Below are 113526 nucleotides of genomic sequence, written 5' to 3' on the forward strand. Positions count from 1 at the left end.
CGCGGAACCGCAGCACGAATTCGTCGAAGATCCAGTCGATGTGGTCGTGCTTCGCGGCGACCGGCACGCCGGCCGCGGGCAACACGCGCAGCGTGCCCGTCATGCCGAGATGGACGATGAACCAGCCTGCGTCGACCTCGAACAACAGGTACTTGCCGCGACGCTCGACGGCGAGCACCTCGCGCGCGCGCAACTGCTCGGCGAGCCCCGCCGGCACGGGCCAGCGCAGCATCGCGGTACGGACGTCGACACGCTCGACGCGGCGGCCTGCGACAAAGGGCTCGATGCCCCGGCGCGTGACTTCGACTTCTGGCAACTCTGGCATGTTTTACGGGTCTGAGGCGAGGGTCTGCTTACATGTGGAACGCGCATGCGTTGCCATGAGAACGGCCGCTCGCCGCGGGGCGCGAAACGCCGCGAATGCCGACGTATTCGCAAGGAGCGCAACGCGGCGAGCGGCCGTTCTCGTGGCAACCCCCAATTAAAAAAGACATTCCACGGGAATGCCCGAAATCGCCCGCCTTGCGGCGTCGCTCGCCGCTAGATCGGCTCGGCCGAACGGCGCTCGTCGCTTCTTGCCAGGCGGGCGATTTCGGGCATTCGCAAGCGCGTTCCACATGTAAACGGACCCTATCACGATCGTGCGTGTATTGTAGCGAGCGCGTTACAATCGGTTGAAACATCGAACGGATTTCCATGACTCTGCCCTCGAAGCTGCTTCAGAAGCGCCCCGCCGCCGTGCGCGGCGTGCGCGCCTTCCCGGTCCGCCGTGCACTCGGCGCCGCGCTGTTTGCCGCCTGGACCCTCACCGCCTTCCCGGCCCACGCGCAGGATCCGGCATCGGACGACGCGGAGCCGCAGGGTGCGTTCGAGCATGTGATGCCGGACGAGCAGAAGAATCTCCCCGGTGTGCCGCTGACGAGCCAGATCGTCTACCAGGTGCTCGCCGCCGAGGTCGCGCTCCAGCGCAACCAACCGGCGCCGGCCTACCAGACCTACCTCGCGCTTGCCCGCGACACGCGCGATCCGCGCATGGCGCAGCGCGCGACCGAGATCGCGCTCGGCGCGCAGAGCCCGGCCGACGCGCTGTCCGCCGCGAACCTGTGGCGCCAGTACGCGCCGGATTCGAACCGGGCGTCGCAGGTCGACGCCGCGCTGCTGGTGCTCGCCGGCAAGCCGGCCGACGCACAGCCGATGCTCGCGCGCGAGCTGGCCCGCGCGACCGGCGAGACGCGCGGCCCGGCGATCCTCGCGCTGCAGGCGCTGCTCGTACGCGGCCCCGACCGCGTCGGCGGCCTCGCGGTGCTGAAGGACATGCTGAAAAGCGACATGAACCGGCCCGAAGCCCAGCTCGCGATCGCGCGGCAACAGCTCGCGGTCGACGACAAGGACGGCGCCGCGCAGTCGCTGAAGCAGGCGCTGGCGCTGCGTCCCGACTACCTGCCGGCGGCGTTGATGCTGTCGCAGATGGGTCCGGCGGAACGCGCGGCCGGCATTGCGTCGTTCGAGAAGTATGTTCAGCAGAATCCGAAGTCGCGCGATGCGCGGCTGGCGCTGTCGCAGCTGTATCTCGCCGACGACCGCCTCGGCGACGCGCAGAAGCAGTTCGAGACGATGCGCAAGCTCGACTCGAAGGATCCGACGCCGTTGATGGCGCTCGCGCTGATCAAGATCCAGCAGAAGAAGCTCGACGAAGCGACCACCTACCTGAAGCAGTACGTACAGCTCGGCGACAAGCAGCCGAACCTCGACGTCGGCCAGGGCTACATCTACCTCGCGCAGATCGCGATCGACCAGAACAACGACGCGCAGGCGTCGCAATGGCTCGACAAGGTCGACCAGACGAGCCAGCACTACCTGCCCGCGCAGATCACGCGCGCGCAGTTGCTGCAGAAACAGGGCAAGACCGACGAGGCGCGCAAGGTGCTCGACGACCTGCCGATCACCGATCCGCGCGACGCGGCCGTGGTCGCACGCACCGACGCGTCGATCCTGTTCACCGCGAAACGCTATCCGGAAGCCGAGGCACGGCTCGGGCAGGCGGTCCAGGACTTCCCGGACGATCCCGACCTGCGCTACGACTACGCGATGGCGGCCGAGAAGACCGGCCACTACACGACGATGGAAAAGCAGTTGCGCGAGCTGATCCGCACGCAGCCCGACAACCCGCAGGCCTACAACGCGCTCGGCTATTCGCTGGCCGACCGCAACCAGCGCCTGCCCGAAGCCAGCAAGCTGATCGACAAGGCGATGACGCTCGCGCCGAACGACGCGTACATCATGGACAGCCTCGGCTGGGTGAAGTACCGGATGGGCGACACGGCCGGCGCAACGAAGGTGCTGCGGCGTGCGTACGAACTGCAGCCGAACGCCGAGATCGGCGCGCACCTCGGCGAAGTGCTGTGGAAGAGCGGCGCGCAGGACGACGCGCGCACCGCGTGGCGTGACGCGCAGAAGCTCGAACCCGACAACGACACGCTCGTGCAGACGCTGAAGCGCCTCCAGGTCAACGGTCTCTGATGCGGATGTTCCCGACGCTTTCCCTGTCCTCCCGCGCGCAGCGCACGCTGGCCGCGGCCGGCGCGGCGCTCGCGCTCGCCGGCTGCGCGAGCACGCCGCCGTCGGCCAGTGCGCCGACGCCGGGCGCGGCACTGCAAACGGCCGCGACGCACGCTTACCATGGCCGCTTCGCGGTGCAGTACGACGACCGTCTCGGCAAGCAGCAGCACGTGTACGGCAACTTCGACTGGCAGGAGCACGGCGACGACGTGTCGCTCGAGCTGCGCAGCCCGCTCGGCCAGACGCTCGCGATCGTGAAATCGACGCCGCAGGCGGCCTCGCTCGAACTGCCGAACCGCCCGACGCAATATGCACCGGACGTCGGCGACCTGATGCAGAAGACGCTCGGCTTCGAACTGCCGCTCGCCGGCCTGCGCTACTGGCTGTTGCCGACGGCCGCGCCCGCGACGCATGCGGAAACCGTGCGCGACCCGGCCGACGGCACGCGCGTCAAGCAGATCCGCCAGGACGGCTGGACCATCGACTACCTTGCCTACGCGGATGCCCCGGCCACGGGCGTCAAACGCGTCAACCTCGTGCGTGCGACACCGCCGCTCGACATCAAGCTCGTGCTCGACCAGTGAGCACCAGCCCAGCCCAGACCTACGCATGACCGATTCGACCCGCTCGCTGCGCAACTGCCTTGCGCCCGCGAAACTCAACCTGTTCCTGCACATCACCGGCCGTCGTCCGAACGGCTATCACGATCTGCAGAGCGTGTTCCAGCTGCTGAACTGGGGCGATACGCTGCACTTCACGCTGCGCGACGACGGCCGTGTCGCGCGCGTCACCGACGTGCCAGGCGTGCCCGAGGAAAGCGATCTCGTCGTGCGCGCGGCCAACCTGCTGAAAGCGCATACGGGCACCGCGCACGGCGTCGACATCGAGATCGACAAGCGCCTGCCGATGGGCGCCGGTCTCGGCGGCGGCAGCTCCGACGCGGCGACGACGCTGCTCGCGCTGAACCGCCTGTGGCAACTCGACCTGCCGCGTGCCGAGCTCCAGTCGCTCGCGGTCAAACTCGGCGCGGACGTTCCGTTTTTTATTTTTGGAAAAAATGCGTTCGCAGAGGGTATCGGAGAGGAATTAGCTGAGGTACAATTGCCGACTCGCTGGTTCTTGGTTGTGACGCCAAGCGTTCATGTCCCCACCGCTGAAATATTTTCAGATGAGTGGTTGACAAGAGATACGAAGCCCGTCACAATTGCTGACTTTCTTGCACAGCAAACCAGCGATGCGGGATGGCCAGATAGCTTCGGCCGGAACGACATGCAGGAAGTTGTAACAAGGAAGTACGCGGAAGTTGCGCTGGCGGTTAAATGGTTGTATGATTTGACCCCCGCGAGGATGACCGGCTCCGGAGCAAGCGTGTTTGCAGCGTTTCACAGCAAGCACGAGGCAGAAGCGGCGAAAGCCAAGCTGCCCGCCAGTTGGAATGGCGCAGTTGCCGAGAGTCTGAACGAGCATCCGCTCTTCGCTTTCGCGTCATGAAGTTTTACTTTGCCGAACGGCCTACACGAGTTCGGTGAAGCAGTCAGTTAAGTGTAGGGGAGTCGCCAAGTTGGTCAAGGCACCGGATTTTGATTCCGGCATGCGAGGGTTCGAGTCCTTCCTCCCCTGCCAAAAATTTTCCCGCATTTCCCGCCCAAGCCTGAAGCAGGTGCACGATGAGCAGCCACAGCCATGATGGCCTGATGGTCTTTACTGGCAACGCGAATCCCGCGCTCGCCCAGGAAGTCGTCAATATCCTTGGTATCCCCCTCGGCAAAGCAATGGTCAGCCGTTTCTCCGACGGCGAGATCCAGGTCGAGATCCAGGAAAACGTGCGCGGCAAGGACGTCTTCGTCCTGCAATCCACGTGCGCACCGACGAACGACAACCTGATGGAACTGATGATCATGGTCGATGCGCTCAAGCGCGCATCCGCCGGCCGGATCACTGCAGCCATCCCCTACTTCGGCTATGCCCGTCAGGATCGACGCCCGCGTTCGGCGCGCGTCGCGATCTCGGCGAAGGTCATCGCGAACATGCTGGAAATCGCCGGCGTCGAGCGGATCATCACGATGGATCTGCACGCCGACCAGATTCAGGGCTTCTTCGACATCCCGGTCGACAACATCTACGCAACGCCGATCCTGCTGGGTGACCTGCGCAAGCAGAACTACTCGGATCTGCTCGTCGTGTCGCCGGACGTCGGCGGCGTGGTGCGTGCCCGGGCACTCGCGAAGCAGCTCAACTGCGATCTCGCGATCATCGACAAGCGTCGTCCGAAGGCGAACATCGCCGAAGTGATGAACATCATCGGTGAAGTCGAAGGCCGCACCTGCGTGATCATGGACGACATGGTCGATACGGCCGGCACGCTCTGCAAGGCCGCACAAGTGCTGAAGGACCGCGGTGCGAAGCAGGTGTTCGCGTACGCGACGCACCCCGTGCTGTCGGGCGGCGCCGCAGATCGCATCGCCGCATCGGCACTCGACGAGCTCGTCGTCACCGATACGATCCCGCTGTCGGCCGAATCGCTGGCCTGCTCGAAGATCCGCTCGCTGACGAGCGCGAGCCTGCTGGCCGAGACGTTCTCGCGGATCCGCCGCGGCGATTCGGTGATGTCGCTGTTCGCGGAATCCTGATCGCGAATCGACTGAACAAAGTATGCGCAGAAAGCGAAGCGGCAACGCTTCGCTTTTTGCACAATCGGACGGGATAGACGAAACCCCGACCGTTTCATCAGGGGCCGCCGTTTGACGGCCCCGTTTTACTGCCTGGTCGCGGGCAGCTAATGGAGAATCATATGAAAGTCGTCGCTTTCGAGCGCCAAGAGCAAGGTACGGGTGCGAGCCGCCGCCTGCGCAACGCTGGTAAGACCACGGGTATCGTTTACGGTGGCGAAGTGGCCCCGCAAAAGATCGAACTCGATCACAACGCCCTGTGGCACGCCCTGAAGAAGGAAGCTTTCCACTCGTCGATCCTCGACCTCGAAGTGGCTGGCCAGTCGCAACAGGTTCTGCTGCGCGACGTGCAATACCACCCGTTCAAGCAACTGGTGCTGCACGTGGACTTCCAGCGCGTTGACGCGAAGAAGAAGCTGCACACGAAGGCACCGCTGCACTTCCTGAACGCGGAAGTCAGCCCGGCCGTGAAGCTGTCGAGCGCGATCGTTTCGCACGTCGCGACGGAAATCGAAATCGAGTGCCTGCCGGCTGACCTGCCGGAGTTCCTCGAAGTCGACCTGTCGAAGATCGAAGCCGGTCAATCGCTGCACGCGAAGGACATCACGCTGCCGAAGGGCGTCGCGCTGGTCGCGCACGTCGACGCGGAAAACCCGGTTGTCGCATCGGCGACGATCCCGGCTGGTGCCGTGTCGGACGCAGCTGAAGGCGAAACGCCGGCTGCCTAAGCGGCTGCCTACGCGCCCCATCGATCCGTTTCACGAAACGGTCGACGCAACCCGCCGCGGCTTGCCCGGCGGGTTTTTCTTTTTCTGCGCCCAGGCGGCCGTTGCCGCCTTCGAAACGTCATGATCAAACTGATCGTCGGCCTCGGCAATCCCGGGGCGGAATACACCGCGACGCGCCACAACGCCGGCTTCTGGCTGATCGACCAGCTCGCCCGCGAAGCCGGCGCGACGCTGCGCGACGAACGCCGCTTCCACGGCTTCTACGCGAAAGCGCGCCTGCACGGCGAGGAAGTCCACCTGCTCGAGCCGCAAACCTACATGAACCGCTCCGGCCAGTCGGTCGTCGCGCTCGCGCAATTCTTCAAGATCCTGCCCGACCAGATCCTCGTCGCGCATGACGAGCTCGACCTGCCGCCCGGCACCGTGAAGCTGAAGCTCGGCGGCGGCAGCGGCGGCCACAACGGCCTGAAGGACATCACCGCGCACCTGTCGTCGCAGCAATACTGGCGGCTGCGGATCGGCATCGGCCATCCGCGCGACCTGATTCCGGAAAGCGCGCGCGCCGGCGCGAAGCCCGACGTCGCGAACTTCGTGCTGAAGCCGCCGCGCCGCGAGGAGCAGGACGTGATCGACGCGTCGATCGAACGCGCGCTCGCCGTGATGCCGATGGTCGTCAAGGGCGAACTCGACCGCGCGACGATGCAGCTGCATCGCAATTGACCGAGCGTCGCACCGGCCCGGTGCATCGGGCCGTCCGGCGCCGCCGGGCGGCTCCGCCCGCCCCACCGCGACGCACACATGCGGTAATCTCGACGTTTTGCCCGACAGGAGCCAAGCGGTGAGCCGTTACTGGAGCGACGTCGTTCAGCAACTCGTGCCTTACGTGCCGGGCGAGCAGCCCGCGCTCGCGCACCCCGTCAAGCTGAACACCAACGAGAATCCCTATCCGCCGTCGCCGCGCGTCGTCGCGGCGATCGCACGCGAACTCGGCACGACCGGCGACACGCTGCGCCGCTATCCGGACCCGGTCGCGCGTGCGCTACGCGAGACGGTCGCGGCCCATCACCGCATCGAGCCCGAGCAGGTGTTCGTCGGCAACGGCTCCGACGAGGTGCTCGCGCACACGTTCCAGGCGCTGCTGAAGCACGACCGCCCGCTGCGCTTTCCGGACATCACGTACAGCTTCTATCCGACCTACGCGCGCCTGTACGGCGTCGACACCACGGTCGTGCCGCTCGCGGACGACTTCTCGATCCGCGTCGACGACTATCTCGACGACGCCGGCGGCGTGCTGTTTCCGAACCCGAATGCGCCGACCGGGCGCGCGCTGCCGCTCGCGGACGTCGAGCGGATCGCGGCCGCGAATCCGTCATCGGTCGTCGTGATCGACGAGGCGTACGTCGATTTCGGCGCGCAGTCGGCGATTACGCTGATCGACCGTCATCCGAACCTGCTCGTCGTGCACACGACGTCGAAGGCGCGCTCGCTCGCGGGCATGCGCGTCGGCTTCGCGTTCGGCGATGCGGCGCTGATCGACGCGCTGAACCGCGTGAAGGACAGCTTCAACTCCTATCCGCTCGACCGGCTCGCGCAGGTCGCCGCGCAGGCCGCGTATGACGACACCGACTATTTCGACGCGACCTGCCGGCGCGTGATCGACAGCCGGACGCGGCTCACGCACGCGCTCGACGCGCTCGGCTTCGACATCGTGCCGTCGGCGGCGAATTTCGTGTTCGCACGCCATCCTGCGCACGATGCGGGCACGATCGCGGCGAAACTGAAGGAACGGGAAATTTTCGTGCGGCACTTCCGGCTGCCGAGGATCGACCAGCACCTGCGCATCACGGTCGGCACCGATGCCGAATGCGACGCACTCGTCGCGGCGTTGCGCAAACTGCTGGCCTGATACGGAAGAACCGGCGCCGGGCGGCGCCGATCTGAAAGCGGAACGTGCGCTCGCCAGTCAACGGGCGCGCGTCACCGCCGGGTCACGACGCGTCGTCGCCCTTCACGGCGATCAGCGCGTGATACTTCTCCATCAATTGCGCGTGCGACTCGTCATGCTGCGGATCGCGCGGAATGCATTCGACCGGACACACCTGCTGGCACTGCGGTTCGTCGAAATGGCCGACGCACTCGGTGCACTTGTTCGGGTCGATCACGTAGATGTCCGGGCCCATCGAAATCGCGCCGTTCGGGCACTCGGGCTCGCACACGTCGCAATTGATGCACTCGTCGGTAATCATCAAAGCCATACTGATCTCACTTCTTCAGGCCAGTGGCCGGCTTCGCAACGAAACCGGCCGGCGCCGCATTACGCGGCAGGGCCTCCCATCGCCGTCACTTTCTCGGTCAGCCACTTCTCGACGGACGGAAACACGAACTTGCTGACATCGCCGCCCAACTGCGCGATTTCGCGCACGATCGTCCCCGAGATGAACTGGTACTGATCGGACGGCGTCATGAACATCGTCTCGACGTCGGGCAACAGGTAGCGGTTCATCCCCGCCATCTGGAACTCATATTCGAAATCGGACACGGCGCGCAGGCCGCGCACGATCACGCGCGCGTTGTTGGTCCGGACGAAATCCTTCAGGAGGCCGGTGAAACTCATCACCTTCACGTTCGGATAATGGCCGAGCACCTCGTTCGCAATCGTCAGACGTTCTTCGAGCGAGAAGAACGGCTTTTTCGCGCGGCTGTCGGCAACGCCCACAACCAGCGTATCAAAAATGCTCGACGCACGCCGCACGAGGTCTTCGTGCCCGCGCGTCAGCGGATCGAACGTACCGGGATACACGGCGACTACCATGTCGCTCCTCCTGTCATCACGCAAACGGGATGGCAGCCGCGCGATGCGCACGCCGCTGCCGGGATGGGCATGCGTCGCCTTTGCGGCGCGCCGCCTCGTATGGAACGCGCATTATTCATCATTTTCGCGCCGCAGCAAATGATAGTGAACCGCACCCGCCTTGCCGTGCTTCTCCACTTGCCAGCCGGCGAGCGCCTCGTGCGCGGCCGGGTCGAGTTCCGCCCCCGTTTCGACGTACAGCGCGCCGCCCGCCGCGACGAGCGGCGCCGCCAGCGCGACCGCGCGATCGAGCACGGCCGGTTCGCCGAACGGCGGATCGAGAAACACGACGTCGAACGCACCGGGCGTGAGCCCGGCCGCGAGCCGCAGCGCATCGGCTTCGGCGACTTCGACCGAGCGGGCGCCGAGCTTGTCCTTGATCGCCCGCAGCTGCTGTGCGGCGCGCGGGTGGCGCTCGACCATCACGACGCTCGCCGCGCCGCGCGACGCGGCCTCGAAGCCGAGCGCGCCGGTGCCCGCGAACAGGTCGAGGCAGCGGCGGCCTTCGAGATCCTGGCCGAGCCAGTTGAACAGCGTCTCGCGCACGCGATCGGGCGTTGGCCGCAGACCGTCGAGATCGAGCACCGCGAGCGGCGTGCGCTTCCAGTCACCGCCGATGATGCGGATCGTGTGCGGCTTGCCGCGGGCAGGAGGGGCCGCCGGGCGGCCGGAAGAGGAACGGGACATACGGAATATCGACGACGGAGGGACCGGGTACGCACAGGGGCGCACCGCCAAACAGGCGCACGTTACCACAGCGGCAACGCGCACTGACGCGAGCGCCACGCCGCACTGATAAAATGCACGGTTTCGGCCGCCGTGCGCCGCGCCCGCGCGAACGCAGAACGGCCCGTCCGGCGCCCCGCCCCTCCCGGCGGGCCTGCCCTCTTCCCGACGTCAGACCATGTTCAGTTTCTTCAAACGATTCAAGAAATCGCAGGAGCCCGATCCGGCGGAATCGCAATCGGCCGACGCGCAGCAAGCGGACGAGCCGTCCGATGCGGCGCCTGCGCGCGATGCGGCGCCCGCGGCCGATGTGCCGCAAGCGCCCGTGCAACCGGCCGCGCCGGCCGTCGTCGTGACGGTCACGCCGACCAACGACGGCCGCGACGAAGTCGTCGAGACGGTCGAGATCGTCCCGCCGCCGCTGCAGGACGCGTCGGCGAAGAAGTCCTGGCTCGCGCGCCTGAAAACGGGGCTCGCGAAGACGGGCTCGAGCATCACCGGCGTGTTCGTCAACACGAAGATCGACGAGGATCTGTACGAGGAGCTCGAAACCGCGCTGCTGATGTCCGACGCGGGCGTCGATGCGACCGAGTACCTGCTCGGCGCGCTGCGCGAAAAGGTGCGCACGGCCCGGCTGACCGACCCGCAGCAGGTGAAGGACGCGCTGCATGACCTGCTCGTCGAGCTGCTGACGCCGCTCGAGAAATCGCTGATGCTCGGCCGCGCGCAGCCGCTCGTGATGATGATCACCGGCGTGAACGGCGCGGGCAAGACGACCAGCATCGGCAAGCTCGCGAAGCATCTGCAGAGCTTCGACCAGTCGGTGCTGCTGGCCGCGGGCGACACGTTCCGCGCGGCCGCACGCGAGCAGCTCTCGGTCTGGGGCGAGCGCAACAACGTGACGGTCGTGCAGCAGGAAAGCGGCGATCCGGCCGCGGTGATCTTCGACGCGGTCAGCGCCGCGCGCGCGCGCAAGATCGACGTGATGATGGCCGACACGGCCGGCCGCCTGCCGACGCAGATTCACCTGATGGAAGAGCTGAAGAAGGTGAAGCGCGTGATCTCGAAGGCGCACGACGGCGCGCCGCACGAAGTGCTGCTGGTGATCGACGCGAACACCGGCCAGAACGCACTCACGCAGGTGAAGGCATTCGACGACGCGCTCGGCCTCACCGGCCTGATCGTCACGAAGCTCGACGGCACCGCGAAGGGCGGGATCCTCGCCGCGATCGCGCGGCAACGACCGGTGCCCGTCTACTTCATCGGCGTCGGCGAAAAGGTCGAGGACCTGCAGCCGTTCAGCGCGGTGGAATTCGCGGACGCGTTGCTCGGCTGAACCTCGCCGGCACGCATCGCACGGGGCGCCTTCGGGCGCCCTTTTTCATGCGTGCGCGCTCATGCTCGCAGCGGGTGCGCCGCGCTCACTCCGCGTCGGGCTGCACGCCCGGCTCGGCGGCCTTGAACGCATCGAGCGTCGCGGCATGATCGACGATCCGCTGGATCGTCGGAAAGCGCGTGGTATCGATCGAGAAGCGGTTCGCGTTGAACACCTGCGGCACGAGGCACACGTCGGCGAGCGTCGGCGTGTCGCCGAAAACCAGCTTGCCGGTGCGCGGATCGTTCGCGAGACGCGACTCGAGCGTTTCGAAGCCGGCCTCGATCCAGTGCCGGTACCACGCGTTCTTCGCCTCCTCGGGCACCTTCAGCGTGTGCTTCAGGTACTTCAGCACGCGCAGGTTGTTGAGCGGATGGATTTCGCACGCGATCTGCAGGGCGACCGCGCGCACGTACGCGCGATCGACCGGCTCCTTCGGCAGCAGCGCGGGCTCGGGATGGGTTTCCTCGAGATACTCGATGATCGCGAGCGACTGCTGCAGCGTCGCGTCGTCGTCGATCAGCGTCGGCACGACCGCATCCGGGTTCAGTGCGCGGTACGCGTCCTTCAGCTGCTCGCCGCCGTCGCGCAGCATGTGCACGGGGACATAGTCGAACGGCAGCCGCTTCAGGTTCAGGGCGATCCGCACGCGGTACGACGCGGAACTGCGGAAATAGCTGTAGAGCTTCATGGGATGTCTCTCGTAGTCGTATTCGGCCGGCAACGGCACGGGCGCGGCGCAGCCGGCGCGCGCACCGCCGGGACCCAGAGTGTAGCGCGGCACGATGCGCGCCTGCGCCCGTGCGATACTCGGGGCATTCCTCACCGCTCACCGCGCGGCCCGATGCCGGCCGCCCGCCCCACGCCCCGATGACCGCTTCCCACGATCCCGCCACCGCTCCGTTCCCGTGCGCCCGCTTCATCAAGGAAATCGGCCGCGGCCCGCACGGCGCGCGCGCGCTGTCCGCCGAGGACACGTTCGAGCTCTATCGCGCAATGCTCGACGCACGCGTGTCGGACGTCGAACTCGGCGCGATCCTGATCGCCTATCGGCTGAAGGGCGAATCCGCCGACGAACTGGCCGCGATGCTCGCCGCCGCGCAGGCATCGTTCGAGCCCGTGCATGTGCAGGACGCGGCATTCCGCCCGGTGGCGATCCCGAGCTACAACGGTGCGCGCAAGCAGCCGAACCTCGTGCCGCTGCTCGCGCTGCTGCTCGCGCGCGAAGGCGTGCCGGTGCTCGTGCACGGTGTGGAGCGCGATCCGGGCCGCGTGACGAGCGCGGAAATTTTCTCGGCACTGTCGCTCGCGCCGTCGACGTCGCACGATGCGATCGAAGACATGCTCGCCGAGCGCCGCGTCGCGTTCGCGCCGATCGAAGTCCTGGCGCCGCGCCTTGCACACCTGCTGTCGATGCGCAGCGTACTCGGCGTACGCAATTCGACGCACACGCTCGTGAAGATCCTGCAGCCGTTCGCGCCGGCCGGGCTGCGGCTCGTCAACTACACGCATCCGCCGTACCGTGACAGCCTCGCGCAGCTGTTCCGCGATCATCCGGACGCCGCGCTCGGCGGCGCGCTGCTCGCGCGCGGCACCGAGGGCGAAGCCGTCGCCGACACGCGGCGCCAGGTGCAGGTCGACTGGCTGCACGACGGCGCGTGCGACACGCTGATCGAGGCCGAACGTTCGTCGACCGACGCGCCGCCCGTCGCGCTGCCCGAATCGCGCGATGCGGCGACCACGGCCGCGTGGACGGACGCCGTGCTGCGCGGCGAGGTGCCGGTGCCGGACACGGTTTCGCGGCAGGTCGCGACGATCGTGCAGATCGCCCGTATCGCGCGCTGACGGCACGGCCGGCGACCCGCCCCTTTATCCCGACCATTTGACACACTGCCGCATCCTGGCATAGAGTGGTCGCCATGCGTTCCTTTCCGAACACCCTCCGAATTACCTCCGGCCGCCTAGCGCGGCCGCTATCGCTACGACTAGCCTAAGGCTGTCGTAGCGCCGTGTGCTGTCCGCACGGTCCCTCCCAGCAGTTCCTCGCAGTACCCCTCTCGCAGTTTTTACAACCGAAGTCGTCAGCATTCGTCCGTCTATCCGTCGGCCGATTCGCGAAGATCATCCGCATCTGCGGCGCCATTGCGCGCGGCGGTGCGAGGCAGCGCCAACCGTCGCCCATGCCGCCCGTCTTCGCTCGCGACTTGAGACCCGAGGTCCAGAAGATGCAGCGCAATCCGCAAGACAAATACCGTCCGTTCGAGCCCGTCCGCCTCAATGGCCGCCGCTGGCCGTCCCGCACCATCGAGCGTGCGCCCGTGTGGATGAGCACCGACCTGCGCGACGGCAACCAGTCGCTGATCGAGCCGATGAGCATCGAGCAGAAGCTGGAGTTCTTCGAGATGCTGGTTGCGATCGGGTTCAAGGAGATCGAGGTCGGTTTTCCGTCGGCGTCGCAAACCGACTTCGATTTCGTCCGCAAGCTGATCGACGACAAGCGGATTCCGGACGACGTGACGATCGAGGTGCTCGTGCAGTCGCGCGAAGACCTGATCGCCCGCACGCTCGACGCGCTCGAAGGCGTGCCGCGCGCGATCGTGCACCTGTACAACGCGGTCTGCCCGTCGTTCCGCCGCATCGTGTTCGGGATGTCGAAGAACGACGTGAAGGCGCTCGCGATCGACGGCACGCGCATCGTCAAGGAACACGCGGCCGCGCGCCCCGATACGCAGTGGACCTTCCAGTACTCGCCGGAAACCTTCAGCATGACCGAGCTGACGTTCGCACGCGAGATCTGCGACGCGGTCGCGCAGACGTGGCGCCCGACCCGCGACCACAAGATGATCGTCAACCTGCCGGCCACCGTCGAAGCCGCGAGCCCGAACGTGTTCGCCGACCAGATCGAATGGATGGACCGCAACCTCGCGTATCGCGACAGCATCGTGCTGTCCGTGCATCCGCACAACGACCGCGGCACCGCGGTCGCGGCCGCCGAACTCGCGCTGCTCGCGGGCGCCGACCGCATCGAGGGCTGCCTGTTCGGCAACGGCGAGCGCACCGGCAACGTCGATCTCGTCACGCTCGCGCTGAACCTCTACACGCAGGGCATCGACCCGGGCCTCGACTTCTCCGACATCGACGCGGTGCGCCGCGTCGTCGAGCGCTGCAACCAGATTCCCGTGCATCCGCGCCACCCGTACGCGGGCGACCTCGTGTTCACCGCGTTCTCGGGCTCGCACCAGGATGCGATCCGCAAGGGCTTCGCGCAGCAGCGCCCCGACGCGGCCTGGGAAGTGCCGTACCTGCCGATCGACCCGGCCGACCTCGGCCGCAGCTACGACGCGGTGATCCGCGTGAACAGCCAGTCCGGCAAGGGCGGCGCGACGTTCCTGCTCGAACGCGGAATGGGCTTCACGCCGACGCGCCGCGTGCAGATCGAATTCAGCCATGCAGTGCAGACGCTCGCCGACGCATCGGGCGAGGAAGTGACGGGCGACGCGATCTGCGCGCTGTTCGCACGCGAATTCTTCGAGACCGACGGCCCGGCCGCACGGCACGGCAGCAGCGCACGCTGGCAGAACCGCGAGATCGCGGCAGCGGCGCCCGCCGCCGATGCGACGCCCGAGGACGCGGTGCGACGTTTCGCCGCGGCATTTGCAGCGGCCGCCGGCGCCGCGATCGACATCGCGTCGTGCGAACACGCCCGCACGACGGACGGCCGGATCGCGGTATCGGTCGGCTGCCGGGTCGGCGATGCGCCGCTGCGGCACGGTGTCGGCCTGCATGCCGATGCGGCGAGCGCCGCGCTCGACGCGGTCGTCAGCGCGATCAACCGTTCGGCCTGGCACTGCACGGACCGCCGCGTGGCGGCGTGACCGCCGGGCTTCGACTCAGGGTGACATGCCAGCGAGCGGTGCGTGACCGCCCGTGCGCCGCGCAATCCGCGCCGCACGGGCCAGCAAAAAGCGGCCCACAAGGCCGCTCGATTCGGGGACATGAAAAGGAGCGCGATGCGCGCTCATGTCTCGGTCGCGCACCGCGTCGCCTGCCACGCGAACAGGCTCCAGCGGCCCTGCTCGTGCGTGTGGACGGAGGTATAGGCAATCGGGAAGACCAGACCGCCGTTGTTCGTTTCCATCTCGATCAACGCGCGCCCCGTGACGACGCAGGTTTCGTCGCCGACGGGCAACACGTCCTGAGACTGGATTTCGATCTGGCGATAGCGGCGGCGGCCGGCGACGATGGCGTCGATGAACTGCTGCTTGGTTTCGCGTTTGCCATTGGTGTGGACGAAGAACACCTTGTCCGACAATAGCGCGTCGAGCGCCTCGCCGTCCCCGTCCACCATCGCCCGGAACCGATCGCGCTCGAGCGCGCGGATCGCATCGATCACCTTCGCCATCGCCTGACTCCTCGGCAACGCGCCCGCCGTGCGCGGGCGTACGGATCAGAAGTTGTACTGCACGTAGAACTGGTGGAAATTTATACCAGGATTCGGCTCTTTGATACCCGCGTTAGACACATGTTCAAAACGGTAGCCGACCTGATACTGTTGCCGTTGGCCGAACTGCACGCCGACGCCCGCAGTCGGTGCGAACTGGAACGCGGTCGACAGCGAAAAATTGTTCGAGATCGTAGGGTGTGTCAGAAGCCGGACACCACCGCCGGCCTCGATGAACGGGCGAATCTCCCCCGCGCTCCTGATGAAGCGGAACATCGGCGTCACGCCGAATTCGCCGATGCTGCTGTGGACGTTGCCGCCCGTGTGCCAGTACCCGACGTGCCCTTCGACGACAAACGCGAAGTGCCAGCCGCCGACCTGCCACCAGTTCCAGCCCGGATCCCACACGACGCCGAGATCGCCCTTGTCGATCCCGCGACGATCCGAAAACCCGCCGCCCGCCTGGATCCCCCATCGATCCGCAAACGCCGCACCCGATCCGCCCAGAAGTGACGCTGCCAACAATGCATGCAGCGCAAGCCGGCTGCGGGGCCGGCGATTCTTCTTATTGTTCATCTGACACTCCAACTTTTTGGGTTGAATGGAGCCTGCCGCAACGGCTTGGCCCGAGCGAACTGAATGTTATGGTAAAGGACTTTTCGGATCGGCATCACGAAGCGAAATGGCTTCCTTCCAAAACGACAAAAATCGAAATCGTCTACTGATTGTCATCAGAAACAACGGCTTACGGAACTTCGCGTCGCGCCTCCTGTCGCAGATTAGACTATCGACTCCACTTGATCGATAGAAAAACCGGGAACTCGGATGCCCCCGCCCGCTCTAAGGAATTAGCACTCGTCTTGCGGGAGTGCTAAGATGGCCCACGGAATCTCATTCGAGACCGGGGGTTTGTCCCTGATTCCAAAGGAGTTTTTTTAGTGAGCAACGCCCTGACCCTCCCGAATACCCTGAGCCCGACGCCGGCCAAGGCCGAATCGGCAGGCTCGCTGGCGCTCGCAGCCCAATCGATGTTGCCCGGCCAGCTCGGCAACATCGACGCGTATATCCAGGCCGTCAACCGCATCCCGCTGCTGACCGCCGAAGAGGAACGCCAGTACGCAACCGAATTCCGCGAAGGCAACAACCTCGACTCGGCGCGCCGCCTCGTGCTGTCGCACCTGCGTCTGGTCGTGTCGATCGCGCGCAACTATCTCGGCTACGGCCTGCCGCACGGCGACCTGATCCAGGAAGGCAACATCGGCCTGATGAAGGCCGTGAAGCGCTTCGATCCGGCGCAGAACGTGCGTCTCGTGTCGTATGCGATCCACTGGATCAAGGCCGAGATCCACGAGTACATCCTGCGCAACTGGCGCATGGTGAAGGTCGCGACGACGAAGGCGCAGCGCAAGCTGTTCTTCAACCTGCGCAGCCACAAGAAGTCCATGCAGGCGATGACGCCCGAGGAAATCGACGGCCTCGCGCAGGAACTCAACGTCAAGCGCGAAGACGTGACCGAGATGGAAACGCGCCTGTCGGGCGGCGACATCGCGCTCGAAGGGCAGGTGGAAGACGGCGAGGAGTCGTACGCGCCGATCGCCTACCTGGCCGACTCGCACAACGAGCCGACCGCCGTGCTCGCCGCGCGTCAGCGCGACTCGCTGCAGACGGACGGCATCGCGCAGGCACTCGAGGCGCTCGACGCCCGCAGCCGCCGCATCATCGAGGCACGCTGGCTGCACGTCGACGACGACGGCTCGGGCGGCTCGACGCTGCACGATCTCGCGGCCGAATTCGGCGTGTCCGCGGAACGTATCCGCCAGATCGAAGCGAGCGCAATGAAAAAGATGCGCACTGCCCTCGCCGAATACGCGTAAATCCACGGCGATTTAGAGCGCCTCATCGAAAACCGCTGCCCGACCGGCAGCGGTTTTTTTTCGCCCGTCTTTTTCGCGTGCTTGCACACGCTTCTGCGTGCGCTTCAGCGCGCATTTCTCCGCCCGTTTCTTCGTCCGTTTCTTCGTCCGCTTCACTGCCGATTAATTTGACCTGATTCGTCGGGTATCAGGCCGTTTCCGGGCCCCTTCCGCATAACCTTGATCTGCCTCAACTTTTGCCCCGCGTTTCGCGACGGTCTGCCGCAGCGCAGCACTCGGCATCGGAAAGCCGTCCTTTTAAAATTGGCATGTCCGGCGCAAAAGGATTAAAACAGCTTCACGGCCGTCATAAATCCGACGTAAAGTCGCCCCAAATCCGACCTAAATCGATTCAGGATAATCGCCTTGATCTCGATCAATAAAGAGCCTGCGCCGCCGTCCCCCCCGCGGCCGGCCCGCACGATCGGCTGGCGCGCGCGCATCGCCGCGTGGGCACGCGGACCGACCCTCGCCCGCGACATCACCCTGGTGCTGATCGTCAAGCTGATCCTCCTGATGTCGCTCAAATACGCATTCTTCAATCATCCGCAGGCCGAGCACATGTCGCTTCCGCCTGCCGCCGTCGCCGAGAAGCTGCTCTCGGTACCGGCGCCTGCATCCACCGAGGGAGACCACCATGATAAGTAGCGAAGTCGTCGATCTGTCACGTCTGCAGTTCGGCATCACGGCGCTCTACCATTTCCTGTTTGTGCCGTTGACGCTCGGCCTGTCCTGGCTGCTCGTCATCATGGAAGCCGTCTACGTGATGACCGGCAAACAGGTCTACAAGGACATGACCCAGTTCTGGGGCAAGCTGTTCGGCATCAACTTCGCGATGGGCGTGACCACCGGCATCACGCTCGAATTCCAGTTCGGTACGAACTGGTCGTACTACTCGCACTATGTCGGCGACATCTTCGGCGTGCCGCTCGCGGTCGAAGGCCTGATGGCGTTCTTCCTCGAATCGACATTCGTCGGCCTGTTCTTCTTCGGCTGGAACCGCCTGTCGAAGGTCAAGCACCTGATGGTCACGTTCCTCGTCGCGCTGGGCTCGAACCTGTCCGCGCTGTGGATCCTCGTCGCGAACGGCTGGATGAACAACCCGGTCGGCGCCGAGTTCAACTACCAGACGATGCGCATGGAGATGACGAGCCTGTTCGACGTGCTGTTCAACCCGGTCGCGCAGGTGAAGTTCGTGCACACGGTGTCGGCCGGCTACGTGTCGGCGGCGATGTTCGTGCTCGGCGTGTCGTCGTGGTACCTGCTGAAGAAGCGCGACGTCGACTTCGCGCTGCGCTCGTTCGCGGTCGCGGCCGGCTTCGGCCTCGCAGCGACGCTGTGCGTGATCGTGCTCGGCGACGAATCGGGCTATACGACCGGCGAAGTGCAGAAGATGAAGCTCGCCGCGATCGAATCCGAATGGGAAACGCAGCCGGCGCCAGCATCGTTCACGCTGATCGGCATTCCGAACCAGGAAGCACAGCGCACCGACTACGCGATCAAGATCCCGTACGCGCTCGGCCTGATCGCGACGCGCTCGATCGACGAACCGGTGATCGGCCTGCGCGAGCTCGCGAAGCACAGCGAGGAGCACATCCAGAGCGGGATGGTCGCGTACGGCGCGCTGCAGAAGATCAAGCAGGGCGACACGAGCGACGCGACCCGCGCGCTGTTCGACCAGCACAAGCAGTATCTCGGCTACGGGCTGATGCTCAAGCAGTTCACGCCGAACGTGGTCGATGCGACGCCCGAGCAGATCAAGGCCGCCGCGAAGAAGACGATCCCGCCGGTCGCGCCCGTGTTCTTCTCGTTCCGGATCATGGTGGCCCTCGGCTTCCTGTTCGTCGCGACGTTCATCGCCGCGTTCTGGTTCTGCGCGCGCCGCGAACTGCTGCAGGACAACCGCCGCTGGTTCCTGCGCTATGCGGTGTGGGCGATCCCGCTGCCGTGGATCGCGATCGAATTCGGCTGGATCGTCGCCGAGCTCGGCCGCCAGCCGTGGACGATCGCCGGCGTACTGCCGACGCACCTGTCCGCGTCGAGCCTGCAGCCGAGCGACCTGTACCTGAGCCTCGCGGGCTTCATCCTGTTCTATACGGCGCTGTTCGTCATCGAGATCAAGCTGATGTTCAAGTACGCGCGCCTCGGCCCGTCGTCGCTGCATACCGGCCGCTATCACCACGAAATCGCAGCCGCCAGCGAGCGCGCCCCGGCGTGAGCACGCACCTGAAACGGAACAAGGAATCGCTATGGACTATGCAACTCTCAAGCTGATCTGGTGGCTGCTCGTCGGCGTGCTGCTGATCGGCTTCGCCGTCACCGACGGCTTCGACATGGGCGCGACCGCGCTGCTGCCGTTCCTCGGCAAGACCGACGAAGAGCGCCGCATCATCGTCAACACCGTCGGCGCAACGTGGGAAGGCAACCAGGTGTGGCTGATCACGGCCGGCGGCGCGATGTTCGCCGCCTGGCCGCTCGTCTACGCGGCGTCGTTCTCCGGCTTCTACTTCGCGATGCTGCTCGTGCTGTTCGCGCTGTTCTTCCGGCCCGTGGGCTTCGACTACCGCAGCAAGCGGCCGGACCCGCGCTGGCGCGCGGGCTGGGACTGGGGCCTGTTCATCGGCGGCTTCGTGCCGGCGCTCGTGTTCGGCGTCGCGTTCGGCAACCTGCTGCAGGGCGTGCCGTTCAAGTTCGACAGCGACCTGCGCGTGACCTACTACGGCAGCTTCTGGGCGCTGCTGAACCCGTTCGCGCTGCTGTGCGGGCTCGTCAGCCTCACGATGCTCGTCGCGCACGGCGCCGCGTTCATCAAGATGAAGACCGACGGCGTGATCGCGCGCCGCGCCTCGATCGCACTGCGCGCGGCGTCGTTCCTCGCGGTCGTGCTGTTCGTGCTGGCCGGCGTGCTGGTGGCGTCTTATATCGGCGGCTTCCACATCACCCACGCCGCACCGACCGACACCGTCGCGAACCCGCTGCTCAAGGACGTCGCCGCCGGCTCGGGCCTGTGGCTCGCGAACTACAGCGAATTCCCGTGGATGATCGCGGCGCCTGTCGTCGGGATCGCAGGCGGCGTGCTCGCGCTGCTGCTCGCCGGCTCGAAGCAGGAGAAGACGGCGTTCTTCTGTACGGGCCTGATGATCGTCGGCGTGATCCTGACCGCGGGCTTCTCGATGTTCCCGTTCATCATGCCGTCGTCGCTCGACCCGCGCAGCAGCCTGACCGTGTGGGATTCGACGTCGAGCCACATGACGCTGCAGGTGATGCTGTTCGCGGTGATCGTGTTCCTGCCGCTCATCCTGATCTACACGAGCTGGGTGTATCGCGTGATGCGCGGCAAGGTCACGCACCAGACGCTCGAAGAGAACAAGCACTCGATGTATTGATGCATTGAACCGGGCCGGGGCGCACGCGCCCTCGCCCACCGTTTCGCAAGGAGTCGGACCATGTGGTATTTCAGCTGGATTCTCGGTATCGGCGTCGCGCTGTCGTTCGGCATCGTCAACGCGATGTGGCTCGAAGCGCGGCAGAAGGCGCAGGAAGCGCCCGTGCGCGCACGCCGCGACTGACGCCCGGCGCGCGCGGCCGATCGCGCGGCCGCCGTCCGGAACGAACCTCGCCTCGCGCGAGGTTTTTTTTCGTCCGGCCCCGCCGGACAGGTGCCGGGAGCCGATGCCAATTTAGCGCCAGATTGATACCACTTGAATACCAATAAAAGGTTTCATAAGATCTTTGGACACGGCCGCTGACAGGCCGATTCCTTCTGGGTGGGGGAGACATGCGAATCCCGTGTGTGGCGCGCGCCGGCGCGCCATGTCGACGTCCGCGTACGGCGGTGTCCGCCGTCGCGCTCGCGCTCGTGCGCGGCCGGCCGAACCGGGCCGACTGCGGTCGGCTTGCCGCCGCGGCAATTGCGGCGGGGCACCGATGATCATGCGCACACCGCCGCGCCGATCCGATCGGCACGCGTGCCCGCCTCCCGTTCCGTAACGCACGCCTCCGCGTGCAGATGGCGCGCGGTGCAGTCGCATCGCCACGCGTGCCGGTATCTCCCGCAGCTCCATTGAAAGACCCGAACGCCGCGACGTCGCCCCACGACGCCGCCAGGCCCCCTTTTTTTCAGGAGTTCGAATGAAGCGTACCTTGCCATCCCTTCTTGCAAGTCTGCTGATCGCGGTGCTGTCGCCAGCCGCGATTGCGGCCCAACCGGCGCCGGCCGCCTCCGGCGCGACCGCCGGCACCGCGCTGGCCACCGCGCAAGCCGCCAGCCTCGCGGCGCTGCTGTCGAACGGCCTCGCGTTGCGCGTCGCCGTCGACAACAACCACGCGGGCACGGCCGGCGTGCCGTGCGCCGATCTCGGCGCCGACGGCGCGGCCTGCGCGACGGGCCGCCTGATCCTGCAGAACCGCGGCCACCAGGCGATCGCCGACGGTGGCTGGAAGCTCTACCTGCACAGCATCCGCCGGCTGCTGCGGATCGACCGTCCGGGCTTCGCGCTGCGGCGGCTCACCGGCGACCTGTACGAACTGACGCCGCAGCCGGGCTCGGTGCGGCTCGCACCCGGCGAGCGCCTCGAGCTGCCGTTCGTCGCCGAATACTGGCTGCTGCGCTACAGCGACGTGATTCCGCGCCCGTATGTCGTCGTCGACGGCGCACCGCCTGCCGTGCTCCGCTACAACGACACCGACAACGAGCTGCGCTACGTCGAATCGCTGCCGGCCGACGCGCAGAACAACTCGACCGGCAATGCGCCGCCCGTGGCCGCGCGGCCGGATGCGAGCCGCGCGCTGCCGAGCGTGAAGCGCGAACAGCCGCTGCCCGGCACGCTCGACCTGCGCGGCGTCGAGCTCGCGCTGCCGGACCTGCCGGACGCGCAGGTCGCGGCGCTGCGCGAACGCGCGACGACTCTCGGGCTCGACGGCGCACGCATACCGGTTCGCGGCGCCGTCGCGCCGCGCCGGCTGCCGGCCGACATCGCGACGCCGGGCGGCTACCGCCTCGCGATCGGGCCGCGCGGCGTGCTGATCGAAGGCTACGATCGCGCGGGCCTCTACTACGGCGTGCAGACGCTCTACTCGCTCGCGCCGGCCGGCGGCGGCCCGATCCCGGCGATGCTCGTCGAGGATGCGCCGCGCTTTACCCATCGCGGGATGCACGTCGATCTCGCGCGCAACTTCAAGCACCCGGCGACGCTGCGCCGCCTGATCGACCAGATGAGCGCGTACAAGCTCAACCGCCTGCACCTGCACCTGTCCGACGACGAAGGCTGGCGCATCGAGATTCCCGGCCTGCCCGAGCTGACCGAGATCGGCGGGCGCCGCTGCCACGACCCGAGCGAGACGCGCTGCCTGCTGCCACAGCTCGGCTCGGGCCCCGACAACCGTTCGGGCGGCGGCTACCTGACGCGCGACGACTACGTGTCGCTCGTGCGCTACGCGGCCGCGCACTTCGTGCAGATCATCCCCGAGATCGACATGCCCGCGCATGCGCGCGCGGCCGTCGTGACGATGGAAGCGCGCTACCGGCGGCTGCATGCGGCCGGCCGCGAGCAGGAAGCGAACGCATACCGGCTGCTCGATCCGCAGGACACGACGAACCTGACGACGGTGCAGTTCTACGACCGGCGCAGCGACCTGAACCCGTGCGTGCCGGGCGCGCTCAATTTCGCGTCGAAGGTGATCCGCGAGATCGCGGCGATGCACGCGGACGCGCAGGCGCCGCTGCAGACGTGGCACTACGGCGGCGACGAAGCGAAGAACATCTTCCTCGGCGCGGGCTTCCAGCCGCTGAACGGCACCGACCCGAACAAGGGGCGCATCGATCTCGCCGCGCAGGACAAGCCGTGGGCGCGTTCGCCCGCGTGTACGACGCTGCTCCAGCGCGGCGAGATCAAGTCGATCGACGAGCTGCCGACGCGTTTCGCGAAACAGGTGAGCGCGGCCGTCAACGCGAACGGGATCGACACGATGGCCGCGTGGCAGGACGGCATCAAGCATGCGAACGGGCCGCAGGACTTCAGCACGCGCCACGTGATGGTGTCGCTGTGGGACACGATCTTCTGGGGGGCGTCGGACAGCGCACGCGACCTGAGCGGCAAGGGCTACCTGACGGTGCTCGCGCTGCCCGACTACCTGTACTTCGACTTCCCGTACACGCTGAACCCGCGCGAGCGCGGCTACTACTGGGGCTCGCACGCGACGGACGAGTACAAGGTGTTCTCGCTCGCGCCGGAGAACCTGCCGCAGAACGCCGAAGTGATGGGCGACCGCGACGGCAACCCGTTCGAAGTGACCGGCACGGGGCCCGCGCCGCGCATCGAAGGCATGCAGGGGCAAGCGTGGGGCGAGGTGATGCGCAACGACACCTTCCTCGAATACATGGCCTATCCGCGGCTGCTCGCGCTCGCCGAGCGCGCGTGGCACCGCGCCGACTGGGAGCTGCCGTATGCGGCCGGCGTGCGCTTCAAGCGCGGCGACACGCATCACGTCGACACGGCTGCGCTGCAGCGCGACTGGGCCGGCTTCGCGACACTGCTCACGCAACGCGAGCTGCCGAAGCTCGACCGGGCCGGTGTCGGTTACCGGAAGCCGACCTTCACGCTGACGAATCCGTGACCGGCTGAACGCTCGCGCGATGCGCGATGCGGGCGAACGCATCGCCCCCTCGCCCGCCCAAAAGAAAAACGGCTTGCGACGCATCGCAAGCCGTTTTCGTTTTACCGCCTGGCCGAATCCGCCACGCGGATCCGGCCGGCTTCATCGCATCATGCCGGTTGCACGGCGGCGCCGCCGCCCGACGGCGGCAGGCGCGCGCCAAGCTGTTCGGCATAGCGTGCGGCCGCGTTGCCGCAGACGATGTGGAACGTGTCGAGCGACACCCAGGCGACGTCGAGCGCACCGAGGCGATCGCGATCGACCGCCGACGGATCGCGCACGACAACGCGCAGGCGCGTGGTCGCCACTGCATCGAGCGATGCGACGTTGGTCGCGCCGCCGAACACCGCGAGCCAGCGCGCCGGCTCCGGATCGAGCGGGCCGGCGGCCGCGCCCGTGACGGGCTGCGCAGCAGCCGCCGTCGCGGTCGACGCGGCACCCGTCGCGCCGCTGCCGATCGCGGCACGCATTTCGTCGGCGATGATGTCGGCCTCCGGCCCGATGATCACCTGCACGCTGTTGCCGCCGCGCTTGAGCACGCCGCGCGCACCGATCGACTTCAGTTCCGGCTCCGAGACCTTCTCCGGATCGACGACGGTCAGGCGCAGGCGCGTCGTGCAGGCGTCGACGACCGACAGGTTGCCCGCGCCGCCGAGTGCGGCGATGTAGCGCTGCGCGCGCGGTGCGGCGGCCGTCGCAGCGGCGCCCGCAGCCGGTGCGACGAAGCCGCCCGATGCGTACGATTCGGCAGCCGCATCGGCCGATGCCGGCTCGCGGCCCGGCGTCGCCATGTTGAACTTGCGGATGAAGAAGCGGAACAGCCCGTAGTACGCGACGCCATACGCGATGCCGAGCGGGATCGCGATCCAGCCCTTCGTCGACAGCCCGTAGTTCAGCACGTAGTCGATCGCGCCGGCCGAGAACGTGAAGCCGAGCTTCACGCCGAGGATCTGGCAGACTGCGAGCGACAGCCCCGTCAGCACCGCGTGGATCACGTACAGCACCGGCGCGAGGAACATGAAGCTGAATTCGATCGGCTCGGTCACGCCGGTCAGGAACGACGTGAGCGCCATCGAGAACAGCAGGCCGCCGACCATCGCGCGGCGCTCCTTCGGTGCCTCGTGCAACATCGCGAGACACGCGGCCGGCAGGCCGAACATCATGATCGGGAAGAAACCGGCCATGAAGGTGCCGGCGGTCGGGTCGCCCGCGAAGAAGCGGTGCAAGTCGCCGTGCACGATCTCGCCGCCGGCGGGCGGCGTGAAGTTGCCGAACACGAACCACGCGAGCGAGTTGATGATGTGGTGCAGGCCCGTGACGAGCAGCAGGCGGTTCAGGAAGCCGAACACGAACGCCCCGATCGCGCCCGCCGTCGTCAGCCATTGGCCGGCCGCGTCGATCAGATGCTGGACCGGCTGCCACACGTACCCGAACACGATGCCGAGTATCACGCAGACCAGCCCCGTTATGATCGGCACGAACCGTTTGCCGCCGAAGAACGCGAGGTAGTCCGGCAGCTTGATGTCCTTGTAGCGGTTGTACAGCAGGCCCGCGACGACACCCGCGATGATCCCGGACAGCACGCCCATGTTCAGCTTGGGATCGATGTCCTTCATGATCGCGGTTTCGATCAGGTAGCCGATCGCGCCCGCGAGCGCTGCCACGCCGTTGTTGTCCTTCGCGAAGCCGACCGCCACGCCGATCGCGAACAGCAGCGGCAGGTTGTCGAAGATCGCACCGCCGGCATCGGCGATCATCTTGATGTTGAACACGTCCGGCTGGCCGAGTCGCAGCAGGATGCCGGCGACCGGCAGTACCGCGATCGGCAGCATCAGTGCCCGGCCCAGGCCCTGTATTTTCAGAAACGGATTCCCGTTCATTCAGTCCTCCAATCCTTGTCTCGTCATTAATCGTCGTTGAGCTGATGGCTTTCGTCGTAATACGGGTCGCGAACCTGCCGCCGACGGTCAGTCGAGCGGCCAGACCTCGCGACTTGCTGCCCTTACCGCCTGTGCCGAATCGAGCGCGAGCAGATCCTGCGCGCGCTGACGGCACAACTGGTAATCGAGACGGCGCACACGCGCCTTGATGCCCGGCACCGACACGGGGTCGACCGACAGTTCGGTCACGCCGAGGCCCACCAGGACCGGCACCGCGAGCGGATCGCCGCCGAGCGCGCCGCACACGCCGACCCACTTGCCGTGCTTCGCGGCGCCGCGCACCGCGATGTCGATCAGGCGCAGCACGGCCGGATGCAGGCCGTCGGATTGCGCGGCCAGATCGGCCTGGCAGCGGTCCATCGCGAGCGTGTATTGGGTCAGGTCGTTGGTGCCGATCGACAGGAAATCCGCGTGCTGCGCGAGCTGGTCGGCCAGCAGCGCGGCCGACGGCACCTCGATCATCACGCCGACTTCGATCGGCTCGGTGCGGCCCTGCGCACGCGCGAATTCGTCGATGCGCTTGCGCAGCCGCACGAGCTCGCCCGCGTCGGTCACCATCGGCAGCAGGATGCGCACCGCGCCGAGCGGCTTCACCGCGAGCAGGCCCTGCAATTGATCGTCGAGCAGATCGGGGCGCACCTGCGCGAGGCGGATGCCGCGCAGGCCGAGCGCCGGGTTCGGTTCGGGCGGCAGCGTCAGGTAGTCGACTTCCTTGTCTGCGCCGACGTCGAGCGTGCGGATGATCGCGGTGCGGCCCTGCAGCGCGTCGACGATCGACTGGTAGCTCTGCTGGTGTTCGACGACCGTCGGCGCAGCCTGGCGATGGATGAACATCAGTTCGGTGCGCAGCAGGCCGACCGCGTCCGCGCCGTTGTCGACCGCGGTGTTCGCATCGTCGAGCGTCGCGATGTTCGCGGCGACCTCGATCGCGCGGCCGTCGACCGTTGCTGCGGCTTCACCGGCGAGTTGCCGGTTCGCCTCGCGCACGCCGTCCAGGCGCTGGCGCTCGTGCCGCGCGCGTTCGACGTCGAGCGCGGTCGGTGCATGTTCGAGCCGGCCGGCGCTCGCATCGACGACGACCTGCGTGCCGTCGGGAATCGCGTACAGCGCATCGCCGACCGCGACCAGCGCCGGAATGCCGAGCTGTCGCGCAATGATCGCCGCGTGCGACGTCGCGCCGCCGCGCGCCATCACGAGCGCGGTCACGCGCTGGCGATCGAGCGACGACAGGTCGGACGGCGTGAATTCCTCGGCCGCGAGCACGGCCTCGTCGGGCAGCGCACGCGCGGCGCCGTTCGTGTGGCCGAGCGCACGCAGCACGCGCTTCTCGATGTCGCGCAGGTCGGCTGCGCGTTCGGCGAGCAGCGCGTCGTCGAGCTTCGACAGCGTATCGATCTGCGTGCGGATCGTCGCGCGCCACGCGAAACCCGCGCTCTTGCCGAGGCTGATCAGGTCGCGCGCTGCGTCGATCAGCGTCGGGTCCTCGAGCAGCACGCGATGCACCGCGAAGATGCCCGCTTCGCCGACCGCCCCGCGCGCCGATGCGTTGCGCACCGTTTCGTCGAGTTCGGCGTCGACCGCCTTCAGTGCCTGGTCGAGCTGGCGGCTTTCCGTCGCCGGCGTGCCGGCAGCCTGCTCGGGCGGCACGATTTCCGCGTCGTCGAGACGCACCAGCGTGCCGACTGCGATGCCGGGCGCCGCGCACACGCCGGCGAGCGTGTTCGGGTCGATCTGCGCGCCGGTGTTGCGCGCGATCGTCTGCGGCACGGGCGACGTCATCCGCGCCGGCTTTTCCTCGACTTCGCCGTGCGCTTCGCGCAGCAGCTCGTGCTCGACTGCGTCGACCGCCTGTTGCGCATGCGCGCCGCGGCCAACCAGTTCGACCGTCGCACCTTCGCCGGCGCCCAGGCCGAGCAAGCCGACGACGCTCGCGATCGATGCCTTGCGGCCGTCGAACAGCACGTCGACGGTCGCGTCGAACCCGCGCACGGCTTCGCGCGCACGCGCGGCCGGCCGCGCATGCAGGCCGCCCGGCTGCGCGAGCACGATCTCGCGGCGCACTTCGTTCATGGCCGCCGCGCCGGTCTGTGCCGCCTGCGCAGCGGCTGCGCCCTTGCCGCGCAACGCGAGCAGCGGCGTCTCGCCAGCGGTCGCGAAACCGCTCGCACGGTCGACGACCTCGAACGCGTCGGAGTTCGCGATCGCGATCACCGACACGAGCGAATGCGCGCTGCGCGCCACCGCGTCCTGATCGAATTCGATCAGCAGCGTGCCCGCGTCGACACGCGCGCCGGCTTCGACGTGTGCGATGAAGCCCTGCCCGTTCAGCTCGACGGTATCGATGCCGATGTGCAGCAGCACTTCCGCGCCTTGCGGCGTCGTGATCGTCACCGCGTGGCCCGTGCGCGCGAGATGCGACACGACGCCCGCGCACGGTGCGACGAGTTTGCCCGCGAGCGGGTCGATGCCGATGCCGTCGCCGAACATCCCGCCGGAGAACACCGGATCGGGCACGTCGGCCAGCGCGACGATCGGCCCCGTCAAGGGGCTAAGCAGGACGATCTGATCGTGGGTGGGACTCTTCAACTGGGACTCCTCGGCGCGTCTCATCGGCTTTCTCGGCTATCAGTGCGTTTCGGTGACTTTGTTCAGGTGGCGCGGCGTGTCGGGATTGCGGCCGCGCGCGACGGCGAGATCCGCCGCCATCACGTAGAACGAAAGAATGGCGGCGATCGGGTCGAGCGCCGAATGGGCGGACTGCGCAAGCGGCAGCGTCGCGCCGGGGGTGCCGGCGGGCGCCGCGAGCAGCACGGCCGCGCCGCGGGCGCGCATGTCGGCGGCGAGCTGCAGCAGGCCGGCCTGCTCGGGCCCGGGCGGTGCAAACACGAGCAGCGGATAGTCGCGGTCGATCAGCTCCATCGGGCCGTGACGGACTTCGGCGCTCGAGAACGCTTCAGCCTGGATGCCGGACGTTTCCTTCAGCTTCAGCGCGGCTTCCTGCGCGATCGCGAGGCCGAGACCGCGGCCGATGACGATCATCCGCTCGACGCCCGCGAGCGCGGCAACCGCCTGCGACCAGTCGAGCCGGCCGGCCTGCGCGAGCACGTCGGGCAGCCCGCGCAACGCGGTCATCAGCGCGGCGTCGCGCTGCCAGTAGGCGACGATCTGCGCGGACAGCGACAGCATCGCGATATAGCTCTTCGTCGCGGCGACCGACAGTTCGGGGCCGGCGAGCAGCGGCAGCTGGTGCTCGCACGCGTCGGCGAGCGGCGACGGCAGCACGTTCACGGCGGCAACGGTGCGTGCGCCGGCTTCGCGCAGCGCGGCCATCGTGTTGACGAGATCGGGGCTCTTGCCCGACTGGGAAAAGGCGATTGCAAGCTGGTCCTGCACCTTCAGCGGCGCCTGCTGCAGCGTCGCGACCGACATCGGCAGCGATGCGACCGGCACGCCGAGGCGGCTCATCGTCAGGCTCGCGAAATAGCTCGCGGCGTGATCCGAGCTGCCGCGTGCGACCGTCAGCGCGACGGCCGGCGGGTGATCGAGCAATTGACCGGCAAGCGCTTCGACGCGCGAGGTGTCGGCGATCTGCGCGGCGACGACCTGGGCGGACTCGCGCGCTTCCTTAAGCATATTCGACAATCGATTCTCCTTCGACGTAGGTCGCGGTGAGGTTCAGGTCGCGGTCGAACACCGCGAGGTCGGCCCATGCGCCGCGCTCGAGGCGGCCGCGATCGGTGACGCCGAGGTAGTCGGCCGCGTAGCGCGACATCCGGTTCGACACGTCGGCAATCGGCAGGCCGAGCGATACGAGGTTGCGCAACGCCTGGTCCATCGTCAGCGTGCTGCCGGCAAGCGTGCCGTCGGCCAGCCGCACGCCGCCGAGGCACTTCGTCACGTGCTGGCTGCCGAGCCGGTATTCGCCGTCGGGCATGCCCGTTGCGGACGTGCTGTCGGTCACGACGTACAGGCGCGGGATCGCGCGCAGCGCGGCACGAATCGCACCCGGATGCACGTGCAGCAGGTCGGGGATGATTTCCGCGTATTCGGCGTGAGCAAGCGCCGCGCCCACGAGGCCCGGGTTGCGGTGGTGCAGCGGCGACATCGCGTTGAACAGGTGCGTGAAACCGCATGCGCCGTGCTTGAGCGCGGCGACCGCGTCGTCGTAGGTCGCGAGCGAGTGGCCGAGCTGCACGCGTACGCCGCGCGCGGCCATCTCGCCGATGATCTCGATGTGGCCCGCGATTTCCGGTGCGAGCGTGACGACGCGGATCGGCGCGATCGACAGGTACTTCAGCACTTCGTCGAGCACGGCCGACACGGCCGCGTCGGGCTGCGCGCCGAGCTTGCCGGGGTTGATGTACGGCCCTTCGAGGTGCACGCCGAGCACGCGCGAGCCGCCCGGCGTGCGCGTACGCGCAACGCTGCCGAGGTTCGCGACAACCTGCATCAGTTCGTCGCGCGGCGCGGTCATCGTCGTCGCGAGCAGGCTCGTCGTGCCGAACTGCGCGTGCGTGCGGACGATCGTCTCGATCGCGTCGCCGCCTTCCATCACGTCGGCGCCGCCGCCGCCGTGCACGTGCAGGTCGATGAAGCCGGGCAGGATGTACGGCGCGTCGTTCTTCGCGGGATCGACGGGCTTGCCGTCGAGCGTGGTGATGCGGCCGTTCTCGCTATCGAGCGATCCGTAGATCCAGCCGTCGGGGGTGAGGATGTTTCCAGTCAGCATGACGTTCTCTTGATGATCTGGTGACGCGTGCATCCGCGTCGTGATTTGCAAATTCGTGTCGTTGCTTCGCGTGCCGCGCGCGGGCAGTCTCGCGCGTCAGCGTTTCAGTTCGGCGACGAAGTCGTAGTAGTCGTCGCGGCAATACGTTTCGCTCACTTCGATCGCGCGCTGGTCGGCGCCGTAGCCGATTCGCGTGATCACCAGCAGTGCCGAGCCCGGCTTCACCGCCATCCATTTCGCGATCGCGTGCGTCGCGTTCGCCGCGCGAAAGTGCTGCAACGCACGCACGACGGTCATGCCGCGCGCGTCGAGGTATTCGTACAGCGACGCGCCGAGCACCTGTGGATCGGGCACCACCGCAGCCGGCAGCGTCGAGTGCTCGACCGCCATCACGATGCCGTCCGCGCGGCGCAGCCGTTCGAGCCGAGCAACCGTCGCACCCGGCGCGAGGCCGAGACGCGTGATCTCGTCGCGGCTCGCGGCGCGCAGCGTGCGCGACAGCCACACCGAATCGGGCACGAAGCCGCGCTGCTGCATCTTCGCGGTGAAGCCGACGAGACGCGACAGCGGATCGGCCACGCGCGGCGTGATGAAACTGCCCGCCCCGCGCGCCCGCTTGATCAATCCCTGCTCGACCAGCAGCGCCAGTGCACGGCGGGCCGTGATCCGCGATACGCCGACCGACACCGACAGCAGCCGCTCCGACGGCAGCGCCTCGCCGGCCCGCCACGCGCCGCCGTGGATCGCGCTCGCCAGGTTGCGGGCGAGCTGCAGATAGAGCGGCGTATCGTTGAGCGGATCGGGCGCCAGTTCGGACCAGCCGGTTTCCATGTGCCTCCGGGTGTCGGACGACGACCTCGGGCCGTCGAAAGTGAACGCATTATATAACCACCATAATACCAGTCAACGAACTGGTATTAGCGTCGTGAAAATCCCCGCAAGCCTTGCCCGGCAAGCGTTTTAGCACCAGCAAAGCCTTTGTTTACAACGTGATGCAGGATAGGGATTTACCCGGATTGGTATGCAAGGGGACAGTTCCGGTGCGTGGCCGGGCCGGGTTTCGGGTGCAAATATGAGACCGGAATAGAACCAGTTGGGCGGACTGGTATGCATCGGCGGCGGGGGTGCCGGTGCGACGGGGACAGGCGGACCGGCCGGCGCCGGAAGGGCCGCGGGCAAACTCCGTGCAATCGTGGCGTAGGACGAACGTTCACCTCGGCCGAATCTCGCGCTGCCGTCGGCCGGCCCGATCCGCATCCGGCACGACGCGGACGCCCGCGCGCATCGCCTCCTACTCGGCCGTCCTTCTCCACGACCGGAACAGATCCAGCAGCGCACGGCATGGCGCCGACGTCGCTCCGCCCCGCCGCCACACCGCCCCGACGTCCATCGTCGGCACGGTCACGCTGAGATTGCGGCGGCTGATCCGGTTTCCTTCCAGGGACCAGGGCCGGTACACGAGATCCGAGAGTATCGTCACCCCTTGCCCGAGCGCGACGAGGCTTCTCACGGCCTCGATCGATTTGCTCTGCATCCAGACGTTCGGCGTGATCCCGTAGCTCCCCCAGTACTTGCCGACGGTTCGCAGGTGCTCGTCCATGTCCAGCAGCAGATAGTTCTCGCGCGCGACGTCTTCGAGCGTGACGCGATGGGCGTCCTGCAGCGGATGATCCGGATGAGTCCACAGCCGGCGCGGCGAACGAAGCATCGTCTCGTATTTCAGGTCGCCGACTTCCGCGGTGTTCGACACCAGCAGCAGCGCAATATCGAGGCGATCGTCGACCAGCATCTCCTCGATTGCTTCGCGTTCGCTTTCGACGATGCTCACGCTCAGGTTGCCGAACCGCCGCGAAATGGCGGACATCAGCGACGGCATCAGATACGCCGAGATGGTTTCGGTCATCCCGATACGGACATGCCCCGAGATTTGCTCGGGGTCCTCCTGCGCGGCTGAAACGGCGCGGTCGATGGACATCGTCGCGTGCTGCACATGACGCAGAAACCGCTCGCCGGCCGGTGTCAGACGGACGCCTTTCGCATGACGCAGAAGCAGCGTGACGCCGACCGCATCCTCGAGTTTCCGCAATGCGATCGTCATCGACGATTGAGACACCGAACAAAGATTGGCCGACTTCGAAATTTGCCCCGTATCGGCAACGGAGACGAAGTATTCGATCTGGCGCAGGGTGATGTGCGTGTTCAAGGGAAAGGATCCGGGAGGTCCGGGCAACGCAGGATCAGCGTTGCCCCGAAGGCGCGGACAGTACACCAGATCGACGGTCGCGATATTGATTCAATATATATCGGACCATCGAAAGGATGAATTTGTCATGGCTGCCTTCGCTTCCTAGCATAGTCGGAAACATGACGTGGACGATGCGAACCGATGGAGACGCAGGAAAAGAAGGGCTATTGCACGCTGTGCCGGTCGCGCTGCGGCACGATCAACGTCGTGCGCGGCGACACGATGATCAAGGTCCGCCCCGACGACACGCATCCGACCGGCCATGCGATGTGCATGAAGGGGAAGGCCGCGCCCGAACTCGTGCACAACCCGAATCGCGTGTTGTATCCGATGCGGCGCACACGCCCGAAGGATGCCGCCGACCCCGGCTGGCAACGCATCGGCTGGGATGAAGCGCTGTCCGAGATCGCGGAACGCCTCGCCCATTTCAAACGGGAAAACGGTGCCGAGTCGGTCGCGTTTGGCGTCACCACGCCAAGCGGAACGCCGATGAGCGACAGCATCGACTGGGTCGAGCGATTCGTCTGGTCATTCGGGAGCCCGAACATTTGCTATGCAACCGAGATCTGCAACTGGCACAAGGACAGCGCGCATGTCTTTACGTTCGGCTGCGGCATTCCCGTTGCGGATTACCGGCATGCGGAGCTCATCGTGCTGTGGGGAAACAATCCCGCCAACACCTGGCTCGCCCAGGCCGACGCCATCGCAAAAGGGCGCCGCAACGGCGCCAGGCTGATCGTCGTCGATCCGCGGCCAACCGCGCTCGCACGCGAGGCCGATCTGTGGCTGCGCGTCAATCCCGGGACGGATGGCGCGCTCGCGATGGCGATCGCGCGGCAGATGATCGCGACCGGCAACGTCGACGATGCGTTCGTCCGGGAATGGACGAACGGCCCATTGCTCGTGCGCGCCGACACCGGGCGGTTTCTGCGCGAGCGCGACATCGACAGGGACGCGTCGAGCAACCGGTACGTGCACTGGAACGCGACGCTCGATCGGCTGGAGCTGGCCGGAGAGGAACCCGCGACCCGACCTTCCGATCTGTTGATGGCCGGCGTCCGCCACGTGGCGGTCCGCGATTCGGCCGGGCACGGCATGCACGTGGCATGCACGCCGGCTTTCGACCTCTATTCGACAGCGCTCGACGCCTATACGCCGGAACATGCGGCGACGATCACGGGGGTCGATGCGGCCGACATCGTCGAAGCCGCCCGCCTGCTGCGGCCGCATCAGGCCATTGCCTATCACGCATGGTCGGGCGTCGGCATGCACACCAATGCCACTCAGACCGAGCGTTCGATTGCGACGTTGTATGCGTTGACGGGTGCGTTCGATACGCACGGCTCGAATCGGGAATGGACGAAACAACCGGCCAACGCGGTCAGCAGCTACGCGATGCTGAACCCGCAGCAACGTGCAAAAGCGCTCGGCCTCGCTGAACGACCGCTCGGCCCGCCATCGCAAGGCTGGGTCACGGCGCGCGACGTCTATCGCGCCATTCTCGACGGCGAACCCTACCGCGTACGCGCGCTGATCGCGTTCGGTACGAACATGGTGCTGTCCCAGGCGGATGGCGGCGTTGCGCACGACGCGCTCTGCGCGCTCGACTTTCATGTTCACTGCGATCTCTTCGAGACGCCGTCGTCACGCTATGCGGACATCCTGCTTCCCGTGAACACACCGTGGGAACGGGAAGGCCTGCGTCTCGGCTTCGAGATCGACGAGCGCGCGGTCGAACTCGTGCAGCTCAGGCAGCGCATGGTGCCGCCGAGAGGAGAGAGTCGTGCGGACTACGACATCGTCTTCGACCTCGCCACGCGGCTCGGCATGCAGGACGCGTTCTTCGGCGGCAGCATCGAGGCGGGATGGAATCACGTGCTCGAACCGCTCGGGCTGGACGTCGCGTCGCTGCGCGCCCATCCCGAAGGCATCGTCAGGCCGCTGCCCCAAAGCGAGCGGCAGTACGCGGCGGCGACGCCCGACGGCATTCGTGGTTTCAACACGGAGACGCTGCGGGTCGAACTGTATTCCGAGAAACTGCATCGTCACGGCTACCCGCCCGTTCCGCAGTACGTACCGCCGCAGCACGGCGAGGATGCACGGTCGAACAACCGCCGTCGCTTCCCCTGTACGTTGACCTCGATGAAGAACGGGTACTACTGCCACAGCCAGCATCGCGGCCTGCCGAGCCTGCGTCGCCGTGCGCCGTACCCGGTAGCGGAACTCAATGACGAACTGGCGGCGGAACACGGCATCGTCGACGGCGACTGGTGCCTGATCGAAACGACGAACGGCTCGGCACGCTTCAAGGCACGCGTCGTACCGGAACTGGCACGCGACGTGATCGTGGCCGAATACGGCTGGTGGCAAGCCTGCGACGAAATCGGCCTGGATGCGCTCCCCGCGGGCGGGCCCGGCAACAGCAATTTCAACCGGCTCGCCTCGGCAACGCAACTCGATCCGGTCAGCGGATCGTCGCCGCTGCGTTCCATGCGTTGCCGCATCAGGCTCGACCGGTCGGTCGATCCGTCGCGACGAGCGTGGAAAGGCCTGCGGGATTTTGTCGTATCCGCGATGCGGGACGAAGCGAGCGGCGTGCGAACCGTCACGTTTCGCGCCGCGGACGGCGGCGCGCTGCCGGACTATTTGCCCGGCCAGCACGTGACCGTGCATATCCCGTCGCTCGGCGACGGCGGGACGACGCGCGCCTATTCGCTGACGGGCGCCGCCCGCGAAGACGATCGCCGCACTTACTCCATCTCGGTACGCCACCAGAAAGGCCAGACTCGCGACGGCACGGCGTTCGAAGGCGCGATGTCATCCCACATCCACGGCGCGCTCAAGGTCGGGGATCCCGTGTTGCTCGGTGCGCCCGGCGGCACGTTCGTCGTGCCGCCGGCATCGCGGCAGCCGGTCGTGATGTTCGCGGGCGGCATCGGCATCACGCCCTTCATCTCGTACCTGGAGTCGATCCGGGATCAGGCGGATCGCGCGCCGGAGTCGAGACTCTTCTATGCCAACCTGAACAGCACGACTCACGCGTTCCGCGAACGCATCGAGACATTGAGGCGGCGCCTGCCGAAGCTCGAGGTAGTCAACTGCTACAACCAGCCGCACGACGAGACGCTGGGGCACGACTATCAGATGCGGGGCTATCTGTCGGCCGACGTGGTCGACGACGACCTGATCCGGCGGCGCGCGCGATTTTATCTGTGCGGCCCTGAACCGATGATGCAGGCGATCACGTCGGGACTGATCGAACGCGGCGTACCGCCGTTCGACATCTTCAAGGAAGCATTCAGATCGCCGTCCAGGCCGGCGCTCGATCCGTCAAAGCAATACGCGGTGCAGTTCACGCGATCGCGTCGCACGGCCACCTGGACACCCCGCGACGGAAGCTTGCTGTCGTTCGCGGAGCGTCTCGGCATCGCATTGCCGAGCGGTTGCCGGGTCGGGCAATGCGAGAGCTGCGCGGTCAAGGTCGTATCGGGCGAAGTCACGCATTTGAGCGGGCATGGACCGGATGAATCCGACATGTGCCTCGCCTGCCAGGCCATTCCGGCAACCGACGTCAGCATCGACGCCTAACCCCCGTTTGAGGAAAGATTCACCATGAAATTTTTCGACGCCGCCGCGACACGCGACGCACTGGATTTCGAATCGCTGGTCGCACGCCTGCGACAGGCGTTCATCGACGGCTGCCATGTACCGCTGCGTCATTCGCACACACTCCATGCGGACAGCGAAAACGAAGGCACGGTGCTCATCATGCCCGCGTGGGAAGACGACGGCTACCTGGGCATCAAGACGGTCAACATCTTCCCGGGCAATGCGGGACACGGCATGCCCGGACTGCACTCGACCTACGTGCTCTATGACGGGCGGACCGGCAATCCGCTCGCACAGCTGGACGGCAACGAAATCACGTCGCGCCGCACCGCGGCTGCGTCTGCGCTGGCCGCGACCTATCTGGCCCGCGCGGATGCGTCGCGCCTCGTGCTGATGGGGGCCGGCCGGGTCGGCAGCCTGGTTCCGCTCGCCTATCGCAGCCAGTTGCCGATCTCGGCCGTCGAGGTGTGGGACAGGGATCACGACGCGGTGGCACGACTGGTCGAGCGGCTGACCGGGCTCGGCTTCGATGCGACACCCGTCACGAACCTCGAGGAGAGCATCCGTCGCGCGGACGTCGTCACCTGCGCGACGCTGGCGACGGAACCGATTGTCCGCGGCGAGTGGCTCGCAGCGGGGTCGCACCTGGACCTGATCGGCAGCTTTACGCCGCGCATGCGCGAAGCGGACGACGACTGCTTCCGGCAGGCGGAGATTTATGTCGATACGGACGAGGCGCCGCAGAAATCCGGCGACCTTCTGGGCCCGCTGGCGCGCAACGTCATTGCGCGCGACAGCCTGAACCGGACGCTGACGGCGCTGTGCCGGGGCGAAGCACGGGGGCGGACGAACGACAGCCAGCGCACCGTGTTCAAGGCGGTCGGCACCGCGCTGGAGGATCTGGCCGCGGCTGTTCAAATATATGAAAAAACAAACTGACGCCGTGACGGGCAAGGAGATCGACATGAAAGAGCTGATGGACGTGCAGCGCGGCGACGCGCCGGCGGTTGACCGCGAACGCATGCTGGAGCGGATGGCCGCGGGCATGGCACGCTGGTCGGAGAAGTGGTTCCCGGACGCCTATATCTTCGCCGCGCTCGCGGTGGTGATCGTGGCGGCGGGCGCACTGGCGGTCGGTGCGCCGGTCACGCGGGTCGGCGTTGCGTTCGGCGACGGCTTCTGGAGTTTGATCCCGTTCACGATGCAGATGGCGATCGTCGCCATCTCGGGTTATGTCGTCGCGGTATCGCCGCCCGCATCGAGGCTGATCGATGCGCTCGCGCGCCTGCCGTCGTCCGGGCGCGCAGCGGTGACGTTCGTTGCGCTCGTCAGTATCGTCGCATCGCTGTTCAACTGGGCGATCAGCCTGATCTTCAGCGGCCTGCTGGTCCGTGCGCTGGCGCGCCGCACCGATCTGCGCATGGATTACCGGGCAGCGGGCGCGGCCGCCTATCTCGGGATGGGTGCGACGTGGGCGCTGGGATTGAGTTCATCCGCATCGCAATTGCAGGCGAATCCGGACAGCCTGCCCAAGGCGCTGCTGGCCATCTCCGGCGTCATCCCCTTCACCGAGACGATCTTTCTCCCGCAGTCGATGCTGATGGCTGTCGTGTTGACCGGCGTGTCGCTGCTGATCGCCTATCTGTCCGCGCCCAACGACACGCGGGCGAAAACCGCGGCGGAGCTGGGCATTGATCTCGACGAAAGCCACGCCGCGCTCGCACGTCCGACCCGCCCGGGGGACTGGCTCGAGTACAGTCCGCTCATCACCATCGCCATCGTCGCGATCGGCGCGATCTGGGCCTGGCACGAGTTCACGACGAAGAACCCGCTGATCGCGATCTCGAATCTGAACACGTACAACTTTCTGTTCCTGCTGCTCGGCATGCTGCTGAACTGGCGGCCGAGGCGATTCCTCAACGCCGTCGCGCGTTCGGTGCCGTCTGTTGCGGGTGTGCTGATCCAGTTTCCGCTGTACGGCGGAATCGCCTACATCCTGACGAAAGCGGCGGCGCCCGCCGGACTGCCGCTCTCCGATCACCTCGCCCATTTCTTCGTTGCGATGTCGTCGCATTCGTCGTTTCCCGCGTTGATGGGCGTGTATTCGGCCGTGCTCGGGTTCTTCGTGCCGTCCGGCGGCGGCAAGTGGATCATCGAGGCGCCGTACGTCATCGAGGCGGCGAAACTGCTGCAGGTTCATCTGGGCTGGGCCGTGACCGTCTACAACGCAGCCGAGGCGTTGCCGAACCTGATCAACCCGTTCTGGATGCTGCCGCTACTCGGTGTGCTCGGGCTGCGTGCCCGCGACATTGTCGGTTTCACGTTCACGCAGCTGGTGGTTCACCTGCCGCTCGTGATCTTCATGCTCTGGGCGCTCGCGAGCACACTCGCCTACCATCCGCCCGTCATGCCGTAACGCGCAACGGGTTCATCGCATCGCGACGATCGACCGGCTTCACGCCCGTCGTGCCGCGCGCGGTGCGCCCCGGTATCAGTGGAACATCAGTGGAACTCGCGGCTCGACGTGCGCAGGCCACCGAGCAGCGGCGTCAGATCCTCGAAATGCTGTACGACGAGGTGCCTCACGTCGCTCGCGACCTGCCACACGCCGGACGCCGCGAGCAGCCGCGAATCGAGGGTCTCGCGGCGCTGCCGCGCGAGCAGTTCGGGCCGGACGATCAGGTTCACGCAGCCCGTTTCGTCCTCGAGCGTCATGAACATCACGCCTTTCGCGGTGCCCGGCATCTGCCGCGCGGTCACGAGCCCGCACGCACGCGCGAGCCGGCCGTCGGGCCGGTCGTGCAGTTCGGCTGCGGACGACAGCCGCCGCGCGCGCAGCGCGGGCCGCAGCAGCGCGACCGGGTGACGGTTCAGCGTGAGGCCGGTGGTGTGATAGTCGGCGAGGATGTCGTCGGCTTCCGACGGCGCGTCAAGCGCGGGCTGCTCCGCTTCGTCGATCGGCGCGGCGGCGAGCAGGTCGCGCTCCGGTGCCGCCGCGACGGCCTGCCACAACGCGTCGCGGCGATGACCGGCGAGCGTCGCGAGCGCGTTCGCGGCGGCGAGTGCTTCGAGGTCGCGGCGTTCGAGCTGCGCGCGGCGCGCGAGCGTGTCGACGTTGCCGAACGGGCCGGTTGCGCGTGCGGCTTCGATGCGGCGCGCGGCGGCTTCGCCGAGGCCGCGCACGAGCGACAGGCCGAGCCGCACGGCCGGCTGGCCGTGCGGCGGCAGCTGGCCGGGCAGCGCTTCGAGTGATGCCTCCCAGTTGCTTTGCGTCACGTCGATCGGCATGACCTGTACGCCGTGGCGCTTCGCGTCCTGCACGAGTTGCGACGGCGGGTAGAAACCCATCGGCTGACTGTTCAGCAGCGCGGCAAGAAAGATCGCGGGTTCGTGGCATTTGAGCCAGCTGCTCGCGTACGCGAGTTTCGCGAAGCTGGCCGCGTGGCTTTCGGGGAAACCGTAATCGCCGAAGCCCTTGATCTGCTCGAAGATCTGTTCGGCGAATTCGGGCGGATAGTCGCGCTCCCGCATCCCGTCGACGATCCTGCGGTGGTACTGCTCGAGATTGCCCTTGCGCTTCCATGCGGCCATCGCGCGACGCAGCTGGTCGGCTTCGCCGGGCGTGAAGCCGGCTGCGATCATCGCCACCTGCATCACCTGCTCCTGGAAGATCGGCACCCCTTGCGTACGTTCGAGCGCCGGCTTCAGATCTTCCTTTGGATAACTGACCTTTTCGATACCCTGGCGCCGTTTCAGATAAGGATGCACGGCCCCGCCCTGGATCGGCCCCGGCCGCACGATCGCGACCTCGATCACCAGGTCGTAATACGTGCGCGGCTGCAGGCGCGGCAGCATCGACATCTGCGCGCGCGATTCGATCTGGAACACGCCGACCGTATCGGCGCGGCAGATCATGTCGTAGGTCGCCTCATCGTCCTGCGGAATGTGTTTCAGCGTGAACGGCTCGCCGTCCGGCTCCGGCGGCCCGCGCCACGCGGTGCGCATGTCGAACGCGCGATGCAGCGCCGACAGCATGCCAAGTGCGAGCACGTCGACCTTCATCAGCCCGAGCGCCTCGAGATCGTCCTTGTCCCACTGGATCACGCGCCGCCCGTCCATCGCGGCGTTCTCGACCGGCACGAGCCGCGTGAGCTTGCCGCGGCTGATCACGAAACCGCCCGAGTGCTGCGACAGGTGGCGCGGAAAGTTGAGCAGCCGCGCGGCGAGTTGGGCCCACGCCTGGATGAGCGGCGTCTGCGGATCGAGCCCGATCGTCGAGAATTGCTGCAGCAGGTCGCGGCTGCCGTCGAACCAGCGATGCCCTTTCGCAACACGGTCGATCAGCATCGGATCGACACCGAGCGCCTTGCCGGTTTCGCGCAGCACGCCGCGCGGGCGATAGGTCGACACGGCTGCCGCAAGCGCCGCGCGGGTGTGCCCGTATTTTTTGTAGATATGCTGGATCACCTCTTCCCGGCGCTGATGCTCGAAATCGACGTCGATATCGGGCGGCTCGCCGCGCTCCGCGCTGATGAAGCGTTCGAACAGCATGGTGCTCTGCTCGGGATTCACCTCGGTGATGCCGAGGCAGTAGCAGACGACCGAGTTCGCGGCCGAGCCTCGGCCCTGGCACAGAATGTTCTGGCTGCGCGCGTATTTGACGATGTCGTAGACGGTCAGGAAGAACGGCTCGTAGCGCAGCTTCTCGATCAACGCCAACTCGTAGTCGATCCGCTCCTGCACGTGCCCGGGTATCTTTCCGGCGTAACGTTGAAGTGCGCCGTCCCGAGTCTCCTGTTTGAGATAGCTCGTCGGCGTATGCCCCTTCGGCACGATCTCGTCGGGATACTCGTAGCGAAGCGAGCTGAGTTCGAAATCGCACGCATCGAGAATCGCGCACGTCTCCGCGATCTCTTCCGCCGAGTACAACTGCCCGATGCGCTGTCGCAAACGCAGATGCTGTTCCGCATTCGGCGCAAGCGCATACCCGCACTCTGAAACCGGCATGCCGACGCGGATCGCCGTCATCACGTCCTGCAGCTCCTTGCACGAGCGCCGGTGCATCGTCACGTCGCCCAGCGCAACGACACGCACCCCACGCCGTTCGCCGGCCGCACGAATCTCCTCGCGCTGCGCACCGTCCAGCGCCCGCTGCAACTGCACGAGCCCGAGCCGCGCACGTTCGCCGAACGTCGTGCGAAACCACGCGACCTGGGCCTCGAGCACGTCCGCACGCACCGGGTACGCGGGCACGAGAATCGCGAAGCAATCGGGCATGCCGCGCAAGTGGGCAAACTCCGCAGGCGGCGCCGACAACATCCTCGACGTCAGCGTGTAGGTACCCTTCGGCGCTTCCATCCTCCGCCACGAAATCAGTTCGGAAAGATTGCCGTACCCCTCGCGATTCTGCGCAAGCAACACGAGCCCGAACGCACCGGGGCCCGGGTCGTGGCCGGGCGCGACGTCATCCGGCGTGACGTCGAAATACGAACCGATGATGAGCGGCAGCCCTTTCGCCTGCGCTGCGACGTGCATGCGCGGCGCGCCGGCGAGCGAGCATTCGTCGGTGATCGCGATTCCGCGATAGCCGAGATCGAATGCGCGCTCGACCAGTTCTTCCGCATGCGACGCACCATGCAGAAACGAAAAGTTCGAACGGCAGAACAACTCCGCGTAATCGGGCAACCAGCTGAATTCCGCAACCATCTCCGTTCACCCGAACAAGCCGTGCAGGAACCAGTGCGGCTCGGACTCGCTCCCCGCCCGCTCCCTGAACACCCAATAGCACGCCCCGGCTTCGTCCTGCGCGACGTGATAATCGCGTGCGGCGAGCTGGCCATCGAACCAACCGGCCTCGATCCGCTCCGCCGACGACATCATCCTGAGCGGCGTATGAAATACCGGCCGCTCCCCGCGCATCAGCAACGGCAGCGGCTCGGCCAGCAACCATGCGGGCCTCGGCGGCACCGCGGGCGGCCCGCCGGCCGGCTTGCCGGCCTGCGCATCGAGCGGCAGCCAGCGGTTCGCGGCCTCGGGCCGGTGATCGGCAACCGGCGCCGCACGCAATACGTTCTCCGCGCCGAGTCGCGCGACCAGCAATTCGAACAGCCGCGCACGCGTCTCGCGCGTGCCGCCCGGCTCGGGGAAAAGATCGTCGGCCGGTGGCGCGACCGATTCGACGCGCGTCGCCTTCAGGCGCACCGCGATCACCGCCGCCGGCAACTCGACGCGTGCGAGCCGCTCGCCGAGCAGCCGCATGAAGTGCACCTCGTCGCGCACCGGCGCGGCGAATGCGAGCTCGAGCGGCGTCGGCGGCACGGCCTGGCGGCCGCGCTCGTGCTCAAGATCGAACGTCATCGCGGCCAGCGACAGCTGCCGCGCAGCCAGCCAGCCGCAGAGCTGAACGACGAGCCGGTGCGCGGCGAACAGCACGGCTTCCGCGTATTCGACGCGCTCCGGCAATTCGAGCCGCACGTCGAACACGGGCGGCACCGCCATCCACGCCAGCGGCTCGACCGCGTCGCCGTACGCGCGATCGAGCGCGGCCAGCAGCGCGGGGCCGCAACGGCGCTGCAGCCCCGCGCGCGGCAGGCCGCGCAGATCGGCGAGCGTGCGGCAGCCGAGGCCGTCGAACCAGCCCGCATACGGACGCGCATCGGGCAGCAGCACGCAGGGCAGCCGGTCGAGCGAGCGGACGAGCGAAGCCGTGCGCGCGACGCGGCGCCGGATGCGCGCCCGCGCCGACGTGCGCGCGAGCAGCCACGCGCCGCCTCCGGTCGGCGCGGCGGACAGGCGCGCCGCATAGCCGAGCGCCGCGAGCGTCGCGCGCACCTGGCGGCACAGCGACGGCAGGCCGCCGAACAGGCGCAGGCTCGGACCGACGTCGACGAGCAGCGTGGCTTCGTCGTCGAGCGCGACGCACGGCGAGAATCGCAGCAACGCGAGCGCGACCGCGCGCAGCGCATCGGCCTCGCGCGCGGGATCGCGTTCGACGAGCTGCGTCTCGGGCGCAAGTGTGAGCACGCCGCCGCGCTTCATGCCCGCGCGCACGCCCTGCCGCTGCGCGGCCGCATCGGCGATCAGCACGACACCCTGCTCGAGCACCGCGCAGCCCGCGCCGCCGGCCGCTGCGTCAGACGGCGGCGGGGCGCACACGTCGAGCGGCAGGCGCGGCAGATGGATGCCGAGCAAGACGCGCATAGCGGCTCTCCACGATGGGCGACGGCAGGTCGAGCACGAGCGGCTCGCTGCGCGCGGGCCCGCGACGCTTGACGATGTCGAGCGACACGCCGCCCGGCACGGGATACAGCGCGACGCGCAACACCGCGGGCGACGGCTGCCGCGCGGCCGACAGCGGGCGCAGCATCACGAACAGCGTGTCGCCCGTGCGCGCGGCCGCGAGATGCAGGCGCCGCAGCGCATCGGGCCGCGCGTCCTGCCAGAGCAGCAGCGCGCCGCAACAGCCGGTTCTGAGCGCCTGCTCGGCGGCCCACAGCGCATCCGTACGGCTGCCGGCGCGCAACCACAGCAGCGCGTCGGCCGGCACCCCGAGGCTGGCGAGCGCGGTTGCATGCGGCGATTGCGGCGGCGCGACGAGCGCGAGCGGACGCCGGGCGCTGACGGTGCGGGCAAGCGCGGGCGCGAGCAGCCGCATCTCGCCGCAGCCCGGCTGCGCGGCCAGCAGTTCGACGAGCCCGCCGACCGGCCAGCCCCCGCCCGGCAGCTCGGCCGACAGCGGCGCGAAGCCGGTCTCGATCGTGCGCGGGCCGCCGCGCGCGAGCTGCGAGCCGCGCCAGAGCGACGGATGAAGGGATTCGGGAGAAATGGAGGATGCGAGCATGACGCCACCCACAACTGTATGGATATACAGTATATGGCAATGCGCCCGCGTCGCACAGCACCGGTGCGTAACCGGTTTTCATCAGAGGAAAAACGACGGGAAAGCCGGCGCGGCCGTCATGTTACGCCGCGCCGGAGCGGGCGTGGCCGGATCGTGTCGCCCGGCGGGCCGGCACACCACCCCGCCGTCAAACCGGCACGATGCGACACCCCGCACCGCGCCGGCCCGCCTGCCGCCCGTCAGCCGAGCAGCAGCGCGTCGTCGTCGAGCTGCTCGTGACGCACCTTCTCGAACATCTGCAGCAGGTCCGGCACGTCGAGGCCCTTGCGCGCGTCGCCCGACACGTCGAGCACGACCTGCCCCTGGTGCAGCATTACCGTACGGTCGCCGTAGTCGAGCGCCTGCCGCATGCTGTGCGTGACCATCATCGTCGTCAGCTTGCTCTCGGCGACGATGCGCGCGGTCAGCTCCAGCACGAACGCGGCCGTCTTCGGGTCGAGCGCGGCCGTGTGCTCGTCGAGCAGCAGGATCCGCGACGGCCGCAGCGACGCCATCAACAGGCTCACGGCCTGCCGCTGGCCGCCGGACAGCAGCCCGATCCGGTCGGTCAGCCGGTTCTCGAGGCCAAGGTTCAGCAGCCGCAACTTGTCGCGGAACAGCTCGCGCGACGGCCGGTCGAGCGCGGCACGGAAACCGCGCCGCACGCCGCGCGCCATCGCGAGCGCCATGTTCTCCTCGATCGTCAGCGCCTCGCAGGTGCCGGCCATCGGATCCTGGAACACGCGCGCGACGAGGTGCGCGCGGTCCCACGCGGCCTTGCGCGTCACATCCGTGCCGTCGATCGCGATACGTCCCGAATCGACGCGCTGATCGCCGCTGACCGCATTGAGGAAGGTCGACTTGCCGGCGCCGTTCGAGCCGATCACCGCGACGAACTGGCCGTCGGGAATCTCGAGCGACAGCCCGCGCAGCGCGCGCGTCTCGATCGGCGTGCCGGGATTGAACGTGAGTTTGAGATCTTGTGCGGACAGCATGTCATGCCCCTCCGTTCTTGCGCGCGAACAGCTTCTTGCGCGTCGCCGGCAGCACCAGCGCGATCGTGACGAGCGCGGCCGTCACGAGGTTCAGGTCCTGCGCCTTCAGGCCGATGAATTCGCTGTTCAGCGCGAGCGCGATGAAGAAGCGGTAGACGATCGCGCCGAGCACGACCGCGAGCGTCGTCAGCACCAGCCGGCGCGCGGGCAGCAGCGTCTCGCCGATGATCACGGCGGCCAGCCCGATCACGATCGTGCCGATCCCCATCGAGATGTCCGAGCCGCCCTGCGTCTGCGCGAACAGCGCGCCCGCGAGCGCGACGAGCGCGTTCGACAGCGCCATCCCGGCGAGCGTCGCGCGGCCGGTCGCGATGCCTTGCGCACGCGCCATCCGCGGGTTCGCGCCGGTCGCGCGCATCGCGAGGCCGAGCTGCGACGAGAAGAACCAGTCGAGGCCGAGCTTCGCGATCACGACGACGATCGCGAGCAGCGCCGGACGCAGCACGTAGTCGGGCATCCAGTCGGGCTGCAGCACGGTGAACAGCGTCGGCTCGGTGATCAGCGGCACGTTCGGCCGGCCCATGATCCGCAGGTTCACCGAGTAGAGCGCGATCATCATCAGGATACTGGCGAGCAGATCCATGATCTTCAGGCGCACGTTCAGCCAGCCGGTGATGAAGCCGGCCACCGCGCCCGCGACGATCGCGATCAGCGTCGACGTGAACGGGTCGTAGCCGGCCGAGATCAGCGTCGCCGCAACGGCGCCGCCGAGCGGAAAGCTGCCGTCGACGGTGAGGTCGGGGAAGTTGAGGATGCGAAACGAGATCAGCACCCCGAGGGCGACGAGACTGAAGATCAGGCCGATCTCCAGTGCGCCCAGAAACGAGAACAGAGACATGATGGGGAAATCCTGTTGCTTCCCGGCCGGACGTGTACGGCCGGGCGAAGCGAACGGGCGGCTCCGGGTGGGAACCGCCCGTCCGGCGATGTCGTCCAGGCCCGGATCGGGCCTGCAAGCGCGGCGGTCGCGCCGCTTACTTGATGACCGTCTTCGCTTCCTTCACGAGATCCGGTGCCAGCGTGACGCCCTGCTTCGCGGCCGCGCCCGTGTTCACGAACAGTTCGAGGTTGCTGCTCGTCTCCGACGCGATCGCGCCCGGCTTCTCGCCCTTCAGGATGCGCGCGACGACCTTGCCCGTCTGGCGGCCGAGGTCGCCGTAGTTGATGCCGAGCGCCGCGATGCCGCCGCGCTTCACGCTGTCGGTGTCGCCGGCGACGAGCGGGATCTTCGCTTCGTTCGCGACCTTCACGAGCGCTTCGTACGCGGACACGACGTTGTTGTCGGTGTTCGTGTAGATCACGTCGACCTTGCCGATCAGGCTCTTCGCGGCCGGGCCGATGTCGACGGTACGCGGTGCGGCCGCTTCCTTCAGCGTCATGCCCTGCTTCGCGAGGATCTCCTTGAGCTCCTTCACGACGACGACCGAATTCGCTTCGCCCGGGTTGTAGACCATGCCGACCGTCTTCGCATTCGGCACGACGCGCTTGATCAGCGCGACCTGGCGATCGAGCGGCAGCTTGTCGGACACGCCCGTCACGTTGGAACCCGACGGGGCCCAGCCCTTCACGAGCTGCGCGGCAACCGGATCGGTGACGCCCGAATAGACGACCGGCACGCTCTTCGTCGCGGCGACGACCGACTGCGCGGCCGGCGTCGCGATTGCGACGATCACATCGGGCTTGTCGCCGACGAACTTGCGTGCGATCTGCGCGGCCGTGCCCGTGTTGCCCTGCGCGCTCTGGTATTCCCACTTGAGCTTGTCGTCGCCGTAACCTTCCGCCTTCAGTTCGGCGCGCACGCCGTCGCGGATCGCATCGAGCGCCGGATGATCGACGATCGACAGCACCTTGACGGTCTGTGCCTGCGCGGCGCCTGCCAGCGCGAGTGCGGCCACGCCGGCCGTGATCGAACGGATCGCGAAAGTCTTGAATCGCTTCATGGGTGAGTCTCCCCCGTATTGTGTCGGTTCTGGATAATGGATTCCCGCCGCCGTCGGGCGGGCGCCGCCGCGCGTGCGACACGCCGGCGATCGGCCCGCGCACGCTCCGGGAAAGCGTGCAGCGGCGAACGCACGAGGATACCATTTCCGCAGACCACCGCCTGACTCCGCGCTTTCGCCCGGCACGCCGGATCGCAGCACGCGCCGCCCCCCGGCGACCGCGTGCAAGGCCCGTCCGGCGGCGGCTTCGGCACGCATCGTGCCAACGCGTCAGCCGAGCTCGTGGCTTTACGTTATGCTGTCGGCCGACCCAATCCACTCGATCGGAGGGCAGATGAAACGGGGGATCCGAGCCGTCGCATTCGCCACTGTCGCGCTGGCGCTGCCGGGTGCGGCATTCGCGCTGACCGACGGCAGCGAGCAATACGACAACTGCATGCTCAATGCGCTGCGCGAAAGCCGCAACGGCGCGGCGGCGCAGCTGATCCAGCGCTCGTGCGACGCGCTGTACCGCAACAACGCGATGCTGCTGCCGCGCGAACGGCGCTTTCACGAGTGCGTCGTGCAATCGCTGCCGGGCGTGCGCGACAACTACGCGATCCAGCAGATCATGTCGATCTGCTCGCGGCGCGGCGAGATGTGAACGGGCGCTGATCGATACCGCGCGCCAAAGAAAAAGGGCCTGCGCGATGCAGGCCCTTTTCGTTCAGCGGTCCGGCCGGTAGGCGGCGTTCAGAACGACGCGACCATCGAGCCCTTGAACTGCTTCTTGATGAATTCCTTCACTTCCGGCGACTGGTACGCCTTGACCAGCTTCTTCACCCACGGCTGATCCTTGTCCTTCGCGCGCACGGCGATCAGGTTCGCATACGGGCTCGTCAGCGCTTCGAGCGCGATCGCGTCCTTGGTCGGCTGCAGATTCGCGGCCAGCGCGTAGTTCGTGTTGATCACGGCGGCGTCGACGTCCGACAGCACGCGCGGCAGTTGCGCGGCGTCGAGTTCGGAGATCTTCAGCTTCTTCGGGTTCTCGGCGATGTCGAGCACCGTCGCGTTGTTGCCGCCCGTGCCCGCGCCCGCCTTCAGCTTGATCACGCCTTGCGTCTGCAGCAGCAGCAGCGCGCGGTTCTCGTTCGACGGATCGTTCGGCACCGCGAGCTTCGCGCCTTGCGGCAGGTCCTTCAGCGCCTTGATCTTCTTCGAGTACACGCCGATCGGCGAGATGTAGGTCAGCCCCGCGCTGACGATCTTGTAGCCGCGCTGCTTCACCTGGCTGTCCAGGTAGGGCTGGTGCTGGAAGCTGTTCGCGTCGAGGTCGCCCGAATCGAGCGCCGCGTTCGGCTGCACGTAGTCGTTGAACTCGATGACCTTCACGTTCAGGCCTTCCTTCTCCTTCGCGACCTTCTGCACGAGCTGCCACACTTCCGAATCCGGGCCGGCGACCGTGCCGACCTTGATCACCTTGTCTTCGGCGTGCGCGCCTGCCGACAGCGTCAGCGCTGCGCCGGTGGCCAGCACGGAAAATACCTTCAGGAGACTGCGACGCTTCATCTGTTTCTCGCTTTCTTGCTTACTGGAAATGGGGCGCGATACGGGTAAGCCCCGACTCGCAGGAAGGGGCAAATGGTGTCACAGGATCGGCGGGAAGTGAAATACATCCCGCTCATATGGGTATGCACCGCAGCGGTGCTGGCGGCCGTGACGCGACTTGGCCGTTAGTTGCATTTCAAACGAGTCGCGCCCCGGCCGGCGCGCGTCACATCGCCACCGCCTCATCAGCCGCCTTCGCGCCGAACGCGGGTTCGGCCACCCGCGCGCCGGCCCGGCGCGACGCCAGTCCGCCGGTGTCGTTGACCCGGAACGCGCCGATCGCATCGCGCAGCCGCGCGGCCTGTTCCTGCAACGACGCGGCCGCCGCCGCGGCTTCCTCGACGAGCGCCGCGTTCTGCTGCGTCACCTGGTCCATCTGCGTGACCGCGCGCCCGACCTGCGTGATGCCGCTCGCCTGCTCCTCGGACGCGGCCGCGATCTCGCCCATGATGTCGGTCACGCGCGCGACGGCCTGCAGGATCTCGCCCATCGTCGTGCCGGCCTGGCCGACCAGCGTCGAGCCGTTGCGCACGCGCTCGACCGAGGCGACGATCAGCTCGCGGATCTCCTTCGCGGCCGTCGCGCTGCGCTGCGCGAGCGAGCGCACCTCGCCCGCGACCACCGCGAAGCCGCGGCCCTGCTCGCCCGCGCGCGCGGCCTCGACCGCCGCGTTCAGCGCGAGGATGTTGGTCTGGAATGCGATGCCCTCGATCACGCCGATGATGTCGGCGATCTTGCGCGAACTGTCGTCGATCTCGCCCATCGTGCCGATCACGCGGTTCACGACGTCGCTCCCGGTGCGCGCGATGTCCGACGCGTTGTTCGCGAGCCCGCTCGCCTGCCGCGCGTTGTCCGCGTTCTGCTTCACCGTTGCGGTCAGCTGCTCCATGCTCGCGGCCGTTTCCTCGAGCGACGCGGCCTGCTCCTCGGTGCGCTGCGACAGGTCGTCGTTGCCGGCCGAGATCTGGCGGCTCGCCGACGCGATCGATTCGGCCGACTGGCGGATCCCGCCGATCGTCGCCTGCAACCGCGCCTGCATGTCGTGCATCGCGGCCATCATGCTCGTGCGATCGCCCGCGCGCACCGGCACCGGCTGCGTCAGGTCACCCTGCGCGATGCGCGCCGCGAGCGCGGCCGCTTCGTCGGGCTCGCCGCCGAGGCTGCCGCGCACGTTGCGGATGATCACCAGCATCGCCGCGCTAATCACGAAGCCGATCACGAACACCACCGCGAGGTGGCCGAGCAGCGTCCGGTAGTAGATGGTGTCGATGTCCTTCAGGAACACGCCGCTCGAGATGTTCCAGTCCCACGGCGCGAACCGCGTGACGTAGCCGATCTTCGGCACGGCCGTCTCGCTGTGCGGCAGCCGCCCGCGATATTCGGCGAAGCCGCTGCCGGTCGCCTTCGCCGCGTTCAGGATCGTCACGAACAGCGGCTTGCCGTCCGGATCGAGATAGTCGCCGACCTGCGTGTTGACGAGCTTCGGCAGCGTCGGGTGCATCAGCACGACCGGCTTCGAGTCCATCACGAACACGTAGCCCGAATCGCCGTAGCGCATCGCGGCGAGACTCGCGAGCGCGTCGCGCTTCGCGTCGGCCTCGGGCAGCGTGCCGCTCTGCGCGAGCGCGTGATACGCCTTCACGATGCCGGCCGCCGAGTCGACGAGATTGGCGATGCCCGCCTTGCGTTCGTCCAGCATCGTCGCGCGCGTCTCGTACGCGCTCCATGCGCCGACGCCCAGGAGACCGATCCATACCAGCGCAAGCGCGAGCCACAGCTTGCGGTTCAAACTCATTCTGCTCATCTGCGTGCCTCTGTCGATGTCGTTGCGCCGATGCGCGCGAACGGCCTGTCCCGCGCAAACGGTTGCCCTTTTATTTACGGCATCGAGGCTTACAACTTGAATACGCGACGGTGCGACGAACGGGCGGCCGGCGGGCCGTGCCGGCGCGACAGCCCCGATCCGCTGTGCTACAAAGACCGGCTGACCGGCGCGCCACGCGCCGGCGTCATTCCAGGGCCATCCATGTACGTCATCGACATCCACTACACCGCGTCGCTCGAGCGCATCGACGACGCGCTCGAACGCCACCGCGCGTATCTGCAGCCGCAGTTCGACAAGGGCATCTTCATCGCCGCGGGGCCGAAAGTGCCGCGCGAAGGCGGCGTGATCCTCGCGGCCCGCATCGATCGCGACGCACTCGACGCGATCCTCGAGACCGACCCGTTCGTCACCGAAGGGCTCGCCACGTACCGCGTGACCGAATTCCGGATCACGCGCGCCGCGTCCGGCTTCAACGTGCCGGCGCTGCCGTAACGCGACAGCTGCGCATCACGCGCGCAGGCAGACGCGCCGCCGGCGGGCCGCGCATGCAGACAACGGTAAGGGGGAAGCGTGACGGCGCAGATTGGCCGTCACATGAAACGCCGGGCCGGGCGCCCGGCGGCGGCCGGTCAGTCGACCAGCAGCTTCAGGTCGTGGACCCACGGGGCGGGGCCCTGGCCGTCGCGCACGAACAGGCGCAGCTTGCCGTCGCGGTCGAACACGTAGCTCGCGGCCGTGTGATCCATCGTGTAGCTGCCGGGCGTCTTGCCGGGCACCTTCGCGTAGTACACGCGGAAATCCTTCGTGACCTTCTTCAGCGCCGTTTCGTCGGCCGGCCGCAGGCCGATGAACGACGGGTCGAACGCGGGCACGTACTGGCCGAGCAGCGCCGGCGTGTCACGCTCCGGATCGACGGTGACGAACAGCACCTGCACGCGCTTCGCCGCGTCGGGCCCAAGCTGCTTCAGCGCTTCGGACAGCTCGGCCATCGTGGTCGGGCACACGTCCGGGCAGTGCGTATAGCCGAAGAACATCACGACGGCCTTGCCCTTGAAATCGCCGAGCGTACGGACCTTGCCGGTCGTGTCGGGCAGCGAGAAGTCGCTGCCGAACTGCGTGTTGCCGGTGATGTCGAGATTCTGGAATTTCGGCGCGTTGTCGCATCCGGCGAGCAGCAGCGCTGCCGTGAATGCGCACGCGAGCATCCAGCCTTGGCGCGCGCGGCGCCCGAACCTTGATTGGAGCATTGCGTTCAAACCGTGCGGTTATACGCCGAGCAGCGGGCGTGCATAGTGATCGACGAGCAGCGCGGCGAACAGCAGCGACAGGTAGACGATCGAGTAGCGGAAGGCCTTGCGGGCGAGTTCATCCGAATAGTCGCGGTAGATCTTCCACGCATACGCGAAGAACACCGCGCCGAGCAGCACCGCACTCGTCAGGTAGACGGCCCCGCTCATCCCGGAGATGAACGGCATCATCGTGACCGCGAACAGGATCACCGTATACAGCAGGATGTGCAGCCGCGTGAATTTCTCGCCGTGCGTGACGGGCAGCATCGGCAGCCCCGCGTTCTCGTAATCCTTGCGGCGATACAGCGCGAGCACCCAGAAATGCGGCGGCGTCCACACGAAGATGATCAGCACGAGGATCCACGCATCGCCCGGCACCGCGCCGGTGACCGCGGCCCAGCCGAGCGCCGGCGGCATCGCGCCCGACGCGCCGCCGATCACGATGTTCTGCGGCGTCATCGGCTTCAGCAGCAGCGTATAGATCACCGCGTAGCCGACGAACGTCGCGATCGTCAGCCACATCGTCAGCGGGTTCGTGAACGTATAGAGCGTCCATGCGCCGACACTGCCGAGCACGGCCGAGAACAGCAGGATCTGCGGCGTCGTGATCTCGCCGCGCGCGGACGGGCGCCACGCGGTGCGGCGCATCATCGCGTCGATCTTCTGTTCGACGAGGCAGTTGATCGCGAACGCGGCGCCGGCCAGCAGCCAGATGCCGACCGTGCCGCCGATCAGCACATGCCACGGCACCATGCCCGGCGTCGCGAGGAACATGCCGATCACCGCGCAGAACACTGCGAGCTGCGTGACACGCGGCTTCGTCAGCGCCATGTACTGGGAGAAGCGGCTACCGGGCGATTGGGAGAGGGTGCTTTGCATGGGGACGGTCACGCCGGGGCGGCGTCGCGCGCAGGCTGCGCGACACGGCCGGGGCGGCTTGAAAGGATGCGAAAGTTTAACATGACGACGAGCAGCAGCAGGATCGCGGCCCCGCCGTTGTGCGCGACGGCGACCGGCAGCGGCCACTGCAGCACGATGTTGGTCAGGCCCGTCACGAACTGCAGCAGCACGACCAGCAGCACGCCGTTCGCGGGCCGCCGCAGCGACTCGAAGCGGCGCATCTTCAGCGCGAACGCGACCAGGTACGCGACCACGACGAACGCGAACGTGCGGTGCGTCCAGTGGATCGCGACCAGCGCATCCTGCGTGATCGCGTCGCCGTCCTTCGTCATCCCGAGCGCGCGCCACAGATGGAAGCCGTGCTGGAAGTCCATCGGCGGGATCCACTGGCCGTTGCAGGTCGGGAAGTCGGTACACGCGAGCACCGCGTAGTTGGTGCTCACCCAGCCGCCGAGCGCGATCTGCACGACCAGCAGCACGAGCGCCGCGAGCGCGGCCGCCCGGAAGCGCCCCGCCTCCGGGTCATACGACGGCAGCGGCGTCTGCCGCGCCGCGAGCCAGCCGAGCGTACCGAGCAGCGTGAGGCCGAGCAGCAGGTGGATCGTGACGATCACCGGCTGCAGCTTCATCGTGACCGTCCATGCGCCGAATGCGCCCTGCACGAGGATCAGCAGCAGCAAACTCGTCGGCCACCACGGCGACACGTGCAGCGGGCGGCGGCGCAGCCGCGCGGCCCATGCGATCACGACCTGCGCGATGATCAGCACGCCGATCGCCATCGCGAAATAGCGGTGGATCATTTCGATCCACGCCTTCGTCATGCTGACGGGCCCTGTCGGCATCGCCTGGTGCGCGGCCGAGATCGCGGCATGCGCGATGAACGGCGACGACGTGCCGTAGCAGCCGGGCCAGTCCGGGCAGCCGAGCCCCGAATCGGTCAGCCGCGTGAAACCGCCGAACATCACGAGGTCGAGCGTCAGGAACGTGGTGATCCACACGAGCTTGCGGAACTTGTTGTCGTCGGCCTTCACCCACACGTACGACAGCGGCAGCAGCGCGATGCAGAAGCCGATCAGGCCGAGTTGCAGTAGATACGACATCGGAATGGTGCCTCGTTCTCTCGCCTTAACCGATGCTCGACCACTTCAGCAGCTTCGTCACGTCCGACTTGATCTTGCTGGGATTCGGGTCTTTCGGAAAACGCATCATCAGGTTGCCGTTCGGGTCGACCATGTAGATGTGGTCGCTGTCCTTCGTGCCGGCGTCGGCCGGCAGCCATGCGGCCACGGCGGCCGGATCGGCGACGAGCCGACGCGTGTCCGGATACGCGTCGAGCACCTTCTGAGGCGTCGCGCCCGCATCGCTGCGCAGCCACACCATCGTGATCCGGTGCCGCTCGCCGGCCTGCGTGACGCGGATCTGGCGCATGAAATAGAGCTTCTGCGCGCATGCGTCGTCGCACGCGCTGCGATCGGTCATCACGAACAGCCATACGCCGCGCAGCGACGACAGCGGCACGGTCTTGCCGGTCTCGTCGGTCACCTGCAGACCGGCCGGGATCGGGCGCTGCGGCTCGATCAGCGTGCCGTAGTTGGTCGACCCGCCCTTCGGCTTGATCACGTAATAGGTGAAGTACGACGCGATCATCGGCGCGGCGCACACGAGACCCAGCAGCACGAGCATCCAGCGGCCGCGCTTGCGGGCCGCCGGCGAGATCGGCGCAGCGGCCGGACCCTGACGGGAAGATTGCATGGACAAATCAGACCTCTCGAAACGAACCCGCGGCGCCGGCGCCGCGTCCTGGCATGGCACTCACGCGCCGGCCGACTTCTTCGCCGCACGCCGCGCGGCGTACAGGCCGAAGCCGAGCGCGGCCGCGGCCATCGCCCACCACTGAAACATGTAACCGTAATTGCGCTCGACGCCGGTCGTTGCCGCCGGCCAGTCGCGCACGAGCTTGTCGCCGTCGTCGCTGGTCTGCTGGATCACGAACGGCTGCAGCGGCAGCCCCGTTTCCTTCGCATACTCGGCGACGTCCAGGTTCTGCCGGATCTTCTGATGCGCGGCCGACCCGCCCTCGCCCAGCTCGAACGCACGCGATGCATCGGCGCGCGCGATGCCGACGATCTCGACGTCACCCGCCGGCGTCGCGAACGGCTCGATCGCCGTGCGATCGGAAATATTGCGCGGCAGCCAGCCTCGATTCACGAGCACGACGCCGCCGCCCGTGAGTTTAAACGGCATCACGACGTAAAAACCCGGCTGGTCGTTATACGGCCGATTGTCGAGGAACACCGCCTGCTCGGGCAGGAATCGGCCCTTGGCCCGCACGCGATGAAACTCGATCGACGCGAGCGGCATCGGCTGCGCGCCGACGTCGACAGGCACCGCCTGCTCGTAGCGCGCGATGCTCGCCTGCAGCGCTTCCTTCTGGTGCGCGCGGTCGCGCTGCCAGAACCCGAGCCTGATCGTGACGGCGACGACGACGAGGATCAGGAGCGCGGGCAGCCAGCGAATCTTCATCATGCGGCCCGCCCGGCACATGCGCGAAAGCGAAGTGCGATAATTATCCTCTTCCTTCCGAATTGCCGTCGTCCGGTTCGTGTCATGCACATACTCGTTCCCATCGCCTTCGTCCTCATCGTTGCCAGCATGGGCTCGGCGCTCTACTTCATGATGCACGACCGCGGCCACACGAAGCGCATGGTCTGGTCGCTCGCCACCCGCGTCGGGCTGTCGGTGTCGCTGTTCCTGCTCATCCTGATCGCGAACTGGATGGGTTGGATCCATTCGACCGGCCTGCCGATCGGGCGTTGATGCCTCTACCGCATCCGCCGCTGTGACATTTCGCCGCACGGCCGCGCCACCAAGCAAAAGCGCCGCCTGACTGAGTCGCGGCGGCGCCAGGGTGGTATCGCTCGCAGCCTCACGGTCGCGACACCAATGAAAACGGCCCGCGCATTGCTGCGCGGGCCGTTTTTCCATTTACAGCCAGTAGACGACGACGTACAGGCCGAGCCAGACGACGTCGACGAAGTGCCAGTACCACGCGGCGCCTTCGAATGCGAAGTGATGATCGGGCTTGAAGTGGCCGCGGATCATCCGCACCAGCACCACCGCGAGCATCGTGCCGCCGAGGAACACGTGGAAACCGTGGAAGCCCGTCAGCAGGAAGAACGTCGAACCGTACACGCCCGAGTTCAGCGTCAGGTTCAGTTCGTTGTACGCGTGGTAGTACTCGAAGCCCTGCAGGAACAGGAAGCAGATACCGAACGCGAGCGTCGCGGCCAGCCAGGCGATCGCCTTCTTGCGATGATCGTCGCGCAGCGCGTGGTGCGAGATCGTCAGCGTCACGCCCGACGACAGCAGGAACGCGGTGTTCAGCGTCGGGATCGGCCACGGCCCCATCGTCTTGAAGTGACCGGCGAGCGCAGCGGGACCTTCGTTCGGCCACACGGCGGAGAAGTCCGGCCAGATCAGCTTGTAGTCGAGGCTGCCGAGCTGGTGCAGCGCGATTTCACGCGCATAGAACAGCGCGCCGAAGAACGCGCCGAAGAACATCACTTCCGAGAAGATGAACCAGCTCATGCTCCAGCGGTACGACTTGTCGACGTTCTTGCCGTAATGACCGCCTTCCGATTCGGCGATCGCGTCGCCGAACCAGTGATACAGCGTGAAGAGCAACCACAGCAGGCCGAGCAGCGCCGTAAACGGCGCCCAGTCGTGACCGTTGATCCACAGCGCCGCCGATCCGAGCATGACCAGCAGGCCGATGGCTGCACTGATCGGATGGTGCGACGGATGCGGCACGAAATAGTACGGGGTCTGGTTTTGACCGCTCATGCTTGATTCTCCACTTCTGTCCAATTTGTGTACCGGAAACCGCTCCGGCTTTATTTCTTGCGCGGCACGACTGCACCCGCTCTTTCCTGCACGCAGCGCCGTGGCGCTGCGCACTGCATTCTTTCGTGGCCGCGGGCCTTAACCCACGACGGCACGCACGATCAGAATCAGCACGCCGATGAACACGCCGGCCGCGAGCAACGCGACGATCAGCACGTGCAGCGGATTCAACTGCGTCGCGTCGGCCTCCAGGTCGCGCCGCTTGCGCACCCCGAAGAACGACCACAGCACGGCTTTCAGCGCCTGGCCGAACGATCCGCCCCGCTTGACCTCCGTCATCGCCCCGCCTCCGTCGTCATGCGTCCGGCTTCGCCGCGCCCTGCGCCGCGGTACTCCGCTGCGCCGGCGCCGGTGTGGCCGGCGTATTCAGCTCGAAGAACGTGTACGACAGCGTGATCGTCTTCACATCCTTCGGCAGTTTCGGATCGATCACGAACACCACCGGCATCTTGCGCGACTCGTTCGCGGCCAGCGTCTGCTGCGTGAAGCAAAAACACTCGATCTTCTTGAAAAACTCCGTCGCCTGCTTCGGCGCGTAGCTCGGAATCGCCTGCGCCACGACCGGCCGGCCCTGCCCGTTCGTCACGTCGTACACGATCGTCGTCAGTTCGCCCGGATGCACGTCGAGGCTGTTGTGCTCCGGCTTGAAGCCGAGCGGCCCGCGCGCGTTCGCATCGAACTCGACCGACACCGTACGGCTGGTGTCGACCTGCGAGTTCTTCACCTCGCGCTCGCTGACGTCACGCTGCACCAGGTTGTTGATGCCGGTGATCTGGCAGATCGCCCGATACATCGGGATCAGCGCGAAGCCGAAACCGAACATCAGCCCGGCCACGACGAAGAGCTTCACCAGCATCGAACGATTGAACGCGCGATCGACGGCGCCCTCTTCCGGCTTCGACATACGACTACTTCCTCGCTACTGCGTCAGTTACTGCATCAGTGAGTGGACAGCCACCACTGCTTGATCACGACACCCACAAAGAAAACGGCGGCGATGACGAGCAGGATGAGGCCGAGCCGCTTGTTGCCCGCGCGAATCTGCTCGGGCGTTCGTCTTTCTTGTGGATTCCGGTTCATCTGAAACTTCGCTGAAATCTCGATTCCGCGCCCGCCGCTGCCTGCCTGCACGGCAGGCAGCGGCGGAACGCTGGGTGAAACTTACTCGACGTGCGGCGGTTGCTCGAACGTGTGGAAGGGAGCCGGGCTCGGCACCGTCCACTCGAGACCCGTCGCGCCATCCCACGGCTTGTCCGACGCCTTTTCCAGCTCGCCGCCGCCACGGTAGGCCGGCAGCGCAACTGCGAACAGGAAGTACACCTGTGCGAGGCCGAAGCCGAATGCACCGATCGTCGCGACCTGGTTGAAGTCCGTGAACTGCGCCGGGTAGTCCGCATAGCGGCGCGGCATGCCCGCGAGACCGACGAAGTGCATCGGGAAGAACGTCAGGTTGAAGAAGATCATCGACGCCCAGAAGTGGATCTTGCCGCGCGTCTCGTTGTACATCCAGCCCGTCCATTTCGGTGCCCAGTAGTACCAGCCCGAGAACAGCGCAAACAATGACCCGGCCACCAGCACGTAGTGGAAGTGCGCCACCACGAAGTAGGTACCGTGATACTGGATGTCGAGCGGTGCCATCGCGAGCATCAGGCCCGTCAGGCCGCCGAACGTGAACACGAACAGGAAGCCGATCGCGAACAGCATCGGGGTTTCGAACGTCATCGAGCCGCGCCACATCGTCGCGAGCCAGTTGAACACCTTCACGCCCGTCGGCACCGCGATCAGCATCGTCGCGTACATGAAGAACAGCTGGCCGGTGACCGGCATGCCCGTTGCGAACATGTGGTGCGCCCAGACCATGAACGACAGGATCGCGATCGATGCCGTTGCGTACACCATCGAGCTATAGCCGAACAGCGTCTTGCGTGCGAACGCCGGGATCACCTGCGACACGATCCCGAACGCCGGCAGAATCATGATGTACACCTCGGGGTGGCCGAAGAACCAGAAGATGTGCTGGTACATCACCGGGTCGCCGCCGCCTGCCGCGTTGAAGAACGACGTGCCGAAGTGGCGGTCGAACAGCACCATCGTGATCGCGCCTGCCAGAACCGGCATCACCGCGATCAGCAGGTACGCCGTGATCAGCCACGTCCATGCGAACATCGGCATCTTCATCAGCGTCATGCCCGGTGCGCGCATGTTCAGGATCGTCACGACGATGTTGATCCCGCCCATGATCGACGAGGCACCCATGATGTGGACCGCGAAGATCGCGAAGTCCATGCCCGGGCCCATCTGCGTCGACAGCGGTGCGTACAGCGTCCAGCCGGCAGCCGTCGCGCCGCCCGGCGCGAAGAACGAGCCGACCAGCAGCACGGCCGCGACCGGCAGCAGCCAGAAGCTGAAGTTGTTCATCCGCGCGAACGCCATGTCGGATGCGCCGATCTGCAGCGGAATCATCCAGTTCGCGAAGCCGACGAACGCCGGCATGATCGCGCCGAACACCATGATCAGACCGTGCATCGTCGTGAGTTCGTTGAAGAACTCCGGACGCATGATCTGCAGGCCCGGCTCGAACAGCTCGGCACGGATGCCGAGCGCCATCACGCCGCCCGACAGGAACATGATGAACGAGAACAACAGGTACAGCGTACCGATGTCCTTGTGGTTGGTGGCGAACAGCCAGCGACGCCAGCCGTGCGGCATTTCGTGCGCGTGGTCGTCGTGCGCGTGGTCCGCGGCTACGTCGTGCCCGATGCTAGACATGAGAATCTCCTAATGCGAATACGTCGACTAACTCAGCGACACGTCAAGCCGCCGGACCGATCTCGACACGCCGGGCTTCCTTAGCGTCAGCCCCGCCCGTGATCGTTTCCGGCTTTTTCATGATGATGTGGTCTTCCGCCACGCCTGCTGCCTTCAGCGCATCGCGCACGGCCTGTGCACGATGCTTCGCCAGTTCGGCGTTTGCGTCGGCCGAGCCCGTCTTGTCGGTAAAGCCCGACAGCGCGAGCTTCGCGTCCGGATGTGCCTTCGCATAGTCGGCCGCGGCGGCGATCGCCGCTTTCGCATCGGCCGGCAGCACGCTCTTGCCCGTTTCGAAGTAGATCGTCGACAGCGCGGCCGCTGCGGCTGCCGGCTGCTCGGCGGCGCCCGACGCGGCTTGCGCCGGTGCCGAAGCCGCTTCCGCCGGTGCCGCTGCCGCGCCTGCCGTGTCTTCCGGCATCTTGCCGTTGCGTGCGTCAGCCACTTGCTTCGGCTGCAGCAGGTCGTTCTTGTGGTTGCCCCACGAGTTGCGTTCGTACGTGATGACCGAAGCGATGTCGAGGTCCGACAGCGACGCCCACGACGGCATCGCGCCCTTGCCATGCAGCACGCGCTCGACGTGGCCGGCGATCGGGCCGTTCACGATCGGGCTGCCGTCCATGGCCGGGAATGCGCCGAGGCCCTTGCCGCTCACCTGGTGGCAGGCCGCGCAGTTCGCCTTGTAGACTTCCTCGCCGTGCGCGACGAGTTCAGCCATCGTGTAGACCTTGTTCGGATCGACCGCCGCGCTGGCCAGCTTGGCCTTCTGCGCCGTGACCCACTTCGCGTAGTCGTCTTCCGACAGCACTTCGACGACGACCGGCATGTACGCGTGTTCCTTGCCGCACAGCTCGGTACAGAAACCGCGGAACGTGCCGACCTTGTCGGCCTTGAACCACGTGTCGCGCACGAAGCCGGGGATCGCATCCTGCTTCACGCCGAACGCGGGCACGTACCACGAGTGGACGACGTCGTTCGCGGTCGTGATGATGCGGATCTTCTTGTTGACCGGCACGACGAGCGGGTTGTCGACTTCCTGCAGATAGGTGTCGGTGATCGGCTTCTTGCCCATCACTTCGTCACGCGGCGTGGTCAGCGTCGACAGGAAACCGATGCCCTCGCCCGGGCCCTTCACGTAGTCGTAGCCCCACTTCCACTGGTAGCCGGTGACCTTGATCGTGAGATCGGCGTTCGTCGTGTCCTTCATCGCGACGACGGCCTTCGTCGCCGGCAGCGCCATCAGCACGACGATGACGAACGGCACGATCGTCCAGATGATCTCGACGGTCGTGCTTTCATGGAAATTGGCGGCCTTGTGGCCTTTGGATTTGCGGTGCGCGAAGATCGAATAGAACATCACGCCGAACACGCCGACGAAGATCACCGTACACAGGATCAGCATCATCGTGTGGAGATCGTAGAGCTCCTCGGCGATCTTCGTGACAGGCGGCTGAAAGTTGATCTCGTTGACACGGGGGCCGCCCGGGCTATCACCGACCGCCAGGGCCGCGCCGGCAAAGAGCAATCCGCTGCATGCCAGCACGCCCGCGAGGGCTCGCTTGATTGTTTTCATAGCATCCTTACCCAAAATTTCCATTCAAACCCTCCCCCGTCGCAAGTCGCCGGCCTGTTTCCGGCCGGTGCCCGCGCCTCGTCAGCCGCAGCGCCTGAGCGACACGCGCAGTTCGTCGGCGAACTGCGCACGCTTGTACTGCGCGAGATGCTGCCCGATTACGACGGTCTGCCCGCGCGATACCAGTCGAATCGGATCGCGTGGCGTCGCACCCGGCTCGACCCGCACCCAGCGCGGGTTGAATTCGATCTGCGTGAGCCGCTCCGCATCCATTCGCTCGATCACGAGCCGATGCGGAAACAGCCTGATGCGCTCGTAATCGACCGCATGGCGAGCATAGACCGCAAATGCGACACCCACCGCCAGCAACTCGATTCCGGTAAAGGGCATGACGAGCCAGGCCCCTCTCCACATCAGCAACGTCGCGATCACCAGCGAGAAGCCCGCGAGCGACGCGTAAAACAGCACGAACTGGCGTGGCGACACCGAACAGTTGCGTTTCATCAGCCAGTCTTCGAGGACCGGCTCGCCGTTCGTCGTCTCCGCCAAAACCCTCGCTGCTTCCATCGCCGCCTCACGCGAATGGCATGCGATGCATGCCTGCATCGGACTCGTCGCCCCGTATTGCGGGGACCCCGGGACGACAAGCTGACGCATTATAGGCGGGTTCAATGGCATCCACAAGCAAGCGCCTATCGCCCCGCAAGCCAAGCGCGACAAGCTTTCCGGCCATTTCAGGCGCCAATTCGACCCCGCTTTGCGCCGCTAATTTCAGACATAACAAAACCCCTCTTTACCGCCTTACCGATTCTTCGGACGCCCCTTGCCGATATCCTCGATGCGCACGATCCCGTGCCCTTCGGCCGTCGTGCGCGGTACGGCCTTCCATGCGTGGCCGTAGATCACCTCGAATGTCAGCGGAATCGTGCCGTCCGCGCGCCGGCGCGCCTCCAGCGCGTCGCCGAGCGCCGTGCGAAAGCGCCGCGTCGCGTGCTGCGGCGCCGTGCGCTCGAACGGATAGGCGCCCCAGCGGCGCACGTCGGCCAGCAGGGAATCGGGGGATTTGTAGGTGACGGTCAGCACTTCCTGATCCATCACGGGAATCTCGAAGCCGCTCTCGACGAGCATGTCGCCGAGGTCGTGCATGTCGACGAAATCGATCACGCGCGCGGCCGGCGATGCCATGCCCAGCGCCGCTTCGGCGTCCGCGCAGGCCGCGCGCAGCTCGCGCAGCGTGTCGGGGCCGAGCGTGCTGAACATCAGCAGGCCGTTCACGCGCAGCACGCGCTGCCATTCGGGCAGCACCGCGTCGGGGCGCGAATGCCAGTGGAGGGCGAGATTCGACCAGATCAGGTCGAACGCGCTGCCCGGGAACGGCAGCGCGGCGAAGTCGGCCTGCGCGACGCGCGGGCCGCGCTGGCCCAGCGCGCGACCGAGCGACGCCGGCAGCCAGCGGCGCCAGTTGGTCTGCTCGACCTCGCGCTGACCGGCCCGCGCGAGCATCGCGCCGGACAGGTCGACGCCGAACACGGGGGCTTCCGGAAAGCGCGCACGCAGCGCCGGCAGGTCGTCGCCCGGGCCGCAGCCCGCGTCGAGCACGGCCGTGGGGCTCACCTTGATGTATTCGAGACGCTCGTTCATCCGCTGCGCGATCTCGCGCGGCAGGAACGCGACCGCGTCGAACGTGGCGGCACGGCGGTCGAAGATCCGCCGCAGGCGCCTGGCGTCATTGGCCGGACGGCCGGTGGAAGTCGAAGCTGGGGACATGTCGGGCACACTGGCGAAGAGCCCGAAGTATACTCGCTCGCCCCGGAAGCTTCATTGAGGCGGGGTGGCAGGAGTGTTGCGATGATCCGCAGTTCCGCCGAGCGCACGATGCGCGTCGTTTTGTCGCAGGCTCGCCTGCTCGCGGCGAAGGTCGCCGCGGTCGCGCTGCCGAATCGCTGCGCACTGTGCGGCAATTTGTCACACGCCGTGATGTGCGATGCTTGCGACGCCGCGTACTGGAATGAGGCGCGATTGCGCTGCGATGTCTGCGCGCTGCCGCTGGGCATCGGGCAGGCACGTTCGCGCGGTGGCGGCCGGACCGGCGCCCGCCAAGCGGCCGCGTACCGGTGCGACGCGTGCCGCACCGCCCCGCCGCCATTCGATGCGACGCTCGCGCTCGCGGATTACCGCGCGCCGCTCGACGGGCTGGCACGCGGCCTGAAGTTTCATGCGCGGCTCGCGCTCGGCGCCGAATTCGCCGCCCGGCTCGCGCGGCGGGTCGACGATACGCGCGGCGCGGGCCGTTTCGACCTGGTCGCGCCGGTGCCGCTGTCGCACCGGCGGCTCGTGGCGCGCGGCTACAACCAGGCGTGGGCGATTGCACGTCCGCTCGCGCGCCGGCTCGACGTGCGCGCGGACGCGGCCCTGCTCGCGCGCGTCGCCCACACCGCGCCGCAGTCGCGGCTCGACCGGCAGGCCCGGCGCGACAACGTGATGGCGGCGTTCGCGGTTGCCGGTGACGTCGCCGGCCGCCACGTCGCGCTCGTCGACGACGTGATGACGTCCGGCGCGACGCTCGCGGCCGCTGCGCACGCGCTGAAGGCCGCGGGCGCCGCGCGCGTGACGAATCTGGTTGCGCTGCGCACCGCCAGGGATTAATTAGATACAGAGGCCGGCCGCGCCAACGCGGCCTTGGCCGTCACGAACCGGCCGGCCGGGAACGCGCACGTTGCGCCGCCCCGGCCGGCCCAGCCAAACCGAAACATGTTCAACGTCGTCCTCGTCGCCCCCGAAATTCCGCCGAACACCGGCAACGTGATCCGCCTGTGCGCCAACACGGGCGCGCACCTGCACCTGATCGAACCGCTCGGCTTCCCGCTCGACGACGCGCGGATGCGCCGCGCCGGCCTCGACTATCACGAGTACGCGCAGATGCGCGTGCACCGCGACTGGGATGCGTTCATCACGTCCGAATCGCCCGATCCCGCGCGGATGTTCGCGTTCACGACACGCGGCTCGGGCCGCTTCCACGATCACGCGTTCCTGCCCGGCGACTGGTTCGTGTTCGGCTCGGAGACGCGCGGCCTGCCCGCCGAGCTGCTCGAACGCTTTCCGAACGAACAGCGCGTGCGCCTGCCGATGCGGCCGGACAACCGCAGCCTGAACCTGTCGAACACGGTCGCCGTGGTCGTATTCGAGGCGTGGCGCCAGGCCGGCTTCGAAGGCGGTGCGTAACGCGCACCGCGCGCGCCATCCCCAACGCGCGATGCGTCAGGTTCGCGTGAGCCGCGCGCGATACAGGTCGTAGATGTCGGGGGAAAAGCACGCGAACACCACGCGTGCGAGGTTCGGCGCCTGCGGCAGCATTTCGGCGACGGTGCCGACCGCGATGCCGACGGCCTCTTCAACGGGATAACGGTAGATTCCGCAGCTGATTGCCGGGAACGCGATCGACGTCGCGGCGACCTCCTCGGCCAGCTCGATCGCCCGCCGGTAGCACGACGCGAGCAGGTCGGCCTCGCCGCGCCCGCCGCCGTACCACACGGGGCCGACCGCATGAATCACGTAGCGCGCCGGCAGCCCGTGGCCGCGCGTGAGCTTCGCGTCGCCCGTGTCGCAGCCGCCGAGCGTGCGGCACTCGGCGAGCAGGCCGGGGCCGGCCGCGCGATGGATTGCGCCGTCGACACCGCCCCCGCCGAGCAGCGAGCCGTTCGCGGCATTGACGATCGCGTCGACATCGAGCGTCGTGATGTCGACGACCTGCGCGTCGAGCGTGGTGGAACCGATCTGCAGCATGACACCCTCCCGGAACGCCGGAGACTGTTCAAGCGTAGTCCGCTTTGGGGCCGCGCGCCCGGCGCAACCGCACGGGAGCGCCGGTTCGCGCTACTCGGCGCGCGCGTCGCGCCGCAGCAGGCCGCTGACCGCGTCGCGCGGTGCGATGCCGTCGAACAGCACGCCGCACACGGCTTCGGTGATCGGCATTTCGATCGACTGCGCGCGTGCGAGCGCCAGCACGGCCTGCGCGCAGCGCACGCCTTCGGCCACGTGGCCGAGCGCGCCGAGGATGTCGTTCAGCGTGCGGCCGGCTGCCAGTTGCAGGCCGACCGTGCGGTTGCGCGACAGGTCGCCCGTCGCGGTGAGGATCAGGTCGCCGAGGCCCGTGAGGCCCGTGAAGGTTTCCGCGCGGCCGCCGAGCGCGACGCCGAGCCGCGACATTTCGGCGAGGCCGCGCGTGATCAGCGCGGCGCGCGCGTTCAGCCCGAGGCCGAGGCCGTCGGCAATGCCGGTCGCGATCGCCAGCACGTTCTTCACCGCGCCGCCGACCTCGACGCCGACCACGTCGTCGCCCGTATAGATGCGCATTGCGCCGTGATGGAACGCGGCGAGCGTGCGCTCGCGGCAGGCGGCGGACGGGCTCGCCACCGTCAGCGCGACGGGCAGCGACTGCCCGACCTCGCGCGCGAAGCTCGGGCCCGACAGCACGCCGTTGCTCTGCTGTTCGGGCAGCTCGGCCGCGATCACCTGGTGCGGCAGCAGATGCGTGTCGGCTTCGAAGCCCTTGCAGACCCAGACGACATGCGCGGGCACGCAGCCTGCGTCGCGCATCGCGCGACACAGCGTGCGCAGCCCGGCCACCGGCGCGGCGATCACGCACAGCGCATCGTCCGCGGCGCCATGCGCGAGCGCGGCGCCGAGATCGGCGTCGTAGCGCAATGCGTCAGGCAGCGCGATGCCGTCCAGATAGCGGGAATTTTCGTGCCGGGCCTGCAGCCCGGCGATGAGCGCGGCGTCGCGCGCCCACAGAAGCGTATCGTGCCGCGCGGCCAGATGGCCCGCGAGCGCGGTGCCCCAGGCACCGGCGCCGAGAACGGCTACTTTCATACCCAGCACCGGTCCGAGAAACGTCAGTTCAGCGTCGTGCCGTTCGGCGCGCCTGCTGCGGCGCCGGCCTGCTGCTGAAGCTGCGCGAGACGCTGCTCGTACAGCGCCTGGAAGTTGATTTCCGCCAGGTGGATCGGCGGGAAGCCTGCGCGCGTGATCGCGTCGGCGATGTTCGAACGCAGGTACGGGAACAGGATCGTCGGGCAAGCGATGCCGACGAGCGGGTCGAGCTGTTCGTCCGGAATGTTGCGGATGTCGAAAATGCCGGCCTGCTTCGCTTCGATCAGGAACGCGACCTTGTCCTTCACCTTCGCGGTGACGGTACCCGACACGACCACTTCGAACACGCTTTCCGCAAGGCGGTCGGCCTTGACGTCGACTTCGACTTCAACCGACGGCATGTCCTGCTCGAGGAAGATCGCCGGCGAATTCGGCTGCTCGAGCGACATATCCTTCAGGTAGACGCGCTGGATGTTGAAGAACGGTTGGTTTTCGACGTCGGACATGGTGTTTCCCTAAAAGTGGTGACGGAGCGGCCCGGCTTCTCGCCGGCCGCCACGGATGATTCCTGCGCGCCCAAGCCGCGGCGCGGCCGGCGGCCATTCTGCCCTAATCAGGCCGCTTGCAGAAGCGTAACGAGCCCGCCTTCACGGTCGAGCTTCGACAGATCGTCGTAACCGCCGACGTGCGTGTCGCCGATATAGATCTGCGGCACCGTGCGGCGCCCCGTGCGCGTCATCATTTCCTCGCGGCGGGCCGGATCGCGATCGATCAGCACCTTTTCGATCTGCTCGACACCGCGCAGCTTCAGCAGGCGCTCGGCCTGCATGCAATACGGACACACCTGCGTGCTGTACATCAAAACCTTGTTCACTTCGCCACTCCTTGTTTGACGACCGGCATCCCGGCCTGCTGCCAGGCGGCCACGCCGCCTTCGAGCACGTGCACCTCGGCGTAACCCGCCGCCTCGACCTCGCGCGCCGCCTTCTGCGACTGCTGGCCGTTCTGGCAGACGAGCAACACCGGCGTGCTCTTGTTCTTCGCGACCTGCGCAATTTTCGCGCCGATCTCGCCCGCCGCGACCTGACGTGCCGACGGCAGGTGGCCGGCAGCGAAATCGGATGCGGCGCGCACGTCGATCACGATCGCGTTGCGGCGGTTGATGAGTTGCGTCGCCTCTGCGGCCGACAGGCCGCCACGGCCGCGGCGCAGTGCGGGCCAGGCCAGCAGACCGCCAGAAACCACCAGGATCGCGATGAGGGCCAGGTTCGTGTAATCGGTAAAGAACGTCACGGAATTCCGCCGGAAAAAGAGAAATCGGATGAGGACAATCCCGCCATTATAAAATAACCGTCTTGCGCGATGGCGGGCCCCGGTCGGGTCCCGTGCGACGCGCCCCGCTTCCCTATCACTACCGACCGCAAGATCCATGTACAAACTCGTTCTCATCCGCCACGGCGAATCGACGTGGAACAAGGAAAACCGCTTCACCGGCTGGGTCGACGTCGACCTGACCGAACAGGGTCGCAACGAGGCCTATCAGGCCGGCGAATTGCTCAAGGAGGCCGGCTACACGTTCGACATCGCGTACACGTCGGTGCTCAAGCGCGCGATCCGCACGCTGTGGCACGTGCAGGACCGGATGGACCTGATGTACCTGCCGGTCGTCCATTCGTGGCGCCTGAACGAGCGCCACTACGGCGCGCTGTCGGGCCTGAACAAGGCGGAAACGGCCGCGAAGTTCGGCGACGACCAGGTGCTCGTGTGGCGCCGCAGCTACGACACGCCGCCGCCCGCACTGGAGCCGACCGACGAGCGCGCGCCGTTCAACGACCCGCGCTATGCGAAGGTGCCGCGCGAGCAGCTGCCGCTCACCGAGTGCCTGAAGGACACGGTCGCACGCGTGCTGCCGCTGTGGAACGAGTCGATCGCGCCGGCCGTGCGCGCCGGCAAGCAGGTGCTGATCGCCGCGCACGGCAACTCGCTGCGCGCGCTGATCAAGTACCTCGACGGCATCTCGGACAGCGACATCGTCGGCCTGAACATCCCGAACGGCGTGCCGCTCGTGTATGAACTCGACGAAAACCTGAAGCCGATCAAGCACTATTACCTCGGCGACCAGGACGCGATCGCGCAGGCGCAGGCCGCCGTCGCGAAGCAGGGCAAGGCAGGCTGACGCCCGCCGCGCCGGGCGCGCCGCGTCCGGCGCGGGGTGCCCGGCCGCGGCCCGCACCCCGCGCGAACCTTCGCGGCCCCGCTGCTGTCGAATCCGCTTTCGAACCCGCAGTGCGGCCGGCGGTGCCTTGCCGGGCCGGCTCCGGGCCCTGTTCGACGCTTTTCGCGCCGTTCCACTGAGTGATCGGACGAACAGTTATACTTGTCCGCTACATCCCCGCTACCGCCACGCGCTTCCCGACCGCACCAGATCTCTATGCGAATGAAATTGAAGAACATCGGCCTGATTGCCGCGGGCCTCGCCACGGGCGTATTCGCCACGCTGCAGGTTTCCGCATCGGCCGAGCAGACCGCCACGGCGCCGCTTCCCCTCGACCAGCTCCGCCTGTTCGCGGAAGTCTTCGGCCAGATCAAGCGCGAGTACGTCGAACCGGTCGACGACAAGAAGCTGCTGACGGCGGCGATCAAGGGCATGGTGTCGAGCCTCGACCCGCACTCGTCGTTCCTCGACAAGACCGACTATGACGAGCTGCAGGAGCAGACGAAGGGCCGCTTCGCGGGTCTCGGCATCGAGATCTCGCAGGAAGACGGCCTCGTCAAGGTGATCTCGCCGATCGAAGATACCCCCGCGTTCCGCGCCGGCATCCGTCCGGGCGACCTGATCACCCGCATCAACGACAAGCCGGTGCGCGGCATGACGCTCGACAAGGCCGTCAAGCAGATGCGCGGCGAGCCGGGCACCAAGGTCACGCTGACGATCTTCCGCAAGAGCGACGACCGCACGTTCCCGGTCACGGTCACGCGCGCGATCATCAAGGTCCAGAGCGTGAAGATGAAGATCCTCGATCCGGGCTACGCGTATGTCCGCATCACGAGCTTCCAGGAGCGCACGACGCCTGACCTCGCGGCGAAGCTGCAGGACATCGCGCGCCAGCAGCCGAACCTGAAGGGCCTCGTCCTCGACCTGCGCAACAACGGCGGCGGCCTGCTGCAGAGCGCGGTCGGCGTGGCCGGCGCGTTCCTGCCGCCCGACTCGGTCGTCGTGTCGACCAACGGCCAGATCCCCGATTCGAAGCAGGTCTACCGCGATACGTACGACAACTATCGCCTGCCTTCTTTCGACGGCGATCCGCTGAAGAACCTGCCGCCGGTGTTCAAGACCGTGCCGATGATCGTGCTGACGAACGCCTATTCGGCGTCCGCGTCCGAAATCGTCGCCGGTGCGCTGCAGGATTCGAAGCGCGCGCAGATCATGGGCAAGACGACGTTCGGCAAGGGGTCGGTGCAGACGGTCCGCCCGATGACGGCCGACACCGCGCTGCGCCTGACCACCGCGTACTACTACACGCCGAGCGGCCGTTCGATCCAGAACAAGGGCATCACGCCGGACGTGCCGGTCGATCAGTACGCAGACGGCGATCCGGACGACGTGCTCGTGACGCGTGAGGTCGACTACACGAACCACCTCGCGAACACGCAGGACCCGAACGAGAAGAAGGAACAGGAAGAGCGCGAGCAGCGCCGGATGGATCAGCTGCGCGTCCTCGAAGAGCAGAACGACAAGAAGACGCCGGAGCAGCGCCAGAAGGATCGCGATCGCAAGCCGATCGAGTTCGGCAGCACCGACGACTTCATGATGCAGCAGGCGCTCAACAAGCTCGAAGGCAAGCCGGTCCAGGAATCGAAGTCGCTGCTCGCCGAGAGCACGACGAAGAGCCCGGCCGGCAAGGCCGCTGCGGCCTCGAAGGCATCGGCCGCAAGCGCAAAGCCGGCTTCCGCACCGAAGCCCGCGTCGGCGCCGAAGTAAGCGCCGGCCGGCATCCGACGGGCCATCGCGGGAAGACCGCGATGGCCCGTTTTTCATGCGCGCCTAAAATAACGACACGTCCGCCCGCCTCGCCCACGACTCCCCATGAACGACGATCAACTCCTGCGCTACTCCCGACACATCCTCGTCGACGAAATCGGCATCGAGGCGCAGCAGCGCTTTCTCGATGCGCATGCGATCGTCGTCGGCGCGGGCGGCCTCGGCTCGCCCGCCGCGATGTACCTCGCGGCCTCGGGCGTCGGCACGATCACGCTCGTCGATGCCGACACGGTCGACCTCACGAACCTGCAGCGGCAAATCCTGCACGTGACGGCATCGGTCGGCCGCAGCAAGGTCGAATCGGGGCGCGACGCGCTCGCGCAACTGAATCCCGGCGTGACGGTGCATGCGGTCGCGGAGCGCGTCGACGATGCCTGGCTCGATGCGCACGTGCCGCGCGCGACCGTCGTGCTCGACTGCACCGACAACTTCGCGACGCGCCACGCGATCAACCGCGCGTGCGTCGCGCACGGCGTGCCGCTCGTGTCGGGCGCCGCGCTGCGTTTCGACGGCCAGATCAGCACGTTCGACTTCCGCGATCCGGCCGCGCCCTGCTATGCGTGCGTGTTCCCGGAAGACCAGCCGTTCGAGGAAGTCGCATGCGCGACGATGGGCGTGTTCGCCCCGACGGTCGGCATCATCGGCGCGATGCAGGCGGCCGAAGCGCTGCGCGTGATCGGTGGCATCGGCAAGACGCTCAACGGGCGGCTGATGATGCTCGATTCGCTGCGGATGGAATGGACCACGATGAAAATCGCGCGCCAGGCCGACTGCCCCGTGTGCGGGGGCCGGCACTGACGCGCGGCGGGCATGCGCCGGGCGGCGCACGCGTGACACTTCACTACAGTTAGCGGCGGCTTGAACGCCTACGCAGCCGCATCCGCACGCGGCTCGGCGACCGACAACCGCTGCAGCGCCGCCTGCACTTCTTCGGGTTCGAACGCGGCCAGCACGTCGGCCGTCGGCTTCTCGAGCGCCTTCAGATGCGCGCGCAGGATCTCCTGTTTCACGACGAGCAGCTGGCTCGGGTGCATCGAGAACTCGGTGAGCCCCATCCCGAGCAACAGACGCGTGAGCGCCGGATCGCCGGCCATCTCCCCGCACACCGACACCGACACGCCCGCGCGTTTCGCTTCGCGCAGCGTATAGGCAATCAGGTGCAGCACGGCCGGATGCAGCGGGTCGTACAGGTGCGCGACCGCGTTGTCGGCGCGGTCGATCGCGAGCGTGTACTGGATCAGGTCGTTCGTGCCGATCGACAGGAAATCGAACCGCTTCAGGAACAGCGGCAGCGCGATCGCCGCGGCCGGAATCTCGATCATCGCGCCGATGCGCACGTTCGGATCGTAGGCGAGCCCCGCGTCGTCGAGCTGGCGCTTCGCCTCGCGGATCAGGTCGAGCGTCTGGTCGATCTCCTGCGCGTGCGCGAGCATCGGGATCAGGATCTTCACCTGGCCGAACGCGGACGCGCGCAGGATCGCGCGCAGCTGCGTGAGGAACATCTGCGGCTCGGACAGGCTCCAGCGGATCGCACGCAGGCCGAGCGCCGGGTTCGGCGCCGTTTCATAGCCTTCGTCGAGCGCCTCGAGCGGCTTGTCCGCGCCGACGTCGATCGTGCGGATCGTCACCGGCATGCCCTTCATCCACTCGACGGCACGCTTGTACGCGGCGAACTGCTCCTCCTCTTCCGGCATCTCCTTCTGATGCATGAACAGGAACTCGGAGCGGAACAGGCCGACGCCGACCGCGCCGGCCTCGACGGCCGCCTTCGCGTCGTCGGGCAGCTCGATGTTCGCGTACAGCTCGATCTTGGTGCCGCACAACGTTTGCGTCGGCGAGAACTTGAGACGCTGCAGCTTGCGTTGCTCCAGCTGCTTCTCGGACTGGCGGTACGAATATTCCTCGAGGACGATCGGCGCAGGATCGACGATCACGATGCCCTGGTCGCCGTCGACGATGATCAGATCGTCCTGGCGGATCAGCGCGCTCGCGTGCTGCACGCCGACCGCGGCCGGAATGCCGAGGCTGCGCGCGACGATCGCGGTGTGCGACGTGCGCCCGCCGAGATCGGTGACGAACGCCTGGAACGACTGCGTCTTGAACTGCATCATGTCGGCCGGCGCGATGTCGTGCGCGACGACGATCATCTCGTTCGTGCCGTTCTTGGCCGCGCGGTCGAGTGCCTGCGACGCGGACGGCGCGCCGGCGAGCGCCTTCAGCACGCGCTCGACCACCTGCTCGATGTCGGCCTTGCGCTCGCGCAGGTATTCGTCCTCGATGTCGTCGAAGTGGCGCGTGAGCAGTTCGAGCTGCTCGGTCAGCGCCCATTCGACGTTGTAGCGGCGCGCGCGGATCAGGTCGATGGTTTCCTGGACGAGCATTTCGTCGCTCAGGATCATCGCGTGAACGTCGATGAATGCGCCGACTTCGCTCGGGGTGTCGTCGGTCAGGTCGGCGCGCAGCGCTTCGAGTTCGTGATGCACGACGTCGAGCGCCGTGCGGAATCGCTCGACCTCGGCGTCGATCTGGTTGGCCTCGACCAGGTAATGGGCGACGTCGAGCGCCGCCGGCGCGATCAGATACGCTCGCCCGATCGCGATACCACGTGAGACGGGAATGCCATGCAGCGTGAAGGACACGCGCACCTCCTCTGTACAAGTAAAGCCGCGGCACACTGCTGCGATGCGCTTATGACCCCGGTTAGCGATTATAAATTCCGCGACTCCCCGCTGACTGCATGCACCGCAGCATTGCGCATTCCGCATCAATGCTTCCGACGAAAAAAATGCCGCGAAATCCGCGGCATTCTGACTGGAAACGGCAACGATCCCGCGTGGCGATCACTGTCCTTCGCCGAACTTGTCGGCGATCAGCTTCAGCAGCGCGTCCATCGCCTCCTGCTCGTCGGTCCCTTCGGTCTCGATCGTCACGGTGCTGCCGATGCCGGCCGCCAGCATCATCACGCCCATGATGCTCTTCGCATTGATCTTGCGCCCGTTGCGCGTCATCCAGACTTCCGACTGGAAGTTGCCGGCCAGTTGCGTAAGCTTGGCCGATGCGCGCGCATGGAGCCCCAATTTATTGACGATGGTGGTTTCTTGTTGAAGCATGATTCTCGGTCGGGTCGGTCGGGGCCGCCGGCGGCGCGCGTCGGCGGTGCTGTCTAAAACGGAAAACGGGCAATCAGTGCGATTCGGTGCGCGGCTGCGGTTCGGGCGGAATCGGCGCGCACTGGCCGCAGCCGGTTTCCGTCGGCGGCGGCGGCGTGCCGGACGACACCTCGTGGACGCCCTTCGCGCCGCCGGACAGCGCCTTGTCGACCAGCTTGTCGAGCGGCACGGTGCGGTAGCAGACGGCCCGTACGAGCATCGGCAGGTTCACGCCCGCCAGCACGCGCACGTTGTCGATTTTCGCGAGCTGGCCGGCGATGTTCGCGGGCGTCGCGCCGTACATGTCGGTCAGCACGATCACGCCGTTCTCTTCCTTGAGCCGCGCGAGTTCCGCGTGCGCGAACGCCATCACCTGGGCCGGATCGTTGTCCGCCATCACGTCGATACAGCCGATGCGGGCGGGCACGCCGCCGTAGATGTGCGCGATGCAGTCCCGCAGCGCGGTGGCGAGCGGAGCGTGCGCGATGATCAGGATCCCGGCCATGTCAGATCGCTCCCGGCCGCCCCTGGCGGGCCGATACCCCGCGGCGGGGCAATGAGCGTAGCGAGTGTGGGAAACGTTTCATGTTCAGCCTTGCAACAGTATCGGCCCGACCGCCGGGCCTTCGGTGCGCCGATCACGGCACCGGGCAGCGGGCATTGTAGCAGGCCGGTCAAGCTGCTCCGGCGACGGGGGACCTGCGCGGCCGCCGCCGGGGTTGCGCGGGATGCGGCCTATGCGGCCGCACGCTCCAGCGCGTCGATGAACATCGCGGCGACGTCGAAGCCCGTTTGCTCCATGATCTCGCGGAAGCACGTCGGACTCGTGACGTTCACCTCGGTCAGCCAGTCGCCGATCGCATCGAGGCCGACCAGCAGCAGCCCGCGCGACGCGAGCACCGGGCCGAGCGTGTCGGCGATCTCGCGATCGCGGGCCGTCAGCGGCTGCGCGACACCCAGGCCGCCGGCCGCCAGATTGCCGCGCACCTCGCTGCCCTGCGGAATCCGCGCGAGCGAATACGGCACCGGCTCGCCGCCGATCAGCAGGATGCGCTTGTCGCCGGCCTTGATCTCGGGGATGAACTTCTGCGCCATCACGGAGCGCGTGCCGTCGTGGCTCAGCATCTCGACGATCGAACCGAGGTTCATGCCGTCCGGCTTCACGCGGAACACGCCCATCCCGCCCATCCCGTCGAGCGGCTTCAGGATCACGTCGCCATGCTCGGCGTGGAACGCGCGCAGCCGTTTCGCGTCGCGCGTGACCAGTGTCGGCGCGACGAACTGCGGAAACTCGCCGATCGCGAGCTTCTCCGAATGGTCGCGGATCGACTGCGCCTTGTTGAACACGCGGGCGCCCGCGCGCTCGGCCAGCTCGAGCAGCCAGGTCGACGTCACGTACTCCATGTCGAACGGCGGATCCTTGCGCATCAGCACCGCGCCGAACGATTCGAGGCGGCGCGCGTCGACCGGGCCCGCTTCGAACCACGTCTCGCGATGCAGGTCGTCCAGCTCGCCGACGAACGTGATGCGCCGCACGTCGGCCTCGACCGAGGTGCCCGTCCACGCGAGGTGGTTCGGCTCGCACGCGTACACCGCATGCCCGCGGCGCGCGGCCTCGGCCATCATCGCGTAGGTCGAATCCTTGTAGATCTTGAAGCGCTCGAGCGGGTCGGCGATAAAGAGAATGTCCATGCGGGTCCTGTACGTAGCGAAGGTCCGTTACACCTGGATGGCTTCGGGATCGGTCTTTTCCAGTTCGATCGACGACGCGATCAGCGACAGCCGCGCGACAACGCCGTACATGTAGAAACGGTTCGGCGGCGCGGCACCCGGCTTCGCGCCGGCATCCGGCAGCGCGGTGTGCTCGAAGCCGAGCGGCACGTAGTGCATGCCGGGCGCGTTCAGGTTCTGGTCGCGCTCGCGGCCGCCGTGCGTGCGGTAGAAACCGCCGACCACGTAGCGGTCGATCATGTACACGACCGGCTCCGCGACTTCGTCGCCGACGCGCTCGAACGTGTAGACGCCCTCCTGCACGATCACGTCGCGCACCGCGAGGCCGGCCTTCGACTCGGCCATCTGCGCGCGCTCGGCCTTCGTCATGCGGCCGATCTCGGCCGCATCGTGCACGGTCATCACGCCGCGCCCTGCGGTGCCCGCGTCGGCCTTCACGACGACGTACGGCTTCTCGCTGATCCCGTATTCGCGATACTTGCGCGCGATCTTCTTCAGCACGCCGTCGATTGCGTCGGCGAGCGCCTGCTCGCCTTCATGCGCCTGCCAGTCGACGCCTTCCACGTGCGCGAAATACGGATTCACCATCCACGGATCGACGCCGACCATCTTCGCGAACTTCTTCGCGACGTCGTCGTAGCACGAGAAGTGCGTCGACTTGCGGCGCACGGCCCAGCCCGCGTGCAGCGGCGGCAGCAGGTACTGCTCGTGCAGGTTTTCCAGCACGGCCGGAATGCCGGCCGACAGGTCGTTGTTCAGCAGGATCGAGCACGGATCGAAATTCTTCAGGCCGAGGCGGCGCTGCGAACGCTCGAGCGGTTCGAGCACGATCTTCTGGCCGTCGGCCAGCGTGATCGGCGTCATGTCGGTGATGCTCGGGTCGAGCGAGCCGAAGCGCACGTTCAGGCCGGCCTGGCGCATGATCGTCGCGAGGCGCGCGACGTTTTCGAGGTAGAACGCGTTGCGGGTCGGCAGCTCGGGAATCACGAGCAGGTTCTTCGCGTCCGGGCAGATCTTCTCGATCGCGGCCATCGCGGCCTGCACGGCAAGCGGCAGCACTTCGGACGGCAGATTGTTGAATGCGCCGGGAAACAGGTTCGCGTCGACGGGGGCCAGCTTGAAGCCGGCGTTGCGCAGGTCCACCGAACAATAGAACGGCGGGGTGTGTTCCTGCCATTCGAGCCTGAACCAGCGTTCGATCGCAGGCGTCGCGTCGAGGATCTTCTGCTCGAGTTCGAGCAGCGGACCGTTCAACGCGGTAACGAGGTGGGGAACCATGAATCACTCGCGAGCGGGAGAATGAAGATTGTAGAGCAATTGCCCTGCCCATTTGGGGATTGTTCCCGGCTTCGCAAGGGTTTCGAGGAAGATTTCGGCTATTGACCCGATAGCGCGCAGGGTTATGCGCTCCGGCAGTGGATGGCAGGAGAAAAAAAGCCCGCCGGGTGGGGCGGGCCGAAGTCGCTGCGCTCATTCGTGACGGGCGCCGTCTGCGCGGCGGCCCGCCGTTCATCCTTATGACTTATTCGACGTGCTCGCCGTGCAGGACCACGTCGAGGCCTTCGCGCTCTTCCTCTTCGGACACGCGCAGGCCGATCGTCAGGTCGATCAGTTTCAGCAGCACGAAGCTCAGCACGCCGCTGTAGACCAGCGTGATCAGCACGCCCTTCGCCTGCAGCAGCAGGCTGCCGTCGGCGCCGCCGATGTCCTTGACCGCGAATACGCCTGTCAGCAGCGCACCGAGAATCCCGCCCACGCCGTGCACGCCGAACGCATCGAGCGAATCGTCGTAGCCGAGCTTCGACTTGAGCCACGTCGCCGACCAGAAGCACACGACGCCGGCAGCGATGCCGATCACGAGTGCGCCCGTCACGCCGACGAAGCCGGCGGCCGGCGTGATCGCGACGAGACCCGCGACCGCGCCCGACACGATGCCGAGCACCGACGGCTTGCCGTGCGTGAGCCATTCGGCAAACATCCAGCCGAGCGCCGCGCAGGCCGTCGCGACTTGCGTCGTCAGCATCGCGAAACCGGCGCGGCCGTCGGCCGCGACCGCGGAACCCGCGTTGAAGCCGAACCAGCCGACCCACAGCATCGAGCCGCCGATCATCGTCAGCACGAGGTTGTGCGGCGCCATCGATTCACGGCCGAAGCCGACGCGCTTGCCGAGCATCAGGCACGACACGAGGCCAGCGATACCGGCGTTGATGTGCACGACGGTGCCGCCCGCGAAATCGAGCACGCCGTCCGACGACAGCCAGCCGGTCGGCTCCCACACCATGTGCGCGATCGGCACATAGACGATCAGCGACCAGAGCGTCATGAACACGAGCATCGCCGAGAACTTCATCCGGTCGGCGAACGCGCCGCAGATCAGGGCCGGCGTGATGATCGCGAACGTCATCTGGTAGACGAAGTAGACCGATTCCGGAATCGTCGTCGCGAGATGGCTGACCGTCAGCGTCGTCGCCTTGTCACCCTTCACGTACGTCATCCCGTGCAGGAACGCGCGCGACAGGCCGCCGATGAAGCCGTTGCCGGGCGTGAACGCGAGGCTGTAGCCGACCACCGTCCACAGCACCGTGATCACCGCGGTGATCGCGAAGCTCTGCATCACCGTCGCGAGCACGTTCTTCTTGCGGACCATGCCCGCGTAGAACAGCGCGAGGCCGGGGATCGTCATGAACAGCACGAGCGCGGTCGACGTCAGCATCCACGCGGTGTCGCCCGCGCTGATCTTCGACGAATCGACCGAGAACGGCTCGGTCGGCGCAGCCGGTGCGGCCGGTGCGGCCGGCGCGGAGGCGGCGGCCGAAGCGTCGGCGGCGCCCGAAGCCGGTGCGGCAGCAGCGGCGGATGCGGCGGTGGCGGCCGGCGCCGATGCAGCCGGAGCGGCGGCAGCCGAGGCGTCGGAAGCGGTGGCGGCGGGCGCGGACGCAGCCGCGGCGGACGCCGCGTCGTCGGCGAGCGCGGGGCCGACGCCGGCCGCGATCAGCGAGCCGGCCATCAGCAGGGACATCAGAAGTTTGCGCATCTTGGGTTTCCTCTTGTCGCTTGTCTTGTCTGTTCTGTTACAGCGCGTCAGCGCCGGTCTCCCCGGTGCGAATCCGGATCACCTGCTCAATCTGCGTCACGAAGATCTTGCCGTCGCCGATCTTGCCGGTGCGCGCGGCCCGCTCGATCGCTTCCACCGCCTGGTCGACGAGATCGTCGGACACGGCCGCCTCGATCTTCATCTTCGGCAGGAAATCGACCACGTATTCGGCGCCGCGGTACAGCTCGGTGTGCCCTTTCTGGCGCCCGAACCCTTTCACCTCCGTCACCGTGATGCCCGAGACGCCAAGCGCCGACAGCGCCTCGCGCGTCTCATCGAGCTTGAACGGCTTGATGATTGCGGTAATGAGTTTCATGAAGTCCTCTCGCTGGGTTGTCCCGTCGAATTGGTTGGAATGTTGTAACGGACTCTTCTCAGCAACTCGCATGCCATGTTGGCCCGAGACCCGTGTCGAATGGCTCCGGAACGGGGTCGCATCCCGTGATGTAAGGTGCAGAAGCCCGGCCGAATGGCCAACGTGGCCCGGTTTGCTGGCGCGGCGAAAGGAACGTTGCTAGAGTGCACGCACGTCCCGGATTGCCGGGCCATTCACCCATGCGGGCGCCATGCCCGGAATTCGCGCCCCCGGCGCACCATTTCCGGTCATGCGTGCATCATGGGCACGTACGCAACTGAAGATGCACATTTTTTGTGCAAGGAAGGGGAATCACATGAAGCAACCCAGCGACGTTTTCAACGATCTGCAGTCGCGCGTCAGCGACCTGCTGAAAAACTCGCCGGCCAAGGACGTCGAGCGCAACGTGAAGGCCATGCTGTCGCAAGGCTTCTCGAAGCTCGATCTCGTCACGCGCGAGGAATTCGACACGCAGGCCCAGGTGCTCGCCCGCACCCGCGTGCGCCTCGAGGAACTCGAAAAGCGCGTCGCGGAACTCGAGCAGAAGCTCGCCGCGCCGCAAGCCTGACGCGCCGCCCGGCCCAAGGTCCGGGCGCGGGCCGCCTCGTGCAGCCCGCGCCCGCCGCCCCGAAGGTGTTCCGCCGCTCCCCGTAGTCCGTCGTTCTTCGCAGCCCCCCGCTCTTCGCCGTCCATCGCTCTTCGCCGTCCATCGCTCTTCGCCGTCCATCGCTCTTCGCAGTCCATCGCTCTTCGCAGTTCGTCGTTCCGCAGTCCTTCGTTCTTTCCCCGCGCCACGCCGGCACGCGCGCACCGATTTCTCCGATTCCCGCGGCATGCGGCCCCGAACGGCCGTCGTCCGTCTGTCATGCAGGAGCCTCGCCATGTCGCTTGCCGTGGTGCGCAGTCGCGCACCCGCCTCCGGCCGCGCGCCGGACGTTACCGTCGAAGTCCATCTCGCCAACGGGCTGCCCTCGTTCTCGATCGTCGGCCTGCCCGATCTCGAAGTCCGCGAAAGCCGCGAGCGCGTGCGCGCCGCGCTGCAGAACTGCGGATTCGAATTCCCGGTGCGCCGGATCACCGTCAACCTCGCGCCGGCCGACCTGCCGAAGGAATCGGGCCGGTTCGATTTGCCGATCGCGCTCGGCATCCTTGCCGCGAACGGCCAGATTCCGGCCGACGCGCTGGCCGGCCGCGAATTCGCGGGCGAGCTGTCGCTGACGGGCGCGCTGCGGCCGATGCGCGGCGCGTTCGCAATGGCGTGCGGCGCCGCGCGGGACTGGCGTGCAGGGGAAACCGGATCGGAATTCGGCTCGGGCCCGAAGGCCGTCGCGATGCCGGGTTCCGCGGCGGCATCACGCGCGCCCGAGCTATACCTGCCGTTCGACAGTGCTGCCGAGGCCGCGCTCGTACCGGGCGTGACCGTGTTCGGGGCGCGCGACCTGCCCGCGCTGTGCGCGCACCTCGCCGATGCGCCGGACGGGCGGCTCACGCCGGTCGCGGCGCCGTGCCTCGACGGCCTGCCGGCGCCGGCGGCACCCGACCTCGCCGAGGTGGTCGGCCAGCGCGGCGCCCGGCGCGCGCTCGAAGTCGCCGCCGCGGGCGGTCATCACATGCTGATGGTCGGGCCGCCGGGAGCCGGCAAGTCGATGCTGGCCGCGCGGCTGGCTGGCCTCCTGCCGCCACTGACCGACGACGAGGCGTTGACTTCGGCGGCGCTCCTGTCCGCGAGCCGCCTCGGCTTCTCGCCCGCGCAGTGGCGCCGGCGGCCGTTCCGTTCGCCGCATCACTCGTCGAGCGCCGCCGCGCTGGTCGGCGGCCGCAACCCGCCGCAGCCGGGTGAAATCACGCTCGCGCACCTCGGCGTCCTGTTTCTCGACGAGCTGCCGGAATTCGACCGGCACGTGCTGGAAATGCTGCGCGAGCCGCTGGAAGCCGGCCGCATCACGATCGCGCGCGCGGCCCAGCAGGCCGATTTCCCGGCCGCGTGCCAGCTGATCGCCGCGATGAATCCGTGCCCGTGCGGCTGGCACGGCGATCCGTCCGGGCGCTGCCGCTGCTCGCCGGACGTCGCCGCGCGCTATCTGCGCAAGCTGTCGGGGCCGCTGCTCGATCGCATCGACATCCAGATCGACCTGCCCGCGCTGTCGCCGGCCGAACTCGCGTCGCGCACGACGGCGCCCGGCGAGCCGAGCGCGGCGGTGGCCGCACGCGTCGCGCAGGCGCGCGCGCTGCAGCTCGGCCGGCAGGGCAAGACGAATCACATGCTGAGCGGCCGCGAGACCGACGACCTGTGCCGGCCGACCGACGAAGGCGAGCGGTTGTTGCGCGAGGCCGGCGAGCGTTTCGGCTGGTCGGCGCGTGCGTATTTCCGCGTGCTGAAAGTGGCGCGGACGATCGCCGACCTGGCCGGCGACCCGCTGCCGACGGCCGCGCAGATCGCCGAAGCGATCCGCTACCGGCGCGCGCTCACGGCGCTCTGAGCGCCCTCGGAGGACAAAATCCGGCTGTCAAGACTTGACTTATGCACAATTTCGCGAATCCGGCCCCGGATCGCGACACGCCGGGGCCTTTGCGCGACGGAATCCGCATCCCTTTGTTTTCATTGATTTTTCTCAAACGGCGAGCGAGCGGCCAAACGGGCCGGAAGGCCGTCCGGCATGGCTCAGCGGGAAATCCGGACAACTTTTCAACAAAGTTATCCACATGCGCTGTGGATAGCCGAAAAAACCTCGCAAAATCCGGTCACTAGCGTCGAAAGCTGCGAATGAACTTTCAATTGTCACAGTATGTCCGAGCGCCGTCGCCGGCCGTGATCAATCGAGTTTGAACGAGCCGAAAAACTGGTCGAGCTGCTCCTGCGCGAGCGGCCCGTCGGCGATCACGACGGCCTGGTACGCGTGCCGGCCGCGCGCGGCGAGCCGCGCGACGATCGTCTTGCGTGCGCGATCGCCGCCGGCGGCCGCCCCGGCGATGCGCAGCTCGAGCCCGTTCACCGCGCCGCCGGCCGCGAGCGGCACCGGCACCGACGCCGTCTGCGGCGCGCCTTCGAGGTTGCGCGACAGCCCGGCGCGCAGGAATTCGAGCGCGGCGCGGCGTGTGTCGTCGCGGTCGTCGGGCAGCGTCAGCGTGCCGACCGCGAACACCGCGCCGTCGACGTGCGCGGCCTGCATCCGCATCGGCATCGTCGTGCCGCCGATCGCCACCGGCTGCTCCTCGACGGTCGGCTTCGCCGGCAGGTCGATCGTGTAGCCGGCGTCGTTGTGCAACGTGCGCCAGTCGAACGACGGCGAGCACGCCACCAGCGTGGCGCTCACGCAAGCGAGCGCGGCGAAGTGTCGCAGCGGGCGAAAAAGGGGGCGCAACGAATCGATGACTTCCTTCGGCATGGCGTGGATCGCGGCAGGCAAAAACGGGCATTATCCGCCGAACCTGAAAACCGGGATGCGTGGTGGCCGCCGGTGCGCGCGCCGCATTCGCGCTAAAATAAGCGCCGAATTTCGACGTCCTTTGCATCGACCCGCGTCATCGACCGACTCCGAGAGCACCAGATGAACACCACGCCTCCCGCCCGCCGCAGTGCCGGCCCCGTCCGCTACATCGTCGCGGCTGCCGTCGTCGCGGCCATCGCCGTCGCCGGCTTCTTCGCGTTCAACGGCAAGTCCAGCGTGCCGGACGCGACGTTCACGCTGCTGTCGGGCCAGAAGGTCTCGACCGCCGGCGACCTGAAGGGCAAGGTCTATCTCGTGAACTTCTGGGCGACGAGCTGCGCGACCTGCATGCAGGAAATGCCGCAGATGGTCGATACCTACAATCGCTTCAAGGGTCAGGGTCTGGAATTCGTCGCAGTCGCGATGAACTACGATCCGCCGATGTACGTCGCGAACTATGCGCAGACGCGCCAGCTGCCGTTCAAGGTCGCGCTCGACGACGGCAGCGTCGCGAAGCAGTTCGGCAACGTGCAGCTCACGCCGACGACCTTCGTCGTCGACAAGGACGGCAAGATCCTGAAGCGCTATGTCGGCGCGCCGCAGTTCGCGGAACTCGACGCACTGCTCAAGAAGGCGCTCGACGGCAACGCGGCCTGAGCGCCGCCAGATCCGGCTCGAAGGGCCGCCCGCCGCGCCCTTCCCGCACCAACGGACCGTACGACCGGACAACCCGGTTCTACGGTCCGTTTGCTTTTCAGCGCTCGGTTTCGCCTTTCGCCGACAGCCCGTAGCGTTTCATCTTCTCGTACAGCGTCGCCTTGCCGACGTGCAGCCGGTCGGCCGTCGCGGCAACCGCCCCGCCCGTCTGGTTCAGCGCCTCGGCGATCACCGCGCGTTCGAACTGCTCGATGCGCTCCTTCAGCGTCTGGTCGTTGTCCGCGTCGTCGCCGCCCGCGCCCGTTTCCTGCGGCATGTCGGCCACGCCGAGCACGAAGCGGTCGGCCGCGTTGTGCAGCTCGCGCACGTTGCCGGGCCAGTCGCGCTGCATCAGGCTCGCACGCTGCCGGTCGGTCAGCACCGGCGCGGGCCGCCCGTAGCGCACGGCCGCATCGAGCATGAAGTGCTCGAACAGCGGCACGATGTCCTCGCGGCGTTCGGCGAGCGGCGGCAGCGCGATCGTCACGACGTTGAGCCGGTACAGCAGGTCGCGCCGGAACGTGCCGGCCGCGACGAGCTCGCTCATGTCGCCCTTCGCGGCCGCGACGACGCGGCAGTTCACGCGGATCGGCTGATTCGAGCCGAGCCGCTCCAGCACGCCGTCCTGCAGCACGCGCAGCAGCTTCACCTGCAGCGCGAGCGGCATGCTTTCGATTTCATCGAGGAACAGCGTGCCGCCGGACGCGTATTCGAGCTTGCCGACGCGCCGCTTCGCGGCGCCCGTGAATGCGCCGGGCTCGTAGCCGAACATTTCCGATTCGAACATCGGCTCGGGCAGCGCGCCGCAATTCACCGCGATAAACGGCTTGTCGCGGCGCGGCGACAGCTCGTGCAGGCTGCGCGCGATCAGTTCCTTGCCGGCGCCCGTGTCGCCGTTGATCAGCACCGACGCATCGGTCGGCGCGACGTTCGCGATCAGCTTGCGCACCTGCTCGATCGCGGGGCTGCGGCCGATGATGCGCGGTGCGACGACGTTCTGCCCGGCCAGCTCGCGCCGCAGCGCGTGGTTCTCGAGCACCAGCTCGCGGCGCTCGAGCGCGCGGCGCACCGTCTCGATCAGGCGCTCGGCCGCGAACGGTTTTTCGATGAAATCGTACGCGCCGTCGCGCATCGCCTGCACGGCCATCGAGATGTCGCCGTGACCGGTGACGAGAATCACCGGCACGTCGGGCACGCGCTCGCGGCACTGCGCGAGCACGTCGAGCCCGCTCGCGCCGGGCAGCCGGATGTCGCTGACGATCGCGCCGGCGGTGTCCGCGACGATCGCCTTCTCGGCCGCTTCGGCCGACTCGAAGCCGGCGACGTCGAAGCCCGCCAGTTGAAGGCTCTGCACGCTCGCCCGGCGAACGAGCGCATCGTCTTCGATATAGATCACTTGCAGCCGGTTGGCCATCGTACTCACTTGCTCCTGACAAGCCGCGCGGCGGTCTCGCGCGCGGCTGCGTTGATGCCGGTCGTGCACCGGCCGGGCCTGCGACGGGTCTGGGGCCGGTTCACGCCAATAACGGGCTTGCGCTGTCCACCGGAAGGGCCGAGCGCAAGGAATACGACGAAGCGAACACTCGACGTATTCGCGAGGAGTATGACGCAGCGATCGGCCCTTCTGGCGGACAGCCCCACGAACGACGCTTTCCAAACAGCGGAACGAGCCTTTCCGCCCGCATTGCGGCGTCGTTCGTCGCTTGTCCCCCAAGGGGACTTCCTTCGGGGCGTTTGGCTCGGCCAAACAACGCCCCTCACTCCTTGCACTGCGAGCGGAAAGGCTCGTTCGCAAGCCCGCCATCCGCGTGAACAGGCCCTGGCGAACCCGCCGGCTCGGATACGGAGTCCGGATGATGCGTGCGTGCGCGCCGCAGCGTCAAGACGAACAGCGCACCGCCCGACGGCGCATTGCGCGCGGTCAGCGCGCCGCCCGCGTCGCTCGCGATCGACGACGAGATGGCGAGGCCGAGCCCGAGCCCGCGCCCCATTTCCTTCGTCGTGAAGAACGGTTCGAACAGGCGCGGCAACAGGTCGGGGGCAATGCCGGAGCCGTTGTCGCGCACTTCGACCGCGAGCGTCGCGGCCGACACCGCGATCGTCACTTCGATCGCCGGCGCCGCGACGCCGGCCACCGCGTCGAGCGCGTTGCCGAGCAGGTTGATCAGCACCTGTTCGAGGCGCAAATCCTCGCAGCGCGCAACGAGCGCCGGATAGTCGCGCGCGAGGTCGAGCGGCTCATCGTGCGCGGGCGACACGGTTGCATCCTGCAGCGTCAGCGTGAGCGCGACGCCGCCCAGGCGCTCGCCGAGCAGCGACAGCACGCTGCGCAGCGCGCGCACGACGAGCGCACGCTCGTTGCGCGGCTTCGCGCGACCGACGAACAACTTCAGCTGGTTCGTGATCTTGCCCATCCGCTCGGTGAGCGCCGCGATCGCCTCGAGGTTCTCGCGCGCGGCCGCCTGCTCGCCCCGGTCGAGCAACACGCGCGTGTTGTCCGAGAAGCTGCGCAGCGCCGCGAGCGGCTGGTTCAGTTCATGCGTGATGCCGGCCGCCATCTGGCCGAGCGCGGCGAGTTTGCTCGCCTGGATCAGTTCGTCGTGCGCGGCGCGCAGCTCCTGCTCCGCGTGGATCCGGTCTCCGACTTCCTTCTGCAACTGCTCGTTCGCTTCCGACAGGTCGGCCGTACGCTCCTCGACGCGCCGGTTCAACTCCGCGTACGCCTGCTGCAGCAGTGCGCGGCCGCGGATCATTTCGCGCACGCGCGCGCGGCGCATCCGCCAGTAGAACGCGAGCAGCGCGACCGACACGAAGCCGAAGCCCGTAACGATCGTCGCGTTGCGCGCATCGGTGTCGACGGGCGCGATCGGCGCGAGCGTGACAAGCAGCCAGTCGGGCTCGCCGATCCGGCGCTTGCTGGCGAGGAAGCGCGGCGCGCGCCGGCCCGGGCCGAGGCGCACGATCTCCGCATCGGCGCCGAGCGTCTGCTCGATGCGCAGCGGCAGCGGCGTGACCGGTTGCTGCGCGTACTGGCGCGTCTCGTAGATCGACGCGGCAACGGGGCCCGTGAGCGGACGCAGCGTGTGGTACTTCCATGCGGGCACCGACGACAGGAACACGACGCCGTGATCGTCCGCGACGACGAGCGGCTCGGACGCATCGGCGCCCTGGAACCATTCGAGGTTGAGCTTCACGACGACGACACCCGCGATCTTGCCGTCGCGCCACACGGGCTGCGAGATGTAGTAGCCGGGGTCGCGCGAGATCGTGCCGATCCCGAAGAAGCGGCCGACCTGGCCGTTCATCGCATCGACGAAATACGGGCGGAAGCGGTATTCGATCCCGACGAAGCTGTCGGGCGCGCGCCAGTTGCTGGCGGCGACGCACAGGCCGTCCGCGCCGATCACATAGGTGACGGTCGCGTGCGCGTGTTCGTTGAGATCTTCGAGATAGCGGTTGACGCGCGCGGTGTAATCGCCGCGCTTCGGCTCGGCGAGCAGGTCCTGCACGTACGGATGGCTGCCGAGCAGATAAGGCAGCGATTCGTAGCGATCGAGCGTGCTCTTGAGCGCGTTGGTGGTGCGGTCGACGCGCACCGCGGCATTGCGCTGCAGCTCGGCGACGCCGCGCCGCCAGGTGATCGTCCACGTCAGCGCGCACGCCGCGACGAGCGCGGCGGCAAGCACGACGAGGATGAACAGGCGGCGCGTCACGGTCGTGGCTTCCTGGCGATGCGGATCGCCTATTGTGTCATAGGCCTCCGCATCCCCGCGCCGATCGCCGCGTGCCGCGCTGCCGGCGGACGGCGCCGCCGCCTGCTCCTTCATGACGTCAGACGCCGGCCGTCTCGGTCGGCGTGACTTCGCCGCCGCCCTTCAGTGCCTGGCGCAGCTTGTTGCGGTCGAGCTCCTTCTCCCATGCCGACACGACGACCGTCGCGACGCCGTTGCCGACGATGTTGGTCAGCGCACGGCATTCGCTCATGAAGCGGTCGATGCCGAGGATCAGCACCATGCCCGACAGCGGGATCGTCGGCACGACGGCCAGCGTCGCGGCGAGCGTGATGAAGCCCGCGCCCGTCACGCCGCTCGCGCCCTTCGACGTCAGCATCGCAACGGCCAGCAGCGTGAGCTGCTGCATCCACGTCAGTTCGATGTTGGTCGCCTGGGCGATGAACAGCACGGCCATCGTCATGTAGATGTTGGTGCCGTCGAGGTTGAACGAATAGCCGGTCGGCACGACGAGGCCGACGACCGAACGCGAGCAGCCAGCCTTCTCGAGCTTTTCCATCAGCTGCGGCAGCGCGGCTTCCGACGAGCTCGTGCCGAGCACGATCAGCAGCTCTTCCTTGATGTAGGACACGAAGCGGATGATCGAGAAACCCGTGAAGCGCGCGATCGCGCCGAGCACGACGAGCACGAACACGACCGACGTCAGGTAGAACGTGCCGATCAGCTTGAGCAGCGGCACCAGCGAGCCGACGCCGTACTTGCCGATCGTGAACGCCATCGCGCCGAACGCACCGATCGGGGCCAGCTTCGTGACGATGTGCACGATGCCGAACAGCACGCGCGTGAGCCCGTCGATGAAGTCGGTGACGACCTTGCCGCGCTCGCCGAGGTGTGCGAGCACGCTGCCGAACAGCAATGCGATCAGCAGGATCTGCAGGATTTCGCCCTGCGCGAACGCATCGACCATCGTGTTCGGGATGATGTGCATCAGGAAGTCGACCGTCGACTGCCCGTGCGCCTTCGCCGCGTACGACGCGACGGCCTTGCCGTCGAGCGTCGCCGGATCGATGTTGAAGCCGACGCCCGGACGCAGGATGTGCGTGGCCGCGAGGCCCAGCAGCAGCGCGAAGGTCGACACGATCTCGAAGTACAGCAGCGCCTTGCCGCCGACGCGGCCCACCTTCTTCATGTCCTCCATGCCGGCGATGCCGGTGACGACCGTACAGAAGATGATCGGACCGATCACCATCTTGATCAGCTTGATGAAGCCGTCGCCGAGCGGCTTCATGTCGGTGGCGAGCGCCGGGTAGTAGTGGCCGAGGATCACGCCGACGATGATGGCGAAGATCACTTGCACATAGAGCACTTTGTAGAAGGGTTTCTTCTTCACGATGGTTCCTGCTGAAGTAGATGAGCCGGTGGAAACGGCGTCACGCGCGCAGAAAGATGACGCTGAAGGGGGGCAATGCCCCCCTGGGCCATTCGCCTGCGCGGCTGCCGTGCCGCAACAAGCGATGCCTCAGGACATCCGACAGGGGAGGAAGGCATTGGTCATCGATTGTCTCCTTGGTTTAATAGTCGGGCCGGGGGACGGCCGTGCGCTTTATATTGCAAGGTCGATGCCAGGTTTCCGGAACCCCTCAAGCCGTTGTTTTCATTGTATTTCTCATAATGCGGCAGGCAAGGAAATCCGGGATTCCGGATTTCCGGAAAATATTCGTCCGGGGATTCGGACGGATGGGTGGATTCTTCCGATGAATTGGTGCTGCACGGCGTGACCGGTCAGCAGGCCCGTCTGCGCGTAGAAGTCCTGCTGCTCGAATGCGTCGCGCTCGCGGCTCGATTCTGCTTGCGAGAAACTTGCTTATCCACGGCGGAGCTGCCTCCGGCATCCGAGGCCGGCCTGGCCTTCAGGATGGGCTGGCGGCCGTGGTTGGCTTGGGTTCGATCAACCTGAACTCAAGAACTAGGTCAGGTTAGTTTCCTGGGCCTCGTTCTTGGTCGCAATCCTCTGTCCCATTCATGTACCTCTGCGCTTTCTCCGGGGAGACATCTTTTAGTCTGTCAACCTCATCACAACGGGAGTCAGGTGTGCAGGTCATTAAAGATATTTCATATACGTCATCGACAGGAATGAAGCCCATAGCACTAACGAGGATCAATCTATCGTTTTTTACCTGATAGCTATAACGCACCGATTGCACGTCCCCACTGCCACTTTCGATTGAAAATATTTCACCGCATTTTGCCTTAGAACGATAAAGCCTTGGCGCCTCACCAATGTATTGGTACAACTTTTTCTTCTGATCAAAAACCCAATACCACATACCATCCCCCGACCTTCCCCTACCATTTGCTACCCCAAGGCCGCGCCCACCACCATTTTTTAATTCAATATCAGAATCGATGCTTATAGAATAAGCCCGATTGTCAATGGAAAAATTATAGCCTTGCTTATTTTTCCCGGTAAGCATACCAACAAAGACGCGCCCACCATCATCGCCACCGCAATACTCAACCTCCACCGTCGACACAGTACTCACCGTTGTTTCTATGCGAACCTCCTTCAGATCGCTATAAACACACCTCTCAGATGCAGATGACGGGGAATAAAATATAAACGGCGAAACAATCATAATGAAATATATTTGCAGAGCCGCCGTCTTGTTCTTCATGAACACATCCTGATTCGCAACAAATTCTCGGCATCACCGAAGCTCATCACAAATAACCTTCTTTACCGTCTCAACCTGGCCGTCACTCAGCGGGATTTACGATAAACCCCGGTAAAGCTGACGTTGTTTCCCCCGCAGTTGCGGTTGTCCGCCACTACGAGCAGATCACCGAGCAGCCGCGCAGTGACCTTGCAGGCGTGTTCGTTTTCATGCGTGCCCGAGTTTTCGCTAACTTCTAAGCGATTGCCCTCCGGGGCATTGCGAGCCGTAACACTTCCGAGGTTGGGACCACTGGGGCGCGTCTGAGGATCAGGGTTGGCGCTGGGCCAATAGGCGTCACCGTTCACGGTCACGGTGCCATCTCCGTTGGGGATCAACTGCAGCGTATCGTCACCGCGCCGCCACCGCCCAGCCCAAGTCCGCAAAGGTACAACCGTTGCCGTCGGCAGTAGTCGCAACCCGTCGGCTATGACCCAGCCAGCGCTTCCCCCCGCTTTATTGGGATAGAAAACACATCGATAGCCGCCCTTTGAGCGACCGACAATCAGCGTATCGCGTTCAATGACATAGGCCCGCTGTCGGCACACGGCTTCGCCCTTCAACGGGCACCCATCCGTATCCTTGAGCAAGTACACGTTGGGCTTGGCCGTTACCCTGGCCAGGGAAAATGTGTTATTCGCCAAGGGAAAATTGCCATTACGGCAACTACCGTCGTCAGTCGGTGTTGCATTTACCTGCAAGACTGCCGAGCTTGCCAACAGCAAGGCCAAATATCGCCATCCCTTCATATCGCGCTCCAACAGGCGGGTTGGACATCTGAAAAGCAGATGTCAGGGACTACGGGTTGATTGGGCCTCAATGATTGCATTCGCTGTGAAATTTCTCTGCAAGTCGCACTCATGTAGCACCACCATTGATTTAAATTTTCGGCATCTCGTTTAAATATAGATTTCGAGAGTTTTTAAATTTACAAAATCATCGGACATGTAATAAAACACCACCCTCCGAATTCTACACAGAGCCCCCTCAACCTCAATCGCCCATTTAGGGACATAATATATTATTGATACCCGCCAAATTCATCACCATTAGCCAATACAACGACCTGAGCCCCCCATGAAATTTTGCTTTCCACGAGGTCGTGTACAAACTCAACGAAAGCTTGACGCGCAAGTCATTTACCGCGTCAGCCTACCCTTCGGGATGGGTACCTGTCGGCGAATCGTCATGACGTTCCCAAGACGATCGGTATAAGTAATCACAAATCGGTGATCTTCGACTACAGCCTCTTTAACGGCAACAAAAGCATCCAACCCTTTGGGTATATCCAACGCAACCTCCCTAACGACTCGAGATTGCTTTGAGAACATGGCGTACATAGGAAGAGGATTCCGTTTGCTGAGCAAAACAACGCCACGATCCACGTCATAGGCTTCGACGAAGGGGAACGGACCACCCAGCCCTTTCCTCTCGCTATAGAAGTAGGTTGCCGAACACTGCGTTCCGCAATGAAGGTCAATAACAAAAACCCCGGAATTCATTGATATATTCGTTGGTGCACTAGGGTGATCGATGATCTTCTTCTCACCGACAGCTCCGGACGCGTAGATTCCGCAATTCACGCCGCTGTCAGATTCCTGGCATCGCACCTTGATCTGAACAGAACCGCCAGGAAAGTTCGTTGACTCATCCAACGCGACTGCTAAAGCACAATTTGCAATCAGAACAAGACAACCACATACGATAAAACTGAAAACCCTCACCACCGACACCTTCCGTATTCTTCTCTCGTTCACTCGGCACCAAGAACAGGTCATTTCATGATTGTGCAACCATGCATCATCGATGTTATCGCCCGAACCTTCGCACCATCGTTGCTCAAAACAAAATACCTTTCGTTACAAATCTCTTGACTATCATCCTGAGATTCAGCGTGATATTTAACTTGAATCAGAAAACTGTCTGGACGACTATATAGATCAATGACGGTAGTCCGCCCCTGCGCATCCTTCATTGGCTCAATGCCATTGTTAGAAAACTCTGCGAGCGCCGTTGATTCCCGTCCACTCGAAAGATCAGAAAGTGTAAAGTATCGACACTCCGCGCCGCAGCTATGTCTGGCAATATAAAATCGACCGCCTGCATTCACATCGGGCTGACCTATCAGCTTCCCATAATTATCTCGCCACAACCCCTCGTCCCTTCTAGCAAAGGACGGAATCTGTAGTGAACCACGATACACATCCGCCCGATACTTCGAGAATGTTGGAATTTCATTTTGAGCACTGGAAGTCGAAACGTAGAAATTCTGAGCAACAATAAATATGATGAATAAAATGCGCCGCAAGATGCACCTCTTATCAATCAATAAGATCATCTAGTGCACCTCGACTCGCTGCCAGATCGGATTTTCCGGCAAGCTCATCACGAACGAACGTGGTGAATTTTGCATTCAATTCTTCCCAGCTTACTCCTCCTTGATCATACGGAGCCCCTGGAAAACTTGCCCACTCCAGCTTGCAATTTGCCTGAAAAACAGCCTTCGAAAGGTCTCCATTCTTTATGAAATCAAGCGCCTTTCTTTTCATTTTTAGAATAACTACGCAATACCTATCCTGCGAGACGGGCGAGAAATCGCTCACATAAAATCGCTCTCGCCACTTTATCGACGGGGGATCATCCCATGTGTAACCCATGACCTGATAAGCGCCAGCGGCAGTAGAACTGTATCCCGAATCTTTAATTAATATCCTCGGATGATCAGCAAATGACTTACCAAAGTCCTTTATGAACGATTTACCGCCAAAAAGCCTCTCATATCCTGCGCCCCCCTGTGCCCTCACTGTATCTTACTGTTCGAAGAAATGCTCTAACACGCGCCTCCTCAATGGAAATACTACCATCAAGAAAATTATTCAATTGTCCAACGGGGTGAATATGGAACACAAACGGATCGACCGGAAAGTCCTTAATTTTCCCAGCGACCGCATCCCACCACACTAATTGTGTGATACGCGCTTTCTCCGCCTCCCAAGCCGTCTTAGATGACGGGGGAATCAGCGCATCGTAGGCATCCCACGCCTTCTTGTCTGCCTTCCACTCACTCGGATAGCGCAGGATCACACGCGATAGTTGGCGGATGGTGTCGTGATCGCGTTGAGCTGCCTTCACTTCGGCCAAGGTGAGCTGACCGTCGTGATCGGCATCGAGCAGCGCTCGCACTTCGCGCAGCGGCACGTCGAGATCGGCGTCCTTCAATCCCAATCGCCCGCGCTGAAACTCCTCCATCTGCTTGAAGTCGGCAAAATAGCTGCCGTAGGCGGCCGTGGTTGGCTTGGACTCAATCAGTTTGAAGTCCACCCACTCATGCGGCGAGTGCAGGGAAACACCAGCATGGCCCACTTCGCCTACCCAGCCGATGGCGGTGGTGCCACTGGTTTTCAGTTGCACCTGCCACCAGCCGTTACCCGCTTCATCCAGGGCAAACACCTTGGGTAGTTCCGTGGGGATTTGTCTGTCCGGTCTCGATTGCTGCATCATGAGCCGCGACACATGCTGCGGCTGCACACCGTTCTTGGGGCCGTTGGCTGCGAACGTCAGTGGAAAACTTCCCCACCCTTGCGGCAGATCGGCCGTCAGCAATTTACGTCCTTGGATACCGACCAGCGTGGCGTACGTGTCTTTGGTGATCCAAACGGGCGTCTGACTAATAGCCTCGACGAAAACCCCGCGGAAGCGCGTAGCTCCAGGTTGACCGACCGTCCCCTGCCGCGGCACGCGAACAATTTCCGCTGCCGCGTACACGGCCCCATCGTTGAGACGGAACAGATTGGCCTCCTTGGCACCCGTCGGCAACTTGGCTTTGCGGTCGATCCACTGCATCGCCCCCATAGGCTTGACCTTGACGTACAGCGCATCGTCAGGCGGCGTACCATCCAGCGCGACAATGGTATTCACCGGCAACAAACCAGCCTGCGGTGGTGCGAGTACCGGGTTATGCAACTGGGTATCTGGCGCCACCCGCAGCAGCGTTTTCTGCTGAGGCGTGGCCTTTGCCGCAGCAGCGCGACTCTTTTCCAGAAACGCGCGCAGTTCCGGGCCGACGATGATCTCGTGGTGCATCAGCTTGCGGCTCTGCCCCGGATCCTGTACTCGCCGGTACTCACCCATGTGGCCCAATAGTTCGCCAGCTTTGACCGCCGGCGGGCTCGCTGGCGTAACCACAACATCAAAGTCCTCCGGCGCCTGGCCTAGTGCTTCCAGCCAGCTCATCGAGACCCATCCGCTATGCGCGGTGGCAGGCACCTCCGTCTGCGCGGTCGATGGCGGCACGATCGCTTTCTCGATCACGCGCTTAATCTTGACCCACTGTTTGTCGCGCTGGAGTACCGTGAAGCGAGCACCGTGTGGCAGGTAGCCAAGGACGGGCGAGTCTTTGGCGAACGAAGGTTTTGCACGCACGCTCAAACCGATGACCGGCTGATCGGTGGCCCCTTTCGGTACAGTTTGTTTCTCTTTGGCGGTTTCTTTGACGCGACAGATCTTGGCCGGCCAGTACGCGGGGCGCTTGACCACACTCCCCATGCGTTCGTATTCGCCAAACGAACGCAGGTGCATTGCCAAGCAGAAATACGTGAGCTTATTGCCGGTCGGGTATTCCAACGTATGCCGTGTCAGAACAAAGCCGGTACTAAAGGCGGCCGAGGTGGATTCGGCGGTCGTCGGCACGTTGCCCCCTACGGGGGAGGTGGGGTAGTCGCGATTGATCCGGTAGGCGACCACCTCGCCTTTGGTCATGGCGCCGATGCCCTCGTCGAGGGACAGTAGGTTGGCCATCGCCGACTCATAGTGAATGCCGCTATGTACGCCCGACGGTCCGAACACGTAATAGCCGCCGCTGGCCATGCCGAGCGCGCTGTAGTAGACATCGGCGTCGACCACGTCCTTTCCGGCCTTGTCCTTGAAGGGGTATTTGTAGTTAGCCATAAAATTCCGCGTGCTTAGGCATCGCCCGAGAAGGTCAGGTAGAAAGCGTCATCCGGCGGATCACCGAATACCGAATCGCCAGATAGCGAAAGCGCGTGCCCAGCACCCTTACGATCCTGGACCATTGGGCCCTTCACGCGGATGGCGATGGCCTCGATCTCCACGCCGCTGCCATCCAGCGTGATCGTGCCGCCGGGGCCACGCAGGCGGATTACCTCGCCGGCTTGCAACTCGACAACCTTGGTGCGATGCCGAATGGCTTGCCCCGCCTCCAGTTCGGCACGGCCCTGCACGCGCTGCGTTAGATGCCCGCCGATATCCACCGTGTGTGCGCAGGCACGGCTGCGGCAGGTCGCCGCCAGGTGCCGGGTTGTACAGCACCGGCTCGCCCTGCTGCCGGCCAAAGATAAAGAGGCGATCGCAGTGGATCAGGCGGTGGCCGTCGGCCTTGTGCTGGAAGGCGTAGAAAAAGCCCTCCTCGCGCAGGATGCGTTCGATGAAATCGTAATCGGTGTCGCCGGCCTGCACGCAATACTCGCGCGCCAGATGCTCGGCGGTGACGCGCTGCTCGTAATCCAGCGTCTGGTGATGCGCCTTGAGCACGGCCTGCGCAATCTCCGGAACGCTCAACGTCTGGAAGATGCGCCAGTCGGAAGACAGCTTCAGGCGCGCCAGGCGCGGCTCGACTACGGCCGAATAGCGGGTCCGCCGGAAGCCTGTGTCGCCTTGCACGAAACTTGACACCGCGCCGTGCACGTAACGCACGGGTACGCCGCCCTGCCAGATCGTGAGCAGGCCATTGCAGTCGAGCACCTGACCGAAGTCGATGGCGGGATTCGCGCTGGCCAATTCCACTTGCAACAAAAAGGTCTCGGACAACCCCTCATGCAGCGTGAACTCCACCACATCGAACGACTCGTCACCGGCAGTGAAGGTAAAGCGCAAGTCGAATTGGATAGCCATAGTTAAGCTGCTCGCTGAACGCCCTGCGGCAACGATTAACTATTGCGAGATCCACGTCTATTGGACGAATTCGAAAGTGGAGTTTCCCGCGACTTGGCGTCCGCCATATCGGTGAGTTGCCCTGGTTCTATCCGTGATCGAACCAGACTGCCCCGGTCAACCTTTGTCGCAAGTACCGTCTGTCCCGACGATGCCCCCGCGCCCCGCCCCCAAAACGAGAACCCCCGAAAGATCTCAATCCTCCGGGGGGTTTCACCGCCATCAATCACGAATCAGTGCTGCACGGCCTCACCCGCCAGCACACCCGTCTGCGCATAAAACTCCTGCTGCTCGAACGCGTCACGCTCGCGCCGTGCGCGCTCGCCGCGATCCGCGAGCGAGCCGACGACGATCCCGATGAACGCGAGCGGCACCGACACGAGCGCCGGGTTGTCGAGGAACACCGGCGCATGCGCGTGGTGCAGCACGTCGACCCACACCGACTTCGACAGCACCGTGAGCACTACCGCCGACGCGAGACCGAGGCCGCCGCCGAGCACCGCGCCGCGCGTCGTCATCCCGCGCCAGAAGATCGACATCGCAAGCACCGGGAAATTCGCGCTCGCGGCCACCGCCGCGACGAGCCCGACCATGAACGCGACGTTCACGTGCTCGAACAGGATCGACAGCGCGATCGCAATGGCCGACAGCACGATCGTCGCCGCGCGCGAGATGCGCATTTCGAGGCGCTCGTCGGGCTTGCCGCGCGCCCACATCTGCGCATACAGGTCGTGCGAGATCGTCGTCGCGCCGGCGAGCGTCAGGCCCGCGACCACCGCGAGGATCGTCGCGAACGTGACGGCCGCGATGAACCCGTAGAACCAGTTCCCGCCGACTGCCTGCGCGAGCTTCACCGCGACCATGTTCGAGCCGCCGAGCAGGTCGTGGGTCAGGTTGAACGTGCCGTTCGCGCCGAGCCGGAAGAATTCCGGATGCTGCGCGAGCAGCACGATCGCCGAGAAGCCGATCACGAAGGTCAGCAGGTAGAAGTAGCCGATGAAGCCGGTCGCGTAGAGCACCGACTTGCGCGCCTCCTTCGCGTTCGGCACCGTGAAGAAACGCATCAGGATGTGCGGGAAGCCGGCCGTGCCGAACATCAGCGCGATGCCGAGCGACAGCGCGTTGGCCGGATCGCGGATCAGCTTGCCGGGGCCCATGATCGACAGCGCGCCCGGATGCACGGCCACCGCGCGGCGGAACATCTCGTCGACGCTGAAACCGAATTCGCCGAGCGCGAGCAACGCGAGCAGCGTCGCGCCGCACAGCAGCAGCACGGCCTTGATCACCTGCACCCAGGTCGTCGCGGTCATCCCGCCGAAGAACACGTAGACCACCATCAGCACGCCGACGATCAGCTCGGCCGTGCCGTACGACAGCCCGAACAGCAGCTGGATCAGCTTGCCCGCGCCGACCATCTGCACGACGAGGTACAGCACGACGATCGTCAGCGAATTCGCGGACGTCAGCAGCCGGATCGGCCGTTGCGCGAAGCGGTATGCAACGACGTCGACGAACGTGAACTTGCCGAGGTTGCGCAGCGGTTCGGCGATCAGGAACATCACGAACGGCCAGCCGACGAGAAAGCCGATCGAATAGATGAGCCCGTCGAAGCCGAACATGAACACCATCCCGGACAACCCGAGGAACGACGCGGCCGACATGTAGTCGCCCGCGATCGCGAGCCCGTTCTGCAGCCCGGTGATGCCGCCGCCGGCCGTGTAGAAGTCGCGCGTCGAGCGCGTGCGCCGCGCGGCCCAGCGCGTGAGCGCGAGTGTCGCGAACACGAACGCGAAAAACATCCCGATCGCGACCGGGTTCAGTTCGACCTTGTCGGGCATCGGGCCCGCGACGGATACCGCATGGGCGGCGGAGGAAACGAGGGCGAGGGAAGCAGCAAGCGCGCCGGGCGCGATCGAGGTACGTCGCATGTCGGCCTCCATCACGAACGCTGCAGGATCGCGTCGACGCGGCGGTCGAACGCACGGTTCGCACGCAGCACGTAGCACGCGGTCAGCCCGATCGCGACCAGGATGATCGCGACGCCCACGGCGATCCCGACCGTCGTCGTCGCGCCGCGGTACAGCGGCGCCGCAAGCACGTGCGGCGCGAGCGCGACGAGCAGGATGAAGCCGTAGTACGTGGCGATCATCAGCGCCGTGAGCGTGAAGCTGAAGCGGCGCCGTGCGCGCACGAGCTGCTGGTAGTCACGGCGCGCCGTGACCGATTCGATGACGGAAAGCTCCATGGTGTCTCCATTTCTTCCTCGTCGTCGCGAGGAGATTTGTGGATGGCCGGCGCGTGATCCGAACCCGCCCGCGCCGTGGCGTAAAGACATCCGTTACACGACGCGATCCGCACGCAGCCGCGCGACCTCGTCGGCCGACATCCCGAGCCAGCCGCCGAGCACCGCATCCGTATCGGCACCGAGCACCGGCGGCGCACCGCGCACCGGCAGCCGAGCGCCGTCGAAGCGATACGGCGGCGCCAGCACGTCGACGCCGCCCGCGACCGGATGCGGCTGCCGCGTGACGAGCCCGGCGCTCGTTGCTCGTTCGGACGTCAGCGCCTCGTGCAATCCAAGCACTTCGCCGCATGGAATGCCCGCGTCGGCGAGCGCGGTGAGCAGCGTCGCACGCGACCGGCGTGCGAGTTCGCGACGAATCTCGGGCAGCAGGTCGGCGCGATTCTCCGAGCGGCCGAGGTTGGTCTTGTAGCGCGCATCGGCCGCGAGGTCGGGCCGCTCGATCGCATCGCAAAAGCGTGCGAACTGCGTGTTGTTGCCGACCGTGATCACGAGCGGGCCGTCGGCCGCGTCGAACACGCCGTACGGCACGATCGACGGATGCGCGTTGCCATAGCGCGGCGGATCCTCGCCCATCAGCAGCGCGTCGAGCCCGTAGTACGCGGTGATCATCAGCCCACAGTCGAACAGCGCCATCTCGATGCGCCGCCCGCGCCCGGTTGCGTGGCGTTCGTACAGCGCGGCGAGGATCGCCTGCGCCGAATACATGCCGGTGAACAGGTCGACCGCCGCGACGCCGAACTTCAGCGGCGGCTGGCCAGCCTCGCCGTTCAGCGCCATCAGCCCGGCCTCTCCCTGCACGACAAGGTCATAGCCGGGCCGCGCAGCCTCGGCGCCCGACCGGTCGTAGCCGGAGATCGCGCAGTGCACGAGGCGCGGATTCAGTTCGGCCAGTGCGTCGTAGCCAAGCCCGAGTTTTTCCGCGCCGCCGAACTTGAAGTTGTGAAGCACCACGTCGGCCTGCGTGGCCAGCTCGCGCGCGAGCCGCCGCCCTTCGTCAGTCTGCAGGTCGAGACAGATCGAGCGCTTGCTGCGGTTCACGCTGTTGAAATAGGTGGTTTCGGTGTCACCGATCCGCAGGCCCCAGTCGCGCGTATCGTCGCCGCGCACCGGATGCTCGACCTTGATCACTTCCGCGCCGAAATCGGCGAGCACCATCGCGCACCACGGGCCTGCCAGCACGCGCGAGAAATCGAGCACCTTCACGCCGGCCAGCGGCAACGCGCGCGGTTCGTTCGTCATCCTTGTCTCCTCCATTCGCGTCTTGCGCCTTTACTGTTTCGACAGCGCGATATAACGCGCGAGATGGTGATCTTCATCACCGAGCTGGTGATCGATCATCACGAGGCGCTTCGCGTAGTGCGACAGCGGCAGCTCCCACGTCATCCCGATCCCGCCATGCAGCTGGATGCTCTCCTCGGCGACGAGCGTGCCGATCCGGCCGATGGTGGTTTTCGCGGCCGCGAGCGCGCGTTCGCGCACCACGCGCGGCGCGTCGAGCTGCGCGGCCGCGTTGATCACGGCCGAGCGCGCCTGCTCGACTTCGAGCAGCAGGTCGGCCATCCGGTGCTGCAGCGCCTGGAAGCTGCCGATCGGCAGCCCAAACTGCTTGCGCGTGCGCAGGTACTCGAGCGTGTGCTCCTTCGCGACGTCCATCGCGCCAAGCGCTTCCGCCGACAGCGCGAGCAGCCCGTAGCCGAGCACGCGTTCGAGCAGCGCGACGCCCGCTTCGCCGTCGGGCGCGCCGAGCGCCGCATCGGCCGGCAGCGCGACGCGCTCGAAGCGCACTTCGGCCGCGCGGCCGCCGTCGATCTTCCGGTAGTCGCGCAGCGTCACGCCCGGCGCATCGGCCGGCACGACGAACAGGCCCATGCCGGCCGCGTCGTCGTCCTGCCCGGACACGCGCGCACTGACGACGAAGAACGCCGCCTGCGCGGCCTGGTCGACGACGCCCTTCGCGCCCGTCAGCACCCAGCCGTCGCCCGAGCGTTCGGCCCGCGTGCGCACGGTCGTCAGTTCATAGTGCGAGCCCGGTTCGTCGTGCGCGAACGCGGCGCTCGCGCTGCCGTCGATCAACGCGGCGAGCCGGTCGCGATGCGCGGCGCCGCCGGCGAGCGACAGCGCGCGGCCCGCGAGCAGCGCGCCAAGGAACGGCTCGACGACGAGCCCGCGCCCGAGGCATTCGAACACCACGGCGATGTCGAAACCCGCGCCGCCGAAACCGCCATCGGCTTCGGCAAACAGCGCACCGACCGTGCCCAGTTCAGCAAAGCGCTGCCACATCGCGCGATCGAAGCCTGCGGCCGACTGCGCGATGCGATCGCGCACCGGGAACGCGTACTGTTCGGCGATGAATCGGTTCAACGTATCCGCCAGCATCCGGCGGTCTTCTGTGTGCTGGAAATCCATCGTCGCGTCCCTCGTTACAGCCCGAGCATCATCTTCGCGATGATGTTCTTCTGGATCTCGTTCGAGCCGCCGAAGATCGACAGCTTCCGGTTGTTGAAGTACTGCTGCGCGGCGCTCGCGGCTTCGTCCGGGCCGACCGGTTCGCCGTCGTAACCGGCATCGAGCGCGTCGTCGACGAACGGCTGCGCGTACGGCCCCATCGCGCGCCGCATCAGCGCGGTGATCTCCTGACGGATCTGCGTGCCGCGGATCTTCAGCATCGAGCTTTCCGCGCCCGGCGCGCCGCCGCCCGCGACCGCCGCCAGCACGCGCAGGTTGGTCGTGCGCATGTTCTCGAGTTCGATCTCGACACGCGCGACGCGTGCCGCGAAGAACGGATCGTCCGCGAGCGGCTTGCCGTTCTTCGTGACCTTCGCGGCCACCGCGCGCAGCCGGTCGAGCGCAGCCGTCGAGAAGCCGATCCCCGCGATGTTGGTGCGCTCGTACGTGAGCAGGTACTTCGCGTAGGTCCAGCCGCGGTTCTCTTCGCCGACGAGGTTCTCCACCGGCACGCGCACGTCGGTGAAGAACACCTCGTTCACCTCGTGCTCGCCGTCGAGCGTGATGATCGGGCGAACCTCGACGCCCGGCGTGTCCATGTCGATCAGCAGGAAGCTGATGCCCTCCTGCTTGCGCACGTCGGTCGCGGTGCGCACGAGGCAGAAGATCATGTTCGCGTAGTGGCCGAGCGTGGTCCACGTCTTCTGGCCGTTCACGACGTAGTGATGGCCGTCGCGCACCGCGCTCGTCTTCACCGCCGCGAGATCGGAGCCGGCGCCCGGCTCCGAGTAGCCCTGGCACCACCAGTCGGTGCCGTCGAGAATGCGCGGCAGCCAGTGGCGCTTCTGCGCTTCGTTGCCGTACTTGATCAGCACGGGGCCGAGCATGTTCACGCCGAACGGCACGATGCGCGGCGCACCCGCGAGCGCGCATTCGTTGTCGAACAGGAACTTCTGCGCGACGCTCCAGCCGGGGCCGCCGTATTCGCTCGGCCAGTGGCTCGCGAGCCAGCCGCGTGCGTTGAGGATCGCGTGCCATTCGCGCATGTCGTCGCGCGTGAGGTGCAGGCCGCCCTTCACCTGGCGCGCGATGCGCTCGGGCAGTCCGGCTTGCAGGAAGCGCTGCACTTCCGTGCGGAAGGCTTCCTCTTCGGGAGTGAAATTGAGGTCCATCTTCGTTCCGTTGCGAATGCGGTGGGCGTTCAGTCGACGCGGTTCAGGCTCGCGAAATCCGCGCCGCGCGCGACGAGATCGACGAGCAGCGGCGACGGTTTCCAGAACAGCGGATCTTCCTTCGCGAACGCGCGGATATCGGCGAGCACGTTCGCGAGGCCGACCGTGTCCGCGTAGTGCATCGGGCCGCCGCGATAGCGCGGGAAGCCGTAGCCGTACAGGAACACCGCGTCGACATCGAGCGGGCGCAGCGCGATCTTCTCGTGCACGACGTTCGCGCCTTCGTTGATCATCGCGGCGAGGTAGCGGCGCAGGATGTCGTCGTCGGTGAACGTGCGCGGCGCGACGCCCTTCTTCGCACGTTCTTCCGCGACGATCGCGTCGACTTCCGGGTCCGGCGTGCCGATGCGCGCGCCGTCCGGGTACAGGTAGTAGCCGCGCGACGTCTTCTGCCCGAACCAGCCGCGCTCGCACAGCCGGTCGGAAATCTCCACGTAGCGCGCATGCGGGTCGCGCGTTGCCGCGCGGCGCTTGCGGGTCGCCCAGCCGATGTCGCCGCCCGCGAGGTCGACGACCTGGAACGGGCCCATCGGGAAGCCGAATGCACGCACCGCGCGATCGATCTGGTACGGCGACGCGCCGTCTTCCATCAGGTAGTCGGCCGCCGTGCGATAGACGGCGAGGATCCGGTTGCCGATGAAGCCGTCGCACACGCCCGCGCGCACCGGCGTCTTCTTCAATTGCTTCGCCAGCGCAAACGCGGTCGCGACGACGTCTGCGCTCACGCGCGACGGCACGACGATCTCGAGCAGCTTCATCACGTTGGCCGGCGAGAAGAAATGCAGGCCGATCACGTCGGCCGGCCGGTCGGTGCTCGCGGCCAGTTCGTCGATGTCGAGGTACGACGTATTGGTCGCGAGCACCGCGCCCGGCTTGCATACGCGCGCAAGCTCGGCGAACACGGCCTTTTTGACGGCCATGTCCTCGAACACGGCTTCGATCACGACGTCGGCCTGCGCGAGCGCGTCGTACGACGTGCTGCCCTTGAAGCGCGCAAGCCGCGCCGCATGCGCGGCCGGCGTCATCCGCCCTTTCGCGACGAGGCCGTCGTACACCTTCTCGACGTGCGCCCGGCCACGCGCGAGCGATGCTTCGTCGCGCTCGATCATCGTCACCGGCAGCCCGGCGTCGAGCGCCGCGACCGCGATGCCCGCGCCCATCGTGCCGCCGCCGACCACGCCGATCCGCTCGACCGGCCGCGCGCTCGCGCGCCGCGCCTCGGGCGCCTTCGCCGCTTCGCGCTCCGCGAAGAACGCGTGCACGAGGCCCGCGCGCTGCGGGCTGTCGATGCATTGCAGGAACAGGCTGCGTTCGAACTTCATCCCCGCGTCGAACGACTGCGTGAGCGCGGCCTCGACCGCGTCGACGATCTTCGCCGGCGAGAACAGCCCGCGCGATTTCTTCGGCAGCTCCGCGCGCGCCGCGTCGATCGCAGCCTGCGCGGCCGCGCGATCGGCGAGCCCCTGCGCATCGCGCGTGCGGCGCACCGGTGCGCCGAGCGACACGAGTTCCTGCGCGTACGCGAGCCCTTCGGCGAGCGTGTCGTCGCTGTGCGCGACGCGGTCGACCAGGCCGAGCGCGAGCGCCTCCTCGGCGCTCGCATGGCGGCCCGTCAGCATCAGGTCGAGCGCGGCCTTCGCGCCGATCAGGCGCGGCGCGCGCTGCGTGCCGCCCGCGCCGGGCAGCAGGCCGAGCGTGACTTCGGGCAGCCCGAGCTTCGCGCCGGGCACCGCGAGCCGGTAATGCGCGGCCAGCGCGACTTCGAGGCCGCCGCCGAGCGTCGCGCCGTGCAGCGCGACCACGACCGGCTTCGTGCCCGATTCGATCCGCTCGCACACGTCGGGCAGCGACGGCGGCACCGGCGGCTTGCCGAATTCGCGGATGTCGGCGCCCGCGATGAAGTTGCGGCCGGCGCCGACGATCAGCACCGCACGGATCGCGTCGTCGGCCTGCGCGGCGTCGAGCGCGTCGGCCAGGCCCTGCCGCACGGCGGCGGACAGCGCGTTGACGGGCGGGTGGTCGATCGTGACGACGAGCACCTTGTCGCGGCGCTCGCGCGTGACCGTGCCGGTTTGGGGGGTGGCGGGGGAATTCATGGTTTCTCCTGTCGGCCCGAGTTAGCGCTTTAGCGCTTACTCGAGCCCCATGGCGTGGATGGTCAGAGTTGGCGCTTCAGCGCCTACTCCGACCCCACGGCGATCTGTGCACCAAGCATGACCCGATTCTCGATTGATCGAGATTCATTGACAATTCCCTCTCGCTTTTACAAGCTGTCAAGTCTGACTTGACACTGGATGCTTTCCGACCGTTAAACGGGACGGATCAGGAGACTCGGAGCATGGACCTGAATGCGCTGACGCTGCTCGTCGAGATCCTCGACGCGGGCAATCTCAGCAAGGCCGCGCAGCGGCTCAAGATGAGCCGCGCGAACGTCAGTTACCGGCTGAACCAGCTCGAACGCTCGATCGGCCAGCAGCTCGTGCGGCGCACGACGCGGCGCATCGAGCCGACCGAGATCGGACTGAAGCTGTACGAGCACGGCCGGCGCATCCGCAACGAACTGCTCGCCGCGCAGGAATCGGTGACGACGCTCGGCCAGGACCTGCAGGGCCGCGTGCGGCTGTCGGTGCCGAGCGGCTACGGGCAGATGGTGATGTCGGAATGGCTGCTCGCGTTCAAGCGGCTGCATCCGGGCATCGTGCTCGACGTCGTGTTCGAGAACCGCGTGGAAGACCTGATGCGCGACGAGATCGACATCGCGGTGCGCGTGATGCCGGAGCCGCCGCAGAACCTCGTCGCGCGCGACATGGGTGCGGTGCGCTACGTCGCGTGCGCGTCGGCCGCATTCGCGGCCGCGCACGGGATGCCGTCGAGCCTCGGCGCGCTGGCCGCCGCGCCGGTCGTCACCGCGACGGTGATGGGCCGGCAGTTGCGGATCGCCGCGTATCTCGGCGACGAGCGCCACGAGGTACTGCTCGAGCCCACGCTGATTTCGGAGAACTTCCTGTTCCTGCGCCAGGCGATCCTCGCGGGGATCGGCGTCGGCATCGTGCCCGACTACGTGATGCAGGACGACATGCGGCGCGGCACCGTCGTCACGTCGCTCGACGCGTACCGGCTCAGCATCTTCGGCACGCACATGTACATGCTGTACATGCCGAACCGGCACCACACGCGCGCGACGTCGACGTTCATAGAGTTCATCCTCGAACAGGCCGGAAAGACCGGCCGGGGCGGGCCCGGCGGGATGCGTCAGGGTTTTCTGTCGGATGACAATCCGCCGGCGGCGCGGCGACAATAGCGCGCCGGGGCCGGCAGCCGCGTTGCGCCGGCGCCATCGCCTCATTCGCATTCACTGCTGCCGAGGGTTCAATGTTCGACCGGATTCGCCCGCCTTCGCGTCCCTGGACGCTGCTTGCCGCCGTCGCGCTCGTCGCCCTCAACGCCGGCTGCACGTCCCCGTCCGCGCCGTCGGGCGCCGTCGTCCCGGTCGCCGCCGCATCGGGCGCGGCCGTCCCGCTGCCCGGCGTTCATGCGCCCGAACTGTCGTCCGGCTGGACCGACAAGCCGGGCTGGACTTCGCAGCACTTCATGATCGCTGCCGCGAACCCGCTCGCGACGCAGGCCGGCTACGACATGCTGAAGGCCGGCGGCACCGCAATCGACGCCGCGATCGCGACGCAGATGGTGCTCGCGCTGGTCGAGCCGCAATCGTCGGGGATCGGCGGCGGCGCGTTCATGCTGTACTTCGACGGCAAGGCGACGCAGGCATACGACGGCCGCGAAACCGCGCCGGCCGCCGCGACCGACCGGCTGTTCTACGGGCCGACCGGCCAGCCGATGGGCTTCTACGAAGGTGTCGTCGGCGGGCGCTCGGTCGGCACGCCGGGCGTGCTGCGCATGCTCGACGCCGCGCACCGCGCGCACGGCAAGCTGCCGTGGCGCCGGCTGTTCCAGCCGGCGATCCGGCTCGCCGAGCACGGCTTCACGATCAGCCCGCGGCTCGCGACGCTGATCGCGAACGACAAGTACCTGAAGAACGACCCGGCCGCGCGTGCGTACTTCTACAACGCCGATGGCACGCCGAAGGCGGCCGGCACGGTGCTGAAGAACCCCGCGCTCGCGACGGTGCTGCGCCAGGTCGCCGATCGCGGCGCGAACGCGTTCTACAGCGGCGCGATCGCGCGCGACATCGTCACGAAGGTGCGCAAGCACCCGACCAACCCGGGCCTGCTGTCGCTGCAGGATCTCGCGCGCTACAAGGCGAAGGTGCGCACGCCGCTGTGCGCCGACTACCGGCGCTCGGTCGTGTGCGGGATGCCGCCGCCGTCGTCGGGCGGCCTCGCGATCGCGCAGATGCTCGGCATCCTCGAAGCGATGCCCGACTGGCAGCAGATCGGCGCGCAGAAGCCGGTGCGCAACGATGCCGGCTACGAGCCGACGCCGTTCGCCGCGCACCTGTTCAGCGAAGCCGGGCGTCTCGCATACGCGGACCGTGCACGCTACGTGGCCGATCCCGACTTCGTGCCGCTGCCGGGCGGCACCTGGGCGAGCCTCACCGACAAGACCTATCTCGCGCAGCGCGCGCGGCTGATCGGCGACAACAGCATGGGGGTCGCGCAGGCCGGCGCGCCGCAGGGCGCGACGCTCGCGATGGCCGACGACCGCAGCCCCGAATTGCCGTCGACGTCCGACATCGCGATCGTCGACCGCTACGGCCAGGCGCTGTCGATGACGACCAGCATCGAGGATGCGTTCGGCGCGCGGCTGATGGTGCGCGGCTTCATGCTGAACAACCAGCTCACCGATTTCTCGTTCGTGTCGAACGACAACGGCCGGCCGGTCGCGAACCGCGTGCAGCCTGGCAAGCGGCCACGCTCGGCGATGTCGCCGGAGCTCGTGTTCGACAAGAAGACGAAACAGGTGACGATGATCGTCGGCTCGGCCGGCGGCCCCGCGATCATCAATCACGTCGCGAAGACGCTGGTCGGCGTGCTCGACTGGGGCATGACGATGCAGCAGGCGATCGCGCTGCCGAACTTCGGGTCGATGAACGGGCCGACGCAACTGGAACGCGGCCGCGTGTCGGATGCGCTCGCCGACGGGCTGAAGGGCCGCGGGCACGACGTGCAGCTCGTCGAGATGAACTCGGGGCTGCAGGGAATCCAGCGGCTGAACGTGCAGGGGCAGACGGTGTGGTTCGGCGGCGCGGATCCGCGCCGGGAAGGGGTCGCGATGGGCGATTGAGTGCGGCAGGCAAAGGCGGCGCGTGTGCGTCGCCCGCGCCGCCTGCGCGACGTCAGCCTCTTCCCTTCCACGGTACGATCCGCCGCTCGACCCACCGCATCGCGAGATCGAACAGCCACGCGATCGCGCCGATGATCAGGATCCCCATCACGACGATGTCCGTACGCAGGAAGCTCGATGCGTTGAGCACCATCTGCCCGAGCCCGGCCGTCGCGGCAACCATCTCCGCCGCAACGAGCGTCGTCCAGCCGAACCCGATCGCGATTCGCAGCCCCGTGAGGATTTCCGGCAGCGCGGCCGGCAACACCACGTGGCGCACGATCTGCGCGAAGCTGCCGCCGAGCGAATACGCGGCGTTGATCTGCTCGACCGTCGCCGCGCGCACGCCGGCGCGTGCGGCCATCGCGATCGGCGCGAAGCACGCGAGGAAGATCACGACGAGCTTCGCCGTTTCGTCGATGCCGAACCAGATCACGACGAGCGGCAGGTACGCGAGCGGCGGCAGCGGCCGGTAGAACTCCAGCAGCGGATCGAGCACGCCGCGTGCGACGCGGCTCACGCCCATCAGGATGCCCGCCGGCACGCCGATCGCCGTCGCCAGCAAAAATGCGCCGAACACGCGCGCCGCGCTCCACAGCAGATGTTCCGACAGCGGCAGGCCGCCCTGAATGCGGCCGTGCCACGCATCGACGAAAGCGGCCCACACGGCTTCCGGTGCGGGCAGGAACAGCGGCGGCAACCACTGGCGATGTGTCGCGACCCACCACAGCACGGCCAGCGCCGCGACCGTCGCCGCGCTCAGCCCTGCGGTCTTCCCTTCCCCCGGCAGCCGGTAACGGCGCGACGACGGCGCACGACGCGCCGCCTGAGGCCGCGTGCGATCGCCCTGCTCGAAGCCTGCGGTCGCACGATCGGCCGTCCACGAATCCTGCGTGCTCATGCTGTCCTGCCTGTGCAAAGTACTGTTACGGCCGCGCCCGACGGCCACGCCGTGTCGCGCGAGTTCGCTCATCACGCCGGCTCCGCAACCGCCTCGTCGCGATGCAGGTACGAGATCAGCCGCTCGCGCCACGCGATGAATTCCGGTGACGATTTCACCGCACGTGCATCGCGCGATTCGACGTAGCGGCGCGCGAACGGCAGCTCGAAGGTTTCCGCGATGCGTCCCGGGCCCGGCGTCATCACGACGAGGCGCGTCGCGAGGAACAATGCCTCCTCGACGTCGTGCGTGATGAAGAACACCGTCTTGCCGGTGCGCGCCCACACGTCGAGCACGAGCGCCTGCATCGTGCCGCGCGTCATCGCGTCGAGCGCACCCATCGGCTCGTCCATCAGCAGCACGCGCGGGTCGCTCGCCAGCGCACGCGCGATGCCGACACGCTGCTGCATCCCGCCCGACAGTTCGTACACGCGCGCATGCGCATGGTTGTCGAGCCCGACGAGCGCGAGCATCTGTCGCGCCCGCGCTTCGCGTTCGGCCTTCGACACGCGCGCGAAGCGCAGCCCGAGCGCGACGTTGCCGAGCACGTCGAGCCACGGCAGCAGCGCGTATTTCTGGAACACGACGCCGCGATCGGCGCCGGGGCCCGCGACCGGCACGCCGTCGACGCGCACGTCGCCCGTCGTCGGCGCGACGAAGCCGGCCATGCAGTTCAGGAGCGTCGTCTTTCCGCACCCGGACGCGCCGAGCGCGACGACGAATTCACCGGCCTCGATGCGCAGGTCGACGCGCGCGAGCGCCTGCGTCGTCGGCCTGCCGCGCTCGCCCGGATAGGCAACCGATACCTGACGGACTTCCAGCGTGCTCATGCTCAGGACTCCGCGATGATCGCCGCGCTCAGCGCGCGGCCTTCTGCACGAACTGCGGATCGACGCCGGCCGAATAGTCGGACAGCACCGCCTGGATCGTGCCCTGCGATTTGAGGAACGTGGCCGTGGCCGCGAGCGACTTCGCGGCGCCCGATTGCGCGCCGCCGCCGAGCCACGTCGGCGACGCCTGCTCGGCCGCCGTCGGGAATGCGTAGAGCGCGAGGCTGGCCGGCACGTCCTGCGCGTTCGCGCCCGACACCTTCGCCACCGCGGCGACCTGCGGCGAGCCGACCTTCCATGCCGCCGCGTGCGCGCGGTAGTCGGCATCGGCGGCCGCGAGCACCTTCACGAAGCGCGTGACGAACTCGGGGTTCTCGCGCGCGAACTTGCGGCTCACGACGAAGCCGTCGAAGGTCGCCTTGCCACTTTCTTTCGCAACCTGGCCCGACGTCGTGAGCACGGTGCCCGACTGCTTGACCTTCGCGAGCACCGGATCCCAGATATAGGTCGCGTCGATGTCGCCGCGCGCCCACGCCGCCGCGACTTCGGGCGGACGCAGGTTGACGATCTTCACGTCGTTCGGATTGACGCCCGCGGCCTGCAGCGCGACGAGCGTATGGAAGTGCGACGTCGACACGAACGGCACGCCGATCTTCTTGCCCTTCAGCGCAGCGACGTTCGTGACGCCCGAGCCGTTGCGCGCGACGAGCGCCTCGGCGTCGTTGATGTTGTCGAGTACCCAGAACAGCGAGATGTCGAGGCCCTGCGACAGGCCGGCCGCGATCGGGCTCGACCCGGCTTCGCCGAGCTGCACGGAGCCCGACGCGAGCGCGCGGATCACGTCGGCGCCGCTGTCGAGCTTGCGGAACGTGACCTTGTAGCCGGTCGCCTTTTCGACTTCACCGCTCGCCTGCGCATAACGCCACGGCACGACCATGTCCTGGTACGCAATCACGACTTCGCGCGATTCGGCGTGCGCCGCGCCGAGCGCGGCAAAGGCGGTCAGCGCGACGACGGCGCGGCGGATGAAGCTGAAACGGGACATGCGGCTCTCCTTCGGAATGCGGGCATTGCTGCGGGAGAGCCGACTATAGGAGCTTTGCGCGCGGCGGGAGCGAACTTATCCTGCGAAGCTATCGATGCCGTTTCAGCTTTGCTTTCCACGTTCGACCGGATCGCGCGTCCGGTCGGGTGACGATTGCCATGCGGCAGCGCGGATGGCCGCAGCAGCAACAAAAAAGCCCGCATCGCTGCGGGCTTTTTCGACTGCGTGTGACGGCAGCGGGATTGCGACGCTCAGACCACCCCGGCCCCGTGCGCCTGCAGATCGGCGTGATAGCTCGACCGCACCATCGCGCCGACGGCTGCGTGCGTGAAGCCCATCTTGTACGCCTCTTCCTCGTACATCTTGAACGTATCCGGATGCACGTACGCACGCACCGGCAGGTGGTGCTCGGACGGCTGCAGGTACTGGCCGATCGTCAGCATGTCGACGTCGTGCGCGCGCAGGTCGCGCATCACCTGCAGGATTTCCTCTTCGGTCTCGCCGAGGCCGACCATCAGGCCCGACTTCGTCGCGACGTCCGGATGCTGCGCCTTGAAGTCCTTCAGGAGCTTCAGCGAGTGCGCATAGTCCGAACCCGGGCGCGCTTCCTTGTACAGGCGCGGCACCGTTTCGAGGTTGTGGTTCATCACGTCGGGCGGCGCGGCGTTCAGGATCGAAATCGCACGGTCGAGACGGCCGCGGAAGTCGGGCGTCAGGATCTCGATACGCGTTTCCGGCGACTGCTCGCGCACTTCGCGGATGCACTCGACGAAGTGGGCCGCGCCACCGTCACGCAGGTCGTCGCGGTCGACGCTCGTGATCACCACGTACTTGAGCTTCAGCGCCGCGATCGTGCGTGCGAGGTTCTTCGGTTCGTCCGCGTCGAGCGGATCGGGACGGCCGTGGCCGACGTCGCAGAACGGGCAGCGGCGCGTGCACTTGTCGCCCATGATCATGAACGTCGCGGTGCCCTTGCCGAAGCATTCGCCGATGTTCGGGCAGCTCGCTTCCTCGCACACGGTGTGCAGGTTGTGCTCGCGCAGGATCGTCTTGATCTCGTTGAAGCGCGAGCTGCCGGTGGCCGCCTTCACGCGGATCCACTCGGGCTTCTTCAGCCTCTCGATCGGAATGACCTTGATCGGGATGCGCGCCGTCTTCGCCTGCGCCTTCTGCTTGGCGGTCGGATCGTACGCAGCGGTGGCGGCCGAATCGGCCGGTGCGGGAGAAGCGGTAACGTCAGTCATTCGATTGTTCCAGTGCCTGCGGCTTGTCGGCGGCCGCGGATGCGCCGTCGAGGTTGGCGATCAGACGGCGCACCAGCGTGTGGGCGACGTCGTTCCAGTCGGCGGCAACCTCGAGGCTCGCCATGTCGACAGTTTCCAGTCCGGCATAGCCGCACGGGTTGATCGCAAGAAACGGGCGCAGATCCATCTTCACGTTCAGGCTCAGCCCGTGATAGCTGCAGCCGTTGCGGACCTTCAGGCCGAGGGCCGCGATTTTCGCGCCCTCGTGTACGCCGGATGCTACGTAGATCCCGGGCGCGCCCGCCTTGCGGACCGAAGCGAGATTATACGCCGCGAGGGTTTCGATCACGGCCTCCTCGATCTTCGTCACGAGCGTGCGCACCATCAGCTTGCGCCGGCGCAGGTCCAGCAGCAGGTAGACGACGATCTGGCCGGGGCCGTGGTAGGTGATTTGTCCGCCGCGGTCGACCTTCACGAGCGGCACGCCGCTGTCGGCCACCAGCAGGTGGGCCGGGTCGCCAGCCTGGCCGAGCGTGTAGACGGGCGGATGCTCGACCACCCAGATCTCGTCGCCGGTGTCGGCCGTGCGCGTGTCGGTGAACGCGCGCATCGCGTCGAAGCTCGTCTCGTAGGCCTCGAAGCCCCGCCAGCGCACGGCGACCGGCTGGGCCGGAAAGTCGGCGGGCGATGCGGAAACGGCGACAGGCGTGGACACGATGGAAACCGGCGAGACGGACATGGGCGGTAGTTTACCGAAAACCCATGGGTCTCGCCGGGCTTGGAAAGGGACGGATTGTCAGTATCCGTCGGACGAAATGATGGTCAGACCGTGCGCCAGCCGTCGTGGAGCAGCGTGGTCAAGCGTTCGCGCAGGCGTGCCAGCCCGCCGAGTGCCACCTCCCGGGGCGGCCGCGACACCGAGAACGCGACGCGCGCGCCCTCGCGGCCTTCCGCGCTGAGCCACAGCCGCTCGCCGCGGCGCAGCTTCAGCGTTTCGCCGTCGACCAGGAAGTAGTCGTCGACGTCGTTGCTGCGCGTCGCCCAGACCGGCCCGCATTGAACGATCAGCCGCGTGCTGCGTTGCACCTTCATCGGCACGGTTTCGCCCACGGGGATTTCGAAGGTGATGCTTGAAGAAATTTCTTGCATGATCGACTCCGCCAATAAATGCTTCGATGGCTACAATCGTAGTCACTTCAAGGCGTCTGACAAAACGACCAATTTTCACGTCGATGTGAGGAAAATTAGCAAATGGACCTCCGCCAGCTACCGGCGCTGAACGCCGTTCGCGCGTTCGAAGCCGCTGCCCGTCACGAGAATTTCTCGCGCGCCGCCGACGAGCTGTTCGTCACGCACGGCGCAGTCAGCCACCAGGTGCGCGCGCTCGAGGAAGAGCTTGGCGTGCAGCTGTTCACGCGCAACGGCAAGCGGCTGTGCCTGACCGACGCCGGCATGCGCTATGCGCAGCAGATCCGCACCGCACTGATGGTGATCGCCGACGCGACGCGCGAGGTGCGCTCGAGCGACCGCGACCGGCGGCTGGTGGTGTCGATGCTGTCGTCGTTCGCCGCGCGCTTCATCACGCCGCGCATCGGCACGTTCATCGAGCGGCATCCGGAAATCGACGTCGAGCTGCAGTCGACCAACTCGCTCACCGATTTCGCGCGCGACGACGTCGACCTCGCGATCCGCTTCGGCTCCGGCACCTATCCGGGGCTGCATGTCGAGCCGCTGTTCGAGGAGGTGTTCTTTCCGGCATGCGCACCGACGCTGAACGGCGGCAAGCTGCCGCAGACGCCTGCCGATCTCGTGCATTACAACCTGCTGCGCTCGGATGACGAGCTGTGGCGGCCGTGGTTCGACGCGGCCGGGCTCGATACGCTGACCGAGCCGAAACGGGGGGTGCTGTACCAGGATTCGTCGAACCTGCTGCTGGCCGCGATCGACGGCCAGGGCATCGCGCTGGTGCGCCGCTCGCTCGCGGTGCACGACCTGCTCGACGGGCGCATCGTGCGCCTGTTCGACATCGACGGGCAGAGCCCGTGGCACTATTTTTTCGTGTGTCCGCCGCCGCTACTGAGCACGCCGCGCGTGCAGGCGTTCCGGTCCTGGCTGCTCGAGCAGGTCGTGGAATACCAGCAGCTGTGCGACGAACTGGACGCGCGGCGCGCGGCGGGGAAATGTCCCGCCGAGTGCGCGCTGGAGGGAGGATGGAAAGGGATCAGCGGCCGTTTGCGCTGATCCCCGGAGCGCCGGAACGGGCGCTTAGAGCACGACCTTGACCATCGGATGGCCGGTCAGTGCGCGGTAGATGTTGTCGAGCTGTTCCTGGCTCGTCGCGCGCACGGTGATCGTGAGGCCCGTGTAATTGCCGCCGCTCGACGCGCGCTCCTCGATCTTCTCGACATCGATCTCGTTGTCGTGAACGGCGACGACCTTGAAGATCGTGTCCTTGAACTCCGGGTGCGCCTTGCCCATGATCTTGATCGGGAAATCGCACGGAAACTCCAGCAGCGACTCCTTCCGGGTATCGATCGCGCCGGTGACCTCGATGGTTTTGGTCGGTTCGCTCATCATTTTCTCCGGGTTAGGTCAAACTGTTCAAACTCGCGTGCCTTCGCACGCTGGTACGCGTCATACAGCGCCGCGAACACGGGGCCCGGCTTGCCGCCCTGGACGGGCAGATCGTCGAGCGACGTGACAGGCAGCACTTCCTTCGTGGCCGACGTGATCATGATCTCGTCAGCCGAGCGCAACTCCACTTCGCTGATCTCGCGCGCGACGAACGGGATCTTGCATTCGTCGGCCAGCTCCTCGATCAGCGCATAGCGGATCCCTTCGAGGATCTTGTTGCTGCGCGGCGGCGCGAGCAGCTCGCCGTTCTTCACGACCCACACGTTCGACGACGACCCTTCGGTCAGGTAGCCGTCACGCAACTGCAGCGTCTCGAACGCGTCGTGTTCCGCCGCATGCTGCGCCATCAGCACGTTGCCGAGCAGCGAGATCGACTTGATGTCGCAATGCAGCCAGCGGCGATCCTCGGCCGTCACGCAGCGCACACCCTTCGCACGCTCTTCTTCCGGCGGCAGGCGCAGCGGGCTCGTCATCGCGAACACCGTCGGCACCGCGTTCGCCGGGAACGCATGGCCGCGCTTCGCGACGCCGCGCGTCACCTGCAGGTAGACGAGCGCGTTGCCGTCGCCGAGGCCTTCGGCATTCGCCTCGACCACGCGCTCGATC

General features: G+C 66.5%; 104 protein-coding genes and 1 tRNA gene (2 of these 105 only partly in view). 34 read left to right on the plus strand and 71 right to left on the minus strand.

Going from position 1 to position 113526, the window contains the following annotated elements; translation table 11 throughout:
* Window positions 1-325: the beginning of a bifunctional DNA-formamidopyrimidine glycosylase/DNA-(apurinic or apyrimidinic site) lyase gene (mutM, locus tag ACWMMN_RS14865; protein ID WP_174994102.1), read on the minus strand. 503 nt of this gene lie to the left of the window's left edge; only the first 325 of its 828 coding nucleotides appear in the window; it begins with the start codon at window positions 323-325; the stop codon falls past the left edge of the window.
* A gap of 371 nt (window positions 326-696) precedes the next feature.
* On the opposite strand from mutM, the gene ACWMMN_RS14870 reads away from it, so the two are divergent.
* The 8 genes from ACWMMN_RS14870 (at window position 697) to hisC (ending at window position 7862) form a co-directional block, all read left to right on the plus strand.
* On the plus strand, window positions 697-2520 hold the full coding sequence (locus ACWMMN_RS14870; protein WP_059233167.1) for a tetratricopeptide repeat protein: 1824 nt from the start codon (window positions 697-699) through the stop codon (window positions 2518-2520).
* On the plus strand, window positions 2520-3143 hold the full coding sequence (gene lolB, locus ACWMMN_RS14875; RefSeq protein ID WP_059233166.1) for a lipoprotein insertase outer membrane protein LolB: 624 nt from the start codon (window positions 2520-2522) through the stop codon (window positions 3141-3143). Before ACWMMN_RS14870 ends, lolB begins: the two co-directional genes overlap by 1 nt.
* A gap of 25 nt (window positions 3144-3168) precedes the next feature.
* Complete coding sequence (gene ispE, locus ACWMMN_RS14880; RefSeq protein ID WP_059233165.1) at window positions 3169-4050, plus strand: 4-(cytidine 5'-diphospho)-2-C-methyl-D-erythritol kinase; 882 nt, start codon at window positions 3169-3171, stop codon at window positions 4048-4050.
* Window positions 4051-4105: 55 nt separating this feature from the next.
* Window positions 4106-4182, plus strand: a tRNA-Gln gene (locus ACWMMN_RS14885).
* A 44-nt stretch (window positions 4183-4226) separates the two neighbouring features.
* A complete protein-coding gene (locus ACWMMN_RS14890) occupies window positions 4227-5189 on the plus strand; it encodes a ribose-phosphate pyrophosphokinase (protein ID WP_059233164.1) in 963 nt (320 codons plus the stop codon).
* A 161-nt stretch (window positions 5190-5350) separates the two neighbouring features.
* Window positions 5351-5956 carry a 50S ribosomal protein L25/general stress protein Ctc gene (locus tag ACWMMN_RS14895; RefSeq protein ID WP_059233163.1) on the plus strand — a complete coding sequence of 202 codons (606 nt, stop codon included), beginning with the start codon at window positions 5351-5353 and terminating at the stop codon, window positions 5954-5956.
* Window positions 5957-6076: 120 nt separating this feature from the next.
* Window positions 6077-6676, plus strand: coding sequence for an aminoacyl-tRNA hydrolase (gene pth, locus ACWMMN_RS14900; protein WP_021163050.1), 600 nt, complete (start codon window positions 6077-6079; stop codon window positions 6674-6676).
* A 118-nt stretch (window positions 6677-6794) separates the two neighbouring features.
* Entirely contained in the window at window positions 6795-7862 is a 1068-nt protein-coding gene (gene hisC, locus ACWMMN_RS14905; protein WP_342702930.1) for a histidinol-phosphate transaminase, read from the plus strand.
* 82 nt (window positions 7863-7944) lie between these two features.
* Here the strand turns inward: hisC and ACWMMN_RS14910 are convergent, their stop codons facing one another.
* From ACWMMN_RS14910 to rsmD, 3 genes are all read right to left on the minus strand, one after another.
* Window positions 7945-8211 (minus strand): YfhL family 4Fe-4S dicluster ferredoxin, encoded by a 267-nt coding sequence (locus ACWMMN_RS14910; RefSeq protein WP_006477774.1) that lies wholly within the window; start codon window positions 8209-8211, stop codon window positions 7945-7947.
* A gap of 59 nt (window positions 8212-8270) precedes the next feature.
* Entirely contained in the window at window positions 8271-8768 is a 498-nt protein-coding gene (gene coaD / locus ACWMMN_RS14915) for a pantetheine-phosphate adenylyltransferase (protein WP_021163047.1), read from the minus strand.
* Window positions 8769-8879: 111 nt separating this feature from the next.
* Entirely contained in the window at window positions 8880-9494 is a 615-nt protein-coding gene (rsmD, locus tag ACWMMN_RS14920) for a 16S rRNA (guanine(966)-N(2))-methyltransferase RsmD (RefSeq protein ID WP_059233161.1), read from the minus strand.
* Window positions 9495-9711: 217 nt separating this feature from the next.
* On the opposite strand from rsmD, the gene ftsY reads away from it, so the two are divergent.
* Window positions 9712-10869: a signal recognition particle-docking protein FtsY gene (gene ftsY / locus ACWMMN_RS14925; RefSeq protein ID WP_174994100.1), complete on the plus strand. Its 1158-nt coding sequence runs from the start codon at window positions 9712-9714 to the stop codon at window positions 10867-10869.
* An 85-nt stretch (window positions 10870-10954) separates the two neighbouring features.
* Here the strand turns inward: ftsY and maiA are convergent, their stop codons facing one another.
* A complete protein-coding gene (gene maiA / locus ACWMMN_RS14930; RefSeq protein WP_059236603.1) occupies window positions 10955-11599 on the minus strand; it encodes a maleylacetoacetate isomerase in 645 nt (214 codons plus the stop codon).
* Between the two features lie 179 nt (window positions 11600-11778).
* Between maiA and ybiB the strand changes: the two genes are divergently transcribed.
* Both ybiB and leuA read left to right on the plus strand, forming a co-directional pair.
* Complete coding sequence (ybiB, locus tag ACWMMN_RS14935; RefSeq protein WP_059233159.1) at window positions 11779-12753, plus strand: DNA-binding protein YbiB; 975 nt, start codon at window positions 11779-11781, stop codon at window positions 12751-12753.
* Between the two features lie 380 nt (window positions 12754-13133).
* Complete coding sequence (leuA, locus tag ACWMMN_RS14940; RefSeq protein ID WP_486422809.1) at window positions 13134-14783, plus strand: 2-isopropylmalate synthase; 1650 nt, start codon at window positions 13134-13136, stop codon at window positions 14781-14783.
* 143 nt (window positions 14784-14926) lie between these two features.
* Here the strand turns inward: leuA and ACWMMN_RS14945 are convergent, their stop codons facing one another.
* Complete coding sequence (locus ACWMMN_RS14945) at window positions 14927-15310, minus strand: nuclear transport factor 2 family protein (protein WP_059233157.1); 384 nt, start codon at window positions 15308-15310, stop codon at window positions 14927-14929.
* A 45-nt stretch (window positions 15311-15355) separates the two neighbouring features.
* Complete coding sequence (locus ACWMMN_RS14950; RefSeq protein ID WP_059233156.1) at window positions 15356-15925, minus strand: acyloxyacyl hydrolase; 570 nt, start codon at window positions 15923-15925, stop codon at window positions 15356-15358.
* A gap of 362 nt (window positions 15926-16287) precedes the next feature.
* Here ACWMMN_RS14950 and rpoH point away from each other — a divergent pair, with 362 nt between their 5' ends.
* The 6 genes from rpoH (at window position 16288) to ACWMMN_RS14980 (ending at window position 23877) form a co-directional block, all read left to right on the plus strand.
* Window positions 16288-17223, plus strand: a complete 936-nt coding sequence (gene rpoH, locus ACWMMN_RS14955) for an RNA polymerase sigma factor RpoH (RefSeq protein ID WP_059233155.1) — start codon at window positions 16288-16290, stop codon at window positions 17221-17223.
* 405 nt (window positions 17224-17628) lie between these two features.
* The gene (cydP, locus tag ACWMMN_RS14960; RefSeq protein ID WP_059233154.1) at window positions 17629-17910 is read left to right on the plus strand and encodes a cytochrome oxidase putative small subunit CydP; all 282 of its coding nucleotides are present in this window, start codon (window positions 17629-17631) and stop codon (window positions 17908-17910) included.
* Window positions 17900-19480 carry a cytochrome ubiquinol oxidase subunit I gene (locus ACWMMN_RS14965; RefSeq protein WP_174916179.1) on the plus strand — a complete coding sequence of 527 codons (1581 nt, stop codon included), beginning with the start codon at window positions 17900-17902 and terminating at the stop codon, window positions 19478-19480. Before cydP ends, ACWMMN_RS14965 begins: the two co-directional genes overlap by 11 nt.
* A gap of 31 nt (window positions 19481-19511) precedes the next feature.
* Window positions 19512-20648, plus strand: a complete 1137-nt coding sequence (cydB, locus tag ACWMMN_RS14970) for a cytochrome d ubiquinol oxidase subunit II (RefSeq protein WP_059233152.1) — start codon at window positions 19512-19514, stop codon at window positions 20646-20648.
* A gap of 60 nt (window positions 20649-20708) precedes the next feature.
* Entirely contained in the window at window positions 20709-20831 is a 123-nt protein-coding gene (gene cydX / locus ACWMMN_RS14975; protein ID WP_059233151.1) for a cytochrome bd-I oxidase subunit CydX, read from the plus strand.
* A gap of 562 nt (window positions 20832-21393) precedes the next feature.
* Window positions 21394-23877, plus strand: a complete 2484-nt coding sequence (locus tag ACWMMN_RS14980; protein WP_059233150.1) for a family 20 glycosylhydrolase — start codon at window positions 21394-21396, stop codon at window positions 23875-23877.
* Between the two features lie 149 nt (window positions 23878-24026).
* Here the strand turns inward: ACWMMN_RS14980 and nagE are convergent, their stop codons facing one another.
* From nagE to ACWMMN_RS15010, 6 genes are all read right to left on the minus strand, one after another.
* The gene (gene nagE / locus ACWMMN_RS14985; RefSeq protein WP_059233149.1) at window positions 24027-25796 is read right to left on the minus strand and encodes an N-acetylglucosamine-specific PTS transporter subunit IIBC; all 1770 of its coding nucleotides are present in this window, start codon (window positions 25794-25796) and stop codon (window positions 24027-24029) included.
* An 87-nt stretch (window positions 25797-25883) separates the two neighbouring features.
* Complete coding sequence (gene ptsP / locus ACWMMN_RS14990) at window positions 25884-28466, minus strand: phosphoenolpyruvate--protein phosphotransferase (RefSeq protein WP_059233148.1); 2583 nt, start codon at window positions 28464-28466, stop codon at window positions 25884-25886.
* A 15-nt stretch (window positions 28467-28481) separates the two neighbouring features.
* Window positions 28482-29489: an SIS domain-containing protein gene (locus ACWMMN_RS14995; protein ID WP_059233147.1), complete on the minus strand. Its 1008-nt coding sequence runs from the start codon at window positions 29487-29489 to the stop codon at window positions 28482-28484.
* On the minus strand, window positions 29482-30585 hold the full coding sequence (gene nagA / locus ACWMMN_RS15000; RefSeq protein ID WP_059233146.1) for an N-acetylglucosamine-6-phosphate deacetylase: 1104 nt from the start codon (window positions 30583-30585) through the stop codon (window positions 29482-29484). Before nagA ends, ACWMMN_RS14995 begins: the two co-directional genes overlap by 8 nt.
* Window positions 30586-30681: 96 nt before the next feature.
* Window positions 30682-31416, minus strand: a complete 735-nt coding sequence (locus ACWMMN_RS15005) for a GntR family transcriptional regulator (RefSeq protein WP_059233145.1) — start codon at window positions 31414-31416, stop codon at window positions 30682-30684.
* Between the two features lie 460 nt (window positions 31417-31876).
* Entirely contained in the window at window positions 31877-32788 is a 912-nt protein-coding gene (locus ACWMMN_RS15010) for a LysR family transcriptional regulator (RefSeq protein ID WP_059233144.1), read from the minus strand.
* A gap of 183 nt (window positions 32789-32971) precedes the next feature.
* Here ACWMMN_RS15010 and ACWMMN_RS15015 point away from each other — a divergent pair, with 183 nt between their 5' ends.
* Genes ACWMMN_RS15015 through ACWMMN_RS15025 form a run of 3 tightly spaced genes read left to right on the plus strand, consistent with a single transcriptional unit; the run spans window position 32972 to window position 38855 of the window.
* Window positions 32972-36418, plus strand: a complete 3447-nt coding sequence (locus ACWMMN_RS15015; protein ID WP_486422810.1) for a molybdopterin-dependent oxidoreductase — start codon at window positions 32972-32974, stop codon at window positions 36416-36418.
* A 24-nt stretch (window positions 36419-36442) separates the two neighbouring features.
* Entirely contained in the window at window positions 36443-37378 is a 936-nt protein-coding gene (gene lhpI / locus ACWMMN_RS15020) for a bifunctional Delta(1)-pyrroline-2-carboxylate/Delta(1)-piperideine-2-carboxylate reductase (protein WP_174994092.1), read from the plus strand.
* Between the two features lie 25 nt (window positions 37379-37403).
* A complete protein-coding gene (locus ACWMMN_RS15025) occupies window positions 37404-38855 on the plus strand; it encodes a short-chain fatty acid transporter (protein ID WP_342702947.1) in 1452 nt (483 codons plus the stop codon).
* An 86-nt stretch (window positions 38856-38941) separates the two neighbouring features.
* Here the strand turns inward: ACWMMN_RS15025 and ACWMMN_RS15030 are convergent, their stop codons facing one another.
* The 6 genes from ACWMMN_RS15030 to ACWMMN_RS15055 form a co-directional block, all read right to left on the minus strand.
* Complete coding sequence (locus tag ACWMMN_RS15030; RefSeq protein ID WP_342702948.1) at window positions 38942-42145, minus strand: error-prone DNA polymerase; 3204 nt, start codon at window positions 42143-42145, stop codon at window positions 38942-38944.
* A 6-nt stretch (window positions 42146-42151) separates the two neighbouring features.
* Complete coding sequence (locus ACWMMN_RS15035; protein ID WP_256085292.1) at window positions 42152-43639, minus strand: Y-family DNA polymerase; 1488 nt, start codon at window positions 43637-43639, stop codon at window positions 42152-42154.
* Window positions 43572-44279 carry a translesion DNA synthesis-associated protein ImuA gene (imuA, locus tag ACWMMN_RS15040; RefSeq protein ID WP_059233139.1) on the minus strand — a complete coding sequence of 236 codons (708 nt, stop codon included), beginning with the start codon at window positions 44277-44279 and terminating at the stop codon, window positions 43572-43574. The genes ACWMMN_RS15035 and imuA overlap by 68 nt, the downstream gene beginning before the upstream one ends.
* A 239-nt stretch (window positions 44280-44518) precedes the next feature.
* Window positions 44519-45313, minus strand: coding sequence for an ABC transporter ATP-binding protein (locus ACWMMN_RS15045; protein WP_059233138.1), 795 nt, complete (start codon window positions 45311-45313; stop codon window positions 44519-44521).
* 1 nt (window position 45314) lies between these two features.
* A complete protein-coding gene (locus ACWMMN_RS15050; protein ID WP_059233137.1) occupies window positions 45315-46211 on the minus strand; it encodes an ABC transporter permease in 897 nt (298 codons plus the stop codon).
* A 136-nt stretch (window positions 46212-46347) separates the two neighbouring features.
* Window positions 46348-47313 (minus strand): ABC transporter substrate-binding protein, encoded by a 966-nt coding sequence (locus ACWMMN_RS15055; RefSeq protein WP_059233136.1) that lies wholly within the window; start codon window positions 47311-47313, stop codon window positions 46348-46350.
* A 334-nt stretch (window positions 47314-47647) separates the two neighbouring features.
* On the opposite strand from ACWMMN_RS15055, the gene ACWMMN_RS15060 reads away from it, so the two are divergent.
* Window positions 47648-47956: a VF_A0006 family four-cysteine protein gene (locus ACWMMN_RS15060; RefSeq protein ID WP_059233135.1), complete on the plus strand. Its 309-nt coding sequence runs from the start codon at window positions 47648-47650 to the stop codon at window positions 47954-47956.
* An 89-nt stretch (window positions 47957-48045) separates the two neighbouring features.
* Here the strand turns inward: ACWMMN_RS15060 and ACWMMN_RS15065 are convergent, their stop codons facing one another.
* Both ACWMMN_RS15065 and ACWMMN_RS15070 read right to left on the minus strand, forming a co-directional pair.
* Window positions 48046-48861: a MetQ/NlpA family ABC transporter substrate-binding protein gene (locus tag ACWMMN_RS15065; RefSeq protein ID WP_059233134.1), complete on the minus strand. Its 816-nt coding sequence runs from the start codon at window positions 48859-48861 to the stop codon at window positions 48046-48048.
* 205 nt (window positions 48862-49066) lie between these two features.
* A complete protein-coding gene (locus ACWMMN_RS15070; RefSeq protein WP_059233133.1) occupies window positions 49067-50704 on the minus strand; it encodes a methyl-accepting chemotaxis protein in 1638 nt (545 codons plus the stop codon).
* Between the two features lie 222 nt (window positions 50705-50926).
* On the opposite strand from ACWMMN_RS15070, the gene ACWMMN_RS15075 reads away from it, so the two are divergent.
* Window positions 50927-51217 (plus strand): YciI family protein, encoded by a 291-nt coding sequence (locus tag ACWMMN_RS15075; RefSeq protein WP_012329263.1) that lies wholly within the window; start codon window positions 50927-50929, stop codon window positions 51215-51217.
* Between the two features lie 137 nt (window positions 51218-51354).
* On the opposite strand, the gene ACWMMN_RS15080 is transcribed toward ACWMMN_RS15075, so the two are convergent.
* From ACWMMN_RS15080 to ACWMMN_RS15100, 5 genes are read right to left on the minus strand one after another with little or no spacing between them, the layout of a single operon-like run.
* Window positions 51355-51972 (minus strand): SCO family protein, encoded by a 618-nt coding sequence (locus ACWMMN_RS15080; protein WP_486422811.1) that lies wholly within the window; start codon window positions 51970-51972, stop codon window positions 51355-51357.
* An 18-nt stretch (window positions 51973-51990) separates the two neighbouring features.
* A complete protein-coding gene (cyoE, locus tag ACWMMN_RS15085) occupies window positions 51991-52893 on the minus strand; it encodes a heme o synthase (RefSeq protein WP_059233131.1) in 903 nt (300 codons plus the stop codon).
* Between the two features lie 8 nt (window positions 52894-52901).
* Window positions 52902-54014 carry a COX15/CtaA family protein gene (locus ACWMMN_RS15090; protein WP_059233130.1) on the minus strand — a complete coding sequence of 371 codons (1113 nt, stop codon included), beginning with the start codon at window positions 54012-54014 and terminating at the stop codon, window positions 52902-52904.
* A 25-nt stretch (window positions 54015-54039) separates the two neighbouring features.
* A complete protein-coding gene (locus ACWMMN_RS15095; RefSeq protein ID WP_059233129.1) occupies window positions 54040-54666 on the minus strand; it encodes an SCO family protein in 627 nt (208 codons plus the stop codon).
* A 60-nt stretch (window positions 54667-54726) separates the two neighbouring features.
* A complete protein-coding gene (locus tag ACWMMN_RS15100; protein WP_059236599.1) occupies window positions 54727-55437 on the minus strand; it encodes an SURF1 family protein in 711 nt (236 codons plus the stop codon).
* An 84-nt stretch (window positions 55438-55521) separates the two neighbouring features.
* On the opposite strand from ACWMMN_RS15100, the gene ACWMMN_RS15105 reads away from it, so the two are divergent.
* Window positions 55522-55731 (plus strand): twin transmembrane helix small protein, encoded by a 210-nt coding sequence (locus ACWMMN_RS15105; RefSeq protein WP_486422812.1) that lies wholly within the window; start codon window positions 55522-55524, stop codon window positions 55729-55731.
* Window positions 55732-55899: 168 nt separating this feature from the next.
* On the opposite strand, the gene ACWMMN_RS15110 is transcribed toward ACWMMN_RS15105, so the two are convergent.
* From ACWMMN_RS15110 to ACWMMN_RS15145, 8 genes are all read right to left on the minus strand, one after another.
* Window positions 55900-56757: a cytochrome c oxidase subunit 3 gene (locus tag ACWMMN_RS15110; protein ID WP_059233128.1), complete on the minus strand. Its 858-nt coding sequence runs from the start codon at window positions 56755-56757 to the stop codon at window positions 55900-55902.
* A 138-nt stretch (window positions 56758-56895) separates the two neighbouring features.
* On the minus strand, window positions 56896-57096 hold the full coding sequence (locus ACWMMN_RS15115; protein WP_021163748.1) for a DUF2970 domain-containing protein: 201 nt from the start codon (window positions 57094-57096) through the stop codon (window positions 56896-56898).
* 16 nt (window positions 57097-57112) lie between these two features.
* Window positions 57113-57721, minus strand: coding sequence for a cytochrome c oxidase assembly protein (locus ACWMMN_RS15120; protein ID WP_059233127.1), 609 nt, complete (start codon window positions 57719-57721; stop codon window positions 57113-57115).
* Window positions 57722-57756: 35 nt separating this feature from the next.
* Window positions 57757-57897 carry a cytochrome oxidase small assembly protein gene (locus tag ACWMMN_RS15125; protein ID WP_006760728.1) on the minus strand — a complete coding sequence of 47 codons (141 nt, stop codon included), beginning with the start codon at window positions 57895-57897 and terminating at the stop codon, window positions 57757-57759.
* An 81-nt stretch (window positions 57898-57978) separates the two neighbouring features.
* Window positions 57979-59586 carry a cytochrome c oxidase subunit I gene (ctaD, locus tag ACWMMN_RS15130; protein WP_021163746.1) on the minus strand — a complete coding sequence of 536 codons (1608 nt, stop codon included), beginning with the start codon at window positions 59584-59586 and terminating at the stop codon, window positions 57979-57981.
* Window positions 59587-59629: 43 nt separating this feature from the next.
* Window positions 59630-61222: a cytochrome c oxidase subunit II gene (gene coxB / locus ACWMMN_RS15135; protein ID WP_174994087.1), complete on the minus strand. Its 1593-nt coding sequence runs from the start codon at window positions 61220-61222 to the stop codon at window positions 59630-59632.
* A gap of 57 nt (window positions 61223-61279) precedes the next feature.
* Window positions 61280-61804, minus strand: a complete 525-nt coding sequence (locus ACWMMN_RS15140; protein WP_059233125.1) for a DUF2244 domain-containing protein — start codon at window positions 61802-61804, stop codon at window positions 61280-61282.
* 195 nt (window positions 61805-61999) lie between these two features.
* Window positions 62000-62965 (minus strand): methyltransferase domain-containing protein, encoded by a 966-nt coding sequence (locus ACWMMN_RS15145; RefSeq protein ID WP_059233124.1) that lies wholly within the window; start codon window positions 62963-62965, stop codon window positions 62000-62002.
* 81 nt (window positions 62966-63046) lie between these two features.
* Between ACWMMN_RS15145 and ACWMMN_RS15150 the strand changes: the two genes are divergently transcribed.
* The gene (locus ACWMMN_RS15150; RefSeq protein ID WP_486422813.1) at window positions 63047-63844 is read left to right on the plus strand and encodes a ComF family protein; all 798 of its coding nucleotides are present in this window, start codon (window positions 63047-63049) and stop codon (window positions 63842-63844) included.
* Between the two features lie 105 nt (window positions 63845-63949).
* Complete coding sequence (gene trmL / locus ACWMMN_RS15155; RefSeq protein WP_059233122.1) at window positions 63950-64420, plus strand: tRNA (uridine(34)/cytosine(34)/5-carboxymethylaminomethyluridine(34)-2'-O)-methyltransferase TrmL; 471 nt, start codon at window positions 63950-63952, stop codon at window positions 64418-64420.
* A gap of 36 nt (window positions 64421-64456) precedes the next feature.
* Here trmL and ACWMMN_RS15160 read toward each other — a convergent pair whose 3' ends face one another.
* The 5 genes from ACWMMN_RS15160 to ACWMMN_RS15180 all read right to left on the minus strand — a co-directional run bounded on the left by ACWMMN_RS15160 (window position 64457) and on the right by ACWMMN_RS15180 (window position 67363).
* Complete coding sequence (locus ACWMMN_RS15160; RefSeq protein WP_059233121.1) at window positions 64457-64981, minus strand: O-acetyl-ADP-ribose deacetylase; 525 nt, start codon at window positions 64979-64981, stop codon at window positions 64457-64459.
* A 90-nt stretch (window positions 64982-65071) separates the two neighbouring features.
* A complete protein-coding gene (locus tag ACWMMN_RS15165; RefSeq protein ID WP_059233120.1) occupies window positions 65072-66070 on the minus strand; it encodes an NAD(P)H-dependent glycerol-3-phosphate dehydrogenase in 999 nt (332 codons plus the stop codon).
* A gap of 23 nt (window positions 66071-66093) precedes the next feature.
* The gene (gene secB / locus ACWMMN_RS15170; RefSeq protein WP_011353285.1) at window positions 66094-66576 is read right to left on the minus strand and encodes a protein-export chaperone SecB; all 483 of its coding nucleotides are present in this window, start codon (window positions 66574-66576) and stop codon (window positions 66094-66096) included.
* Window positions 66577-66683: 107 nt separating this feature from the next.
* Window positions 66684-66944 (minus strand): glutaredoxin 3, encoded by a 261-nt coding sequence (gene grxC / locus ACWMMN_RS15175; protein ID WP_059233119.1) that lies wholly within the window; start codon window positions 66942-66944, stop codon window positions 66684-66686.
* Window positions 66941-67363 carry a rhodanese-like domain-containing protein gene (locus tag ACWMMN_RS15180; RefSeq protein ID WP_059233118.1) on the minus strand — a complete coding sequence of 141 codons (423 nt, stop codon included), beginning with the start codon at window positions 67361-67363 and terminating at the stop codon, window positions 66941-66943. Before ACWMMN_RS15180 ends, grxC begins: the two co-directional genes overlap by 4 nt.
* 136 nt (window positions 67364-67499) lie before the next feature.
* On the opposite strand from ACWMMN_RS15180, the gene gpmA reads away from it, so the two are divergent.
* From gpmA to ACWMMN_RS15195, 3 genes are all read left to right on the plus strand, one after another.
* Complete coding sequence (gene gpmA / locus ACWMMN_RS15185) at window positions 67500-68246, plus strand: 2,3-diphosphoglycerate-dependent phosphoglycerate mutase (protein WP_021164239.1); 747 nt, start codon at window positions 67500-67502, stop codon at window positions 68244-68246.
* 255 nt (window positions 68247-68501) lie between these two features.
* On the plus strand, window positions 68502-70052 hold the full coding sequence (locus ACWMMN_RS15190; RefSeq protein ID WP_059233117.1) for a S41 family peptidase: 1551 nt from the start codon (window positions 68502-68504) through the stop codon (window positions 70050-70052).
* 105 nt (window positions 70053-70157) lie between these two features.
* Window positions 70158-70910, plus strand: coding sequence for a HesA/MoeB/ThiF family protein (locus ACWMMN_RS15195; RefSeq protein WP_059233116.1), 753 nt, complete (start codon window positions 70158-70160; stop codon window positions 70908-70910).
* A gap of 68 nt (window positions 70911-70978) precedes the next feature.
* Here the strand turns inward: ACWMMN_RS15195 and ptsP (ACWMMN_RS15200) are convergent, their stop codons facing one another.
* From ptsP (ACWMMN_RS15200) to ACWMMN_RS15230, 7 genes are all read right to left on the minus strand, one after another.
* The gene (gene ptsP, locus ACWMMN_RS15200) at window positions 70979-72751 is read right to left on the minus strand and encodes a phosphoenolpyruvate--protein phosphotransferase (RefSeq protein ID WP_059236597.1); all 1773 of its coding nucleotides are present in this window, start codon (window positions 72749-72751) and stop codon (window positions 70979-70981) included.
* Between the two features lie 201 nt (window positions 72752-72952).
* The gene (locus ACWMMN_RS15205) at window positions 72953-73222 is read right to left on the minus strand and encodes an HPr family phosphocarrier protein (protein ID WP_486422814.1); all 270 of its coding nucleotides are present in this window, start codon (window positions 73220-73222) and stop codon (window positions 72953-72955) included.
* A gap of 73 nt (window positions 73223-73295) precedes the next feature.
* Window positions 73296-73766, minus strand: coding sequence for a PTS sugar transporter subunit IIA (locus ACWMMN_RS15210; RefSeq protein WP_059233114.1), 471 nt, complete (start codon window positions 73764-73766; stop codon window positions 73296-73298).
* A gap of 230 nt (window positions 73767-73996) precedes the next feature.
* Window positions 73997-74953 (minus strand): glutathione synthase, encoded by a 957-nt coding sequence (gshB, locus tag ACWMMN_RS15215; RefSeq protein WP_059233113.1) that lies wholly within the window; start codon window positions 74951-74953, stop codon window positions 73997-73999.
* 27 nt (window positions 74954-74980) lie between these two features.
* Entirely contained in the window at window positions 74981-76270 is a 1290-nt protein-coding gene (gene gshA, locus ACWMMN_RS15220; RefSeq protein WP_006477713.1) for a glutamate--cysteine ligase, read from the minus strand.
* Between the two features lie 244 nt (window positions 76271-76514).
* Window positions 76515-78026 carry an ammonium transporter gene (locus ACWMMN_RS15225; protein WP_486422815.1) on the minus strand — a complete coding sequence of 504 codons (1512 nt, stop codon included), beginning with the start codon at window positions 78024-78026 and terminating at the stop codon, window positions 76515-76517.
* Window positions 78027-78063: 37 nt separating this feature from the next.
* Complete coding sequence (locus ACWMMN_RS15230) at window positions 78064-78402, minus strand: P-II family nitrogen regulator (RefSeq protein WP_038711752.1); 339 nt, start codon at window positions 78400-78402, stop codon at window positions 78064-78066.
* A 355-nt stretch (window positions 78403-78757) separates the two neighbouring features.
* Between ACWMMN_RS15230 and ACWMMN_RS15235 the strand changes: the two genes are divergently transcribed.
* The gene (locus tag ACWMMN_RS15235) at window positions 78758-79009 is read left to right on the plus strand and encodes an accessory factor UbiK family protein (RefSeq protein WP_006489451.1); all 252 of its coding nucleotides are present in this window, start codon (window positions 78758-78760) and stop codon (window positions 79007-79009) included.
* A 313-nt stretch (window positions 79010-79322) separates the two neighbouring features.
* Entirely contained in the window at window positions 79323-80921 is a 1599-nt protein-coding gene (locus ACWMMN_RS15240) for a YifB family Mg chelatase-like AAA ATPase (RefSeq protein ID WP_486422816.1), read from the plus strand.
* A gap of 333 nt (window positions 80922-81254) precedes the next feature.
* Here the strand turns inward: ACWMMN_RS15240 and ACWMMN_RS15245 are convergent, their stop codons facing one another.
* Window positions 81255-81827, minus strand: coding sequence for a hypothetical protein (locus tag ACWMMN_RS15245; RefSeq protein ID WP_059233110.1), 573 nt, complete (start codon window positions 81825-81827; stop codon window positions 81255-81257).
* A 162-nt stretch (window positions 81828-81989) separates the two neighbouring features.
* Here ACWMMN_RS15245 and ACWMMN_RS15250 point away from each other — a divergent pair, with 162 nt between their 5' ends.
* A complete protein-coding gene (locus ACWMMN_RS15250) occupies window positions 81990-82526 on the plus strand; it encodes a peroxiredoxin family protein (protein ID WP_174994451.1) in 537 nt (178 codons plus the stop codon).
* A gap of 97 nt (window positions 82527-82623) precedes the next feature.
* Here ACWMMN_RS15250 and ACWMMN_RS15255 read toward each other — a convergent pair whose 3' ends face one another.
* From ACWMMN_RS15255 to ACWMMN_RS15330, 16 genes are all read right to left on the minus strand, one after another.
* Complete coding sequence (locus ACWMMN_RS15255) at window positions 82624-83979, minus strand: sigma-54-dependent transcriptional regulator (protein ID WP_059233108.1); 1356 nt, start codon at window positions 83977-83979, stop codon at window positions 82624-82626.
* A gap of 343 nt (window positions 83980-84322) precedes the next feature.
* The gene (locus tag ACWMMN_RS15260; protein WP_226196439.1) at window positions 84323-86392 is read right to left on the minus strand and encodes a sensor histidine kinase; all 2070 of its coding nucleotides are present in this window, start codon (window positions 86390-86392) and stop codon (window positions 84323-84325) included.
* A 4-nt stretch (window positions 86393-86396) separates the two neighbouring features.
* The gene (locus ACWMMN_RS15265; RefSeq protein ID WP_059233107.1) at window positions 86397-87686 is read right to left on the minus strand and encodes a dicarboxylate/amino acid:cation symporter; all 1290 of its coding nucleotides are present in this window, start codon (window positions 87684-87686) and stop codon (window positions 86397-86399) included.
* A 586-nt stretch (window positions 87687-88272) separates the two neighbouring features.
* Complete coding sequence (locus ACWMMN_RS15270; protein WP_486422817.1) at window positions 88273-88971, minus strand: hypothetical protein; 699 nt, start codon at window positions 88969-88971, stop codon at window positions 88273-88275.
* An 86-nt stretch (window positions 88972-89057) separates the two neighbouring features.
* On the minus strand, window positions 89058-89759 hold the full coding sequence (locus tag ACWMMN_RS15275; RefSeq protein ID WP_081051787.1) for a hypothetical protein: 702 nt from the start codon (window positions 89757-89759) through the stop codon (window positions 89058-89060).
* 390 nt (window positions 89760-90149) lie between these two features.
* Window positions 90150-90737, minus strand: coding sequence for a hypothetical protein (locus tag ACWMMN_RS15280; RefSeq protein ID WP_155627109.1), 588 nt, complete (start codon window positions 90735-90737; stop codon window positions 90150-90152).
* A 47-nt stretch (window positions 90738-90784) separates the two neighbouring features.
* Window positions 90785-91348, minus strand: coding sequence for a hypothetical protein (locus ACWMMN_RS15285; RefSeq protein WP_486422818.1), 564 nt, complete (start codon window positions 91346-91348; stop codon window positions 90785-90787).
* The gene (locus tag ACWMMN_RS15290) at window positions 91332-91814 is read right to left on the minus strand and encodes a hypothetical protein (RefSeq protein ID WP_486422819.1); all 483 of its coding nucleotides are present in this window, start codon (window positions 91812-91814) and stop codon (window positions 91332-91334) included. Before ACWMMN_RS15290 ends, ACWMMN_RS15285 begins: the two co-directional genes overlap by 17 nt.
* Window positions 91786-93957 (minus strand): hypothetical protein, encoded by a 2172-nt coding sequence (locus tag ACWMMN_RS15295; RefSeq protein WP_486422820.1) that lies wholly within the window; start codon window positions 93955-93957, stop codon window positions 91786-91788. The genes ACWMMN_RS15290 and ACWMMN_RS15295 overlap by 29 nt, the downstream gene beginning before the upstream one ends.
* Before the next feature lie 108 nt (window positions 93958-94065).
* Complete coding sequence (locus tag ACWMMN_RS15300) at window positions 94066-94920, minus strand: type VI secretion system Vgr family protein (protein WP_486422821.1); 855 nt, start codon at window positions 94918-94920, stop codon at window positions 94066-94068.
* A gap of 272 nt (window positions 94921-95192) precedes the next feature.
* Entirely contained in the window at window positions 95193-96887 is a 1695-nt protein-coding gene (locus ACWMMN_RS15305; RefSeq protein ID WP_486422822.1) for a cation acetate symporter, read from the minus strand.
* Window positions 96888-96898: 11 nt separating this feature from the next.
* Window positions 96899-97204 carry a DUF485 domain-containing protein gene (locus ACWMMN_RS15310; RefSeq protein WP_059233105.1) on the minus strand — a complete coding sequence of 102 codons (306 nt, stop codon included), beginning with the start codon at window positions 97202-97204 and terminating at the stop codon, window positions 96899-96901.
* Between the two features lie 93 nt (window positions 97205-97297).
* Window positions 97298-98503 carry a CaiB/BaiF CoA transferase family protein gene (locus ACWMMN_RS15315; protein WP_340624502.1) on the minus strand — a complete coding sequence of 402 codons (1206 nt, stop codon included), beginning with the start codon at window positions 98501-98503 and terminating at the stop codon, window positions 97298-97300.
* Between the two features lie 30 nt (window positions 98504-98533).
* A complete protein-coding gene (locus tag ACWMMN_RS15320; protein WP_342702978.1) occupies window positions 98534-99670 on the minus strand; it encodes an acyl-CoA dehydrogenase family protein in 1137 nt (378 codons plus the stop codon).
* Between the two features lie 14 nt (window positions 99671-99684).
* Window positions 99685-100881 (minus strand): acyl-CoA dehydrogenase family protein, encoded by a 1197-nt coding sequence (locus tag ACWMMN_RS15325; RefSeq protein WP_342702980.1) that lies wholly within the window; start codon window positions 100879-100881, stop codon window positions 99685-99687.
* A 29-nt stretch (window positions 100882-100910) separates the two neighbouring features.
* Window positions 100911-103037: a 3-hydroxyacyl-CoA dehydrogenase NAD-binding domain-containing protein gene (locus ACWMMN_RS15330; protein ID WP_486422823.1), complete on the minus strand. Its 2127-nt coding sequence runs from the start codon at window positions 103035-103037 to the stop codon at window positions 100911-100913.
* Between the two features lie 242 nt (window positions 103038-103279).
* On the opposite strand from ACWMMN_RS15330, the gene ACWMMN_RS15335 reads away from it, so the two are divergent.
* Both ACWMMN_RS15335 and ggt read left to right on the plus strand, forming a co-directional pair.
* Window positions 103280-104242: a LysR family transcriptional regulator gene (locus ACWMMN_RS15335; protein WP_059233100.1), complete on the plus strand. Its 963-nt coding sequence runs from the start codon at window positions 103280-103282 to the stop codon at window positions 104240-104242.
* 71 nt (window positions 104243-104313) lie between these two features.
* Window positions 104314-106188 (plus strand): gamma-glutamyltransferase, encoded by a 1875-nt coding sequence (gene ggt, locus ACWMMN_RS15340; RefSeq protein ID WP_059233099.1) that lies wholly within the window; start codon window positions 104314-104316, stop codon window positions 106186-106188.
* A gap of 52 nt (window positions 106189-106240) precedes the next feature.
* Here ggt and ACWMMN_RS15345 read toward each other — a convergent pair whose 3' ends face one another.
* The 6 genes from ACWMMN_RS15345 to ACWMMN_RS15370 all read right to left on the minus strand — a co-directional run bounded on the left by ACWMMN_RS15345 (window position 106241) and on the right by ACWMMN_RS15370 (window position 111435).
* A complete protein-coding gene (locus ACWMMN_RS15345) occupies window positions 106241-107200 on the minus strand; it encodes an ABC transporter permease subunit (RefSeq protein ID WP_486422824.1) in 960 nt (319 codons plus the stop codon).
* The gene (locus ACWMMN_RS15350; protein ID WP_174994461.1) at window positions 107200-107997 is read right to left on the minus strand and encodes a taurine ABC transporter ATP-binding protein; all 798 of its coding nucleotides are present in this window, start codon (window positions 107995-107997) and stop codon (window positions 107200-107202) included. Before ACWMMN_RS15350 ends, ACWMMN_RS15345 begins: the two co-directional genes overlap by 1 nt.
* A 28-nt stretch (window positions 107998-108025) precedes the next feature.
* Window positions 108026-109042 carry a taurine ABC transporter substrate-binding protein gene (gene tauA / locus ACWMMN_RS15355; protein ID WP_059233096.1) on the minus strand — a complete coding sequence of 339 codons (1017 nt, stop codon included), beginning with the start codon at window positions 109040-109042 and terminating at the stop codon, window positions 108026-108028.
* Window positions 109043-109293: 251 nt separating this feature from the next.
* A complete protein-coding gene (gene lipA, locus ACWMMN_RS15360) occupies window positions 109294-110286 on the minus strand; it encodes a lipoyl synthase (RefSeq protein WP_059233095.1) in 993 nt (330 codons plus the stop codon).
* On the minus strand, window positions 110279-111025 hold the full coding sequence (gene lipB / locus ACWMMN_RS15365; RefSeq protein WP_486422825.1) for a lipoyl(octanoyl) transferase LipB: 747 nt from the start codon (window positions 111023-111025) through the stop codon (window positions 110279-110281). The genes lipA and lipB overlap by 8 nt, the downstream gene beginning before the upstream one ends.
* An 83-nt stretch (window positions 111026-111108) precedes the next feature.
* Window positions 111109-111435, minus strand: coding sequence for a DUF2917 domain-containing protein (locus ACWMMN_RS15370; RefSeq protein ID WP_174994463.1), 327 nt, complete (start codon window positions 111433-111435; stop codon window positions 111109-111111).
* 102 nt (window positions 111436-111537) lie between these two features.
* On the opposite strand from ACWMMN_RS15370, the gene ACWMMN_RS15375 reads away from it, so the two are divergent.
* On the plus strand, window positions 111538-112527 hold the full coding sequence (locus ACWMMN_RS15375; protein ID WP_059233093.1) for a transcriptional regulator GcvA: 990 nt from the start codon (window positions 111538-111540) through the stop codon (window positions 112525-112527).
* 24 nt (window positions 112528-112551) lie between these two features.
* Here ACWMMN_RS15375 and ACWMMN_RS15380 read toward each other — a convergent pair whose 3' ends face one another.
* Window positions 112552-112860, minus strand: coding sequence for an HP0495 family protein (locus ACWMMN_RS15380; protein ID WP_011353335.1), 309 nt, complete (start codon window positions 112858-112860; stop codon window positions 112552-112554).
* A protein-coding gene (locus tag ACWMMN_RS15385) for a D-amino acid aminotransferase (RefSeq protein WP_059233092.1) crosses the window boundary here: on the minus strand, window positions 112860-113526 show its 3' portion. Its footprint extends 260 nt past the window's final position; 667 of the gene's 927 nt are visible here — the last part of the coding sequence; its start codon lies off the right edge, out of view; the stop codon is at window positions 112860-112862. The genes ACWMMN_RS15380 and ACWMMN_RS15385 overlap by 1 nt, the downstream gene beginning before the upstream one ends.

This window comes from Burkholderia cepacia complex sp. TUM26381, from assembly GCF_057439935.1.

What these genes read in the sequence shown, in the direction of transcription:
- imuA (WP_059233139.1), bottom strand. Translation starts at nt 44,279, where the DNA reads ATGCTCGCATCCTCCATTTCTCCCGAATCCCTTCATCCGTCGCTCTGG.
- ACWMMN_RS15075 (WP_012329263.1), top strand. Translation starts at nt 50,927, where the DNA reads ATGTACGTCATCGACATCCACTACACCGCGTCGCTCGAGCGCATCGAC.
- ACWMMN_RS15100 (WP_059236599.1), bottom strand. Translation starts at nt 55,437, where the DNA reads ATGAAGATTCGCTGGCTGCCCGCGCTCCTGATCCTCGTCGTCGTCGCC.
- ACWMMN_RS15335 (WP_059233100.1), top strand. Translation starts at nt 103,280, where the DNA reads ATGGACCTGAATGCGCTGACGCTGCTCGTCGAGATCCTCGACGCGGGC.
- ACWMMN_RS14895 (WP_059233163.1), top strand. Translation starts at nt 5,351, where the DNA reads ATGAAAGTCGTCGCTTTCGAGCGCCAAGAGCAAGGTACGGGTGCGAGC.
- maiA (WP_059236603.1), bottom strand. Translation starts at nt 11,599, where the DNA reads ATGAAGCTCTACAGCTATTTCCGCAGTTCCGCGTCGTACCGCGTGCGG.
- cydX (WP_059233151.1), top strand. Translation starts at nt 20,709, where the DNA reads ATGTGGTATTTCAGCTGGATTCTCGGTATCGGCGTCGCGCTGTCGTTC.
- coaD (WP_021163047.1), bottom strand. Translation starts at nt 8,768, where the DNA reads ATGGTAGTCGCCGTGTATCCCGGTACGTTCGATCCGCTGACGCGCGGG.
- ACWMMN_RS14980 (WP_059233150.1), top strand. Translation starts at nt 21,394, where the DNA reads ATGAAGCGTACCTTGCCATCCCTTCTTGCAAGTCTGCTGATCGCGGTG.
- ACWMMN_RS15230 (WP_038711752.1), bottom strand. Translation starts at nt 78,402, where the DNA reads ATGAAACTCATTACCGCAATCATCAAGCCGTTCAAGCTCGATGAGACG.
- ACWMMN_RS15370 (WP_174994463.1), bottom strand. Translation starts at nt 111,435, where the DNA reads ATGCAAGAAATTTCTTCAAGCATCACCTTCGAAATCCCCGTGGGCGAA.
- ACWMMN_RS14950 (WP_059233156.1), bottom strand. Translation starts at nt 15,925, where the DNA reads ATGAACAATAAGAAGAATCGCCGGCCCCGCAGCCGGCTTGCGCTGCAT.
- ACWMMN_RS15060 (WP_059233135.1), top strand. Translation starts at nt 47,648, where the DNA reads ATGAAACGGGGGATCCGAGCCGTCGCATTCGCCACTGTCGCGCTGGCG.
- ACWMMN_RS15275 (WP_081051787.1), bottom strand. Translation starts at nt 89,759, where the DNA reads ATGAAGGGATGGCGATATTTGGCCTTGCTGTTGGCAAGCTCGGCAGTC.
- ACWMMN_RS15165 (WP_059233120.1), bottom strand. Translation starts at nt 66,070, where the DNA reads ATGAAAGTAGCCGTTCTCGGCGCCGGTGCCTGGGGCACCGCGCTCGCG.
- ACWMMN_RS15115 (WP_021163748.1), bottom strand. Translation starts at nt 57,096, where the DNA reads ATGACGGAGGTCAAGCGGGGCGGATCGTTCGGCCAGGCGCTGAAAGCC.
- ACWMMN_RS15310 (WP_059233105.1), bottom strand. Translation starts at nt 97,204, where the DNA reads ATGGAGCTTTCCGTCATCGAATCGGTCACGGCGCGCCGTGACTACCAG.
- ACWMMN_RS14965 (WP_174916179.1), top strand. Translation starts at nt 17,900, where the DNA reads ATGATAAGTAGCGAAGTCGTCGATCTGTCACGTCTGCAGTTCGGCATC.
- nagA (WP_059233146.1), bottom strand. Translation starts at nt 30,585, where the DNA reads ATGCTGACTGGAAACATCCTCACCCCCGACGGCTGGATCTACGGATCG.
- ACWMMN_RS15305 (WP_486422822.1), bottom strand. Translation starts at nt 96,887, where the DNA reads ATGCGACGTACCTCGATCGCGCCCGGCGCGCTTGCTGCTTCCCTCGCC.
- ggt (WP_059233099.1), top strand. Translation starts at nt 104,314, where the DNA reads ATGTTCGACCGGATTCGCCCGCCTTCGCGTCCCTGGACGCTGCTTGCC.
- ACWMMN_RS15260 (WP_226196439.1), bottom strand. Translation starts at nt 86,392, where the DNA reads ATGAAGGAGCAGGCGGCGGCGCCGTCCGCCGGCAGCGCGGCACGCGGC.
- pth (WP_021163050.1), top strand. Translation starts at nt 6,077, where the DNA reads ATGATCAAACTGATCGTCGGCCTCGGCAATCCCGGGGCGGAATACACC.
- ACWMMN_RS15345 (WP_486422824.1), bottom strand. Translation starts at nt 107,200, where the DNA reads ATGAGCGAACTCGCGCGACACGGCGTGGCCGTCGGGCGCGGCCGTAAC.
- ftsY (WP_174994100.1), top strand. Translation starts at nt 9,712, where the DNA reads ATGTTCAGTTTCTTCAAACGATTCAAGAAATCGCAGGAGCCCGATCCG.
- gshA (WP_006477713.1), bottom strand. Translation starts at nt 76,270, where the DNA reads ATGGTTCCCCACCTCGTTACCGCGTTGAACGGTCCGCTGCTCGAACTC.
- ACWMMN_RS15210 (WP_059233114.1), bottom strand. Translation starts at nt 73,766, where the DNA reads ATGGCCGGGATCCTGATCATCGCGCACGCTCCGCTCGCCACCGCGCTG.
- ACWMMN_RS15015 (WP_486422810.1), top strand. Translation starts at nt 32,972, where the DNA reads ATGGAGACGCAGGAAAAGAAGGGCTATTGCACGCTGTGCCGGTCGCGC.
- ACWMMN_RS15375 (WP_059233093.1), top strand. Translation starts at nt 111,538, where the DNA reads ATGGACCTCCGCCAGCTACCGGCGCTGAACGCCGTTCGCGCGTTCGAA.
- rsmD (WP_059233161.1), bottom strand. Translation starts at nt 9,494, where the DNA reads ATGTCCCGTTCCTCTTCCGGCCGCCCGGCGGCCCCTCCTGCCCGCGGC.
- ACWMMN_RS15140 (WP_059233125.1), bottom strand. Translation starts at nt 61,804, where the DNA reads ATGCAGGCATGCATCGCATGCCATTCGCGTGAGGCGGCGATGGAAGCA.
- lipA (WP_059233095.1), bottom strand. Translation starts at nt 110,286, where the DNA reads ATGACTGACGTTACCGCTTCTCCCGCACCGGCCGATTCGGCCGCCACC.
- ACWMMN_RS15285 (WP_486422818.1), bottom strand. Translation starts at nt 91,348, where the DNA reads ATGATCTTATTGATTGATAAGAGGTGCATCTTGCGGCGCATTTTATTC.
- ACWMMN_RS15080 (WP_486422811.1), bottom strand. Translation starts at nt 51,972, where the DNA reads ATGCTCCAATCAAGGTTCGGGCGCCGCGCGCGCCAAGGCTGGATGCTC.
- ACWMMN_RS15240 (WP_486422816.1), top strand. Translation starts at nt 79,323, where the DNA reads ATGTCGCTTGCCGTGGTGCGCAGTCGCGCACCCGCCTCCGGCCGCGCG.
- ptsP (WP_059233148.1), bottom strand. Translation starts at nt 28,466, where the DNA reads ATGAGACGCGCCGAGGAGTCCCAGTTGAAGAGTCCCACCCACGATCAG.
- nagE (WP_059233149.1), bottom strand. Translation starts at nt 25,796, where the DNA reads ATGAACGGGAATCCGTTTCTGAAAATACAGGGCCTGGGCCGGGCACTG.
- ACWMMN_RS14910 (WP_006477774.1), bottom strand. Translation starts at nt 8,211, where the DNA reads ATGGCTTTGATGATTACCGACGAGTGCATCAATTGCGACGTGTGCGAG.
- ACWMMN_RS15255 (WP_059233108.1), bottom strand. Translation starts at nt 83,979, where the DNA reads ATGGCCAACCGGCTGCAAGTGATCTATATCGAAGACGATGCGCTCGTT.
- ACWMMN_RS15315 (WP_340624502.1), bottom strand. Translation starts at nt 98,503, where the DNA reads ATGACGAACGAACCGCGCGCGTTGCCGCTGGCCGGCGTGAAGGTGCTC.
- ACWMMN_RS15120 (WP_059233127.1), bottom strand. Translation starts at nt 57,721, where the DNA reads ATGTCGAAGCCGGAAGAGGGCGCCGTCGATCGCGCGTTCAATCGTTCG.
- ACWMMN_RS14995 (WP_059233147.1), bottom strand. Translation starts at nt 29,489, where the DNA reads ATGCTTAAGGAAGCGCGCGAGTCCGCCCAGGTCGTCGCCGCGCAGATC.
- ACWMMN_RS15205 (WP_486422814.1), bottom strand. Translation starts at nt 73,222, where the DNA reads ATGCTTCAACAAGAAACCACCATCGTCAATAAATTGGGGCTCCATGCG.
- ACWMMN_RS15320 (WP_342702978.1), bottom strand. Translation starts at nt 99,670, where the DNA reads ATGGATTTCCAGCACACAGAAGACCGCCGGATGCTGGCGGATACGTTG.
- ACWMMN_RS15070 (WP_059233133.1), bottom strand. Translation starts at nt 50,704, where the DNA reads ATGAGCAGAATGAGTTTGAACCGCAAGCTGTGGCTCGCGCTTGCGCTG.
- ACWMMN_RS15045 (WP_059233138.1), bottom strand. Translation starts at nt 45,313, where the DNA reads ATGCTGTCCGCACAAGATCTCAAACTCACGTTCAATCCCGGCACGCCG.
- ACWMMN_RS14890 (WP_059233164.1), top strand. Translation starts at nt 4,227, where the DNA reads ATGAGCAGCCACAGCCATGATGGCCTGATGGTCTTTACTGGCAACGCG.
- ACWMMN_RS15050 (WP_059233137.1), bottom strand. Translation starts at nt 46,211, where the DNA reads ATGTCTCTGTTCTCGTTTCTGGGCGCACTGGAGATCGGCCTGATCTTC.
- ACWMMN_RS15145 (WP_059233124.1), bottom strand. Translation starts at nt 62,965, where the DNA reads ATGTCCCCAGCTTCGACTTCCACCGGCCGTCCGGCCAATGACGCCAGG.
- ACWMMN_RS15150 (WP_486422813.1), top strand. Translation starts at nt 63,047, where the DNA reads ATGATCCGCAGTTCCGCCGAGCGCACGATGCGCGTCGTTTTGTCGCAG.
- ACWMMN_RS15245 (WP_059233110.1), bottom strand. Translation starts at nt 81,827, where the DNA reads ATGCCGAAGGAAGTCATCGATTCGTTGCGCCCCCTTTTTCGCCCGCTG.
- ACWMMN_RS15235 (WP_006489451.1), top strand. Translation starts at nt 78,758, where the DNA reads ATGAAGCAACCCAGCGACGTTTTCAACGATCTGCAGTCGCGCGTCAGC.
- ACWMMN_RS15055 (WP_059233136.1), bottom strand. Translation starts at nt 47,313, where the DNA reads ATGAAGCGATTCAAGACTTTCGCGATCCGTTCGATCACGGCCGGCGTG.
- cyoE (WP_059233131.1), bottom strand. Translation starts at nt 52,893, where the DNA reads ATGCAAAGCACCCTCTCCCAATCGCCCGGTAGCCGCTTCTCCCAGTAC.
- ACWMMN_RS15035 (WP_256085292.1), bottom strand. Translation starts at nt 43,639, where the DNA reads ATGCGCGTCTTGCTCGGCATCCATCTGCCGCGCCTGCCGCTCGACGTG.
- ACWMMN_RS15160 (WP_059233121.1), bottom strand. Translation starts at nt 64,981, where the DNA reads ATGCTGCAGATCGGTTCCACCACGCTCGACGCGCAGGTCGTCGACATC.
- ACWMMN_RS15190 (WP_059233117.1), top strand. Translation starts at nt 68,502, where the DNA reads ATGCGAATGAAATTGAAGAACATCGGCCTGATTGCCGCGGGCCTCGCC.
- ACWMMN_RS15025 (WP_342702947.1), top strand. Translation starts at nt 37,404, where the DNA reads ATGAAAGAGCTGATGGACGTGCAGCGCGGCGACGCGCCGGCGGTTGAC.
- ACWMMN_RS15095 (WP_059233129.1), bottom strand. Translation starts at nt 54,666, where the DNA reads ATGCAATCTTCCCGTCAGGGTCCGGCCGCTGCGCCGATCTCGCCGGCG.
- ACWMMN_RS15330 (WP_486422823.1), bottom strand. Translation starts at nt 103,037, where the DNA reads ATGAATTCCCCCGCCACCCCCCAAACCGGCACGGTCACGCGCGAGCGC.
- ACWMMN_RS15105 (WP_486422812.1), top strand. Translation starts at nt 55,522, where the DNA reads ATGCACATACTCGTTCCCATCGCCTTCGTCCTCATCGTTGCCAGCATG.
- ACWMMN_RS15195 (WP_059233116.1), top strand. Translation starts at nt 70,158, where the DNA reads ATGAACGACGATCAACTCCTGCGCTACTCCCGACACATCCTCGTCGAC.
- ACWMMN_RS15300 (WP_486422821.1), bottom strand. Translation starts at nt 94,920, where the DNA reads ATGGCTATCCAATTCGACTTGCGCTTTACCTTCACTGCCGGTGACGAG.
- ctaD (WP_021163746.1), bottom strand. Translation starts at nt 59,586, where the DNA reads ATGTCTAGCATCGGGCACGACGTAGCCGCGGACCACGCGCACGACGAC.
- gpmA (WP_021164239.1), top strand. Translation starts at nt 67,500, where the DNA reads ATGTACAAACTCGTTCTCATCCGCCACGGCGAATCGACGTGGAACAAG.
- lipB (WP_486422825.1), bottom strand. Translation starts at nt 111,025, where the DNA reads ATGTCCGTCTCGCCGGTTTCCATCGTGTCCACGCCTGTCGCCGTTTCC.
- ACWMMN_RS15380 (WP_011353335.1), bottom strand. Translation starts at nt 112,860, where the DNA reads ATGAGCGAACCGACCAAAACCATCGAGGTCACCGGCGCGATCGATACC.
- lhpI (WP_174994092.1), top strand. Translation starts at nt 36,443, where the DNA reads ATGAAATTTTTCGACGCCGCCGCGACACGCGACGCACTGGATTTCGAA.
- gshB (WP_059233113.1), bottom strand. Translation starts at nt 74,953, where the DNA reads ATGGACATTCTCTTTATCGCCGACCCGCTCGAGCGCTTCAAGATCTAC.
- ACWMMN_RS15325 (WP_342702980.1), bottom strand. Translation starts at nt 100,881, where the DNA reads ATGGACCTCAATTTCACTCCCGAAGAGGAAGCCTTCCGCACGGAAGTG.
- ACWMMN_RS15065 (WP_059233134.1), bottom strand. Translation starts at nt 48,861, where the DNA reads ATGAAGCGTCGCAGTCTCCTGAAGGTATTTTCCGTGCTGGCCACCGGC.
- ACWMMN_RS15030 (WP_342702948.1), bottom strand. Translation starts at nt 42,145, where the DNA reads ATGGTTGCGGAATTCAGCTGGTTGCCCGATTACGCGGAGTTGTTCTGC.
- ACWMMN_RS15250 (WP_174994451.1), top strand. Translation starts at nt 81,990, where the DNA reads ATGAACACCACGCCTCCCGCCCGCCGCAGTGCCGGCCCCGTCCGCTAC.
- ispE (WP_059233165.1), top strand. Translation starts at nt 3,169, where the DNA reads ATGACCGATTCGACCCGCTCGCTGCGCAACTGCCTTGCGCCCGCGAAA.
- lolB (WP_059233166.1), top strand. Translation starts at nt 2,520, where the DNA reads ATGCGGATGTTCCCGACGCTTTCCCTGTCCTCCCGCGCGCAGCGCACG.
- ACWMMN_RS15270 (WP_486422817.1), bottom strand. Translation starts at nt 88,971, where the DNA reads ATGAAGAACAAGACGGCGGCTCTGCAAATATATTTCATTATGATTGTT.
- coxB (WP_174994087.1), bottom strand. Translation starts at nt 61,222, where the DNA reads ATGGAAATTTTGGGTAAGGATGCTATGAAAACAATCAAGCGAGCCCTC.
- leuA (WP_486422809.1), top strand. Translation starts at nt 13,134, where the DNA reads ATGCAGCGCAATCCGCAAGACAAATACCGTCCGTTCGAGCCCGTCCGC.
- trmL (WP_059233122.1), top strand. Translation starts at nt 63,950, where the DNA reads ATGTTCAACGTCGTCCTCGTCGCCCCCGAAATTCCGCCGAACACCGGC.
- ACWMMN_RS14945 (WP_059233157.1), bottom strand. Translation starts at nt 15,310, where the DNA reads ATGGCGAAGGTGATCGATGCGATCCGCGCGCTCGAGCGCGATCGGTTC.
- cydB (WP_059233152.1), top strand. Translation starts at nt 19,512, where the DNA reads ATGGACTATGCAACTCTCAAGCTGATCTGGTGGCTGCTCGTCGGCGTG.
- secB (WP_011353285.1), bottom strand. Translation starts at nt 66,576, where the DNA reads ATGTCCGACGTCGAAAACCAACCGTTCTTCAACATCCAGCGCGTCTAC.
- ACWMMN_RS14870 (WP_059233167.1), top strand. Translation starts at nt 697, where the DNA reads ATGACTCTGCCCTCGAAGCTGCTTCAGAAGCGCCCCGCCGCCGTGCGC.
- ACWMMN_RS15125 (WP_006760728.1), bottom strand. Translation starts at nt 57,897, where the DNA reads ATGAACCGGAATCCACAAGAAAGACGAACGCCCGAGCAGATTCGCGCG.
- ACWMMN_RS15005 (WP_059233145.1), bottom strand. Translation starts at nt 31,416, where the DNA reads ATGGAAACCGGCTGGTCCGAACTGGCGCCCGATCCGCTCAACGATACG.
- ACWMMN_RS15350 (WP_174994461.1), bottom strand. Translation starts at nt 107,997, where the DNA reads ATGAGCACGCTGGAAGTCCGTCAGGTATCGGTTGCCTATCCGGGCGAG.
- tauA (WP_059233096.1), bottom strand. Translation starts at nt 109,042, where the DNA reads ATGTCCCGTTTCAGCTTCATCCGCCGCGCCGTCGTCGCGCTGACCGCC.
- ACWMMN_RS15110 (WP_059233128.1), bottom strand. Translation starts at nt 56,757, where the DNA reads ATGAGCGGTCAAAACCAGACCCCGTACTATTTCGTGCCGCATCCGTCG.
- ACWMMN_RS15090 (WP_059233130.1), bottom strand. Translation starts at nt 54,014, where the DNA reads ATGTCGTATCTACTGCAACTCGGCCTGATCGGCTTCTGCATCGCGCTG.
- ACWMMN_RS15295 (WP_486422820.1), bottom strand. Translation starts at nt 93,957, where the DNA reads ATGGCTAACTACAAATACCCCTTCAAGGACAAGGCCGGAAAGGACGTG.
- ACWMMN_RS15225 (WP_486422815.1), bottom strand. Translation starts at nt 78,026, where the DNA reads ATGCGCAAACTTCTGATGTCCCTGCTGATGGCCGGCTCGCTGATCGCG.
- ybiB (WP_059233159.1), top strand. Translation starts at nt 11,779, where the DNA reads ATGACCGCTTCCCACGATCCCGCCACCGCTCCGTTCCCGTGCGCCCGC.